Raw genomic sequence first — 115,343 nt, forward strand, 5'->3', positions numbered from 1 at the left:
TCACGGATCAGGGCTGCAATGCGGGCGGCTACTGCCAGTGAGGCTTCCTGTTGACTGCCATAAACGCTTACCGGTAGCTTCTCGTACCGGGTCTCTTCCAATAAATTTAATCGGGCCATAATTTTCTAAGAACCTGTGTTTTAGTTATATGATGAATAAAAAAAGTCACTATACAAAAAACCCCCGCCGAAACGAGGATTTTTATCAAACCAATTAACAAAACCTTTTAAACCTCACCGACATGAGGCTCAAGTAAATTCCGTTGAATAACATGCTGTACATTATTGTTACAAACTTAATAAAACTAATTTTTAATTTCAACTACTTTTTAAATTTTTTTAATAAGTAAAATTGATTTTATCAAATCGTTAAATAATCACATAAGAGGATACTTATTAAGGTTTAAAAATATTATGATGTAAGAGGCGCAAGTAGGCGCCTCTTCATTTAAAAAATAATTGAGCTTTTAAGAGTAATGTCATTATTTAAGGTTTTTTTAAACCCCAAAGGGGTTAAAGCTTTGTAGAAAAGGGTAAATTCCTATTCAGTGCCGGAGGTACTGCACATCCGTTGCATACCTCCGGCATGCTAAATACTTATTGTTTGTCTACTACAAAGCTTTTACTCCTCCGGAGTAGTCTTAAATAATGGCATTACTCGCAGAGGATAAAACAAAAAAAGAGCTCCTGATGGGCAGGAACTCTAATTAACCAATTATAAAACATAAATATGAGAGAAGAGAGATGCAGGGGAGGGAATCGAACCCATCCGTTTGCTGCCGAACCAGCACCTGCTTGCTTATATTAAATGAACCACCATTTATAAACTTTCTGTTGCAAATATAATATTAATTCTATTAAATCTATGTATTTAGTAGATTAAATTGTAATTATTTTTTCATTTATAATATTTCGCGTTAGCTTAATACACGTACAAAAGCAGCTCGCCTGCCTTTATAATAATATTTTAATTTGAGTAACGCGTTTTGTGCCGGGGCAAGCTTACCTGTGCGTGCCAAATAGCCGAATAATAAGAGTATAAGCATCTGGTTATTTAACTAAGCCTGCAAATTTTTGATAAAACACAGTAGGGCTGTTGGCATCTTTCGGAGCATATTTCCCCGCAATAATGGGTACATAGATTACCCTGCGGCGACTGGCCTCGCCAACTACCGACGACTGCGCTACCCGGTGCCATAACCTGCCGTCATGAATGGTGAGGTCGCCGGCTTCTGGTGTAATGGCCAGTTCATTTTCATCAGCATCATGATCCAGGAAATATTTCTTTTTAAACAACATTTGGTATAAGCCCTGTTTATGAGTTCCGGGTAGTATCCTTAGTCCTCCATTCTCTGGTTTCAGGGTACTCAGGTGGATACCCACATTAAGCATCGGGTTTAATTTTTGTCCGTGGAAGATATCGCGCAAGCCATCGGTGTGCCAGCCCATTTTGGTAAAGCTGCTTTGTTCGCTGTTTACGTAATGATTCAATACCATTCCATCTTTTTCATGTGTACCAAACCTGGCATCAGGGCCAATAAGATCAAGCAAAGTATTAAAGCGGGGATCCTGTATAAACTCGGCAAATACCGGGTGGTGCTGGTTAATAAAAGCGAAACGTTGTACAATAGTGTCGCCATTTAGATCTTTGCCATATTTTATAGGTACGCCATTCACCTTGGCTACCTCGTTTTTTATCCATTGCTCCTGCACCTGCTCAGATGCCCGGGTAATTGATTGTACGGTTTCGGGATTAATAAAATTTTTGAAATGGATAAATCCGTGCTCATTAAAAAAGTTGTGTTGTTCGGTAGTAAGCTTATCGCCTAAGGTGAATTTTTTATATACAGTACTCATGTTGAAAATGTAAACGGTGGAAAAATAATGTGAAAAATCCCAGGCTATGTGATAGCCGGTCATGGTATTACGGTGTGCAGCGGGATGAAAAAGATCAACAACAACAACAAACCATTACCCTCCTGGCGAAAGGCATTCGCATGTAACATGCGTTGGTGATATGTAAAATTTGTGTTGTCAATTATTTAATATATAATGTCTATAGATTTAATAGACATTGCACATGTAGGAAGTGAATCGGAAAAAACAAATAATTATGAAAATATTTTTTAAACCCTTATTTAACATGTCATTGCGAGGAGGAGCCCCACCCAACCCTCCCCAAAAGGGAGGGCTTTAAAATATTTTCTAAAAGTCTCCCCTTTCGGGGGGGGATTATTACATGAGGGCTTCGCCGTTTAGAGGGGGTGCTACTTACTCTTGTACAAATCGCCGCCTATTTTTTCAATAAGGGCTTTGGGCAAGAGCCGGGCCCCGGTCACCGAAAGCTTGTTTAATAAACCGGGTATAATTTCGGCCTTTTTGTTGAACAGGCCTTTCAGTCCTATTGCTGCTACTTCCTCGGGCTGCATATTGAATTTAGCGGCCAGGTCGGCAAAGGCATCCAAACCTGCGCGATGGGCAAAGCCCGTATCGGTAGGGCCGGGACTAAGGCAACTTACCGATATCGGAGAACTTTTAAGCTCATACCGCAAAGCCCTGGTAAATGACAGTACAAAAGCTTTAGTTGCCGAGTAAACCCCCAGCGTAGGTACGGCCTGGTAGGCTGCTGTACTGCCCACGTTTAAAATATAAGCCGGTGATTGTTGCTTTAATAAAGGGATAAACGCATGCGTTAGTTTTACCAGCGTATTGATATTTAAACCGATCACGTTGAGTTGCCCAGCTATGTCTACAGTTTCAAAACTGCCCCAAAGGCCGTATCCCGCGTTGTTGATCAATACAGATACGGCGTAGGCATGATCGGTACACCATTTGATAACCCGTTCAGCAGCATCGTTATCAGATAGGTCGATAGCGAGCCATTGGGCCTTTACCTGGTATTGTACTATTATTTCCGTTGCCAATGCCTGCAACTCATCCGCAGAACGGGCCACCAGCAAAACAGGATAACCTTTTTTAGCCAGCTGTATGGCTAAAGCCCGACCTATGCCTTTACTGGCCCCGGTAATTAACGCGTAAGTATTCATGTAATAACTATAATATTAAAACAAACAAGTATAAAAAACTAACTATCTACCTCACCTAAACCCTCACTAAAGGAAGTGACTTTGCCTTGCATTTTGTTTTTAGCGCCCTCTCCAAAGGAGAGGGCTGGGGTGAAGTTAAACAAGTGTACAAAAATCTTTTACAAAATGACTACTAAAATTGTAGACTATTCGTATGTTTGTATCCATATGATTACAAATGCCGCTTATATCATTAATTCTGTATGCAACGTTATGTGTTGTAGCACACGGTTATGGTAAAGGCGACAGTATAAAATACAGATCGATATTTGTTGTTTGCCTTTCAGTTTTTATGAAAGGCTTTCGTTTTTAATAACCGTTTGTTCGACCAAACCGCAATTCAATGAAAGCATTATTACGATGGATAGGATATAGCGCTATTATATCACTATCGTTTCAAATTCCGCTTTATGCACAAGATGTTCCGATAGTTAGGTATGCGCAGTTAAGGGTCGACTCGGGTGGTGTGCATAGCAGGGTAATGGCCGCAAATACCATAAAAAAGCCTGATGTTGTTGCAGATAATACCCTGAACGCGGCCGACTTTGACGAAGATAGCTATCTGCAAAGAATTGCCGACCTTGATGTTTATGGGAAAAAGCATGATGCCCGTCCCGTTGTTGATCTTTTAAAATCCAACCAGTTAAAAGCCGTTACTGCCGATAAAAAACGTAGTCATAAGTTTTATTATCATATGGCCAATATATTCGCCCGGCTCCGGATGTATTCGCTGGCGATGAAGTGTTATTTTAAAACGCTGCCCGTGGGGGAAGATGTAAATACACATTTGATTGATTCCGCCGCCTGGGACACTACCTATATAACAGAGCGTAAACCTGCATTTACCCTGGCTGCTTTACAGCGTGATACTTCGGTAACCGGTTTGTTAACCATTAACCATGTGGATGAGCAAATACTGGCCGATTCAAATAATTACCAGTATACATCACGTGAAGTAAAATCGCCGACTACGCAGCTGGCCAATATCATTGATCCTTTTGATGATGGTAAAAAAGCTTCAGCCTATGCCCTGCTGATCCATATTTCACAACCGGTATCGGGCAAACGAAAAATATTTGTGAAACTCAGTAAAGTAGGGCATACCTTTATTACCCTTATAAAATATAATACCGATTCCACATCGGTGTCCCGGTCGTTCGGTTTTTATCCCAAAAAAGATCACTTTTTATCGGCCACACCATTGTTCCCTACAACAGGCTCCGTTTTTAAAAATGATGAACAGCATGACTGGGACGAAACTGTGGGCAAATTCATATCCGAGCGCCGGTTTAAAAGGATACTTAGAGTGATAAAACAGTACGACATGAAAAACTACAACCTCAATAAAAATAACTGTACCGATTTTGGATTGAGCCTGGCAAGTACCGCGGGTATCAGTATTTTATATACTAACGGCAGCTGGCCACTGGGCCGGGGAAATAACCCCGCCAGCGCTGGGCAAAGCGTGCTGGAAGGCAAAGTATTGAATATGGATAACAAGTATGGTTTGTTTATTTGTAATGATATAGTGAAGTGAGAGAGCCAGGAGATTAAGAGTTAAGAAATAGGAGCCTCACCCAACCCTCTCCAAAGGAGAGAGCTTTAGCCGTTTTTTTGAAGTCTCCCCCTTTGAGGGAGATTATTACATGAGGGCTTCGCCGTTTAGAGGGGGCTCCTGCTTCGTACCTCGCAATGAAGCACAGAGAACATGTTTTAGATTTTGTCCCCAATTGTTAACAAAATCTAAAATGTGTAAATCCGCCGTCGGCACATCCGCGCATAATTTTTTATCTTTACCCATCCAAAAGTTTTTTAGCATATAATGAGTGAAGATCTGAATCAAAACGATATCCCCGACAGCAATGAACAAAAATTACATAATGTTACCTCTCTCGACGGGTTATACGAAAACTGGTTTCTGGATTATGCCTCTTACGTAATTCTCGACCGTGCCGTTCCGCATATCAACGATGGTTTAAAACCTGTACAGCGCCGTATCCTCCACTCCCTTAAGGAAATGGACGACGGGCGTTTTAACAAGGCTGCCAACGTAATAGGTAATACCATGAAGTATCACCCGCATGGTGATGCCTCTATTGGCGATGCTATGGTGCAGATTGGCCAAAAAAACCTGCTCATCGATTGTCAGGGTAACTGGGGCGACCCGGTAACCGGCGACTCGGCCGCGGCACCGCGTTATATTGAAGCGCGCCTGTCGAAATTCGCCCTTGATGTTGTTTTTAATGCCGATACTACCGTTTGGCAGGCCAGTTATGATGGTCGTAACAAGGAGCCTATTACCCTGCCGGTAAAGTTCCCTTTGCTGCTGGCACAGGGCGCCGAAGGTATCGCCGTAGGTTTGGCTACCAAAATATTACCCCACAACTTTATTGAGCTGCTGGATGCATCTATCGGCGTATTGAAGGGCGAGCGGCCAAACCTGGTACCCGATTTTCCTACAGGTGGTATGGCCGATGCCTCGTTATATAACGAAGGGCAGCGCGGCGGTAAGATCCGTGTACGCGCTAAAATTGTGGAGCGCGATAAAAAAACGCTGGCTATAACCGAGATCCCATTCTCCACCACTACCGGCAGTTTGATTGATAGTGTAATATCGGCCAATGATAAGGGTAAGATCAAGATCAAAAAGATCGAAGATAATACCGCCCAGAATGTCGAGATCATTATTCACCTGGCACCCGGTATTTCGCCCGATGTAACTATCGACGCGCTGTACGCCTTTACCGATTGCGAAGTATCCATATCGCCCAATACCTGCGTTATCCAGGATGATAAGCCACGCTTCATGAGCGTAAATGACATGCTTGCCGAGAGCACTCATTTTACCCGCGACCTGCTGAAACAGGAACTGGAAATCAGGCTGAAAGAGTTGATGGAGCGCATCTTCTTTAGCTCCTTACTCAAAATATTTATACAGGAGGGGATGTACAAACACCCCGAATATGAAAACTCAGGTAATTTTGAAGCTGTACTGGAGGTATTGAACCGTTTGTTCGAGCCTTTCTTCCCGCAGTTTTACCGCGAGATATTGCCCGAGGATTATAAAAAGCTGATCGATAAGCCGATGAGCAGCATTACCCGCTTTGATGTGAAGAAGGCGGATGAGCTGATGAAAACCCTGGAGAACGAGATCAAACAGGTAAAACATCACCTGAAACACCTTACTGATTATACCATTGCCTGGTTTGAAAAACTGAAGGAAAAATATGGTAAAGATCGCGAACGTAAAACCGAACTGCGCACCTTTGATAAGGTAGAAGCCGCCCAGGTGGCCCTGGCCAATATCAAACTGTATGTGAGTCGGGAGGATGGTTTTATCGGTTCGGGGCTTAAAAAAGATGGTTCTGTAGAACTGGTTGGCGATTGCTCGGATATTGACGAGATCATCGTTTTCCGTGCCGATGGGCGCTGCATTATTACTAAGGTGCAGGACAAGGTTTTTGTGGGTAAGGAGATCATACACGTAGCTGTATTTAAAAAGAACGATGAGCGCACGGTGTACAACATGATCTATAAGGATGGCACAAGTGGTATCAGCTATATCAAGCGCTTTTCGGTGGTGGGCGTAACCCGCGATAAGGAGTACGACCTTACCAAAGGTACCAAGGGTACCAAGGTGCTTTACTTCTCGGCCAATCCAAATGGCGAAGCCGAAGTAGTGAACGTGCAGCTTAAACCACATTCCAAACTCAAAAAGCTGCAGTTCGACGAAGATTTTGCCGCCCTGGCTATCAAAGGTCGTGGATCGATGGGTAATATCATCACCAAATATCCGGTTAAAAAGATCATCCTGAAAAGCAAAGGTGTATCCACACTGGCCGGTAGAAAGATCTGGTACGACGATATCCTGAAACGCCTGAATGCCGATAGTCGTGGCAAATACCTGGGCGAATTTGATGGCGACGACCGCATATTGAATGTGTTGAGCAACGGCGTGTACGAACTCACCAGCTTTGATCTGAACAATCATTTTGATGATAAGATGATCCTTATCGAAAAATACAATCCTAAAAAAGTTTACTCGGTTATTCACCTGGATGGCAAATCGAAAAACTATATGGTAAAGCGTTTCTCGTTTGAGCCTATAGCATTGGGTAAACAGGTAAGCATCATCAGCGAAGAAGCCGGATCGAAATTAATATTGATAGCAAAAGAATCGCCGCTGGTGAGTGTGGTACAACTGAAAGGTAAAGATCAAACTCCCGAAACGATTGAAATAAACCTGGCCGAACTGATTGATGTAAAAGGGATGAAGGCCATGGGCAACCGCCTGTCGCAATTCCCGGTAAAATCGGTGGACCTAATAGCCGACAGTGAAAGCGCTGATGATGTTGTTGACGCTGAGGCTGAAGAACCGGAAACAATAACGGACGAACAGGCAGAATCAGACGCATCCGGGCAGAAAGAAACGGAAGAAGTGGAGCAGCCCAAAACTGACCCGAAGCCCAAAGCGCCCGTAGCCGAAAAGCCGGCAGTGGCAGAGCCTCCGGCTAAAGAACCGGAGCCTGATGATCAGCCCAAGGAAGTTCATAAAAAGGTCGACTTTGAGATCACCAATCCGGATGATATCCAGTTAGATGATAAGGGCCAGTTAGGCCTGTTTTAAAACAAAAAAGCCTCTCGTTTATACCGGGAGGCTTTTTTGTTTCAATTTGTATATAAATTACAGTATCAGGATCAATACCAGGATGATGATGATAATAGCACCAACAGAAAGATAAATACCGCCGCCGCCTAAAGCGTTTGCTTCGTGTTTTAAACCTTTCAATTCGGTACGTAGTTCTTTTTTATCCTGTTTGGTAAGCTCCGACTTATCCATTGCTTTAATTTCATTCACCCGGGCTTTGATCTCTTCAATGCGCGCCTGTTTTTGCTCAGTGGTCATACTGGCTATTTGTTCTTTGCTCAGTATGGTTAAAGCACCGTCTGTAGCAGTAGAAGCGTAACTGTTAAATGCCGCGACAGAAAGCAGCATGGTGAGCGCGATAAGATAAATTTTCTTTTTCATGTTAATTAGTTTTAATAACGTGTTGTGTTTAATTATTGTAAAATAAAAAAGCGGCAAAAATGTTTTACCGCTTTCCTTATTTTTTATTGCAAAATCATACCTAAAGACTAATAAAATAGGGTGCTTCAAAAACATGGCCTGCATGCAGGGTTTGTATCGCCTCTTTTTTATTGATATTTACATGTTGTCCCTCGGTATCGGCGCAGCCCAGCCAGGGTTCAATACATACAAAATCGGCACCGGGTTTTGCCCACACGCCTAAATAATTATAGTGTGGAAATTCAACCGAAACAGATTGATCATGCTTTTTGCTTTTGATACTTACCATCCGGGAGTTGAGTTGCTTAAAAACAAGGGCGTCGGCGTCAAACAGGTGGCGGGTCAAATAAAGCTTATTCCCTGGCGTAGCTACCGGGTGGGTTTCGCCGGTAAAAAAGCCATCAGCCGATAGCATATTGGCTTCCAGATGCTCATCGGTTTCAAATTCAAGGTAATAATCCTCGTAATTTTCGCCTTTAAAAAATGGAATGTTAAAGGCTGGATGTGCTCCGACCGAAAAATAAATGGTCTTTTTATCCAGATTGATCACCTTATGTGTTATCCTTAGCGAATTATCGATAAGTGTGTATAAAACCTGGTAATCAAATTTAAATGGATATACCAGCAAGGTTTTTTCGCAGTACGGGAGCGAGAAGCTGGCAGACACCTCGTCAGCTTCCAGTAGAATAAATTCCGATTGCCTTGCAATACCATGTCGCGCCATATCGTACGCTTGCCCGTCAACCAGTAATTGGTTATTGATGAGGCCGCCTACAACCGGGAAAAGATTGGGCGAATGCCAGGGCCAAACATCAGGATCAGCCTGCCAAAGGTGCTCAATACCCGTTTGCTTGTTATAAAATGAACTGAGCTGCGCGCCTTTCAAATCAATGGCTACTTTAAGAAACTCGTTTTCTAATACGGTCATACGTCAACGGCAATTATTTTTAGAAAAGTTAACTAATATGCAAGCAAGTTACAGCAATTTTTGTGAAATCGGATGTGCCGGATAATACAAAAAGGTGTAATTTTTGAGCTATGGTTTATTTAACAAAACAAACCGTATCCTGTTTCTTTTTCATTAAAACCGTGTGTAAACTTAAATATGAGTTATATTTGCAATGCTTAAACATAAGATATGAATTTTGAGCATCTCCTTCAGCAAGTGGCCTTCATCCACGAAATAGACAAAGTAAAATACATCCAGCGTAAAACCCGCCTTTTTAACAGCGACAGACCCGAGAACGATGCCGAGCATAGCTGGCATTTAGCGGTTATGACCATGGTTTTGGCCGAACACTCCAATGAGCCGGTAGACACGCTTAAGGTGATCAAAATGCTGCTGATCCATGACGTAGTTGAGATTGATGCCGGCGATGTGTTTTTGTACGATACCGTCCTCAATCACACCAATACCGAAGCCGAGCGCAAAGCCGCCGAAAGGATATTTGGACTATTACCCGTAGAACAGGCCGAAGAATTTATAACCATTTGGGAAGAGTTTGAAGCCGGTGAAACCGCTGAAGCTAAATTTGCCCGGGCTATGGACAGAATGGAACCCTTATTGCAAAATGTATCCAACAATGGTGGCACCTGGCAGGAGTATAATGTAAGCTATGAACAGGTTGTTCAAAAGAAAAGTATTATACAAAAAGGCTCGCAATCCCTGTGGAATTTTGCCAAAGCGCTAATAGACGAAAGTGTTCAGAAAGGCATTTTGAAAAAAGGGGAGTAGGGAGAAGGAGCAAAGAGCAAGGGATTTAAGCTACCAGACAGGGAAGGTGAAAAAATTACGTCATTGCGAGCGCAGCGTGGCAATCCCCTACTTACAGAGACGCTTTGCATATAGGGGATTGCCACGTCGTTCCTCCTCGCAATTGACGCGTTTAGAAGGACACACCCTCCTTAAAACTCAAACGCCGCGTCGCTATCCGGGTTACTGAGTTTGGTGCTTTTACGCTGGCCGCCTACGGTTACATGCAGCATGTTGATTTGCTCGGGATGCTCGGTGAACAGCAAATCGTCATGTACCTCAAATTTCTTTACTTTATTAATACCCTTTACCTCAAAATAGGTCCATGCGGCATCTTCCTGAATTTCGTAACCTACATAACTTAACGCGAGCTGTTTGCCATCGGCTTTAACAATCAGGTGTTTTTTAATATAATCATTCAGCAGCTGGTTCATTTTGGTTTTATCCGCGGGCTTTACAATATCTACGTGGGTATGATATTGTTTTTCCAGCGTACGCTCCAAATCGTCGTAAAATATACGGCAGCTTATTTCAACTTCCTGGCTGCGGGCGTTATGGTTAATTTCGGTAACGCTCACATAAAATGGATGGAACAAGCTGAGCCAGCTGATGATTATTAATTGCAACATAATTGCGTTAACTTGTTTTGTTTTACACAAAAAACGTTATTTTTATTGGCAATTGCGAATTTGACTACATGACTGATTTTTCTTTATACTTTGAACTGGGGTGGCAGCATATCTGTAATTGGGCGGGGTACGACCATATTTTGTTTGTAACCGTACTGTGCGGAACTTACCTGCTGGCCGACTGGCGCAAGGTTCTGGTGCTGGTTACCGCGTTCACCATAGGGCATTCTATCACCCTTGCGTTAAGTGTTTTAAATATCATTCATATCAATACATCCCTTATTGAATTCCTGATACCCGTAACCATTGTTTTTACCAGCCTGGTGAATGTATTCAATAAAAAACGAACCGCCACTACCATGCGCCTTAACTATACGCTGGCCCTTTTTTTCGGGCTGATACATGGTATGGGTTTTTCTAATTACCTCAAAAGTTTGCTGGGCAGCAGCAGTAATATTACCGCTCAGCTGTTTGCTTTTAACCTTGGATTGGAGTTTGGGCAGGTGTTAATTGTAATATCTGCGTTACTTATCTCTTATTTACTCATCAAATTTGCTAAAACACCACAACGGGAGTGGACAATGTTCCTCTCGTCGGCTATATTTGGAATTGCTTTTATCATGTGCATCGAGCGCTTTTTACTCATAAAATTCAGATGAATAAATTTTACTTCGCATTATTTTCCTGTTCACTATTAACATCAGCTGCCTGGGCGCAGTATGATAACAATCCAGGCTCAAACCACGGTAACCGTTTTGAACAGCTGGGTACCATGATCTCTACGCCTAATGAGTACCGTTCGGCTTCGGGAGCTCCCGGGCCAAAATACTGGCAGCAAAAGGCCGATTACGAAATCAGCGCCACCCTTAACGATGATAAACAACGTTTAGATGGTAACGAAACCATAACGTATACTAATAACTCGCCCGATCCGCTTACTTACTTGTGGCTGCAGTTGGATGAGAATGAGCATAAGAAGGATGCCGAAAGTGCCAGGTTTGATGAAAGTAAAATGCAAAGCAAAATGACCATCCGTCAGTTGCAAGGCATTATGGGTCATGATCTTGATCTGGGTAACCATATTGTGAGTGTAAAAGATGCCAATGGCAACGCGCTCAGCTATACCATTAACCAAACCATGATGCGTATTGAGCTCCCTGTTACTTTACCGCCCGGACAGAAATTCCGCTTTAAAATTAACTGGTGGTATAATATATCTGATCGTTTAACTATTGGCGGTCGCGGAGGCTATGAATACTTCGCAGAGGATGGCAATTACCTGTATACCATGACACAATGGTACCCGCGTATGGCTGTTTACAGCGATTTTCAGGGCTGGCAAAACAAGCAATTTACGGGTCGCGGTGAATTTGCGTTAACCTTTGGCGATTTTAAAGTAAGTATGAACGTGCCTGCCGATCATATTGTAGGTGGTACCGGTCAATGCTCTAACTACGCGCAAACCCTTACCGCGGCACAGCTGAAACGCTGGAATGCCGCGCAATCTGCAACTGCACCGCAGGAGATAGTTACGCTGGATGAAGTAAAACAGGCCATGAAAAACCATGCGTCAGCACGTAAAACCTGGACCTTCCATGCCGAAAACGTACGTGATTTTGCCTGGGTATCTTCACGCCGCATTGTGTGGGATGCCATGAGTACCCAGATTGATGGTGGCAAAAAGGTGATGGCCATGTCGTACTATGGCCCCGAGGCTTATCCGCTTTACCGCAGGTACTCTACTAAAGTGGTAGCCCACACCTTGAAAACTTATTCCAAACATACTTTCCCTTACCCGTACCCGGTAGCTATTTCTGTAGAAGCATCCAACGGTATGGAATACCCGATGATCTGCTTTAACTATGGTCGTGCCGAAAAGGATGGTACTTACAGCGAGGCCACAAAAAACGGTATGATCGGTGTAATTATTCACGAAGTTGGGCACAACTTTTTCCCGATGATCGTGAACTCTGATGAGCGCCAGTGGACCTGGATGGATGAGGGCCTGAATACCTTTTGCCAGTACATGGCCGAGCAGGAGTGGGATAGCCGCTATCCCTCGCAACGCGGTCCGGCCTATAAGATTGTTGATTACATGAAACTGCCGAAAGATCAGTTAGAGCCCATCATGACCAACTCGGAGAACATTGTGATGTTTGGCCCCAACGCTTACGCCAAACCGGCAACGGCACTAAATGTACTGCGCGAAACCGTAATGGGCCGCGAACTGTTTGACTACGCCTTTAAAACCTACGCGCACCGCTGGGCCTTTAAGCACCCAACGCCTGCCGACTTTTTCCGCACCATGGAAGATGCTTCGGCGGTTGATCTGGACTGGTTCTGGCGCGGATGGTTCTACGGAACCGAACCTGTCGACGTATCTATCGACAGCGTAAAATACTATCGCCTCAATACCAAAAACCCGGCTGTGGAAGCTACTGCCGATCGTGCCCAGTATGATCGTAATCTCGAAAATATCAGCACCACCCGTAATAAAGAAGCGGGTACCCGTTTCGCGGTTGAGGCCGATACTGCCTTGCAGGATTTTTACAGCAAATGGGATCGTTTCGCGGCAACACCGGCTACCACACAAAGTTACCAGGCCATGTATAATGCCGCCAGCCCTGCCGAAAAGAAACTGTATGATAGTAAGAACTACTTTTACGAGGTTAGCTTCAGCAACAAAGGTGGCCTGGTTACTCCTTTAATTATTGAGTGGACCTATGCCGATGGTACCAGGGAGGTTGAAAAAATATCGGCCTACATCTGGCGTAAAAATGAAAATAAGATCACCAAGGTTTTTGCCAAAACCAAAGAAGTAAAAGGCATTAAGCTCGATCCATACCGCGAAACCGCCGATATTGACGAAAGCAATAACAGTTGGCCCCGCGAATACCAGCCATCAAGGTTTGAACTGTTTAAACAGCAAAGCCTACCACGTGGCGCAACCGCCGGGCCAAACCCGATGCAGGAAGCCAAAAAGAATTAACAAACAAAAAGCCTCCCGATATATATCGGGAGGCTTTTTTATCTGTAGAGACGCATATTTGCGTCTCTACGATCCAGATCTTATAACCTTTATGATATGGTTGGCACAGCTGTAAATAGGCTGGCGTAATATTTACGATAGGCAAAAGCCAAAAACAGGTGCAGTATAATAATAACAGCTGCAACGGGCACGCCTGAAGGCACTAAAATGGAATGAAACAGAAATATGTTCACGCTTACCGGGAACAGGATGAGTAAAAACAGAGCGGTATAACGGTTAAACAATATAGCCAGGCCGCTTACAATTTCAATAACTTTCATGTACTGGAAAAAATACCCGGAGCCATAAAGTCCGCCGGCAAAGGCTTGTGCTTTATCGGACATGGGTGCCGGTGCTGGCATAAACGAAAAATGAAAAAAGAAATTCAGACCAAATACCACAAAGATGAGGCCCAGTAAAATGCGGGCGATTAATACTGCAATTTTCATGAATTTAGGGTTTTAGTGGACGTGTAATTACTAATTTAGTAATTTAATTGACATATTCAAACCATACATTATCCGGACAAACCAAACAAGTATTAACTTCGTTTATAAATAGCATGAACATACAAAAAATAACATTTGGCAACGGTTGCTTTTGGTGCACCGAAGCTGTATTTCAATCACTTAAAGGTGTAATATCAGTAACGTCAGGTTATATGGGCGGTAAGGTTTTAAACCCTACTTATGAGCAGGTTTGTACCGGCGCCACCGGCCATGCCGAAGTGATACACCTGGAATATGATGCCGACGTAATTTCGTTTGACGAATTGCTGCTGGTGTTTTTTAAAACGCATAACCCAACTACGCTCAACCGTCAGGGCAACGATGTAGGTACCCAATACCGTTCGGCCATATTTTATTATACCGACGAACAAAAACAGGCCTCAGAAGCCATGATCAAAACGCTCACCAACGAGCATGTGTTTGACGATCCGATAGTTACCGAAATTACTCCGGCCAGCGAGTTTTATTCTGCTGAAGATTATCACCAGAACTATTTTAATGATAATCCCAATAAATCATACTGCGCATTTGTGATCCAGCCAAAACTGAATAAATTTGCCAAAGAGTTCAAGGATAAAATTAAGCCCGAACTATTATAAAAGTCTAATATGTTGGTCATCCCGAATTTATTTCGGGATCCCACAGCACAGGTAGCCAGCATGCTGTAAACCTCGCATGTGAGATGCTGAAACGAGTTCAGCATGACATTCTATTGGTTTATGCTCAAAAAATGAAAAAAAGTTATAGCTATCTAATACCCGCCCTTTTGGTGCTCGGTGCCTGCGCCTCAAAAAAAGCAACTACAACAACAACATCCTCAGCAAATACAGCATCCGTTGCTAATGGCAACACCTCCATTACTAATGATGGTAAAATATGGGCCTCGTTATGGCAGCAACGAGCTGCCGAATACCGGGCTTTGTGTTTTCAGGCATATAATATAGCCAAACAACGTGTGGACGAAGGTGTAAAAAAGGTAAGTACAAAACCGCTGGCTATTGTGACCGATATCGACGAAACTTTGTTAGATAATAGTCCCTATGATGCAGCCCAGGGTTTAAAAAATCAGGATTACAGCGATAAAACCTGGAAACAGTGGACAGATAAAGCCCAGGCAGATACCGTACCCGGTGCTCCCGCCTTTTTTAAATACGCGGCATCCAAAGGTATCACCATTTACTATATCACCAACCGTAACGAGAATGAGCGCGGCGCTACGCTGTATAACCTGCAGAAATATGCCATGCCCAACGCCAATGACGAGCATTTGTTTTTAAAAAACGGCAACTCCAGCAAAGAAGAGCGCCGCCAGGAAGTATTAAAAACGCACGAAATATTGCTGCTCTGCGGCGATAACCTACCCGATTTTGATATGCTGTATGACAATCATCCTACCGAAGAAAACCGTACCGCGATAACCCAAAAATTGCAAAAGGAATTTGGCAGCCGCTATATCGTAATTCCAAACCCATCATACGGTGATTTTGAAGGCGCGCTGTTTCAATATAATTACAAGCTGAGCCCGGCGCAAAAAGATTCCATCATCCGCGCTAAGGTAAAGGCCGACAGGTAGATACGGCTTACGGCGAACGATGATGACACCGCAGATAAGGATATTCCTTCAAACTTTTTGGGTTTACACTGTAAACCCAAAAAACGAACTAAATAATTTATAATTATTTGATTATCAGTTATATAAATTAGTGTTAACCGTAAAAAGTGTAAACCATGTAAACCCACTTTTGTAATTGGTGTGGTAATGTGGAAATAACATTGATCGTAAGCTGAAAGACTAATTTATTAGGCCATTGGGTAAATACAGGTACCTGATCTGCTCACAGTTTAAACATTGAGCTTTACCTCAGCCAAAGCGTGTCTCCCTCTTCAATGATGTACCAGCCGGAATATTTCATCCACTGCTTTTGGATAGCCACCCGCCGCTCTAAAAGAGTCGGCAATCTTTCCGATCGCATGCCGGTAACCGGGTTCGGTTAGTACAGTATTGACAGCGGTTTTAAGTTCATCTGCCTGTAGCTGATTAATGTCCAGCGTTATAGTGGCGCCAAGTTCGGTTGCACGGGCTGCCAGTAGTGGCTGATCTGCCCCCATGGGCAAGCTAACGAAGGGTACTTCATTGCTGATCAGGTCGCTCATGCTGTTCATCCCCGCATGGGTTATAGCTACGTCAGTATGTTTCAATAGCGCGTTCTGCGGTACATAATCCCGCACGATGAAATGATCAGGGAACTGGATGCCGGTTAAATCAACACCATGTGCGGTCATCACTACCACGCCATCCCAATCGATAAATGCTTCTCTGAAAATAGAGTACACTCGTGTATCGAAGCCACCAAAAACAGTTCCCAATGATATATAAAGTACGCGCTTATTGGCCAATCTCTCAAAGGGGAAATCCATATCCTCCTTGCGCTCATAAATTGGAGGCCCTACAAAACGGCAGGTTTCGTCAAGATAATCAGACGGCGGGGCAAAGTAACGCGAGGTATAAACCAATTTCAGCGGACTGGGGTACAGCATAAGTTCCATGGGATGGCTGGGTAGGATGATGCCGTAGGTGGCCTTCAGTTCATTCGCCACCCGGTCATAATCAGTACGGATACTATCGGGTAAGGGGAAATTAGCCACTTGCTTAAACCTATCGAGCCCGGCAAAAACCGCAAGTGAAGAAACTGAGGGGATATTCAGCAATTGCACTATTGCGCCCGTAAAAGGGAAAGCCGCCGAATGAATGAGGTAGTCGAATTTAATTCCCGCGGTTTGTTTTAGGATACCGGCTATTACAGAGGGCGCTTTATTGGCCACACTCATCAGACCGCCGCCTTGCCCCGGTTTACCGCCTTTGAAAATATCCAGGTCTTCGTTGTATGCATAAAAAACGGCGCCAGCAGCTTCGATCTTCGCCCTAAAAGTTTCCGACGCGAAATAATGCACTGTTTCACCCCGGAAGGTCAATTCAGCTACTAACCCTAAAGTTGGGTTCACGTGCCCATGCGAGGGCATCCCTAAAAATAATAAGTTCGCCATAACGATGAAGACGAACAGGCATGGGAAATATTTTAAGTTATTTGTGAATTAATTTAATGAGGACCTATTTAACCTAAAAAGGTACATCATAAATAATGCAGTGGTGATAACACAAGCTTGAAGAAATGCGTTTTTTAATACTTTAAGGCATCTTTATTATACCTGTTACGATATTCTAAAGGTGACATTCCCGTAATTTTTCTGAACACCTCGCGGAAGGCTTTTACATCCGAATAACCCACTTCGTACATCACTTCGTTAATGGTTTTGCGGCTGGTTTCCAATGCCTTTTTGGCCGATTCGATCTTCACCCTTTGCGCGTATTCGATAGGTGTATTACCAGTTGCTTTGATAAACCTACGATCAAAGTTGCGGCGGCCGATCGAAAAGCTGGATGAAAGTTCTTCTATCGATAGCTTCTCCTGTAACTTACTTTCAATAAAGGATTGAGCTTGTTCTACCATCTCGTCCCCATGAAGTTTTTGCCCGGTAAATATGGCAAATGACGATTGGCGGTTCCTGTCCATCTCTATCTGGAAGATCTTGGAACAATAAATAGCTGTTTGCCGATCGTAATATTTCTCAACCAGGTATATCATCAGGTTTAAAAAAGAATAAGCGCCACCATTAGTATATATTCTGTTTTCGTCCGTTATGAGTTGATCGGCCATTAAACTTACATTGGGGAACTGTTGCCTGAAGGCATCTGCATGGGCCCAATGCGTAGAGCAACTCCGGCCATCAAGCAAACCCGCTGAAGCCAGCGTAAATGTGCCCGAACACATACTGGCTATGTCGGCACCCGCTTTGTATTGCTGCCTTAGCCACTCCAGGAGCATTTCATTTTCTTTACCTTCCTTTTGGTAAAACGGAATAGATGAAGGAATAATGATCAGGTCGGTTTTTGTTATGGATGAAATATGGGCTTGTGGCTGTACCGTAAATATTCCCCCGGATATCTCCTCCCGGGTAGTTGTACCCGCTAATTGAACGATAAACAATTCTTCTTTGCCGGTTCTCTTATAATAGCTGTTGGCAACGTCAAATATTTCAAAAGCGCCCGTTATGCAGGCTATTGTACTATGATTACTTCGTTCTCCGGGAAAGATGATAGTTACATTTTTCATGCCGCTGTTTTTTGATAAAGATAATGGTTAGTGATGTCTATATCAACCCCCTATGATGTCTATATGGCACCCGGAAAAAGCCGGTCATGCACAATACTTTTGATGGTAAGAAAAAACATACATCACATTTTCACTTATTTATCTCACTGCAATATGAAACCTTTAATTATTTATCTCACAACAATTATAACCCTGTTAAATGTAAAACCCATGCCAAAGCAAGATTATACAACCTCTTTCCTGGTCAATCAAAGTCCTGAGCAGGTATTTAATGCCGTCAATAACGTTCGCGGCTGGTGGTCAGAGCAAATTGATGGCCCAACCGATAAACTAAACGCAGAATTCAACTACCACTACAAGGAAGTACATCGCTGCAAAATGAAGATCACCGAATTTGTTCCCGGCAAAAAAGTGGTTTGGCTGGTGGTGGATAATCATTTTGATTTTACCAAAGACAAAACCGAATGGAAAGGAACGCAAATAGTTTTTGAAATTGCCAAAAAGGGCGACAAAACGCAGCTCACCTTTACGCATATTGGTTTGGTACCGGCTTATGAATGTTACAATATCTGTTCAGATGCATGGGGCAACTATATCAACGGGAGTTTAAAAGCCCTGATAGAAACAGGTAAAGGCAAACCTAACCCATATATTCCGGCTATTAATAGCGCAGAAACATTGAAAGGAGGCCAGCATGACTAAGCAAGATTTCACAATCAGTTTCCTGGTTGATCAAACACCAAAGGAAGTTTTTGATGCCACCAATAATGTGCGCGGCTGGTGGACAGAAGGTGTGGATGGTAACACTGAAAAACTTAACGATGAATTTTCGGTTCGGTTTTGGGATATACACTATTCCAGGCAAAAGCTCATCGAGGTTATTCCTAACACCAAGATCGTTTGGTTGGTAACCGATAGTAAGCTGACTTTTATTGAAGATGAAGCGGAGTGGACTGGTAACCAAATCGTTTTTGATATAACCAAACAAGGTAACCAAACAGAGTTGCGCTTTACACAAGTTGGTTTATTGCCGGACATTGAGTGTTTTAAAGACTGTTCCAATGCCTGGACCGGATATATCACTGGTAGCTTAAAAAGCCTGATCACCACGGGTAAAGGAAAACCAACCACCATAGAAGAATTGAGTAAATAATTAATGCAGAAAAAGTCAATATTAATCATTTGCGTTAATCAGGATGCAGGTTAGCTTCTGTTTAATACGCTTATTTAGGTCGATGATCCCAGAGTGGCCAAAGTGAATAAATGCGCGATAAATAAGTGTCGCATATCGCCCCAAAAAGGTCGTAATAACACGTTATTGCTGTAATAATGCTGCTATACCTTTACATAACTTAAAACACAAAAACCAATCACGTAATTAAAGCATTATGAAAACTTTAAAAATTATATCTATACCTGCTGTGCTGTTCATGATCATCGCTTTTAACAGCGGTACCCGGGCGGCAACTTTACCAAAAACAAATAAGGATGTTAAAACGGCCGGCGTTGTCGGAAATTATGCGATGATAAATGGCATAAAAATGTATTATGAAACGGCAGGCAAAGGAGCTCCTGTGGTGTTACTTCATGGCGCTTTATCAACCATCGATAAGGACTTTGGTAAAATAATCCCGGAATTGGCAAAGGATCACCAGGTAATCGGTATCGAGATGCAGGCCCACGGACATACCGCAGACATTGACCGCCCCTTAAGCTATGAAGCGATGGCCGGTGATGTGGTAACGTTACTACAGCAATTAAAAGTAACCAATGCCGATTTTTTTGGTTACAGCCTGGGTGGAGGTGTTGCACTACAGGTAGCTATTACTCATCCCGAATTGGTTAGGCATTTGGTTTTGGCCTCAACATCTTATAGTCCGGAAGGTGGTAATATGGCAAATCCGGATGGGTTGAGAGCTAAAAAAACGGAGGATGTGAATCAATCTGTCTGGAGAAAAAACTACAATAAGGTTGCTCCTGATTCTACAAAATGGCCTAAACTGCTCCAAAAGGTGTATGGCTTAATGGGTACATGGAAAGGCTTCCAGGCAAGCGATATTAAAAATTTAAAACCGCCTGTGCTGCTCATATTTGGCGATGAGGATCTGAGTACTCCTGAGCACCAGATAGCTATGTTCAGGCTTTTAGGCGGAGGTAATTGGGGCGATCTTTATGAGTTACCGAATGAACAACTGGCAATTCTTCCCGGCACGTCACATGTAACTGTGGTTGACCAAACTGATCTTTTGATCCCAATTATTACCCGGTTTTTGAAAACACCACCTGTTAAGTAGAATAAAATAGCTATACCTGACGGTAACACCGCTCACAAGCAGAATGACAACGTTTAGCAAGCAAACCCTGACGGTATTCTGCCAGGAAATGCGTATATTTGTATACAAACACAGCCCGGTTTTCCTGATCAAAAAGGAGAACCGGGCTGTTTGGTTAAGGGAAAATATCACCCAAAAATCAATCGTTTGGTATGTAGTTATTTGATAATTCATAAATTAATACTTTTTAAACTTTTCAAAAGCCATCAAGAATTTGTTAAAATTTGTTAAAATCGATGGTTTTGAGTGAGTTTCGAGCATTTTTCAATTGTTTTTGCCCGGTTTTTAAGCAAAAAAGTGTTAAAATAAAGGGTTTAAAAAGTTTTTGCAACGGCGCACGGCTATTGTAATATTCAAGATATAACTTATATTTATCCCTAATAAGTTATTCAATAGCTTATAAAAAAATAGCATTTAAAACTGTCGGCAAAACAGAAAAAATGTTGAAACGGTGTCAAATATTGCAACAAAGTGTGTTTATGACACAAATAAATTGCAAATTTGCGGTCTGCATATATTCAGTTAAATCCCTGTTTAACGATGAGTGAAAAGACGATATTGGTTTGGTTCAGAAATGACTTACGGATACACGATAACGAAATTTTGTTGGAGGCTATACGTAAGGCCGATAAGGTGCTGCCCGTATATTGTTTTGATCCTTACTACTTTCATCATACCTCATCCGGAGCTTCAAAAACGGGTAATTTCAGGGCTCGCTTCCTGTTAGAAGCGGTTGCCGATCTGCGTAAAAATTTACAGGGCTATGGAGCCGAATTGATCATCAGGACAGGCAATCCAGCCGAAATATTGCCACAATTAGCCGAACAATACCAGGTAAGCGAAGTATATCATCACCGGGAGGTGGCTTATGAGGAAACCGAGATATCTGAACAGGTAGAAACCGCTTTGTGGAAGCTGAAGCTTAATCTGAAGCATTTTATCGGCCATACACTGTATCATAAGGAAGATCTGCCATTCCCGATCAAGGATATTCCGGATAGCTTTGCTGTGTTTAAAAAGAAGGTGGAGCGCGATAGTAATGTACGCCCATGTGTAGCTACGCCTGAGCAGATCATCGTTCCCGAAATAACCGATGCCGGCGAATTGCCAACTTTGCAGCAATTAGGCCTGGATGAGCCCATTGATGACCCTCGCGCTACCAACTATTTTCAAGGCGGAGAAACTGCGGCTTTGGTGCAGCTGCATCAATATTTTTCGCAAAGTGAACAGGCGGTTAAGCCAAAAGGCTCCAAGGGCGGCACTAATAATTCGTCAAAATTATCCCCATGGCTTTCAGTAGGTTGTATATCGCCAAGGCAGGTTTACTGGGAAATATTTAAACATAGCGGCGATAGCTTCGCGCAAAATGCCAGCATGCTGAAACTGGAATTGCTTTGGCGCGACTATTTCCGGTTTATGTTTAAAAAACACGGGCAAAAATTCATCAAAGCCAAAAATGAGGAAAGTGATGAAGCTGATATAGCTGTTAACGAGCTTGAATTTAACAAATGGGCCCACGGCGATACCGGCGTTCCGTTTGTTGATGCCTGTATGCATGAACTCAATGCTACCGGTTATATCTGCAACCATTGCCGCCAGATAGTGGCCTCCTATCTTGTACATGATCTTAAAGTCAACTGGACACTCGGCGCGGTTTATTTTGAAGAAAAACTGATCGATTATTCACCTGCCAGTAACTGGGGAAACTGGGCATTTATTGCCGGGGTGAACGACGCTAAAGAAAGCAAATACGCCATAGCAGCCATGCAGCCAAAAGATGCCGACAGCGATTTTGTAACCACCTGGCAATACTCCACCATTGATGAAGCCGGCGATCTGGTAGGGGCATAATTCAATATTCACTGCTTCTATTAAACTATTTCCTCAATTCGGTATCTCATAATATCATTTTAGTCGTTATAACACAGATATTAGGCATATGTAAATTTCTTTACAATTAATTATGAAGTATATAAGCCTATATGCTTACTTTTGTACCGTTTTAAAGATCAGTTTCTCATGGATCGTCTCAATTATATCAATAGCGGCAACGCAGACTACATTAATACCCTATACGACAGCTACAAACAGGATCCCGAATCGGTGGATTATGGATGGCAGAAATTTTTTGAAGGTTTTGATTTTGGCAAGGATACACAAGCCCCTGTCGGAACAACCGCGCCAAGTGTAGGTGACAAAACTCCTGATCACTTTTTAAAAGAGATCAATGTACTCAATATGATTCACGGGTACCGTTCACGCGGTCACCTGTTTGCCAAAACAAACCCGGTACGTGAGCGCCGTCATTATTTCCCCGGTAAAGAACTGGAGACTTTTGGTCTGAGCGAAGCCGACATGGATACCGTGTTTAATGCCGGTGTTGAAGTTGGTTTGGGTGCTGCCACCCTGCGCGATATTCGCCAGTTATTGGAAGATACCTATTGCCGTGCCATTGGTGCCGAGTACAGATATATCCGTAATCCTATCAAACTAAAATGGTTTGAAGACAGGATGGAGAGCAACCGCAATACGCCTTCATTTACGGTTGATGAAAAGAAATTGATGCTGAACAAGCTCAATGAGGCGGTAACCTTCGAGAACTTTTTGGGAACCAAGTTTTTGGGCCAGAAACGTTTTTCACTGGAAGGAGCCGAAGCGCTGATCCCTTCATTGGATTCGGTAATAAACAAAGGTGCCGATCTGGGTATCGAGGAGTTTATCATCGGTATGGCTCACCGCGGCAGGTTGAACGTGCTGACCAACATCATGGAGAAAACCTATAAAGAGGTATTCTCTGAGTTTGAAGGTAAAAATTTTGATTCTGAAACACCTTTTGGTGGCGACGTTAAATATCATCTGGGTTTCTCGACCGACGTGACTACCTCCAACGGTAAAAAAGTTCACCTGAGTCTTTGTCCAAACCCATCGCACCTGGAAGCGGTTGACCCGGTTGTAGAAGGTATCACCCGTTCAAAGATCGATTTTAAATATAATGGCGACCATAATAAGATCGCCCCGATATTGATCCATGGCGATGCTTCGGTAGCAGGTCAGGGAATTGTTTACGAAGTATTACAAATGGAAAAACTGGATGGCTACCGCACAGGTGGTACCATTCACCTGGTGATCAATAACCAGATTGGTTTTACCACCAATTATAAAGACGCCCGTTCAAGTACTTATTGTACTGATGTGGCCAAGACTGTACTTTCACCAGTTTTCCACGTAAATGGAGACGACGTTGAAGCATTGGCATACGTAGTTAATCTGGCTATGGAATACCGCCAGGTATTTAACGAGGATGTGTTCATTGATATCCTGTGCTACCGTCGTTACGGTCATAATGAGTCTGACGAACCAAAGTTCACCCAGCCATTATTATACAAAGCTATTGAGGCTCACCCCAATCCACTGATCATTTATAACCAAAAATTAGTGGCCGAGGGCAGTGTTGATGCTAATCTGCTTAAATCAATGGAAAAAACTTTCCGGGATGAACTGCAGCAAAAACTGGATGAATCAAAAGCCGAAGAAAGATTTACCGAGACCATCGCCATGTTTGAAGGCGCTTGGAGCGGATTGCACTTAGCCAGTCATAAAGAACTGGTATCGGCTGTAGATACATCGGTGCCTAAAGAAGAAATCATCGAGATCGGTAATAAGATTACGGCTTTGCCTGCCGATATGAGCTTCTTCAAAAAGATCGAAAAACTATTTGAAGATCGCCGCTCAATGGTAAATAATACCCAGGTATTTGACTGGGCCATGGCCGAGTTGCTGGCTTATGGTACACTGTTAAAAGACGGTTATCCGGTAAGGTTAAGCGGCGAGGATGTTAAACGTGGTACGTTCTCTCATCGTCATGCAGTATTAACTTTGGTTGATTCTGAAGATGAGTACACTCCGCTGGCTACTATTGATACCGAAGCTAAACTAAGCATCTTTAACTCTTTGTTGTCTGAATACGGTGTTTTAGGTTTTGAATACGGCTATGCCCTGGCAAACCCTAATGCCTTAACCATATGGGAAGCCCAGTTTGGCGACTTCTTCAACGGCGCGCAGATCATTGTTGACCAGTACATCGCCAGTGCCGAAACTAAATGGCAGCGTGGTAATGGTTTGGTTATGCTGTTGCCGCATGGTTATGAGGGACAAGGTCCTGAGCACTCCTCAGCGCGTGTAGAACGCTTTATGGAGCTTTGTGCCGATGACAATATCCAGGTAGCTAATTGCACTACACCGGCCAACTTCTTCCATATCCTGCGCAGGCAGATGCACCGCGATTTCCGCAAGCCGCTGATCATCTTTACACCAAAAAGCTTGCTGCGCAGTCCTAAGTGCGTGTCGCCGATTGATGAATTTACCAATGGTAAATTCCATGAACTGATTGATGATACTTATGCTGATGTTAAAAAAGTAAAACGCGTATTACTTTGCACCGGTAAAGTGTACTATGATCTGCAGGAAAAACAATTGACAGACAAACGCAAGGATGTAGCCATCGTACGTGTAGAACAATTATACCCTACGCCGGTTGTTCAGATATTAAAAATTAAAGCCAAATACGATAAAGCCACCGAGTTTATCTGGGTACAGGAAGAACCCGAAAATATGGGTGCATGGCCGTATATATGCCGCAAGTTCCATAACGATAAGGTGATCAACCTTAATGTAATTTCGCGTATCGAGGGCAGTAGTACAGCTACCGGTTTTGCTAAACAACATGCCGCGCAGCAAGCGTATATTGTTTCCAAAGCATTTGAAGCACCTGCCGGTAAAGCAGTAAAAGAAGCGATAAAAAAGACAACAAAAAAAATGGCTGATGCCGGAGCGGATTAAGTTCCGTTTCCTGTGGCGAGTTTCGGGGTGCGGGTGTTAAGTTACCAACTATTTAAACGAACCTCGCAACAGGCAACCCGCAACTAAAAATATTAAATCTACAAAACTAAAATATGAGTTTAGCGATCAAAGTTCCGCCGGTAGGCGAATCAATAACAGAAGTAACCCTATCAAGCTGGAAGAAAAAAGATGGCGATCACGTGGAAATGGATGAGGTTATTGCCGAATTAGAATCAGACAAAGCCACTTTTGAATTGACTGCCGAAAAAGCAGGAACCCTAAAAACATTGGCCAATGAAGGTGATACCTTGGCTATTGGCGCTATTGTAGCCAATATTGAAGAAGGTGCCGGCGGCGCCGCTCCTGCAAAGGAAAGCGCTCCTGCAGCTCAACCACAGCCCGAAGTTGTGGCTAATGCACCCGCTCCGGCTCCGGTGGCCGCTGCTCCTGCGCCTGCCACAGGTGGATCTTTAGAAATTAAAGTGCCTACTGTAGGCGAATCGATAACAGAAGTTACTTTGTCACGCTGGATCAAAAAGGATGGCGATACTGTGGAAATGGATGAAGCACTGGCCGAACTTGAATCAGATAAAGCGACATTTGAATTAACCGCCGAAAAAGCCGGTGTGTTAAAAACTATAGCTAAAGAAGGCGATGTACTGCCTATCGGCGCGGTTGTTTGTACCATTGAAGGTTCGGGTGCTGCTGCTCAAACTACTCCGGTAACACCTGCTGTTGTAAGCGCTACTGATGAGTCGCCACGTGGTGGCGCACCAACTACGGCTGATGGCGCGGTAACCTATGCATCTGGTACCCCTTCACCTGCCGCTGCAAAAATACTGGCCGAAAAAGGTGTTGATCCTAAAGGTGTAAATGGCACCGGTGTTGATGGCCGTATCACAAAAGGTGATGCCCTAAACGCGCAAGCTGCACCGGCAAAACCTGCTGCCCAACCTGCTGCTTCGGCTCCTGCTGCTGCACCAGTAGTTGCCGGCGAAAGAAGCGAGAAACGCGAAAAAATGACCTCACTGCGTAAAACAGTGGCCAAACGTTTGGTGGCTGTTAAAAATGAGACGGCCATGCTTACTACCTTTAACGAGGTGGATATGCAGCCTATCATGGAACTGCGTGGTAAATACAAAGATAAATTTAAAGAGAAACATGGCGTTGGTTTAGGTTTCATGTCGTTCTTTACCAAAGCGGTTACCGAAGCTTTGAAAGATTGGCCTGCTGTTGGCGCCCGTATTGAAGGCGAAGAAGTAGTATATAGCAATTTTGCTGACATCTCTATCGCTGTATCGGCTCCAAAAGGCCTGGTAGTTCCGGTGATCCGTAATGCAGATAGCATGAGCCTGGCCGAAATTGAAAAGGAAATTGTGGTATTGGCCGGCAAAGCCCGTGAAAATAAACTAACTATTCCGGAAATGACAGGCGGTACATTCACCATCACCAACGGTGGTGTGTTTGGATCAATGATGTCAACCCCGATATTAAACTCGCCGCAATCGGCTATATTGGGTATGCACAACATCATTGAGCGCCCGGTTGCCATCAACGGACAAGTAGTTATCCGCCCAATGATGTACCTGGCATTATCTTATGACCACCGTATTATTGACGGTCGTGAGTCGGTAAGCTTCCTGGTACGTGTAAAACAATTACTAGAAGATCCAGCAAGATTATTATTAGGAGTTTAATTATTCCCTGTAATCATATTTAAAAAGCCTGGCTTATACCGGGCTTTTTTTGTTTGTCTGAATCAGAATTTACAGAATTTAAGAATTGACAAGATAACAGTGCAGTCCTATCATTCGGCTAATTCTTAAATTCTATAAATTCTTATTCAGACCACTAAGGGTTACCTAAATCCCTTTTTTGGTATCAATAGTAACCAAAAAAATTAACAACAACATGAAAACAAAAATTTTATTGCTGCCATTGGCGGCCGTCTTGCTGCTGGGCGCTTGTAAGGGTTCAGGTTCACATTATGAGGCCATTAATAACAGTAGTGCTGCTGATTCAGTAGCCTCTGCTACAGCGGATTCAGGTACTTCGCCCAAGTTGGTTAAAACTGCCGATATGCGTTTTAAAGTAAAAAATGTACAGCAAACAGCGGAGAAAATAACAACGCTAACGGCAAATAACAAGGGCATGGTGATGCATCACCAGATGGAATCAACAGTAAGGGACAGCAGAGATTTTCGGATCAGCGATGATTCCGTTAACCGCGTATCATCCTTTAATACTTCGGCCGATATGACCGTAAAAATACCTTCAGAACATTTGGAAGAGTTTATGACCGAAGTAGCGCATATGGGTATGTATGTTACCATGCGTAAAATGGATATTGAAGATAAGTCTCTCGATTTTTTATCCGCAAAGCTGAAACTGAACAGTCGGAAGGAGTTGGTAGATCAACAGAAAAAAGGCAAAGTCACGATCAAAAATCCGGTGAATGTTTTATTGCTAAAAGATGATATGGTTGATGGACAGATAGGTAACCTTAAAATTGATGACGCGGTAAAATATAGTATTGTTATGTTGAGCTTTTACCAAAGCAATACCATTCTTCAGGAACATATTGCGAATGATGACCCTTCGGCTTATAATTTACCTTTCTTCAGTAGGTTAGCCGGGTCATTTACCAATGGCTGGCAGCTTTTTATGGAAGCAATTTTGGCCATCGCTAATCTTTGGGTATTTATCCTGGCTGGTATAAGTGTCTTGCTATTGATCCGCTTTTATAGAAGAAAATATTCCATATTGCCTGATACAATAAAATCCTAAAAATTTGGTGGTAAATTCCGTAAACATTTCTATTTTTGCCCAACATTAAACAAAGTACCATGGATTCTACACAAAACGCTAATTCAGAACAACATTATAAAGTATTGGTTTTAGCTATCGTTATCGGCATGACAGGTGTTTTCATTCGTTTTGCTGGTGATGAAAATTCAACCTATTTTTCATGGATAGCCAACTTGTTACTTATTGTAGGTGTGGCAATCGGCTTAAGAACCGTTTTCAGGATCATCAAGTAATTAGCGGATCATAAGATATGTAAAAAGCGTCGCGGATTCCGTGACGCTTTTTTTTATGCCGCTCTGCCCCCTGAAGAAGGGAGAGTTTTTAGTTAACGCGTTTCACGGGGCCACCTACCGTTGTAGAATAAAATAAATCAGGTCATCCCGAATTTATTTCGGGATCCCACAAGCAAAGCCGTCGATATTAAGGATTACACCGTGCTGCAGGCCGTCTTGAGAGATCCTGAAACAGGTTCAGGATGACATACTTATACGCCAGGGGGCTTACTTAGGCCTGTACTTGGATTGATTCAGTATTTTCTGCGCGTCCTTTTCGGCCATTAATTGTGGCAGGGTAACTTCCGGGTGTTTGTCCATGTATTCCCTAACGATCTGCCAGCCGGTCCACACGGCCAGTTTTGGGGCCGACTCATTTTTTTCACCAAGGCCGGGAGTGAAGGGGGCCTCTGTAAAGTATTTCTGAATTTTAGGATAATCCGTTTCGTAAAGCAGGTTTTCTTCTAAAAAATATGCCCATATTTTCCCCTTAAAATCCTCGCACCATTTGAGTTGCTGGGTGGAATAGCCAATTTTGGTGGTATCACCAACCTCCGGCAGCATCTGATCCATAAAGTACATGATCTTGCCGTTGTACACCATCTTCTCCAGCATCGATTTATTGTTGTCGTCCTCCGGAAACATATCCTCGCGGGCGATACCTTCAACTACGCGCGGGGTAATATTTTCGGGCGTAAAATGCCTGGATAAATAATGCGGAAAGGCATTGGTAAGCGCAGGGTAAAACCGCGAATCGGCACCCAGGAACAGATCAAGTCCAACAGCAAAATAGCCATCGCCAATAGAAGTTTGCGCCTGGAAACCCGAAAAATAAGCATACACCTTGGGCAGCCTTTTTTGCGGATAGTAGTATTTGATGTATTTAAAAGCCTGTGTAAGACTGGCATTCTGCGCATCCATATTGGGGTAGGCGGCATCCACGTCATGTTTTAGGTCAATGTATGCCTTGCCTTTAAAAACTTCACGGAGCGTTTTAAAATAGGCCGTATCTGTGGTAGCGCCTGCCTGTAGTATACGACTGATAAAGTCCTGGTAAAAGGTGCCATATTTTTGTTGCAGGAATATAGCCTGAGTATTCATGGGTTTGGTACGCATGGCATCAAAATCCTGATCAAAACGCTCTACTTTAACTTCAACCGGAATATTACTTACATCGATCTTTTTGTTGCGCCCGCATGACGCGAATATCAGGGCGATGGAAAAAATTAAGTAAATTTGCTTTGCTTTGAGCCGGGGGTTTATCATCTTTATCCTTTGAGCAAAAATAATTTTTATTTGCATTAATACGTTACTATACAGTCTATGAATCCATCGGGAGTTGCTAATAAAAAAATAAATACAACTCACGATAGCTTCATCACCAAAAAAAATAAATATAATTGATGAAAATCGCATTAGCCCAGCTTAACTATCATATAGGTAATTTCGAATCAAACACAACCAAAATTATCGACCATATACACAAAGCCAAACAAAACGGTGCCGACCTGGTGGTGTTTGCCGAGTTGTGCGTTTCGGGCTATCCTTCACGTGATTTTTTGGAGTTTGATGAATTTATTGACCTGTGCGAAGATTCTGCCAAAAAGATAGCCGCGGTTTGTACCGATATAGCCTGCATCATAGGTTTACCAACCTATAATCATAAAGACGAAGGGAAAGATCTGAATAACTCTGCCTACTTCATCGAGAATGGCCAGGTAAAGGCTGTAGTGAATAAAGCACTGCTGCCTAACTATGATGTATTTGACGAGTATCGTTATTTTGAACCTTCCACGGAGTTTAACTGCATTGAATTTAAAGGCAAAAAAATAGCGCTGACCATTTGCGAGGATCTTTGGAATACCATCGAAAATCCGCTATATATCACCCGGCCAATGGATAGCCTCATCCATCAGCAGCCCGATGTAATGATCAACATTGCCGCGTCGCCATTTGCATACAATCATGATGAGGAACGCATTGCCATTTTGAGTGATAATGCCAGTCGCTATCATTTACCCCTGCTGTATGTAAACCAGATTGGCGCGCAAACGGAGCTTATATTTGACGGCGGATCATTGGTTTTTGATAATACCGGTGAGCTGATAGACGAACTGCCGTATTTTGAAGAAAATCTGGCATACTATACCTTAAATGATGATGCTTCGATAAGTTTCGATCACCCATCAACCGTAAAGGCCGAACGCCCCGCAGATATTGAGCAGATACACCAGGCTATCATACTGGGTATTCGTGATTATTTTCATAAATCGGGCTTTAAGCAGGCTATTCTCGGTTTGTCTGGTGGTATCGATTCTGCCGTGGTATGTGCCCTTGCTGCTGAAGCTTTGGGTGCGGAAAATGTGATGGCGGTATTGCTGCCTTCGCGTTTTTCTACCGATCACTCCTTAAAAGATGCTGAAGACCTGGTGAACAACCTGGGTTGTAAAAGCGAATTGGTGCCGATCAAAAACATCACCGAAGCCATTGAAACTGCGTTACATCCGCAGTTCAATAACCTGCCATTCAATATAGCCGAAGAGAATATACAATCGCGCAGCCGTGCCATATTGCTGATGGCTATGTGCAATAAGTTTGGCTATATCTTATTAAACACCAGTAATAAAAGCGAAGCCGCTGTAGGTTACGGCACTTTATATGGCGATATGTGCGGTGGGATATCGGTAATTGGTGATGTTTACAAAACACAGGTTTTTGAGCTTGCCCGTTACATCAATCGTAACCAGGAAATTATCCCCATCAATTCTATCATCAAACCACCATCGGCAGAACTCAGACCCGATCAAAAAGATACCGACTCGTTACCTGAATATGATATTCTGGACAAGATACTGGCCGAGTACATCGAGAATCGCCGTTCATCAAGCGATATCATCAAAATGGGTTATGACGAAGCTACTGTTCGCCGGGTGATCAGGCTAACTAACCTGGCCGAGCACAAACGTTATCAAACACCACCTATACTCCGGGTATCGCCAAAAGCATTTGGTATGGGCCGCAGGATGCCTATTGTAGGTAAGTATCTGTCATAATCATCCTTAGAAAAGCATGCCATTTTGTTACAAAAGTGGGTTTGCACTTTTTTGAGTAAATAGAATTTAAATAATTGATTATCAATTGTTTACATGAATGTTAACCCTGAAAAGTGTAAACCATGTAAACCCACTTTTTTGTCAATTTGGCCATCCATAAGCCAAAACCATAAATCAATTTGCGGTTAACATATCATCAGTGGTCCTAACAAGTGGGTTCGGCGAAAGCAGATGTAGCAGGCAGTACTCGCCCTGCCGATCATCAAAGTATATTATTAAGTTTCCATAGGTTTTGTTATATACAGATATTTAATACTCTTTAGTAGTTGAGCTTTAATAACTAAGGGAATATTTATAGATTTAGGGCTGTAAAAACGCCTATATCTCAGATCTATGAATAAATCTTACACAGCAATTTGTATATGCCTTTTATTGCTGTGTGCAACAGCCCGAACTTTTGCCCAACAAGTATTAGTAACTGATGCTAAGCGTGCCGAATTGTCCCGCTTTTCAAGCCAATTACGCAGCAGTTATGACGCCAGTCATCAACGGGCCTTATCATTAGCGGCAAGTAAGGGTTGGCAGGTACAGCGCCGTACCAGAAATGGTAACCTGGTGTCATTACAAGGTGTTAATGCTTTAGGTTTTCCTGTTTATCTCATCACGCATAATAATACTACATCGGCGGCTACAACGGGTACCAATGCCGTACAGCCTGGTGGTTCGCTCGGGCTTAGTTTGTCGGGTTCAAGTACCTTTTTGAATAATAAGCTGGCCATTTGGGATGGCGGCTCTGTATACACCGCCCATCAAGAATTTGCCGGTAAAAGTATCACTATTAAGGATGGTTCATCGGTACTTGATCATACCACTCACGTGGCGGGTACTATGATTGCCAGGGGAGTTTATGCCCCGGCCAAAGGTATGGCCTTTAATACGCCCACCCTGCAATCATATGATTACAATAATGACGTAGCCGAAATGAGCGCGGCAGCATCGGGTTTATTATTATCCAACCATTCCTATGGGGATGAAGCGGGCTGGAATTTTAATGATGCCAGTAACCGCTGGGAATGGTATGGTTTGCCCGGTGATTCGGTTGATTATACTTTTGGCTTTTATGACACCCGCGCCCAATCATGGGACAGAATAGCCTATAATGCGCCCTACTATCTCATTGTGGAATCGGCCGGTAACGCCCGCTCAAGCAATGGCCCTGCTGTGGGCGCTGATTACTATGGCTACAAAAGCAAAACCGACCAAACCCTGGTTGATAAAGGGCCACGGCCAGCCGGTATCAGCAATAATAATGGTTATGATATTATCAGCACCACCGGCAACGCTAAAAATATATTAACAGTGGGCGCTATAAACCCGTTACCATATGGGCCAAGTAGCCGGCAAGATATCAGCAGCGCTTTTTTTAGCAGCTGGGGCCCAACGGATGATGGCCGTATCAAACCTGATATTGTGGGTAATGGGGTAAATGTATTATCCGTAGGTGTAGCTAATCCTACTGCATACCTTACACTTTCCGGCACATCTATGGCGGCTCCCAATATTACCGGTTCCTTGTATCTGTTGCAGGAATATTACGCGCAAAAAAATAATGGCTCCTTCATGAAGGCGGCCACGTTAAAAGGATTGGTATGCCAAACCGCTTTTGATGCCGGTAACGTAGGTCCCGATTATATTTACGGTTGGGGTGTGCTGGATATGAAAAAAGCGGCCCAGGCTATAACTGATAACGGGACTAAGAGCCTCATTAGCGAAAATTCCCTGCAACAAGGGCAAACTCAAACATTTCATGTGGTAGCCTCGGGTAATGATGTTTTGGCGGCTACCATATCATGGACAGATCCTGAAGGGACACCCAGTGCCGATGGAACTATCAATAGCCGTACGCCAAAACTCATCAACGACCTTGATATCAAAATCAGCGATGGTACAAATACCTACAATGCCTGGGTACTCAACCCGGATGCGCCTGCCTCACCCGCTACTACCGGCGACAATATCAGGGATAATATAGAGCAGGTTTATATCACCAATACCACACCCGGAAAGAGTTATACCATCACCGTATCGCACAAAGGTACGCTGAAGCAAGGCCCGCAGGCATATTCGCTTATTGTTACCGGGGCTGGCGGCACGGCCTATTGCGCATCGGCTCCACTGTCTGATGCTGATTCGCGTATTGATAATTTGAAGCTGTCAAATATCAATAATACTCCTGCCGCCGGTTGCAAAAGTTATTCAGACTATACCAATTTAACCATTCAGTTGGAGCAGGCAAAAACCTATCCCTTGAACATTACTTTGGGCACCTGCGGCGGTAATTTTAATAAAGCCGCTAAAGTATTTGTGGATTGGAACGGCAATGGTGTTTTTGATGCGAATGAATTGGCTGCCACTACCGCTGTGATTAGTAGCACTGGAACGTTTAGCGGTAATATTAAGGTGCCTGGATCTGTAATACCAGGTAATTATAGCCTGATGCGTGTAGTACTAACCGAAACAAGTGATACCGCCACCATCAAAGCTTGTGGCAGCTATGCCAAAGGCGAAACACAAGATTACCGGGTACAATTTTTACAAACCAGTATTGACGCGGGTGTAGTGGCTATCGTTAACCCGGGCTCAAGCGGTTCATGTTCGGCAAGTTCGCCTGTTACCATCAGGCTTAAAAATTTTGGAAGCGCGTCTATCTCCAATATTCCGGTTACGGTTACTATTACCGCGCCGGATAATACCAAAACCACCTATACCGAAACCTATACAGCAACATTACAGCCCTTGGTTGAAGACAATTTTACTTTTAGCCAGCAGTTTAACGCTGTAGCAGGTGCTACTTATAATATAACTGCTACAAGTAACCTGGCCAATGATCCGGTTGTGGCCAACAATACGATAACCGCTACTGTAGCCATCAATACCCCCGCGGTAATTGGTAATCTTAGTGCTTATTACTGTACCGATAGTAAGCAGTATTTGTTATCCGGCTCTGGTGATGGTACTTTACTTTGGTATCAAAATATAAATGATGTTATACCGATAGCGTATGGTTCCGCCGCTATTACTGCGCAACCACCGGTAAACAATACATACTATGCAGGTATAAATGATTTTAAAGGCTCTGTAGGGCCTGCTACCAAAAGCGTTTTTACTGCAGGTGGCTATAACCAGTTTACCCCGGGAATGACAGTGAATACCAAGGTACCCATGGTTATTCAAAGCGCTCGTTTATACATTGGCAACTCCGGAAAAATAACATTCAATGTAAATAACAGTAACGGACAAACAGTATCAACCACAACTATTGATGCGCAGGCTACCCGAACTAACCCCCAACCAGGTGAACAAGCGGATGACCCCAATGACCAGGGAAAAGTATATGACCTTAACCTGGAACTGCCCGCAGCCGGCGATTATACCATATCGGCTGCGTTTGATGCCACGGCTACTATTTACAGGAGCAATGGAGGGGTGCAAGGCTATCCTTTCAGTATAGGGAATATATTTAGTATTACCGGTAATAATGCCACACCAGATGGGCCGCCAGATGCCAATTATTATAAAAACTTCTATTATTATTTTTATGATGTTAAGGTGCAAAGCCTCGGCTGTAAATCGGCAGCCCGGCAGCCTGTTAGTTTCTCCAAACCGGTTATAACACAAACCAATAATACGTTAAATTCAAATTTTGCCACAGGGAATCAGTGGTTTTTAAACGGTAAAGCGATAATTGGAGCTAAAGGAAAAACCTACGACCCATTGCAAAGTGGCGACTATCAGGTGGCGGATACTTTATCAGGTGGATGTGTGGCGATGTCTGATATTTATACCTATGCACGTACCGTTGAAAAGCCCGATGATGCTACAGAAATTGGTTTATCTGTATTTCCTGTGCCGGCAAGCACGCAGCTTAACGTGATTTTCTCGTCAAAAAACGCTGCCGATCTTAAATTATCATTGATCAACCCGGTTGGGCAAATGGTATATCTTGATGCACGATCAATACCACAAGGGAATTTCAGTAAAGTGATTGATGTTTCAAAACAGATACCGGGCATTTACATAGTAAAAGTACTGCTGGGGCAAAAGATATATGCCCGTAAAATTATAATTGGCAGATAATCATTACAGGTTTAACAACAAAATAAAAAGCCTCCTGTACAGGAGGCTTTTTATTTAAATGCCCTTTTGGCTATTTTAAAAAGTATATTTTAATCCCAGCCCTGGCGCTATATCAAAAAATGGACCCCGGGCCAGTTCAAGGCGTGGGTTAAGATCGAGACTGATGGCAATAGGGGCGGTTGGTATTTTGTATTCAAGGCCGAGTGTTGCATCGGCACCAATCAAAATATGTTTGCCATTATAGTATTCATCATCGCCGCCTATGCGTTTGTAATAGCCGCTGCCTACCGATCCCAGGTGGCCACCAAAGCCATAGTAAAAATTAAGCTTATCAACACCAAAGGCCTGCGAATGTAATTCATATAATCCCGTTACTACCACACCATGGTCACGTATACCGATAATACCCTCCAGTGCTGCGCTATTATCCATAAAATATTTTATAGATGGACCTACTTCGTAAGCGCCAAATTTTAACCCAACCGCTGTTTTGTAATCCTGTGCCTGTGAACGTTTTCCTATTAATAAGAACGAAACTGAGAAAAATAAAATGTAAGCTAATTTTTTCATGAAGTGATTTTAAGTTAATGAATTTGCTTATTGTGCTTGAAAAACGTCCTGTTTGTTGAGGCGGTTCAACTCGCACATATCCTGCAAATAAACGGCAGATTTAAAATTTTATGGCATTTTTATTAAAAAACTGTATCCGTTAAATTTTATCAGGCTGAAAATCAGTGTTAAATATTGATTACTCAAGAATGGTATTATACCCGCAAATGGATTATTTTAGTGAAATATCTCACCATGATAAAATGAATAATATAAACCTAAATAAGAGAATAAGCTTCAGCATGATTTTGGCGGCGTTGTTTTTTGTGCCATTAGGATGCGTACAAAAACGGCTGGTAACCAATACCCGGGGGGGATATTATAATGGCATGGTGGTGTGCGCGTACCCGGATGCGGCAAAAGTTGGGATTGATATACTCAAAAAAGGTGGTAACGCCGTTGACGCTGCAGTAGCTGTGCAGTTTGCCCTGGCCGTTAGCTATCCCGATGCAGGTAATATAGGTGGGGGAGGTTTTATGGTATATCGCTCCAAAACCGGTGAAACCAACACCCTTGATTTTAGAGAAAAAGGCCCGGCCGCGGCTAGTGCCAATATGTATCTTGACGCGGCAGGTAATGTGATACCCAATATGAGCCTGTACACGCACAAGGCATCTGGTATACCCGGCTCAGTTGATGGTATGGTACAGGCTCATCAAAAGTATGGTAAAATCAAATGGGCCGATCTGGTACAACCAGCCATCGACCTGGCTCGCAACGGCTTTAAGATAACCAAACCCTTTGCATATGAATTGAACCATCTAAAAGCGCAGATCGAAAAATTAAACCCCGGCAAAACTTATTTAATAAAGGATACCGAATGGCATGAAGGCGATATCCTGGTACAGGAGGATCTGGCTAAAACCCTGGAGCAAATACGCGATAAGGGCCGCGAAGGATTTTATGACGGCATAGTTGCCGACCAGATAGTTGCCGAAATGAAGACTGGCGACGGCCTGATATCCAAAGCCGACCTGCAAAATTATCATTCTGTTTGGCGCAAGGCCGTTATTGGAAACTATAAGGGATATAAAATTATTACCATGCCACCACCATCAAGCGGAGGCATTGCGTTGCTGCAATTGCTGCAATCGGTCGAAAAATATCCCTTAAAGAGATGGGGCTATAATCAGGATTCAACCGTAAGATTGATTGTTGAAGCCGAACGCCGGGTATATGCCGACCGTTCGAAATACTTTGGAGATCCTGATTTTTACAAAGTACCTGTTGACAGTTTGCTGAAACCCGCTTATATATCATCGCGCATGAGCAATTTTAGCTGGGATGCGGCCACGCCGAGCAGCAGTATACAGCCAGGCACTTTTGCTGGTTATGAAAGCGATCAAACCACCCATTATTCCATTGTTGACCATGAAGGTAATGCGGTATCCATCACTACAACCTTAAATGATAGCTATGGTTCCAAAATATTTGTGAAAGGAGCCGGCTTTTTACTAAACAATGAAATGGACGATTTTAGTTCGAAACCAGGCGTGCCCAATATGTACGGATTGGTAGGCGGGAAGGCTAACAGTATACAACCGGGCAAACGTATGCTATCATCAATGACACCCACTATTGTTGAAAAGGACGGTAAATTATTTATGGTAGTGGGCACTCCCGGAGGTTCAACTATTATAACTTCGGTTTTTCAAACCATCATTAATGTAATCGAATTTGGTCAGGATATGCAGCAGGCGGTAGCATCCAAACGTTTTCATCACCAATGGTTGCCTGATGAAATAGCTGCCGAAAAGGGAGCATTGGATAGCTTGACCACAATAAAATTGCAAAGCAAAGGATATAAAATAAACAACAGACGCGGTATTGGCCGGGTTGACGCCATTTTGAAAACCACGCAAGGTTACCAGGGAGGGGCAGACCCACGCGGAGATGATACAAAGCTGGGTTACTGAGTTTGCAGTTATTAGTGGGCAGTTTGCATGAATTAGTTTTATAGTTACAAATACTGTTTACTGCTAACTTAAAACTGCCAACTTAAATTTGCTTAATCAACAAGCATTTCTTACGTTTGGTATGCATGCAAAACAGCATTAAACATCAGGAAACGATTGACTATTTTTTAAAGATAGTATGGCAAACAGTTGCCAACCGGTATAACCAGTTGGTTACGGAATTTGGTATTACCCAGTCTATTGGCTACTTATTGATCAATATTGACGAAAAGGAAGGTACTACCGTTTCGCAGGCTGCGGCTTTGCTTGGTCTTAAATCAACCAGTTTATCCAGGATGCTTAGTCAGCTGGAAAAAACAGGGTTGATATACCGCGAATCAAACCAGGGTGATAAACGTTCTGTTAAAATATATTTAACTGAACTTGGAAAAGAAAAACGTCACCAGGCTCGTGCTATAGTAAAGCAATTTAATAATTATCTCGATTCTCACATCAGCGAGGCCGATAAGCAATACCTCACCGAAATGCTGAAGAAGATCAACAAGCTTACGCTGAACTATAAACCATAATTACATCCACACTTTTACCTTAAATTGAACGTTTTATTCAAAAATTAAGCCTTAAGTATAGGGCGATGGTGTGCTTATGGACCTATTAATTGTTAAAAAGTGTTAAGCTGCCGTTTTTCTATTATAAAAGAATAAATTTGCCTTTTGAAAAATGAACAGGACGCTGTTAGCTTTATTTGTTATTGTTATTGGTTTTGGCGCGTGCAAAAAGACCACCGATCCTTTGATTCATTATGATGAGCAGAAAGCTATCGATGATAAATTGATACAGGATTATTTGAAAGCGAATAACCTTACCGCCAAGCGTACGGATAATGATACTTCGGGGGTTTATTATATTATTAAGCCGGGTGAGGAAGGCGTAGGAAATGATCTATTCACCAGTTCAACTCAGGTTACCGTTGGGTATACCGGGCGGATACTGACATCACAGACAGTAATAGCGCAGACCAATGAATTTCATCCCTCATACCGGTTGAGCGATGTGATCAGGGGCTGGCAATTAGGTATACCGCTGATGAAAAAGAATGGTAAAATAAGGTTGTTTATACCATCGAGATATGCTTATGGACCTTATCCGCAGGATTCACTACATTTGCCGGCAAATTCGGTGCTTGATTTTGATATACAGTTGTATAACGTGATCAATTAAGATTAAAAAGAACTAAAGGGGTGGAAATGCAATTGAGCCCGAAAAATAAATAACTTAAATAGAGCCGGTTTTATACTGATTCTTTTTAACGGTTAAAAAACAAATAAATTTAAATGAAACAAACACTTTTTACGCTTTTACTGATCACATCTATAGGTTTAATATCCTGCCGAAAAACGAGGAACGATCCGAATATAGTTCAGTACGATCAAACCCAGATACAAAATTATATCTCGGCAAACGGGCTTACCAATATGAAAAGAGATGTATCTAATGGTGATACCAGCGGTATTTATTATCAGATACTTTCGCAAGGCTCAACAACAACTCCCTTGGATTATCCGGATAGTGTGGCGTTTGTTTTAACCGTAAGATCATTTGATGGTAAGTATGTTAATGCAGACACCCTTAATTTGGCGCACTTTGATGGCCTGTTAGGGCATATATCGGGTGGTGGGCCTGTACTCGGGTTTACAAAGGGTTTACAATATGCCATACATGATATTATCAAGTATAAAGGTACCAGAGCCCGGATCCTGGTTCCGTCGAGGGTAGCTTACGGCGTTAACGGTATCGGTACCGGCAGCTCAAGCAATACTGGTACCCGTATTTTGGGTAATCAATGCCTTGATTATTACGTTAATGTAATTTCAGATGTAAATGTATATGATCGTTATTTAATTAATGAATATATAACTAAAAACAACCTGTCGGGATTTAATGAAGTTAAGTCGGGACGGGCTCAGGGATTATATTATAAAGTGGTTACACCTGGCACGGGTACCGATCCTCTTTCCGAGGCATCTTCTTTTACAAGTAATTACACAGGCAAAGTTTTAAATGGCGGCATATTTGGCAGTACCGCGACAGACTCGGGGACGTCGGGCACAACAACTTTATCTTCGTTTACTCTGGGGCAACTCATTGTTGGGGTGCAGGAAGCATTAAAAGGACAGACAGCAGGAGCAGTAGTATCTATGCTTATACCATCCAGGTTGGGTTATGGAAAGAGTGGAAGTGGTACTACCATTGGACCTGATGTTCCTTTATATTATGACTTTACAATTGGTACAGTAACTAATCCGTAGTTATTTTGCTAATGCTTCTTTAAAAGCTTTTAAACAACGCTCACGTGCGAAAGCGTGATCAATAATGGGTTTCGGATATTTGCTAAAATCAGCATATTCCGGAACCCATTTTTTAATATATTGTAGTTGCGGGTCGAATTTCTTGGTTTGCGCATCGGGGCTAAATATGCGAAAATAGGGAGCCGCGTCTGTACCTGAACCTGCGGCCCATTGCCAGCCGCCTACATTACTGGCCATTTCGTAATCAAGCAGTTTCCTGGCAAAATAATGTTCGCCCCAGCGCCAGTCTATCAGTAAGTGTTTACTTAAAAAGCTGGCCACAATCATACGCACACGGTTGTGCATAAACCCTGTTGCATTTAGTTCGCGCATGCCCGCGTCTACAATGGGATAACCCGTTTGCCCATTACACCAGGCTGTAAATTGTGCTTCATCGTTCACCCATTTAATACGGTCATACTCCGGCCGGAAAGCATGATCCATTGTATGCGGGAAATGGTATAGGATCATCATATAAAACTCCCGCCATATTAGCTCATTCAACCATGTTTTATCGGGGCTGGCATAAGCTGTTTGGGCCAGCTCCCGAATGCTTACTGTACCAAAACGCAAATGCAAGCTAATGCGCGATGTGCCTTTAACAGCCGGGAAATCCCTTTTCTCCTTATACTCGGCAATCACATCTTTATATTCCTGATCGGGAAAGGGTATGGAGCTTTTCTTAAATCCCATTTGTTTTAAATAAGGAATGGGTGGTACCTCTATTTTAGCCAGATTTTTCAGATATTTTTTGGTAGGATAAGCCTTCAGGTAAAATGGTTTCAGGAGACTGTACCATTTGCGTTGATAGGGTGTATAAACCGTGTAGGGCTTGCCATCATCCTTAACAACTTCGTCTTTTTCAAATATAACCTGGTCTTTAAAGGTTTTTAGCTCGATGCCACGCTTGTTTAATTTTTCTTTTACGGCCTTATCGCGTTTGATGGCATAAGGTTCATAGTCATGATTGGTATAAACGGCCGCGATGTTATGCGTATGAATAATGTCGTCCCAGGCATGTTCGGCTTTATCATAGATGACCGTTAAACCGGTACCTAATTTATGCAGCTCTTTGCTCAGTTGCTCAATGGTTTGATGGATAAAGGTTACACGGGCATCGTCTTTGCCTTCAAGATCATCCAGTATCTCTTTATCAAAAATAAATAAGGGAAGAACTGGATTACCGCTTTTTAAAGCATGATATAAGCCTGCGTTGTCGTTTAAACGCAGGTCGCGGCGAAACCAGAAAATGACTATCGGAGTTTTTTTATCCATATATTTCCTTTAAGGCCGCAGATATTTCTGTGAATTTAAACCTGAACCCTGCATCCTGGATCTTCTGTGCCGAAACTTTTGTGCTGCCTAAAACAATGGTGCTCATTTCGCCGAGCATCAGCTTCAACACAAAAGCAGGTACGTTTGGAGCCCAAAGCGGTTTATGCAATTGTTTAGCTACGGCCTGGGTTAGTTGTGCGTTGGTAACCGGGTTAGGCGCTACCATATTGAAAATGCCATTAAAAGCCGTGTTTTCAATGCTATGCATATACATGTCCACTACATCCTGCCAGTGTATCCAGGGAATCCATTGCCTGCCGTTACCTAAAGGCGAGCCCACATACAATTTAATGGGTTGAGCCAATTTGGACAATGCACCGCCATCTTTATCCAACACCACTCCGGTACGAAACTTTACAATCCGTAGCCCAAGTTTCTTTCCTTCATCCACCGCGTTTTCCCATTCAATACAGCAATGAGCCATAAAATCGGTATTGGGTGAACTATTTTCTGTCATCAGTTCATCACCACGGTCGCTGTAGTAGCCTATAGCCGATGCAGAGATCACGGAGGTTACCTGGTGTTCCCTCTTTTTTAACAGATCGTATATCAATCCTATTGATTTGGTACGGCTGTCAATCAATTCCTTTTTGCGCTTCTCCGTCCATCGGTTTTCGGCTATGCCTGCCCCGGCCAGGTGCACTATGGTATCTATACTATCAATGCAACGGTCATCAATAATGCCCTGGTTAACATCCCATATAAAGGTTTTAACAGCAGGGTTTTTACCCGGTGTCCGGCTTAAGGCACTTACACTATAACCCTTACCAAGCAGTAAAGCTATAAGGCGCCTGCCCACCGAGCCCGATGCACCTGTTATCAGGATGTTTTTACTCATTGTTTTTTACCGGTATATGGTTCATGGCTAAAATTAGCGATTCTTTATAAGTTAAGCATTGACCGGGTACAATATCCTGAATGGAGTGCTCATGCATAATGCTTTCATTCATCAGGCTGTTGGCCAGATCACGGGTAGTAGCGTAGTCAAAAGAGTTGGTACGACTTAGCCAATAGGATAAAACTCCTGCCGGCAGGAAAGGGATGCTGATGATACGCCTTTTAAGCTGACGTATTTGCGCATAACCCTGTATCATTTCTTTAAAAGTTAAAATATCCGGTCCACCGATGTCGAAACTGCGATGGAAGGTTTTTTCGTTTAGCATTATATTTTCCAGGTAAGTGAGCACATCGCGTACTGCTATAGGCTGGCAGGGGTAATTAACCCAACCGGGCACGGTTACCACCGGTAATTTTTCGGTGATATCACGGATGATCTGGAACGATGCGCTACCTGAACCAATGATAATAGCTGCCCGTAAAATGGTTAAGGCCGACTTACCTTCCCTTAGCACATCCTCTACATGTTTGCGTGATTCAGCATGCTTAGATTGAATTTTGCCGTTGCTGATATCGCTCAAAAATATAGTTTGTCGGCAACCTGTCTGATCAAGGGCATGTATAAAATTATAAGCCGATAAAGCTTCCAGCGCGGCCAGATCCTGTGATTGCGCCATGGAATGCACCAGGTAGTAAGCAACCTCAATATCTGCCGGGAATGCCTCAATACTTTGCTCCCGCAACAGATCGCCGACGATGAGGGTAACACGACCGGCAAAATCATTGCGCTCCTGAAAACGCCTCTTATCACTTACCAGGCAAACAATTTCATGGCCTTTCTCCAACAAAACGGGGATCAGCAGCTTACCTATATAACTATTAGCACCGGCAAGTAAAACCTTCATTTATGGGCAACAATAAAAAGGGTAGGGTGTTTTAAAATTACTCCGCAATACTATGTTTGAACAAAACGGCTATATGTTTACATCCTGAATTGTTGGTTACAATGGTGCAAACTTAAAACAAGCTAAAAACTTTTTAAACCTTTAATTTTAACATTTTTCTGCTCAAAAAGGGGTTAAAAACAGATCAAAAACACTCAAAAAGACCTCGTTTTAACACTTTTTAACAAATTTTAAAGCGGTTTTTTAAACTTTAAAAAGTATTGAATAATTGATTGCCAAATAGCTATATGAAAAATGATCAATTTTTAACCTTGTTTTGTCCTTAACAAAACAGCCCGATTGTCTGATAAAAAGACAAGCGGGCTGTTGAATATAAAGATACGTAAATTTGTGGAGAAGGACAAACCATATTGCCAATAGGCTGCCATGTTTGTCCAATGAAAAAATTTGGATTGATTATTAAACGGCAAATAGTATGTACGCAACGCTATTACATCAATATCAATTGGTTTTGTCATCCCGTGGGGCATTGCTTAACTATTGTGAAACCATCCGTCCGGAACATTTGGCCCAAGCAATCCCGTTGTACAATAACGATTGTATGGGTAGTTTAATGAGGCATGTGGCTAATACTTATTTAGGCTGGCTGTTCAATTTTTTGCAGCAGGAACAACGGCCCTACTTTACTGAAGACAATCACAAGAACATACAGGCTATTCGCGGTATGTTTGATGAGGTGAACCTGATGGTTACCAGCTTTTTGCAACAATACAAGGATGATATTAATGCCCCGCTTACCTTGCCAAGGGAGGGCGAAACGGTACTAACCTTAACACCGCTGGAGCTATTTACACACGTAATCACTCACGAATACCATCATAAAGGGCAATTAGCTAATATGAGCAGGCAACTGGGCTATATCCCGGTTGATACGGATGTGATAAGGGATTGAAAATTGCTCACTGGCTTAATGCATACAGCCAACATAAACCTTAGCCTTAAAGGAAAATGCTGTTTTTGATTGCCCCATAGCCAGCAGAGCGCTGTCGGCGCTTGTTTTGGTTTCGTAGATACCCCTTACCAGGGCAATGGTTTTTTCTTTGGCATCAGATTTATACTGGTTTAGATATTCCAGGCTTAAAAAATCAGAAACTGATCTTCGTGGATAATAATCGCCTGCGTACATCTCATCGTCATAATTATCCGGAAGCGCTATCAGGTCTTTGGTTTTATTGTAACCGCGATCCATAGTGTCAATAAGGATGTTTAGAGATTTATTCAGATCGAACATTTTTCCCCGGAGTGTATTATAACTACGTCCGGTATCTGCCACTACAACGTAATAATCGGCGTAATTAATGGTATCTGTTTCACTTTGAACGGAATCCTTGGCGCTGGCCTGGAGTGTCTGGGTGCTTTTATAAGATGCCGGCAAAACTTTAACCGGCTTAACCTTAGCATCGCTATTGGTTTTTGCAGGTTTGGGTTTGCAGGAGGTAATAATACAAATGAGCAGGAGTAGGTAAGCAGTTTTCATGGTGATGGTAGTTGCTCAAAGATATCAAAAACATTGTTGCGCAATAAGGTTACTTTTTAAGTTCCCTCCCTCTGGAGGGGTGCGGTTAATTTGTGTACAGGCAGAGAGGTATACGCGCTGTCCCCGGCTTTTACCCCAGGACCATATATTTTTACTGCTATCCGCCAACTGAAAAACCTTAATACTCCAGCACTACATGCGGTTTGTAAGTATCGGTTTTAACCTGGGCTTTAAGTTCGTGAAGGATATTGTACAGACCAAAGTTGGTGCGGTTTACGTAGATAAAATGCTTTACGCCCCGGGCCTGTTTAAACTCAGGTAATTTAGATAAGCGTTCGCCGAAGCGGTATAGCTGATCGAAAAAGGCTGTCTGGCTAAAATCAAAGTGGTCATGCAGGTAGGGCATGGCAAACAGCTCTATCATTTCGCGGAACTGGGTATAATAGAATTCGATCTGCGCGGGGCTGTCATCCTTGTGGATCATATCCAGCTGACGGAAAGCCTTGATGGTTTCCACTTTGTTATCGAGCAGATTGGTAGAGGTGAGGGAGAAGAACGGATAATAAAAATCCTCGGGCATCTCTTTAATACAGCCAAAATCAATAACGCCCAGTTTACCATCGGGTGTGATCAGGAAGTTGCCGGGATGCGGATCGGCATGTACGGCGCGGAGCTCATGCTGCTGAAAATTATAAAAATCCCACAGGGCCTGGCCGATTTGGTTACGCAGCTCCTGTGATGGATTGGTGGCCAGAAACTCGCGCAGGTGTTTGCCCTCGAGCCAATCCATGGTAATGATGCGTTTGCTGCTCAGTTCGGGATAATAATTAGGGAATACGACATTATCTAAGTTGGCGCAGGCGGTTGAAAACTCGACGGAACGGCGTACTTCCAGTTCATAGTCGGTTTCTTCCAATAGGCGTTCCTCTACCTCGCGCATATAAATTTCCAGGTCGCGCTCGCTCATACCTAACATCCGGAAGGCGAAGGGTTTCACCAGTTTCAGATCGGACGAGATAGAATCGCCCACGCCGGGATACTGGATCTTCACGGCCAGCCTTTTACCATTAAGCTCTGCCTCGTGAACCTGGCCAATAGAGGCGGCATTGGTAGATCGGATGTTGAATTTATCAAAAATCTGATCTGGGTTTTTACCGAAATATTTTCTGAAGGTTTGCACGATCAGCGGTCCCGAAAGCGGTGGTGCGTTGTATTGCGATTGGGTGAATTTATCGACATAGGCCTGCGGCAGCAGGTTTTTATCCATGCTGAGCATTTGCGCCACTTTAAGGGCGCTGCCTTTAAGTTCGCTTAATGATTTGTAAATGTCTGTAGCGTTATCCTCATTCAACTCAGATTTGTCCATGTCCGGATTGAACAGCTTTTTTGAATAATGCTTGATATAATTGCCGCCAATTTTAATACCAGTGGTCACAAATTTGGCCGAACGCTGCACCTTGGTGGTGGGCATACTGTTTTGTTCGGAGGCCCCCTCTAATCCGATAGCTATCGGATCTCCCCCAGTAGGGGAGACTTTATTATTTTCATCTGTCATAGGTAATATTAAAATCCCATCTTATCCTTTATACCGCCGTTTTTAACCAGGAATTTGCCGTATTCAAACAGATTGTCGATTGGTGAACGCTGAAACAGGTCGAACGTAACGTTAACGCCTTTTTCAATAGCTTCATCGGTTTTCTCGAACCCGGCAGAGTTGTCATTTACCCAAAAGTTCAATACAAATACAAATTGCACCCAAAGGGCATCTTTATAACGCTTGCTGAAAAACTTACGATCGCTTAGCTCTGATGATTCCAGTCCTTCTTTTAGTATCTCGTCTGCAAAGTTTTCGTAAATATCCTTCAACTGCTCAAACACGCGCGGGGTAGTAAAACCTTTGGGTTGCTTGTTGATGGTATAAATGGCAAAGCTGCGGCTGTTTTTGATCAGCTCGAAGAAACCGTAAAAAAACGAAAGGGCTTTTTCGCGGGCACTGTATCCGCCCCAAATCTCTTGTCCGCGAATTTCCATTAGAGTTTTTCGGGCAAATTCGGCCCAGATGTTTTGTTCAACCGCTTCAAATGAACCAAAGAACTGGTAAAATTCGGCCTCGGTCATTTCGTTTTGTTTGGCAAAAATGTAAACCGATTTAGGCTGCTCGCCCTCGGTGAGTACATAATCAATATACGCGTTCTGAATGCTTTCGATAGTTGCCATAATTTTGAATTTTTAAGAGCCTCACCTAAATCCTCTCCAAGGGAGAGGACTTTGCTTTGCTTGATTTTTACTTTTTTATTACTCCATTTCTCCCGATAACTATCGGGATGGAGAGGGCCGGGGTGAGGCATTATATAAACTGCTCCACCGCCTGTTGTAATTGCCGGGCCTGTATCACACCGCTTTGCCGCCATTTGGTTTGCCCTTTTTGAAATATCATGAGGGTAGGTACACTTTGTATCCTGTAGGCGTTGGCTGCAGATGGGTTTTTGTCGATATCTATTTTGATGATCTTCACCTTGTCGCCAAGGGCGTGTTTTACGTCCTGCAATATGGGTGGCATCATTTTACAAGGGCCACACCATTCGGCCGAAAAATCAACCAGCACAGGAGTTTCTGATGCTATAATTTCCTGGAAATTTGCCATAGCGTATTTATTTAGTTCACGGGTGAAAGTTCATAGTCCACTTGTTATGAACACTCTAATTTCGTAAAAGTTTAGGGTATTTAGAGGGATGGAGTATATTATGACTTTGGGGTTATGATAAAAAATACGTCATTGCTGTAAGGGTACGAAGCAATCTCTAAGCTATACAGGGCGAATAAGGCGTGTTGTAGAGCGCTCAATTGCCGCTGAGGCTGTTACTTTGTCTTGATAGGTAACTATATACGTGTTAGACCATGTTGGATAGGCTATCCAATATTTATATAATTGTAAAGGACAATAAATCCAATTAAAATAAATAATGACACGATTAATGCCAATTTTGGATGGCCTCTTTTGTTTATCAATTTATAGGATAATCGACAAAAGAATATAGGTGCGCCGATAACCAAGAACCAAAAGACTGTTGTGTAAATTATATAGTGCCGCATTTATTTTTTAGGCTTAGGTTTCGGTTCTTTCTTAACTTTGGGTTCAGTAGCCTTTTTGCTTACACTCGCTCTTATTATCGAATGAAAGATGTTAGATGCTTCCTGTGGGGTTTTTTCGTCTTGCTTTGCCATGATTGCAAAGTTATATAAATTGATAACTATATACTAATTATTGATATTATCTCTCCAATTGTGTTGTAAATAAAAATAATTCACTATTCTATTTTGTTTTTAAAATCCTTTTGTGTTACTTTGTATATCAAATGAAAATAGAGATGGATTTTATAGAACAATTACAAAAAGAGAAAATAAGGTTATTGGGTCTTGTTTCTTCTATTGATAATTTACTTAGTCAATACAATAGCTTTTCTGCTGATTTTAAATCTAACATCCAAAACTCTTTTAAATCAGACACTCCCTCTGTGGTTTATAACGAACCTGTTTATAATTCGCTATCTGTAGTAAAGAAAAAACTTTCCCTAAAAGACCAAGTAAAAGAAGTTGTTTTGAATCTTAAACAATTCTCAAAGTCCTCTGATATAGTAGAAGCATTATTTAATTTGTATCCTGAAAAGAAAAAAGATGAAGCTGCATTCAAGGTTCAAATTTCAGGTATACTAAGTAAATTGGGTAGTGATGGTGAAATTGTAAAATATCAATTTTCTACAAGTAGAAAAGATGCGGTTTGGGGAAAGAAGGAATTTTTAGATGAAAATGGCATGCCGAAAAGCGAATTTTTAGAATGGATATTATAAAAAAAGGCGGTAATTAAACCGCCAATTAAGATACTTAGTAAGATGTGGTCTTTTGTGCAGCCAATATATACTGCATACCACATTAGAGTAGAAAATGGTACAATTAGCCTCATTAACTATGAGTAAACGTTTCTAAAGGACACTCTGAACAGTACAGGTTTGCTTCGCGGGCTATAAAAAAGGCTATCCACAAAGGATGGCCTTTCCTGTTTTACAAAGGTATAATATATTTAATGAGAAATCAAATACTTATAGACTAAGCGCTTGTTATTATGTTTTTAAAAGCATTTTCAAATGCTCATCATATCTAACATACAAAATATGTCATTATTTATAAAGTATTCATTATAAATAATTTACAATTTTATATTGTAGAATAATTTTGTGTTAAACCAAAATTATTCTATCTTTGATTTATCAACTTAAAAGGGGTATGAAAACATTCAAAAACATATTCGACTTTCAATTACACTTTAACACGGAGGAAAAGTGTAGAGAATATTTGGAGCAACAACGTTGGGGCAACACCCCTGCTTGCCCTTGCTGCGGCTCTACGAATGTTAAAAGGTTTGCAACTAACAATAGGATTTTCAAGTGCCGGGAAAAAGAATGTAGAAGTAAATTCAGTGTAACAGTTGGCACTATTTACGAGAATACTAAAATACCTTTGACTAAATGGTTTTTAGCTACTTATATATTATCTGTTCATAGTAAAGGAATAAGCAGTTTGCAACTGGCTACATGGTTAGGTGTTACTCAAAAAACTGCATGGCACTTAAATCATCGTATTAGAGAAATGCTGTCACTTAATGCCCCTGAATTATTAGACGGCATAGTAGAATGTGATGAAACGTATGTGGGTGGCTCTGAATCGAATAAACATGCTTATAAAAGAATAGTGAGAGGCGGTGCGGGTAACAAAGCTATGGTCTTAGGAGCGGTTGAAAGAGGCGGAAATGTAAAAGTTAGAGTAATTGATAAAACCAATGCTCAAAACGTTGTACCTGTGATTAAAGAGTTTGTTGCGCCTGATACCATTATGGTAACCGATGAACATACCGCATACAATAAACTTCATTTGGACTATACTCATAAACGAGTTAACCATAGGGATAAAGAGTATGTACGCAAAGAAGATATATTGGTGCATACCAACTCAATAGAGGGCTACTGGAACATCTTAAAGAAACAAATCAATGGTATACACCACTTTGTAAGTCCAAAACATCTACAACGTTATTGTGATGAATCAGCCTTTAGATATAACCATCGTAAAGCGTTACAAGATGAACGTTTTGCAAATGCTTTGGCTAACTGTGAGGGTACATTAAAATGGAAAAGATTAACCGCTAAATAAATGACACACGACACTTTCCTTATTGAAATGGGACAAAAAATAAGAATTGCCCGGAGAGCTAAAAAAATACCAATTGGTAAGATGGCGGAGCTAAGCAAAATTGATATGTCTAACTTGTCGTTTTTAGAACGCGGTATGCGCAATTGTCATGTACTTAGCTTAAAGAGTATTGCGGACGTTTTAGAAATGGATGTAAAAGAATTTCTTTAATTACTAAACACAATTAAACCAATGTTAAACTGGCTGATTAATTTCAGCCTTTTTTATTGGTATTCAATTAAATAACACTTAAATTGGAAGTCTAAACCAAATTATCATGAATGTAATCTCCCTTGAGCCATTAATACCAACCAGTAAAAATATTGCTATAATTAATGGAATACCCTCGCAACAACAAATTAACCTTGTGTGCAATGGGGATATTAAACAAATAGATGAACAGTTAAATTTCCTAATAACCGTTAATATAACTATAGAGATACCTGAACCTCATAGGCTGCTAAGATTAGAAACCCAGCATACATTTAAGATTAAATTAAGTACAAAAGACGTTTCAATTAAAACCGAGAATGATGTTTGGGTTATGACTGATCTGACCGTTGTCTCTATGGCACAAGCAAGATTGTTGTTAATGCAAGCATATCAAAAGAACTCTATACAAAGTAAAGTATTACCAATAGAGCCTATAGGTAAAGTATTTCATCAAATAAAGGAGGGACATTTTGCATTATGGAATTAAAATATGTGTAATCTTCAAATTCCATAGTAAAATAAAATAGCCTTATTGCCTCATTTTCCATTGCTTTAACAGGCTCTATTATGCCTCTGTTAAAGCTTGAAACAAAAATCAATTTTCGCAAATAAATGTAAAAATGCGGAGCATTTTTAGGGCTAAAAATCAGACCTCAAAAGAGCGCGAAACCCCCGAAATTCTGCGTGAAACTGTCTAACTCAACAAACTTTTTAATTATGTACGAACCAACCGAACATGAAATGTTATTACAGGATGAACGTTGCCTAATCATTGAAATTCAAGAAATGCAAACCATGATTAACAATGCAAAGTATTACCTTAAAAAAACTCGGAAAGCAATTGCCAAATACAATTACTTAACCGTTGTACATGTTAAATAAGTTTTATTAACTATTTACTTTGGTCTAACTGGTATATAGTCTCCTCTTGATACAAAGTAACCAAAAATCAAGTCATCAGAAATGCTTCTTTGCCGCACGTGGCCTTTGCCCTGCAAACCGGGCAGAACCACGGGCTGCTAAACCTTACCTCCACTTCGTTCGCTCATTATCCACGCTTCAGGTAAGGTTCGCTATGCCCCTCCTTTCCCACAGGCCCGCATCGTTCTGCCCACTTTCGCCCGAAGCTTATCTGCTAACGGGAAGAAAGAAAAACCACCTCGCAGTTGCTTGGCTTCAGCCGAGTGACGGTAGTAAACATAGAATCACTAAATAAAATCCCTAAATTTAAGCATGCAAACTAAACTAATCATCTGCCTGTATCTGCTGCTGGCTTTGCCTATAGCCATATTGGCACAGGACAAACCAATCGTGATACCGCTTTGGCCCAAAGGCGCGCCGGGTTTTGAGAACCGTCGTAATGAGCCTGAGCAGGCTAAAGACTATTGGGTGAAAAACATCCATAATCCATCGCTCACGGTTTTTGCACCACCAGCGGGTAAGGCCAACGGCGCGGCCATTGTGGTATGCCCGGGTGGTGGTCATCGTTTGCTGGTTTATACGGCCGAAGGGATTGAGCCTGGTAAATACCTGAGCAACCTGGGCGTAACCGTTTTTGTATTAAAATATCGTTTGGGCAGGGACACGCTATCGCCCTATAAAATTGATGTACATGCCAAACAGGATGGTTATAGGGCCATGCGACTGGTGCGCAGTAAGGCAACCGAATATGGCTTGGATACTAACCGGATAGGGATGATGGGCTTTTCGGCAGGTGGCGAGGTGGTAGATATGGTGGCTTATGGAGAGGGTAAAGGCAATGCGAATGCGCCTGATCCGGTAGATCGACTGAATGCCCGACCAAATTTTGTGATCCAGATATATCCTGGTCCGCTGTACGTACCTGATGAATTACCTGCCGATGCACCGCCTGCATTTTTGCTGGCTGCCAATGATGATCCTTGCTGTTCAACACCGTTGGTGAAATTGTTGAACGCGTACCGTGCCGCCAAAATACCTGTAGAGATGCATCTGTACACACAGGGCAGCCATGGTTTTAACATGGGCAACCGGTCTAAACTGCAATCCATCAATACCTGGCCACAGCGCCTGGCCGATTGGCTAACGGATAATAACTATTTAACACCCGTAAGGAGGGAACGGCCAAAGGTGCTTCATTGAGGCCCCTAACAGCCTGAAGGGGGAACTTTTGATTAGGCTGATGGCTTGTCTTTAGACTCCCGACTCAGAACTTAGGAAAGAGACTTACAAATAACTCAACCACCATTGCTTATGCGTTTGCTTGTATTTGCCAAACCACCGGCATGGAAAATAAAGAGACGCGATAACCAGCAGCCATATCAGGTAAACCACCAGCAAACTATAGCCAAAGGATGGGGGACGGAACCAGAGAGGGGATTGTGGTGTGCCGATATCTTTACTGGTGTACCCCCAGGCAAAAAAGAAAATGATGCTCAATACCCTGATGATATAAAAATGGGGCACGTAATAAAAGAAAGGCACTTTGCCGTAAATATTAAATATATCGGTGACCTTGTTTTGTATTTTCTCGAAATAGGAGAGCAGCAGCAGCGATACGCCGAGCGTCATACAGAGATATAACAGCGAGCAGGGGTATTTGGTGGTATTGAGGAATGACATCACTGTAAACAATGCATTACGTTGTACCGCCCATGGCGCGGGATCACCATAAATATTAATGGCCCTTACGATAACAAAGATCCCCAGCGTGATCAGACCAGCGTAACGTAGCTGCCTGCGCCGGAGCACGGCATCATAGCCCGAACGATATAGCGCGCCAAAAGTATAGCCCAGCAGCATAACGCTGGTCCAGGGGAGTATGGCGTAAAGGCAAAATATAAAATGCGATTTTCCGAGCGGTATTATGGCGGCACTGGCGGTAAACAATATTTTAGTGGCAGAACCTGCCGTCGCAGGATTAAACAGGCCGGGCAAATCAAACAGGTTATGGCCAAAAAACAACAGTAAGCCAATAAAGCCAATCACTTTTATTGGGAGACGGTTAAGTAGCCCCAGGATGATCATACTGATTCCTATTGCCCATATCACCTGTAATATGATAAAATTATAAAACGGGTTGGCCGATATGGCCAGCGTCATCAGCACAACTTCCACAGCAATGAGCCAAAGACCACGTTTGATCAGGAAACCGGAGAACTCGCCCGGACTGCGCCTGGAGCCTGCCAGGTTTGCCGATACACCACTCAGAAAAACAAATGTAGGCGCGCAAAAATGGGTTATCCACCGGGTAAAAAACAAAAATGGCGTAGTAGTGGCCATATCGGTAGGATTGACATTGCTGAGATGAAAAAAATCACGTACATGATCAAGGGCCATAACAAGCATGATGAGGCCGCGCAGCACATCAATTGATTGAACGCGCTGTTTATTTACAGGTGGTGTGGGCATCGATAAAACTTAAGTTATTTGAATATACATTAAAGGATTGATATTTAATGCAATAGCTTGGGTTTTATAACGATGTTATGAGTGTTGTCTATGGATTTAAGAGCACTACCTGTACCTCCGATAGTTCTGTTTGGCGTGTATGGCGGTTGAGGAATGTGGGCTTAAGACGGGTTACGGAATAATGTTTAAAGGTTTTTACTATGTTAAACTTCCAGCCTTTTCCCTCCAGATCATGCAGTACGCCAGTGTTGGCATATAGCAGGGCCTGGCCCTTTATTTTGTTTTTGTCGGCCTCGCTAACTTCGGTAGCCGGTGTATCAAGGTAAAAATTAAAATCGTCATGAAACTGGCCGTCATTAATATAAACCGGTAGCTTTTGTGGATTGTTCTGGTTGATCCACAAGGCAGCTTCACTACCTGATTGATAATGCAGTAGCGATGGATAAAAGCACAGGTTGAGAAACAAGTTGACGATAAACGAGGCTTGCATGGTGCTGAAAATGATCCGCTGCATACCCGTGGAAATTCTGCCCGGTAAAAATATCAATAATAGCAGGAATATAACGATGATGGATCCGGTGATCCAACCGAATGTTTCGGGGCGATAGAAATACCCCAGTATGCTTATAATCAACAGCATCAATATAATAACAATAGCCTGGGTGATGCGTACTGCTTTAATGCTTTTTTCGGAGCTGAGCTTATAAAGATATTGCGCCGTAATGATGGCGAAAAACGGGAATACGATATTCAAATAATGTGGCAGCTGGAATTTGGATGCCGAGAATAGCAGGAAAGTAATAAGCGATCCGCAGATGCAGTACCACTCTTGCGCCTGTACATTTTTGATCCCCTTTTTGATGAACTGAAATATAGCCGCGAACAGTAGTAACGACCATGGCAGAAATGCCCAGAGCGTAGTATGGATAAAAAAAGCAGGATCGCCATTACCTTTAATAGGTCCGGTATTAAAAAAACGCCCGAACTGGCTATCCCAAAAAAAGAATTTGATACCTGATACACCGGTGTGTCCGAATACTATTTTTTCGGGGTGGAGATCAAACTGCTTGTACAGGCACCATATTTCGGGTGTGATGAATAAAAGCACCAAAACAATGGCCAGCAGCCAGCGCCAATGAAAAAGCTGTTTCCATTGGCGGGTAATGAGCAAATGGCCAACTACAGCCCCGCCGATAGTGATGAGTGCGAACATGCCCTTCGTCATCACGGCGCAGGCAGTGAACAAGCAGGCCAGCACCAGTTGTCCAAAATTATTACGGGTATATGCCTTATAAAAATGATAAACCGCGGCGATGATAAGCCCGGTTAAATAAGGCTCGGCCCGTACATCGGTATTGGAAAGGATGATATGCTGGGCGGTAAGTAATATCAGCACCGCCCATAAGGCGATTTGTTTATTATAAAGATCTTTAGCAAAATGATAGGTATACACCACGCCCATCATCATAAACAATATACCCGGAAGCTTATATGCCCAGGTAGTAAAACCAAAGCATTTAAAAAATACGGCGGCAACCCAAAACGGGAAATGAGGTTTATCGAGCCAGTCGGTTCCCCAGGCAAACAGGTCGGCGTAGTTGTTACGCAGCACCATGGTTTTGGCTATGTTGGCGTAGAGGTTAGCATCCGGGCCCATAATGGTGGTAAACAAACCAGTAAAGTTGATGATCACGGCCATGCCGATGAACAGGTATAGCCATTTGGTTTGGTGGACGGTATTGGGTTGATGCATATGAACAAGCGGGGTATAATGGCCGTAAATATAAGCAGATTATTTATGGAGGAGATCTAAACTATTAACCAGAATACCCGAGAAACAGGAAAACATGTCATTGCGGGAAACTACGCAATGACATGTTTTCTTTATCAGCTTAAACCACTTTCCCCATCAGCGGATCGCTGAAGCTATGTCTGCCGGTTTCTACGCGTCCGGCATATCTTTTTTCGAAGGATTGGCTGCCGCTTACTTTTACACTGAAATCATACCAGCCATGGCTTTTGGCAAGGTTAAGCACCAGGGTGCTTTGTCCTTTGCCTGCCAATACTTTCCTTAAGTTATTGGTTTTATAGGCATGGTCGGTTATTTCGATAGTGTGAGTTTTGCCATCGGTATTGGATAGTTTTAAAGCGACATTGCCTGTGAGCTTATTACTGATGTGTTCGTAATCGCAGATAACATCCAGATGCGGATCATTGGCATTGCCTTTATATTCCCGGAAGAAACCGTTGGGACCGTAAACACGCAGGTGGTATTCATCGTTCTCAAATTCATGTACGGGCCAATTGTCGGTAAGACTATCGCCCGCGGTGAGGGCATATGCCCAGGTACGCAGCGATTCCATTTTTTGCGGATCGTTAAAACTGGCGTATTTGCCCGGGGCGTAAACATTAAATGGCGCGCCGGTAGCTTTATCGCCGAAGGCTTTATTATCGGCAGTAAATTTTATGTCGAACGATTTTTTATCGGCACTCAACTTGCCATCGGCATATAGCTGGTAGGGCAGGGCGCATGATGGTTTGATGCCTTGCTCCTGCTGCGGCATATATGGAGACGAGTGCGGATCTTTATTGATTTGCGCTATTTCATCTGCGGTAAGCAGTTTATAGGTGGGCAGTTTTTTAAATTTTGCCTGGTGGATGCTTTCTAAAAACGCGTCTTTAGCTACAAACTCAGGATTGGCTATTTTTTCGCCATTGTATGGTCTGAAAACGCTGGTCAAATCGCCGCAAATGGTACGGCGCCAGCTGCTGATGTTAGGTTCAGATACTTTTTTGCCTGTTTTTTTGCTTAAAAAGTTCTCCAGGAATTGCAGGGTTGAAGTATGGTCAAATACTTCGGAATTTACCCAGCCTCCTCTTGACCATGGCGAAGCAATAACCAATGGCACGCGATAACCCAGGCCTATAGAACATTCACGGTCATACATCTGTGGGAAATTATTGCGCGCTTTTTCCTGGGCAAGGGTCACAAAATCAACACTGGTGTCAATGCCTTTTGAAACCAGGCCGGTACCCGGTTTTTTAGAATGAGGCACTACAAACGGTGGTACGTGGTCAAAATAACCATCGTTTTCGTCGTAGGCCAATATGAAAATTGTTTTCTTCCAAACCTCGGGGTTCTGGGTTAATATATCCATTACTTCGGATACATACCAGGCGCCAAACCAGGCGGCGCTGGGATGGTCCGAGAAATTTTCAGGGGCCGATATCCAGGAAACGGTTGGTAGCTGTCCTGTTTTTACATCCTCTCTAAACTGGTGCAGCACATCGCCTTTGGGTACCAGCAGTTCACGCTCGGTACCGTTATCGTTGTATTTGAGGTTAACCAGTTGGCGGTAATGCGGATCGTTGGTATTGGTGACAAAGCCTTTCTGGTGCAGGTTTTTTTCGCGTTGTGATAATGTGGCGAATTTGCCCGGGTCAAGACTGGCCATATCTTTTTTGATACTGTCCAGGTCGCGTTTTTTCTGTTTCAACTGTTTTTGCAGGTGATCGATGTGCGCGTCGCCGGCAGGTAAAGCGGTTATTTGTTTCTCCAACGCGCTTATCTCATCGGGCAAAAGAGTTGATCTTTTTTGCAGATAAGTGATATGATTATCATGCAGCTTGATATTATACTGGCCAAAAAACTCCAATGGGTTGTCCTGGAAATTGGATAACCAGGAATCCTCTTCGCCTTCAAAACCGCTGTCGATAGCTACCTCGTTTTGGTAATGTTTCCAGGATATGCCATGATCTTCTAAACGCTCGGGGAAAGTAGCCCAGTTGAGCGTACCATAATCCATATCCTCATTCCATACATGGGCCAGTGAGTCTTCATGCTGTTCGGCGCGTATGGTACCACTCCAGAAATATAAGCGGTTAGGATTGGTTCCGGTTAATGCCGAGCAGAAATTCTGATCGCACACGGTAAAGGCATCGGCCAGGGCATAATAAAAAGGCAAGTCCTCCCGGTTGTAATAACCCAGGGTAAGCGGCATGTGCCTGTACTCTTTAATACCATTTTGTTTTACATTGAGCCACTCATCATATTTTCCATCATTACGGGCATTTACCTGGTTGGCCCAGGAGTGCGGTAGTGATGACATCCAGGTGGCTTTGGTTCCCTTGATATCCAGGCGGAAAGGGGCATAAGTTTCACCGGCTTTGTTTGATTGCAGCCATACTTTATTTTTATTAGGCAGATCAATAGCCCGCGGATCGTTATAACCGCGTACACCTTTTAGCGTACCATAGGTATGGTCAAAAGAGCGGTTTTCCTGCATCAATATCACGATATGCTCGGCATCCAGGTAGGTACTGCCGGAAGCCGGGTTAATGGCCATCGCTTTTTGAATAGATTCGGGCAAGATACTGGCCATACCGGCCGCGCCCGTCAATAATGCTGCTTTCTTTAGAAAGTCTCTGCGGGTATCAAACATGGGTATTTATTTATTATTGGTCCATGGTCGATGGTTCATAGACCATGGTTGTTATTTTTGTCCATAGTCAATGGTCCATAGACCATAGTTTTTATTTTTTCAATATTAAGAAATTTTAAAATCTATTACCTGTTTACTAGATTCTAAACTTTAAATTAATCTACGGACTATTGACTATGGTCCATGGACTATGATCTATTGACCATGGACTACAATCTAACCTCTCGCCGCAATCACCTCTTCACACAGGCCAAATGAAAGCGTCATGCCATTACCGCCCATGCCGTTGATAATAGTTACACCGGGTTCAATTTCCACAACCAGTTCGGTTGCCCCGTTTGTCATTTTGGGATAGATACCATGCCATGATTGCAGGAGCTTCCAGTCCTTAAAAGTGGCAAAAGTATGTAAGTACTCTATTATTAAATTATTAATAAATGCCTTGTCGAATGGATCATGAACCAGGCCATATTCGTGCGAATCGCCGATGGTTAATTCTCCGCTGCCATTTTGTGAAACCATTACATGGATGCCCCATTTTAAATGCGTAGCATATTGCTCTTCGTAACGTTTACGCAAAGCCGGTAACGAAGCCGCTGCCTGGAAACCGGGATAATGGATCATAGACAAACCGCCGCATAATGACGGCCCTATGCGCCACCCATCTGGCTGGGTAACCAGGCGCATCATCTGTAGTTTACACTTGGTAATAGGGGTTTGAGCAAATAGTTCGGGGTATAATGTTTCAAATTCGGCACCGCTGCACACAAATATCTCATCGGCTTGCCAGCTTTGGTTGCCCGATATTACTTTGGGATGTTCAATGCGGCTGATGGCGGTGTTCCAGTGAAACTCCACCCCATATTTTTCGGCCAGGTATTTAGCCACCTGCCCAACAGCCTCGCGCGATTCCACTATCATATCCTCACCGCTCCATAAGGCGCCTTTTAACCCTTCGGGATTAACGGCAAGCGATTTGGCAAAAGTTTGGGCTGGCGTTAATAATACACAATCGCGGAATCGGTGATTTACCTCTACATATTCTTTAATGGCCTGCAACTCATCGTCATGGTAAGCCAAATGCAATGATCCTACCTCATTATGCCATATACCCGCTTCGGTACAAATGGTTTTCCAGATACTGCGCGATAGCATGGCGCGGTCATACATAGGCCCGGTTGCCTGCCCAATTGGCCACACCATCCCAAAATTACGAATGGATGCACCAACGGCGCGTTCGTTACGCTCAAATACGGTTACCTTATAACCACGCATGGCTAAAGCGCGGGCTGTGGCTAAGCCAACAATACCCGCGCCTATGATGATTGCTTGTTTGTTCATTGGTTCATTAGTTCAATTGTTCATGGGGGCACTTCAACAAACTTAATCCGAAATATTTTTGGATGATCAGCTTATGGAGTTACCTGTTACCAGATGGTCATTGCCCGATAGGCCAGGGCTCTCATTTTGACTTTTAACTTTTGAATTTTGACTTGGTCTGGCGCTTTGCAAAAAGTAAATGAGCGACAGCACACCGCAGATACCGCCGACAAGGCCTACGATCATTACGCCTTCCTGGAAAAAGTGACCCCAACTAATGTTTGGATGGCCCAGTTCTCTTATCAGTAAGATGCTCACACTGCCCAGGTAACCCATGGAATCGGCTACGTACATGATAAAACCTACGTTGCTTTTATAGTTAAAGGTGGCTATCATCCGCTCAAAAAATATGGCATTGTATGGTACATAGCCCAGGTAAAGGCCAAGCCCGGCCATGGTCATCCAGCTTATTGGACTGATCAGCTTCATGGTGAATAGCAGGGTTGATGCGCCAACCAATAGGCAACCACCAATAATGAACAGGTGAATGATACTGAAAGCCTTTAAATTCTTTTTAACCAAAATGAGCAAACTCATGGCCACCAGTACAATGACTGATATAATAGAATCGATATTGGTATAAATGCTATTGCTTTTTACACCCAGATCAGCCCATATTTCTACTTCAAAATTATCACGCACATCGCGCATAATAGTAAGTAGTACATAAATGATAATGGTAAGGATAATGCCCGGTAAAAATCGCACCAGGAATTGTTTACGTTCAATAGCATTCATGGGACTACGTTTAGTACGCAGTTTTTGATCCTCGGCCGTAGGGGCGGGCATTAATTCCATGCAAAATACAAACAGTAGCAGTGGTAAAACAAATATAGCGCCTGTTAAAAAGGGCATAACATATTCGTTCACGTGAAAAACGCTGAGCAGGGTGCGACCAACCGTTTTCACAAAACCCGAGGCAAATATTAAACTGATGGATAACACCGCTGCCATAAACTCGGTAGAGCGGCGACCTTCCAGGTAACCAAACACCAGGCCCCAGATGAGCCCCAATGGAAATCCGTTAATGAACAGGAAAATGATATTGAAAGGGGCTGGTACTATAGCAAAAGCCAGCAACGCCAGCCAGGCAATACCTATGAGGGTTAAAATATAGCGCGCCCTGTTTTGGCTGTTTACTTCGGCAATAAAGCGAATGCCGTAAAACTTGCTGAAGGTATAACCTACCACCTGGGCAATAACCAGCCATACCTTATAATCAATGTGCAGGTATTGCTGACCGGTAAAAGTACCCGCCGCAAAGGCTTTGCGAAATGCATACATGGATGTATACAAACCAAATGAAGCCACAGCGGCCATTACAGATAGCAGAGAGTAAGGCCATTTGGCTACTTTTGCCTTGAGGCGGTCGACCAATTTCATTTGTACTTAATTTGAAGATTTTAAAATGGACGCTTCATTTTTATATAATTATTGGCTTCATGAGTTTAAGTCTTTTGTCCATGATCCTAAAGTCCCATAATCCAACTATTGATTTATGATGTCAATTACCTGTGCTATATCATCAATAATGTGGGTGGGATTGTAAGGTTCCAACTGCGCGCGGGTAAATGCGCCGGTAGTTACAGCTATTACATATTTGCAACCCACGTTCTGACCTTCGCGCACATCAACTTCGGTATCACCAACTTTGGCTACCTCTGATGGATCGGTGATGTTACCTTCCTTCATCATTTTTTGGATCATATAGGGATGCGGGCGGCCGAGTTCTACCTCGTCAGAGCCAACCACATGGTCAATCAAACCCTTTTCGCGCCATTGTAAACGGGTTACTATAGTATCGGCAATATCACGTGAAAAACCGGTGTTGATACCTACTTGTATACCGGCCGCGCGAAGGGCTGCCAATGTTTCTTCTGCATGGGGCAGGGGCTCAATGCCCGGTTCGTTTTTGTAAAAGCTGATCATCTGGTGTACAAATTCTTTATGAATGTCGCCAATCAGCTCCGGGGTGATTTTATTGATATCACTTTCAATCAATAATAATATTTGTTTAATGGCCAGCGTTTTTTCATAACCCATTAAAGGATCGATCCGGTCAAGTTCTATATGATAGCTGTATTTTTTTAAAGCGGCTTGAAAAGCTTTGCTCACTTCCTGATCGTCTTTAACCGTGGTACCGGCTATGTCAAAAACTACTAATTTAATGGCCATAATATTAATGAAATAATGTTTAGCAATAGTAAACTTTGTTTATTAATATCAAACTAAATTTGTGTTAAGATATGGTTAAGATGAGAGGATTTTGTGCGAAAAAGTATAACCTGCACCCTTAATAACCTCTTGCTGTCAAAGTAAATATGTATCCTCCATATGGGGCATGATGTCAGCAGGAATAATGCTAACTTTAAGTATGGAAGTAATACTTGTTTCAGAAATCACCTGCCCGGTTTGTGGTTTTAAAAAACAGGAGGAGATGCCGGTGAGTGCCTGTCAGTATTTTTACCAATGCGGCAACTGTAATACTTTATTAAAGCCTAAGGAGGGCGATCGCTGTGTTTTTTGCAGCTACGGCACTTACAAATGTCCGCCTTTGCAGGTCAATAGTTCGTGCTGTAATTAACTTAATTATAAAATAGCCGGTTACTTTTTCTCTTCAAAAAAATAAACCGCAAGCATGATGGCTGTGGTGTTGCCCAAATTTTTAGGTGTATGTGGAATGCGGCCGTCAAATAGCATAGAATCGCCTTGATGTATGGCTATCCGGTCGTCATTAAACTGGTATTCTATTTCGCCCTGCAAAATGTATTTGTACTCAAAGGCATCTGTTTCCACAAGCGGGCGTGTAGCGCCTGGCTCCAATTCCAGGATCACAATGTCGACAGTAGATTGCGTTATGGATTGGGTAAAGATGCGTTGGTAATGAAAACCGATAGCATGTTCTTTTTCAAAATGATCATACTCATGTTTGCGTTTTATCAGTATCGGTAAATGATCACTTTTTGAGCGGATGTCTTTAAAAAACTCGTTCAGGTCAATTTCCAGGGCTTTGATAATATCTATCAATACCATTAATGATGGTATGGTGCGGCTATTCTCAATCTGTGATATCAATCCTTTACTTACATTGGCCCGTATGGCCAGTTCCTGTACGGTGATGTTTTTTTCGCGGCGACGTTCTTTTATCCGGTTACTGATCTGTATCAGTATATCTTCTTCCATTATTTAGTTTCCAATTAGCGGGTGCAAAGTAGTGGTCAAAATCCAAAAGTCAAAATTCAAAAAATCTCCATCCATTAAAGTGATACCATAAATTGACACGGGAAAGCCTTCAAAACGGGCACTTAATCACCTAGTAATGATATTAATGAGTTAATAACGTATAACCCAGGGTTAATATTAAGCGAAAACGATATTTTACAAACATTTAATATTTTCATAATGTGGATACCCTTTATTTGCAAAAAATAAACTAACCATGGCTTTTTCTCAATATGATCCCCAGGCTGTTGTAAATGAAGTGTTTTCACTTTATGAAAAATTTGGCGACGAAGATTATATAGGCGAACCTGTTTCACAACTGGAGCACATGTCGCAGGCTGCTGCTTTGGCACAGGCCGAAGGTTTTGACGATGAAGTAATACTGGCCGCTTTTTTTCATGATATTGGTCATCTGTGTGCGGATGCCGAGGAGGCGGGAAGCATGGATGGTATGGGTAATGTTGATCATGAAAAATTAGGTGCCGATTACTTGCTGGAGCGTGGTTTTTCTGAAAGAGTGGCCAACCTGGTGCAGGGCCACGTAATAGCGAAGCGTTATCTTACTTATAAATACCCAGAATACTATAACCGGCTGTCTGATGCCAGCAAAGGAACGCTGGAGTTTCAGGGTGGTGTAATGACCGAAGAAGAGGCCACTGATTTTGAATTAAACCCTGATGCCGAGCTAATTATACGTTTGCGGTATTGGGATGATATGGCCAAAGAAATGCACCAGCCTGTAAATAATATCGATTATTTAAAATCTATCGCACTAACCCACCTGCAACTGGTAAATAGTTGATATTTCTATATTAAGTTTTTGTAAGCGATATGTAATTCCGTTGTTACAAAAACCGCCTGCTTAACACAGGGTGAACATAAGATTAAGTATAGCTTAATACTAAATTGGTTTACTAATAATAAACAAAGTTTAGTATTGCTGTATGAAAAAATCAATCCTTTCACCATTAAATTTTAGCAGATGAACAAGTTTTACCAGAGACTAAAAAACCTTATCACGGTTTTATTATTTTGTATTACGCCATCTATTTTATTTGGACAAACCAAAATAAGCGGTACAGTTACCGACGAAAACCATTTGCCGCTTCCGGGAGTAAGTGTGAAAATTAAAGATCAAAACAAGGGTACTGTTACCGATGTGGATGGTCATTACTTTATTACAGCTTCTAACGGTCAAACGCTCGTTTTTACATTTATTGGCTACACCCCGCAATCAGTAGTAGTGGGCGATAAAGCCATTGTTAATGTAAGCATGAATGGTAACAGCAAAACGCTTAACGAGGTTGTTGTAACCGCTCTTGGTGTTAAAAAGGAAACCCGCCGTATTGGCTACGCCCTGCAGGCGGTTAACGGTGCCGATGTTACCACCGCGCGTGACCCTAATCCTATTACCGGTTTAACAGGTAAGGTTGCAGGTTTATCAGTAGGTCCCTCAGCGGAGCTATTAGGTAACCCATCGGTATTAATAAGGGGTAACTCAGTAACTTTATATGTTGTTGACGGTTTCCCGATCAATACGGATACTTATAATATCAGCCCTGATGATATTGAAACCTACACTGTACTGAAAGGCCCGGCCGCGGCCGCCTTATATGGTAGTCGTGCACAAAACGGTGCTATCCTGATCACTACCAAAAAAGGTGAAAAGAACAAAAAAGGCCTTACTGTTGATATCAACAGCAGTACAGTAATGAACACCGGCTTCCTGGCATTTCCGCGTACGCAAAACTCATATGGCCCGGGTGAAAACACCTTTTATACCTTCGTTGACGGTAAAGGCGGTGCACCAGGTGGTGTGGATAGCGATTATGACGTTTGGGGGCCGTATTTTGCCGGTCAGTTAATACCTCAGTATGACAGCCCTGTTGTTAATGGTGTACGCCAGGGAACCCCATGGGTGGCCCGTGGTAAAGATAACCTGAAAAACTTTTTGAAAACAGGTTACCAAACCAACAATAACATTTCATTAGGTTCTGTGGGTGATACTTACGTAACCCGTTTCTCGGTTTCACAACAGCACCAAACCAGCTACATCCCGGCACAATACCTGGATATAGCCAATGCTAACTTCTACGCTTCATTTACCCCTACCAGCCGTTGGAAATTTGAAGCCAACGTTGATTTCAACAGACAATCAACTGATAACTTCCCAGACGTTCAATACGGCCCGAACAGTATCATTTATAACATTGCCGTTTGGACTGGCGCCGACTGGAATGTGAATGCACCTGATATCAAAGCTATCTGGCAGCCAGGTAAAGAAGGTGTTCAATCGGTATTTGCCGAATACACCCGTTACCACAACCCCTGGTTGTTAACCGAAAAATGGACAAGAGGTCACTATAAAAATGACATCTACGGATATTTGTCTGGGAATTTTAAGGTTAATGATAATTTGAATGTTACTTTACGTTCACAGATCGATACCTATAACATCTTACGCACAGAGGATCTGCCATTCTCGGCCCACCCTTACGGTCGCGAAGGTAACCAGGGCGATTATCGCGAGGACCGCCGCAACCTGTTTGACAACAATACAGAGTTGATGTTGAACTATAACTACACCGTTAAAAAATTCCTGAACTTATCGGGTGTGGTAGGTTCAAACTTACGCAGCTTCAACTATAATTCCAGCTGGACATCAACCGATTATTTGAACGTGCCAGAGGTTTATACCTTCGCCAACTCCAGAAACGCCGTACAATCAACCGCCTTTAGTTCAGAAGAACGTGTATTAAGTGGTTATTACTCTTTGGATGCTACATTTGGTAAATATGCTACCTTATCAAGCACCGGTCGTGTTGATAAATCGTCGGCATTTCAAAATGTAACTACCTATTATTATCCAAGTATATCGGCAGCTACGGTAATCTCTGATTATATTAAACTGCCAGAGGTTATTTCTTTCTTAAAAGCAAGGGCATCATACTCAACAGTTAAATCCGATGCTTCGAGCCCAACTATTGGTCCTGCTCCTTTCAATGCAATTTCGGTATATGGTGGCCAAACAACAACCAGTAACCCAAATTCAAACCCGTTATTCTTAAATCCGCTGGGCTATGGCAGTACTTACAACTCACCATACAACGGCCCAAGCTACCAGCTTAATCCGTTTTACTTAACCGGTAAGCCATACAACAGCCAGCCTGCTGCTTCGGCTTCAGATTTCCTTTATCAGCCAGGCATCAAAACATCAACCCGTGTTAATTACGAGGAAGGTTTCGATATTAAATTCTTGCAAAATCGTTTAGGCCTTTCTGCTACCGCGTTCCAATACATTGATGGTCCGCAGATATTAGCTAACAGCATCTCAACGGCTACGGGTTATACCACTTTATATCTGAACGCTTTAAAAACTAAAAAAACAGGGTATGAAGCTTCGATAGAAGGTACACCTATTAAAAATTGGGGTGGCTTTACCTGGAATGTTTTAGTTAACGTATCAACGTTTAAAGATGTTTATGAAGAGTTGCCTCCGGGACAAAACACCTATCAACAGTTCTTTAAACAAGGCGATCGTACCGATAAATTATATGGTACGGCTTTCGCCAGGACCCCTCAAGGTCAAATCATCAATGATGCTGCCGGTAAACCATTGGCATTACCGGTTCCTCAATACTTGGGTAATGAAAATGCCAAATACCAGTGGAGTATTGCCAATAAAGTCCGCTACAAAAACTTTAACCTGGGTTTCCAGTTTGACGGCTCTGTTGGTGGTGTAATTATTGATTACATGCACAATAAAACCATGCGTGGTGGTTCAAACATTGAAACGGCTACAGGCGCATTGGGTGATGCTCGTTATAAAGACTGGCAAAACTTTGGTAAAAAAGACTATAATGGCAGTTATGTAGGTGAAGGTGTAACTGTATCAAACGGAGCTTCCATCAATTATGATCCAACAACCGGCAAAATAACAAATTACGGCGCGCTGCAATACTCGCCAAACAAACAAACCGCGTTGGTGCAGGATTACGTGAGTAAATACTACAATGTTGATGAGTCAAACCTCATGAGCAAAACATTCTCCAAACTGCGCGAAGTAACCCTGGGTTATGATTTCCCGAAAGCATGGCTGGATAAATCATTCATCAAAAAAGCATCTGTATCGGTTTATGGCCGTAACTTATTGTATTTCTATGGTGACAAACGCTTTAAGGATGTGGATTTAGATCAATATAACTACGCTACTTCAAGCACTGTTTTACAGTCGCCGACGGTACGTAGCTATGGTGTTAACTTAAATGTATCATTCTAATTTAAAAATTAAATAATGATGAAAAAGATATTTATCAATTACTTACTGCCTGTATTTATGGTATTGGCGGTAACGGGCTGTAAAAAGAGCTTTGAGGATTTGACCAAAAATAACAACGTTCCGAGTACGGTACCTGCCTCGCTGTTGTTTAATGGTATATTAAACAGAATGGCCGATCTGCCGCAAACCAGTAATGAGATCTATTGCCAGTATTACATATACAACTATGATTATTACGGTAATAACCGTTATGATGGCTTTGCCAGCGGGGGCGACAATTATTACAGCACCATTAAAAACGTGCTGGATATGGAAAAACAGGCAACCGCTACAGGTGGTGGTGCAGTAAATCCATACGAGGCATTGGGCAAATTTTTCAGGGCTTATTTCTTTACTAAAATGAGTTTGGAAGAAGGCGATATCCCAATGACGGATGCTATAAAAGGCTTAAGTAATCTTACACCTGCTTATGATTCGCAGAAAACTGTAATGACACAAGCGTTAGCATGGCTGGAGAGCGCGAATGCCGATCTTACCCAATTAATTAATGATCCAACTATTGCTGGCTCTGGCGCTGGTTCAAGCTTAACCAACGACATATATTTTAATAATGATCTTTCCAAATGGCAAAAAACAGTTAATGCCTTCCATGTAAGATTATTATTGGCTTTAAGTAAAAAAACTGCCGATATTGATGTGAAATCGCAGTTTGCAGCTATCATTGGTAATGCCACCAAGTATCCGTTGATGGATAATGCATCAGATAACCTGCAGTACATATTTGTTTCACCAAGCAATTACTATCCACAAAATCCAAACAATTTTGGACAGAATGGTTCAAGACAAAATATGTCTGCAACTTACGTAAGCTTGCTTACTCAGTTTAAAGATCCACGTGTATTTGTTACTGCCGAGCCTTCACGCTACCTGGTTGATACATTGAAACAAAGCCCAACTGATTTTGCTTCATTTGTTGGTGCCGATGCTGGTCTTGACCTTGGCGTAATGTATAACAATGCTACCCTGCAACGTTACTCGTTTTTAAATCGTAAGCATTTTTATTCAACCTATACCGGCGAACCAAGCATCCAAATTGGTTATCCAGAACTGATGTTTAATATTGCCGAAGGTATTAACCTGGGCTGGGCATCAGGCGATGCCGAAGCTTATTACAAAAAAGGTATACAGGCTTCATTTGATTCTTATACCATACCTACAGGTACCGGCGCATTCACAGCCTATTTTTACCATCCTACAACTAACTCTAAAGGTGTAACGGACCCAACCAGTTATAACACTTATCAGGTTAGTGTAAACTGGGATACCTATTATGCACAACCATTAGTTAAATATGCGGGTGGAGCAACAGGTTACAAGCAAATATTACAGCAAAAATACCTGGCCTTGTTCCGTCATTCGGGCTTGGAATCATACTTTACTTATCGTCGTACAGGTGTGCCTACATTTACAGTAGGTCCAGGTACAGGTAATAGTACCCGTATACCGCTACGTTTTGAGTATCCAACATCAGAAAGAACAGTTAATGCAGCTAATTATAATAAAGCATTAAGCAGCCAATATGGTGGCAGCGATGATATCAACGGAACCATGTGGATATTGAAATAAACCATGAATATTAATAATTAATAACAAAGGCCCCCCGGTATACCAGGGGGCCTTTGTTGAATTAAATAAAAACCCATGAAAAGAATAATTTTAACAATATTACTTGCCGGCTCTATCTCGGCGCTATTTGCCCAGCAGCATAAAACAGAAAATGTGATCATTGTGACTATTGATGGTTTACGCTGGCAGGAGGTTTTTCGCGGTGCGGATTCGGCTTTGATCAATTCGAAGGAAACTAATGAGAAGGATGCAGTTCGTAAAAACTTCTGGACAGCAAACACCGATGACCGCCGTAAACTGTTGATGCCGTTTTTCTGGTCGGCCATTGTACAGCAGGGCCAGTTATATGGCAACCGCGATATAGGCAGTAAAGATGAGGTGGCCAACCCATACCATTTTTCGTACCCGGGCTATAACGAAATATTTACCGGTTTTCCCGATCCCCGGATGAATACCAACGAAGGTATCACCAATCCAAACATGAATGTGCTGGAGTTTTTAAATAAACAAAAGGGATTTCAAGGTAAGGTTGCCGCTTTTTCATCGTGGGAGCGGTTTACGCAAATACTGAACACTCAACGTTCAGGCATCCTGAACAATTCGGGCTATATGCCTGTAAATGTTCCGGGTATCAATGATCGTTTGAAACACCTTAACGAGATGCTGAATGAAGTACCGCATTTCCTTGGCGATTCCACCCGGATAGATTTTTTAACCTTCGAGTTTGCCAAAACCTATATGCAGCAGTTTAAACCACGTGCTTTATATGTGGCCTTTGACGAACCGGATGATATGGCCCATGCCGGTAACTATAAATATTACCTTGACCGCACCCACCAGGAAGATGAATATATCAGGCAGTTATGGGATTTTGTACAAACCGATCCGGCTTATAAAAATAAAACTACGCTCATTATTACCTGTGATCATGGCAGGGGAGATGTGCCATTAACCAAATGGCGCGATCATGGTAAAGAAACCCCGAATTCTGAACAAACCTGGTTTGCTGTTTTAGGGCCAGATACTCCGGCTGGTGGCGAAATGAAATTACCTACGACAACTTATCATAAACAACTGGCTCAAACCATTGCGAAACTGCTGGGCTTTGATTTTAAAGCTTCGGCAGGGCATGAGGTCGGTGATGCTGTAGATAGTGTTTTTGGTAAATAATTCTTCACTATTACTATCATAGAAAATGCGTTTACCCATATTAATAACAGTGTTGCTTTCAATAACTGCAAGTGACAACTGGCAACCTAATCCCGCACCGGTATCAAAACACAAATTCATAGTTGCCGCACACCGTGGCGATCATGTGATCTATCCGGAAAACACTCTGGAAGCCTACCGCGAAGCCATCAAAAACGAGGCGGATTATGTAGAGATAGATCTGCGGACAACCAAAGATGGCGAACTGGTAAGCATGCATGATGGTAGTGTAAACCGGATGACCAACGGACAAGGGCAAATTAAAGACCTGACACTGGCAGAGCTTGAACTGCTCCAGGTAAAAAGTAAAGACATCACATCAACAGAAATTTACCGCATCCCTACATTTAAACAGATATTGCAGGTCTGCAAAAACAAGATCAATATTTATCTTGATTTTAAAGCTGCTGATCCTGCTATTGCCTATCAGATGATCAGGCAGTACGGAATGGAGAAACAAGTACTGGTGTACATCAACAGCGCTCCCCAATTTACCGGCTGGCGCAAAGCTGCTCCAAAAATGCCTCTGATGCTGAGCTTGCCCGATAGTGTTAAAACGGTTACCGGGATGGCGGATTTTATCTCCAAATACCAGCCCGATATATTAGATGGTAGTTACAAACAGTACAACGCAGATATGGTAAAACTGGCCGAAAGTAAACATATACCCGTTTGGCCTGATATTCAAAGTGCTGGCGAAGGCCCCGCCGATTGGGACAAGGCCCTGGCGACGGGATTATCTGGTTTGCAAACCGATCACCCGGCGGCATTGGTGAAATATTTAAAAGGGAGGGGGTTGAGGTAAATAGTTAAAAAACAATTTGTCATGCTGAACGAAGTGAAGAATCCATTTTTAGTTATGCCTGTTGAACAATAGATCCTTCACTTCGTTCAGGATGACAATATTTTGTGAGGTTTTTTCTATTCACTCTCCATCCTTAATTCTAACTTAACACCTGTACCGTATTTTTACTAAAAAAACAACCATGAGTACCCGCAGAGATTTTATTGGTACCGGATTGGCCGGTATAGCAGCCTTAACATTACTGCCTGCTGTTAATACTTTTGCAAACGTTAATAATGAATATAACCGCCAAAATAAAGGCAGACTTAAACTACGTTTTGCCCTTGCATCTGATATCCATTACGGACAGCCGGATACCGATTACGCGCTGAATACCGGCAACATGGTTAAATGGATCAATGCCGATCATGCTAAAAATCATCTCGATATGGTAATTGTCAATGGCGACCTGGTGCATAACCGCCCAGATCTGTTGCCCGAGATAAAGACTCAATACCTGGATAAGTTCAATATGCCTTATCATACAATTCCCGGTAATCATGATTTTGCAGATGCGGCCCTGTGGCAAAAGAATTTTGGGTATGAGGATAAGTATACTGTAGAGTTTGGCGATATAGCTTTTGTACTGGCCAATACTGCGGATACAAAAGGAACCTATGTTTGCCCCGATAATACATTTATCAAGGCTTCACTGGAGAAATTCAAGGATAAGAAAATCGTGTTTGTGATATTGCACATCGCTCCGTTCAAATGGCAAAAAGATGATTTTTTTGTGGATTGCCCCGAAACTATGGAATTGCTGCATGGCTACCCTAATGTAAAGGCCACTTTTCACGGGCACGATCATTTGCTTGATGGCATTCGTTACACCGGCAATAAATTCCCGCACTTTTTTGATTCGCACATTGGGGGTAACTGGGGTACCGATTATAAAGGATACCGCATAGTGGAGGTTGATAATGACAACGTTATTTACACTTACCAGGTAAATGCCAGCCAAAATCCGGTTTTGAATTCTAATAAACTGTAACGGTTCAGGAGACACATGTAATGTGTTTCTACGAAAATGAAATGAATAAAATTATTGCTCAGATGGAAACTTTAAACCGATCTGCGCACGGGCCCTGTCAATCACGTCGATCATTTGTTTTGACATTTGGTGGCTGATGACAGGGCTTTCTGTTTTACCTGTTTTGATCAGGTCACAAAAATGGGCTATTTCATAATTAAGACCACCCGAGATAAACGGCTCATGCAGTTCAACAGCCCGGCCATCCAGGTAATCAATAGTGGCGCGGGTAGGGTTCCACCAGTTTTTGTGGATGGTGATATGGCCCAACGGTCCGGCAATCAGCGCGTCGCCTTTTCCATGCAGATCAAATCCGGCATATAGTTGCGAATACCCACCCGCGTGCTGCGTTTGAAATATGGTGAACATATCTACCCCGGTGCTGCCAAAGCGCCCCATGGCTTGTACATCCTGTAATTCGCCGAGCCAGTCTATCGCTAAAAAAGCTTCGTATACACCTATCTGCATCAGTCCACCACCAGCAAGCTCCAAACTAAAATTAGGATGGTCGGCAGAAAGATCAGCGACTGATGATCCCGCGCGTACATAACCCGCGGGGCCAATAGGATCGTGGGTAAGGTATTCTTTTAAACGCAGGTATAAAGGATAGAAGGCCGGTTTCATGCCTTCCATAAAAAGTAACTTACATTCATGGGCTACAGCAAGCAGTTGCTCCAATTCGGCCAGGTTAACGGTAACCGGTTTTTCACAAAGCACATGTTTTCCGGCTTTTAGTGCGGTAATGCTATAAGCAGCATGACTATCAGGTAGGGTGGCAATATATACCGCATCGATATCGCTGGCTAATAATTCATCAACATTGGCGCAGGCAATACCACCGTATTGTTCTGCAAAGGCATTAACAGTGGATGGTGTTCTTGACCAGGAAGCCACCAGCTGGGTATCCGCTACTTCCTGAAGGCCCTGCATAAACCGGTGGGCAATACGCCCGCAACCTATTATTCCCCATTTAATCATAGTCGTAAGTTCTGAGTCCCAAGCCAAAAGTCTAAAATAAAAAAGTCTTAAGTCAAAAAATATAAATATTAATTGACTTAAGACTTTTATCTAAAGACTTCCGACTTACACTATTGGTACTGGATGTAAATAGGATATGGTTTGTATCTTGATAAAACCTCCTCAGGCGTTAACATGTGGTGAGGTGCTTTTTTGATATCGTTTTTATAAAACAGTTTAAAGCCTGTAAACTGTACCGGTTCCTGGTTAATAAAGTAACGGTAAGTGCCTGTTTTAAGATCTGGCTCGCCCCAGCCGTCCATATCCATTACCACCTGAACTTCCTTGCGTAGTTTAATGTTTTTATAGTTGGTCAACATCTTTTTAGTAAAGCGGTGTACCACTAAAATTTTGGGAGGCAGGTTATACTTTTTAACCAGACCGGCTAAATAACCTGATACATAGTTCACGTCCTCTGCATCATAAGTGCCAATTTTTCTGCCAGGATGAGTGCCATCTTTCATGGAGAATTCAGGATCCATGCCGAAATGCACTTGTGGCATGGCTAAATATTTTTCGAGCAGGGGCAGTTCCGCATGTATATTGCTCAAAGCCACCTGCACATCTAAAAATACAATAGCATGTGCTTTTTTAGCCAATGATAAAACACTGTCAATTTGCTTAAATGGCATGCGGTAACGGAATTTACCGTCTTTACCGCCATCGCCCTGAGCCACTACGGCAATATAATGCAGTGCTGGCTGTACCGGTGTTTTTGGATCGGCTTTTTCCCAGTGTTTTACCTCGCCTTTTAATTTAGCCAGCATCTCATTTGGAGGTAATTCACCCAGGATGCCCATTTTTTTGGAGTACAGATTACCATAAAAAGCAACCACACGTTTAAATGGTAAAATAGCGCCGTTTAGTGGATACGGCGTGTTTTTAACCGGCCATCTGCCGGTGGTATCGCCATGGGCGTTAAATTTTAACAGCGAATCATAAAGCTTTTTATCCAAAGGAGGATAGCTTGACTTTAGCACACTCAGTGTGTCCGCTGTTTCGCCTTTGGCAGAGTCTGCCTTGGTTGCTGTTTGTTTAGCGCCCGGCTTGCTGGTGTTGCCGCTTTGTTTGCAATTGGTTAGCAGGGTAATTGTTAATAAAAGCGCCGAGGCGTAAAGGAAAAAATGTTTCATTATTATAAAGGTGAGATTTTTGCGTATTTGATGTGCCGGTTTTTAAACTCTTTTAACTGGTTAATTACTAATTATTTCTGCTGATATCCGGGGCCGTGCAAAATAACACCTTTTCTGGTGCCTGTATGCTTAAAATTATCAACAGTGATGTTTCCATTCACTAAAACATACTTAAAACCAGTTGAATAGGCGTGGGGATGTTCAAACGTTGATTGGTCTTTGACCGTACCGGCGTCAAAGATAACAATATCTGCAAACATACCGGGCTGCAACAAGCCACGATTGGTTAAATGGAATTTTTGTGCAGGTAAGGAGGTCATTTTTCGGATAGCATCCTCCAGCCTGATCACATTTTTTTCGCGTACATAATAAGCCAACACCCGGGCATTGCTGCCATAACCACGCGGATGCGGTACACCCGAACCAAATAAACGGATGCCCGAATCTGATGCCACCATGGTTAGGGGGTAGCGGAGTATATTCTCCACATCGGCCTCATTCAAACCATGAAAGACCATGGATGCACTGCCGATTTTGGTAATATCTAAAATAGTTTCAATTTCATCGGGTATGGTTGATGGGCGGCCTTTGGCGATATTGATCTGCATGATGTTTTTGCCGTTGATAGATGAATCTCCATCACAATGGGCAACCACGGCGTAATCAAAATGCTCGCGGGTGCGCCTTTTCATATCCGTTATCATTTCGGCAACTACCTTTTGGTGTATCAGTGGGTTATTCAGCCGTTTCAGCACCGAATCGTGCCCACCATCCTGCAGCCAATCGGGTAGTAATACGTTCAGTGTGGTGCTGCTGGCGGTGTAAGGATATTGATCAACCGTTACATCCAAGCCTTCTTTACGTGCTTCTTCGACCATGGCGATCATCTCTGTCGAACGGTTCCAGTTGGGCAGCCCCACTTTAAAATGGGAGATCTCTACCGACATATTAGCCTGTCGGCCAATATCAATGGCTTCGGCAATGGCATCAAATATCTTATCCGATTCATTGCGCATGTGCGAAGTGTAAACGCCATGATATTTGGCCGCTGCTTTTGCCAGGGCAACAACTTCGGGTGTTTTTGAATATAAGCCCGGTGTATAAATTAGTCCGGTAGAAAAGCCGACCGCGCCATCACGCATGGCCTGCTCCACAATGGCCTGCATTTTTTGCAGTTGCGCACCGTTGGGTGTGATGGCCGCTTTGCCTAAAACGGCTTCGCGTACATCATTGTGGCCTATCAGCGAGGCTACATTTACAGATAGCTTCAGGTTATCTAAAAACTGAAAATATTTTTTAATATCGATGTTGGAAGTGCCGCAATTCCCAGTGATCACAGTGGTTACACCATCGTAAATAAAATTATCGGCAGTCGGGGTTTTCTTTTCGTCGCCTTCAATATGGGTATGTACATCGATAAAGCCAGGAGCAATGATGAGGCCGGTGGCATCAATGGTTTTACCCGCATTGCTTTTGGACAGATCGCCAATGCTTACTATCTTATCCTTATTAATACCCACATCACCATAAAACCAGGGATTGCCGGCACCGTCAATGATCTTTCCGTTTTTAAGAATGATGTCAAAATGCTGCTGTGCAAAACAACCTGTGGATATTAAGATCAGGCATGCGGTATACAGCAGTTTTTTGATCATCGTAATTATGAACGTGTTTTAAAGAATTTTCCAAAAACACCAAGCGGCAGTTTTGATCCAGCGGTAGCCTGTAGATAAAGCTCGCCGATCTCCAGGTTTTGCACTTTCGGGAAGGCGCTTTTGATGAGGTTTTCGATAATGACAGATGAAAAACCGAGTGAGTAAGTATTCAGAATAAGAAAATGCTCTTCGGGATCAAGTAATTGGATCACATCGGCCATCATTTCGTTGATATTATCTTCCAGTTTCCATTTTTCGCCGTTGGGGCCATTGCCGTATGCCGGGGGATCCAGGATGATACCGTTATATTTTTTACCGCGTTTGAGCTCGCGCTTTACAAACTTCAGTGCATCCTCAACTACCCAACGAATATTGTTCAGACCCGAGATCTCCTGGTTTTCATTGGCCCAGGTTACCACTTGTTTTATCGAATCTACGTGCGTGGTATCGGCACCGGCTGCCTGCGCAATTAACGATGCGCCGCCGGTATAGGCAAACAGGTTAAGTACTTTAGGCTGTGATGTTTTAAATTTTTTAATGTTTTGGGTGATATAATCCCAGTTAACAGCCTGCTCCGGAAAAATACCCAGGTGTTTAAAGGAGGTTAAACCCAAACGGAATTTGATGGCCGCATCTTTGTTTTTGTATTCAATATGCCAGCGATCGGGCGTTTTCGGGTCTTTTTTGATCCAGTCGCCCGCGGTTGCTGAGCGTCCCTTGAATTTGATATGGTGCAGGCGCTGCCATTCAGAGGCCGGCAGTTGTTTGCTCCAAACTGCTTGTGGTTCGGGGCGTATCAGTACAATATTCCCAAAGCGCTCCAGCTTTTCAAAATCGCCGCAATCAATCAGTTCGTAATCTTTCCAGTGCGTGGGGGTTAATAGTTGGATCATCTATTTAGTATCAAGTAATGAGTATCAGGTATCAAGACTAACGGTGTCTTTAATACAAAGCGCAAATTTACTATTCTTTTTTGGTATTGAATAGCTGGTATCAAGGCCTAATAAGGCCGATCGATTGATATATAATAATTAGTAAATAATAATTATATTTAGAATCTAATCATATGAAGAGAACGATTAAAAACTATTAACGAAACCAAAAAAACATGAAAACAGAATTTGGAAAATCTCTTTCGAGAGCAGAAATGAAAAATGTAACGGGCGGTATTGGCCCTGATCAGGTATGGGTATTATGTAATGTAAATGGAGCAACGGTACGAGAAATATCAACCTGTACAGGTAATTGCGACGCTCATTGCACCACGGGTAGCTGGATTAGCTTTGCACCGGGATACACCTGTGCTTGTCCCTGATCTATAAACGCCTTACCTGGAAACAGGTTTATTGGTAATCAATTACAAAAACTAAAGCCTGATCAAATATTTGATCAGGCTTTAGTTTTTGTATATCACTCGCGAAAATAATAATTCAGCCGGATCAGAGCTTAGCTTTAGCAGCCTGCATGAATTTACTGGCGAATACAAAATCGTTCAGTTCCTGGTTATCGGTGTGGGCTATTTCTTTGTTGCTACCTTCCCACCATTTTTTACCCTGGTGTAAAAATATGATGTGATCGCCAATTCCCATTACAGAGTTCATATCGTGGGTAACAATCACTGTTGTTATTTCATATTCCTCGGTCAGCTCGTTGATCAGCTCATCTATCAGGATGGATGTTTTAGGATCGAGGCCCGAGTTGGGTTCGTCCACAAACAAATATTTTGGCTGCATGGATATGGCACGGGCAATACCTACACGTTTCTTCATACCACCCGAAAGTTCAGACGGGTATAATTTATTCTTGCCGGTTAAATTAACTCTTTCGAGGCAAAAATTGGCGCGATCGAGTTTTTCGGCTTTTGATTGATTGGTAAAAAGATTCAGCGGGAACATGATATTCTCTTCCACGGTCATGGAGTCAAATAATGCCGAATTTTGAAAAAGCATCCCGATTTTGGTACGGATAGGTACACGTTGCTCAAAATCCATATCGGTAAAATTCTCGCCGTCAAATATCACGTCGCCCTTGGTAGGGTCATGCAGGCCAACAATACATTTCAGCAAAGTGGTTTTTCCTGATCCTGAGCCGCCAATGATGAGGTTGTTTTTACCTGGTTGAAAAGTCGCGGTTATACCTTTTAGTACTTCGTTCTCGCCAAATGTTTTGTAGATATCTTTAATTTCGATCATAGTAGCAGGCGTGAAATAATAAGATCCACAAATAAGATCATAATACAGCTCCAAACAACACCACGGGTAGCCGACTGGCCAACTTCAAGCGAACCGCCATCGGTATAAAACCCCTGGTAAGAGCAAATAGAGGTAATGATGAATCCAAAAAATATAGCTTTAACCGCGCAAACGGTAACAATAAGCGGATTAAAACCATCCGTTAAGCCGGTTACATAATCGGCTGTTGATACATCGTTTGAGGCCGCGCAGGCGATATAGCCACCGGTTAAGCCTAAAATTACCGATACAATGACCAATAGGGGAATCATAGACACCCCGGCAATGATCTTTGGCGATATCAAATAGCCCGGTGCATTTACGCCCATGATCTCCAGCGCGTCTATCTGTTCGGTTACGCGCATGGTGCCAATTTGCGAGGCCATACTGGAGCCCACCCGGCCTGCTAATACCAGCGCCGAGATAGTCGGACTAAACTCCAGGATGGTTGAATCGCGGGTGATACCGCCTACGATGGTTTTAGGAATAAAGTCGCTCACCAGCTGGAATGCGGTTTGAATAGTGGCCACCGCGCCGATAAACACCGAAATAATAGCGATGATGCCCAGTGAGCCTATACCCACCGAAACCATTTCACGCATTACCTCGCTCCAATAAACACTAAACTTTTCGGGCTTTCTGAAAGCTAAACGCAGCAGAAGAATGTATTTTCCTAAACTATGGAACATTTGTTTTTATAAAAATCGGTTAAAAATACGTTTTTTACATTAAGCTTTACCGCTTGTGCCTATTGAATTAATTTAAATATGCAATTTTATAAGCTATCAACTATCGCTTACGTAAATTCGGCCCATAAAGCTTCAGGCCTAATCAAAAAAATATGTCCCATATTTCCGGGGCGTTTTAAAAGAACACTTATTTAAATATATTATTATCATCATCATGAAGAATGCGCTTATCACCGGTTCAACAAAAGGCATGGGCCGTGCCATTTCTATTTCATTTGCTAATGAAGGATTGAACGTGGCAATTTGTTCTCGCAATGAGCAAGAATTATTAAAATTTAAGGATGAACTGCTGGCCATCAACCCATCTATCAAAGTTTTTGCCCAGGTTACCGATGGCAGTAAGAAAGCTGAATTACTCCAATTTGCTGCCGGCGCGCAACAGGAATTAGGATTTATTGATGTGGTGGTAAACAGCCTGGGCATGTTTGCACCCGGCAGCATATTGGATGAAGCCGAGGGTGACTTTGAAAAACAACTGCATACAAACCTGATGCCCACCTATGAGCTGTACCGTTATTTCGGTAAAACCATGATAGCTGCGCAAAAAGGACATTTTTTTAATATTTGTTCGGTAGCCTCGTTAAATCCTTTTCCGCAGGCTGGTACGTACAGTTTAACCAAATACGCGCTGTTGGGCCTCACCAAAGTAATGCGGTTGGAGATGCAGGAGCATGGTGTAAAGGTAACCGCGATAATTCCGGGATCGACATTAACGGATTCATGGAAAAACGAGGTGGTTGATAAAGATACCATGGTATTACCCCAGGATATCGCTTCAGCCATTATCAATATATACCGTATGAGCCACGGCGCTAATGTTGATGAAATGATCATTAAGCCTGCACCAGGTCAGTTGTAAGTTTTAGTTGGTAGTTCATGGTTCATGGATCATAGTGGATGGAAATAGGTTATGGAAAACGGCCTAAGTTTATCTACACGCCAAAAACTATGATCCATGAACCATCAACTATGAACTACCGATCAACGAATTTCATCGGTGTTTTTAGGTGCTTTACCGAGAGTTTGACTGTGTTTACCTAATAGTATTACTGTAAAACATTTGTTGTTTGCACATTTGAATTATAAAATCACTATTATTAATAAATTATGGAAAAGAAACTTTATCGCGATGAACGCCGGAAGGTAATTGGCGGTGTTTGCGCGGGCTTAGCCGATTATTTTGATCTCGATATAGCTATAGTACGGGCCCTGTTCCTGCTTACCTTTATATTCATGGGTACAGGTTTAATGGTTTACATTGTTTTATGGATAGTACTGCCAAAAAAATATCAGCAATACTTTAACCCTGGGGTTGATTACCGTGTACCTCCGCAGGACCCTTACAATCCGTTTGCCGCGGGCGTACCTCCTCAACAGGATATGCCCTTTGGTGTACCACCCAAAAAAACGGGTTCAAAAACACCGGCGCTTATTATCGGTGTAATATTGATATTTATAGGTGCATCATTTCTGTTGCATGAGTTACACCTGTTCAGATTTTGGCATTTTGGTAAATTATGGCCGGTAGTTTTAGTAGGAGGAGGCTTAGCCCTGATGGCATCTGGCAACAAAAAGAAACCCTGGGAAGATGATTATAACCCAACCGGCACCGGAACCCAGGAGGAGGTAAAGGATGATACTTTGAATAAAGAAGATCATGCCGCTCCGGAAAACGATGGCTTAAAAGATAATCCACCAACTGTATAACAGGAGTTTGTTATTAAACCGTTATGATCTGCAAAGATCAACGTAGGGGTTATATCAGCTTCACAAAATAAAAATTACTAAAATGAGAAACGATAGATTAGTTCCGGGCGCTATCCTGGTATGCATAGGGGCCATATTTTTGCTCAATAACTTTGGGTATATAGACTTCCATTGGATGAATGTACTACACCTTTGGCCTATATTTTTGATCATGGGTGGTGTTAACCTTGTTTTTGCGGGTAACCGCACCATATGGGCCACTGTATTGAAATTAGGCGTGGTTATCCTGGGCTTCGGCTTGCTTATGTTTGGGCATTTCGATAATTACAGATTTTGGCCTAATCATTATAATTTTCGTTATAATGATGATAAGAATGACGACGATGATGACGACGACAGCGATAGCACCAGCAGCGTAGGCCATGGTGTGGTTAAAGTATCAGGCAGTAGTGTTTTTAATAAAGAATACGCACCAGATGCTAAACTGGCCCGTTTAAACATCAGCGGCGGTGGTACTACCTATACTTTGAATGATACCACCAATCAGCTTTTTAAAGCCGAAACCAAAGAGTTTTATGGCAGCAAATATGAGTTTACTTCCAGCAAAACCGATTCAATGTACGTGGTAAACCTACACCTGCGCAATGACAAGGGTTGGCATATTGATAGCGACGAAGATAAAGACAAAGCCAACCGGGCCGATATTAAATTGAACCCTAACCCGGTATGGGATGTTAATGTTGAGACCGGTGCCACAAAACTTAATTTCGACCTGAGCAAATTCAAAATAAAAAACTTAACTTTAAAGGGAGGCGCCGCATCATTTGATGTGAAACTGGGCAGCCCGCTGGCAACAACCAATGTTGAGGTAGCAACCGGTGTATCAGAAGTAAAGATTAATGTGCCAAAAGACGCGGCCTGCAGCATCCGCACCAACTCAGGCTTGTCATCAAGCGATTTTGATGGCTTTGATAAAAAAGATGACAACCGGTACGAAACCCCAGGGTTTGATGCCGCTAAAAACAAAATATACATCCACATGACTGGTGGTGTATCTGATTTTAAAGTAACAAGGTATTAATTACCCAACCGATACCGGGACAGTATATCTATAATAAATTTTACAAGCCGCTTCATGATCATTATGGAGCGGCTTTTTTATGATCCAAAAAGTGGGTTTACATGGTTTACATATTTTATGGTTTGCATTTTTATATATAATTGATATTCAATGTTTTGTGTTTATTTTTCATCAAAAAGTGGGTTTACACTGTAAACCCACTTTTTGTACTATCAAAGCATGGTAAACTAATCCCAGCACTTTACATTTCGACGCTATCTTTCAATTATGCCTTTTGGTCAGTCTCAACTCACCTTTTTGTCATTAATTGTAAAAACATGCTTAAAAGTGTTAAATGCAAAACCATTATTGAAAAAAATAGGTTTAATTTACAGCTTAATTGATCTGCATATGAGACCTAAATACTTGATAATATTTTCCGCCCTTTTTATCACGGGTACCGTTAACGCTCAAAGCGTGTTAAAGGGCACTGTGTACGAAGCCGGTAAAAACAACCGGATGCCCAATGTTTTTATAAGAGACGATAACAGCAAAAAACAAATAACCATTACCGACGACAAAGGTAATTTTCAAATAAACACCGAAACCGGCCATACGCTGATATTTGATTCTCCCGGCTATATATCTGATACCTTATATGTAACTAATCTTTCGCCAAAAAGGGTAGAAATGGTAACTAAAACCATCTCCCTGCGTCAGGTTAATATCACCTCAACCAGGGCCTCGTTTGATGCGCATAAAGAATACCCCGAGGTTTATACCCGCAGCAAGGTCTATCCGCTATCGCCATCATCATGGTTTAGTAAGGATGCCCGTGATGCCCGCCGCCTGAAAAAGTATTTTAAGCGTGAAGAGGAAGAACGCCACGTGGATGAGGTATTTAATGTTACCTATGTAGAGAGCCTGGTGCCCTTACGCGGTCAGGATCTTGAAAACTTCATGACCCTTTACCGCCCAACTTATGCTTTCCTGAAAAATAACAATGGCGAATCACTCACCGTATATATCAACGATTCTTATAAGAAGTTTATGGCCTTGCCTGCAGATAAACGTACGTTGCCAAGTTTGCCAAATACCGGTAAAACATTGCAGTAGGCGCTTTGCAGTGGGTAGTTGGCAGTTTACCGATTTTTTGCGGACTTACGAAGCTTTTAAAACTTCGTAAGTTTATCTCATAGTTAATAAAAATCATCAGAAAATATCAGTCTGCATAAACTTCTGTATCGCCTGATATTATTTTTTGATAGAGCAGTTCTATCTGGCTTTTAAGTATACGGTCTTCCGATAGCTCGGGTAACTGATTAATATCAAAATATTGTACATCGAGCACATCGAAACCTTTATTTAAGGTTGATGACAAGGCTTTGCAATAAAATACCATTTTATATACATAAAAAGGTTGTGGGGGGTGAGGGTGCATTTTTTTATCAAATACAGCCATTAACCTTTCTGGCACCACATCGAGCCCGGTTTCTTCCTGGAATTCTTTAACGATCACTTCTTTCGGGCTGTAGCCTATATCACCCCATCCACCGGGTAACGACCATTTACCATCGGTGCTTTCACGAGCCAGTAATATTTTGTTATCGGTCGACAACAGGATGCCCCTGATATCAACCTTAGCTGTCGGGTAATCAATAGCTTGCGGAAAATATATGCTGATACTTTCTTCCCCATAGCCCGAAACCTCATCAAGCATCTGGGTGCTGATGTGTCTTAGTTCGGTGTAACGTTCTATATCATATTCATTTTTGGCGTATAAAAGGCCTGTATCGGCAACTGATCTTAGTTGGGTAATGAGGGATAAAAGAGAGCTGTTATTCATAATGGGGCAAAAAGTACAAAGAATAAATTGTCATCCCGAATTTATTTCGGGATCCCACGTGTATAGTAGAGAATATACAAAGTATAACCTTGCCCGTGGGATGTTGAAACAAGTTCAACATGACAGAGTGGTCTTAGGTTAAAATAAACTACCCTACTGCCGTTGTTGGTGTTGTCACCAACAACAATCTGCACGAGTAATTAACCAGTACGTATAATGTTGGTGACAACACCAACATTGGCGGCGGAAGATATGCAAAGCCTTAAAGCAGATCCTTCGTTCCTCAGGATGACAAATTAGGGCGATTGTCAAATCAAATAAAACTATCCCCTGCCTAACAGTTCATCCAGTTTATTGCGTTCTGTTTGCAGCTCGCGGGCCAGTTTCTTTTCTTTTTCGTTGGCTTTTGATTTGTAGGCTTTGTACTCTTCATCAAGCTCCTCGTACAGTTTTATGCGGTATTTAGCTTCACGGCTATGCGCGCCCGAGCGGGCAATAACAACGGTGGCTATAACACCAAATGCAATAACCAGCCCCCACATCAATAAATTATATGATGATTTGGTAAGCGAAATACCCAGAAGGTTTATTTCATCGCGCTTGGCATTTGATTCAGAAAGCGTCTGATCCTTGGTACTTACGTCTGTTTTAAGGCTATTGATATCTTTAGTTTGTGCCGCTAGTTTTGATTGTGCTTCGGCCAGTTTGCGCCTTTCCGAATTCAATGTATCGCGCATGTTTTTCCAAAGGGCCGATGCCAGTGGTTCCTGGTAATGGTATAATTTGCTGATCAGGTATTTATACTGACCATTAAGCGATTTATCTTTTTCCAATGCAGAGTCGGCTGCGGCTGCTTTAGGCTGTGTATATTTATAAGCTGTAGCGGTAGGTACAGGAGGTTTTACAACAGCAGGTTTTAAAGTACTGGCCGGTTTCTGGGTAGCAGGTTTTACTACACCTGTTTTTTTTACGGTATCCTGGGCAAATCCCACGTTGATACTGCTGAAAAAAACGACTATCAAAATACCGGTACTGAATAAAAAATGCTTGCTCATTAGATGTAAAATTAGGTATCCTATGTTAACAAAATAGGGTACTTATTGGTTTTATTTATAATATCCCAAAGGTTTGCAGGGGCTAATGTAAGGTTTCATACGTAATTTTGCTACTCATGGTTATATTAGCGGCATGAATATAGGTATTATTGGTTTGGGCGATATGGGGCGCCTGTATGCCAAAGCTTTTGCAAAAGCAGGCTACACCGTTAGCGGATGCGATTTACCCGAAAATCGCGACAAGCTTGAAGCAGAGCTGGCACCATACAAAATAAACATAATGGATAGCGGCAAAGATGTTGCCCGTACCAATGATCTGGTCATTTACTCGGTTGAGGCCGATAAAATGGAGCAGGTAGTTGCCGAATGTGGCCCCCTCACCAAGTATGGCGCTATTGTGGCCGGTCAAACTTCGGTGAAGCATCCCGAAATAGCGCTGTTTGAAAAATACCTGCCTGCCGATGTGCAAATAGTTACCTTTCATGGCATGCATGGCCCCGGTTTTGAACCCGAAGGGCAAACCCTTATCCTGATACCTCACCGCACTACGCCAGACGCCTATCAGCGTATGTACGATCTGTTTAATGCAATCGGCAGCAATATTGTTGAAATTGCCGATTACCACGAACATGATAAAATTGTAGCCGATACCCAGGCCGTAACCCATGTGGGTTTTGAAAGTATGGGCACCGGGTGGAAATCGGCAGGGTTTTTCCCCTGGGAAAACGACTCCTACGTGGGTGGTATCGATAATGTGAAGATACTAACCATGCTGCGCATATTCAGCTATAAGGCCCACGTATACGCGGGTCTGGCTATCCTGAACCCTTATGCCAGGCAACAGGTTAAGCGCTATGCCGAGTCGGAATCGGAGCTGTTTAAACTCATGATCAAGGAAGAGGCCAAAACCTTCAGAGAGCGCCTGTATCGCGGTCGCGATTTCGTTTTTCACGAGAGCCGAAAACCCATTATGCTGAACGATGCCGTAATGCGGGAGTTTTCGCTGTCGCAAAAAACCGGGCAGCAAAAGCCCAATTCGCACCTGAGTATATTGAGTATGGTTGATGCCTGGTATCACCTGGGCGTAAACCCTTATGATAACCTTATTTGCCAAACCCCGCCTTTCCGCCTGCGTTTGGGCATTGCCGAATACCTGTTCAAGAACGAGGATCTGCTGGAAGAATCTATCGAGACAGCGCTGTATGACAAGGCCATCCGGGGCGATGATCTGGAATTCCATTCGGCGGTGCGGGAATGGTCGTCTATCATTGGTTACGGCGATATGGAGGGCTACAAAAAACATTTCAACGAGGTGCAGGCATTTTTTGGCGACCGACTGGAAGAAGGCAAAAAACAGAGTGCCGAACTCATCAGAAGATTGATGATGGAGTAATCCGTAAAACTTTTTAAACCTTTTATTTTAACAAATTTCGACTCAGAAAAGGGTGAAAAATGCTTAAAAATTGATGCAAAATCATCGGCTTTAGCGATTTTAACAAATTTCAATAGGATTTTGATCGGTTTTGAAAACTTTAAAAAGTATCAAATAACCGATTATGGAATCACTCCATACCGAACGGTTGGTTTATAGCCTGATTTTTTTTCTTAAAAAATAGGCCGCTTTTTCTTTTTGATCAGAAAAACCGGGCTGTTGTTATACACTATAATTAGCGGCATAAGGATAATAGCCACTGATTAGATATTTGTCTAAAAGGGTGTCATGCTGAGCCCCGTCGAAGCATGGTGGGCAGGCCTCTCCGCTCTACCCTTCGACGGAGCTGAGGGTGACAGCCTGCTTTTGACCATTTTCATCTTTTTTGTCATGTGATGGACGATTACTCGCAAAACGGCTGTCACAAAAATCCATTATTCGGTAAGTGTCTTCATAAAATAAACTATCCTGTGTAGCGTATTGATGTATCATTAACGTAATGTAAATAATTCCCTAATTTTTAATACCCCTTTTATAACCAATTAGTTTATGAAAAACCTATGCCGATATATTGCCGGTTTGTTGTTTTTGTTAACCGTGGTGTCCTGCTCTAAAAATAAAGAAAAGAATAGGGGATGTCCGCCCATACCTTTAGCTGCTTCGTTGTTAGCCATACAGGCCATTAAATTTCAGATGGTTGATAAAACCAGTGGGCAAGATCTTTTCTTCGCGCCAAATGCTCGTTACGCCTTAACCGATATTAAAGTGGTATTCAGAAACAGCTCCAATAAATTAGATTCTGTTTCGCCTCCGCTGAAAGAAGAATGGCCAACCGGATGGCATTTTGTATATCCGGTTACCTATGCCCGAAACCTGGATACATGTTATATTAAAATTAAAGGTTTAAAAACAGATACCCTGATCAGCACGCTCTCGGTAGACAAAGGCGAATGTGGTACCTCCTATGCTTTAAGCAAAGTGCAGGTAAACAAGAACGCCCCTTTTGCTTATTCATTCAATAACATCACCGTTATAAAAAAATAGAGAGTATGGGCGGCGAAAATTTTTCAGAACTGATCAACTATCTGCAGGAAATTCCGGCGGTTGATGTTTTTGGCAGTGGTATATTTGAAAACGGCCTGTGGTGGGTTAAGTTTAATATCGATATCAGGCACCCCAATGCCTGGCAGGTAGTGCAGGAAATTGGCCATGTGGTTAACTACATATCGGTTAATGAGCGGCTGCCCACTGTGTTTTACCCTGTTTCGCCAGCGCCGTACATGAACGGCGGACCGGATGAATTCCTGTCCTGGATCATTGAAACCGAAGACCCCGATTTTACGCCCGACGATATGAAAGAGTGGCTCTCTGGCAGGTTACCCCAACCCGTAAGTGATTTAACTGCCTGGGATGTCGATGATGATTAGCTGAAAACTTAAAGCAGAAGGCTCAAAGCTTTCAGCTGATTTTGCAATGAACTACTATCATAAAGGCCCCGCTGCAAAAACAGCGCGGCCTTTATGATAGTATCTCCAAAGCCTTATATAAACCCCAAAGCGGTCTAAAAAGCGAAGATTATTCATTACCGTTGACTTTAGTCAACGGTAAAAAGAAGTATTAAGGAGGGCTTCAGCCCAATTATACAGGCGGTATTTTGGCTAAAGCCCTTTGTCCTTCATTCATTATTCCGTTGACTAAAGTCAACGGCAATGATTTTTACATGATAAATAAATAATCTGAATCAAATTCAGACAGCTTCAATGTCCCCTCAGTGCCTCTTGCAGAGAACCCGGAGGTTATAAAACTATGGCAGCGTTGTAAAATTAATACTTGGCGGTGTGCCGCCTGCCGCGCGGGTAAACGTTTGGTTCAGCGTTACGTAATTGGCAAAGAAACCGCCGTTTTGCAGATAGAACTGGCCGCCCGAAAGACCGCCACCGTAATCCATCCGCTGCTGGTTATTGGCTGTGGCGTCGCCGTCAAAATAGGCGCTGGTGAGTTCGGTCCAGGTGCCGCTTGAGCTTTTTACCCATTGATTGCCAAAGTTGCCCTTGCGGCCCAGGTAGCCGTTGGTATCTGTGAAATTTTCAACAAAGGAGTACAAACCGGTTAAATAAGTATTGGTTGATGGCCTTAACCATGAGGTGATAAATTTCCAGGAACCAACCTCGGGCGCGTAAAACCAGGAGGAGAAGGTGGTGTTGCCAGCTGCATCGGGCACAGCTTCGGTTAAAAATTTATAGGTAGTACCGGCAACCCAGTTATAATCCAGGTAAGCCTGGCCGCCTTCGCCTTCGCCGCTAAAGGTTTGTACCACTACGCCTGCACCCGCCCGGGTACTGGTGGTAGTGCCCCCGGTTGGGTTCCATACCGAAAACAGGATGCGGCGCTCTGATGATGAATTTACCTGCATGCCAAAATAGCCCTGACTAAAGCCGTTGGCCATAAAGTAGGAGCCAACCGGATCCTGCCCCACGGGTACGGTAACCTCATTATAAAACCATTGGGAATTGGCCGGGGCGGTATAACCCAAATGAACCGATGGTCCCCTGCGCGACCAGTAAAAATTAGTAGAGTCATTGGCATACTGTACATTGGAGGCAACCACCGGGCCGCTGATGATAAGGTCGGATACATCGGCATAGTACCCGCCGGTTTTGCTTACTCCCTGAAAATCTACCCGTACATAGCCCGCGCTGGTAACATTCACGGTACCTACATCATAAGTAGTAAATGCCGAACCGGTCATGGATACGTTAAAGGGCACACCGTTAATAGTCAATTTTATGACGCTGCTGCCCGATGCCACCTTGGCTTTTACTTTTACGGTCAGCGAACCGGTATTGCCTAAACGGAAATAGGCCGAGAAAATACTGTTGGGGCTGGTCCAATTGGCCAGAGTGGTAGAAGTTACCACCTCATTGCCCCCCGAAGCCAGGGTGGTTACAAAAGCATTGCCACCCATGGAAACCCGGAGTGATGAGCCGCCGAGTGATTGTGTACCGGCATCGGGAGTGCCGTTGGCAGCTAAACTTTTTTGCACATCCTTTTTACAGGAAAATAACACAAGCAGCATACAGCACACCAGGTAGTGTAATTGGTTCTTTTTCATAATGTAAAGGTTTGTTAAAAATTTGTCGGTTAATTTTAACTTAAATTATGAAATGGGTAGTTAATCAACTATTTAAAGGCTACGCAAACGTTTGATAAAAATTTAACCAGTAGATAATTTTATGTGCTTTTGCGAGATATTAGCCAAATCATGTTTTGAAAACAGTGGTGGCTGCCAATGGCTTGCTAAAACGTGTTTTTAATAAGCTACAAGGGTATCGGGAATAGCGATGTACTGTAATTTGATAATTTTCAAATACTTATGGGGGAGGTGAATGATACCTAATCTTGCTGATTTTACTGGTAACGTTCAATAGAGCCGCGTTTACAGCAATGAACCACAACACAAACGTTTGAAATTGTATTTCAGGTGGTTATGCCTTAGTCTGCATAGGATAAGGTTTGTAAATAAATATATTTTAATCATCTTATTTAGCTTTATTAATGTCTATGATAGCCTCATCAATCGCTTTTACAGAGGCTGAATCATTTAGTTCCATGCGATGTGTTTTTACCGATGTTAATATATCTATGATTTTTAACCCGACATACTTTTTATATTCAATGCCCAGGGCTTTTATCTCTTTTATACCCAGTTGCGCATTAACCGTATTTTTTATTCTGCCAATATAGTCGCCAAATTTGGCGGTAAGCTTATAGCGTTGTTCGGCAAAACGGCTCATATAAAACTTATAAATGTATTCCCACTTTTCATCACGTGCATTGGCTGTATAAACTGTATAAATAGTTTCTGTCAGATCTCCTTTATTATCCTTTTCATATAAAGGGGCCAATATCATAGCTTCCTGAGGGTTTACCTGGTTTAGTGACCATAGTGCTGCCCCCTGCACCGTGTATGACTCGCTTTTTAAAGCCTGTTTGAATAATGCTGTATCAGCAGCTTTCTTATACTTACCTAAAAGTACAATAGCCTGGGCACGTAACAAGCTGTTATCATCTTTTTGGGCAATGGTAACTATCAGCGGATAGGCCATATTACGGATAGTATAATTATCCATATTTAGTCCTTTTAGCGCTTTCATCCGCAATCCGTGATACTTGTCATTTAATGCCGTTATAAGAAGCTTTTGCGCAACCGGGTTTTTCTGCCCCGTTATTGCCGCATCAATAGCCTCATAGCGGTCAAGGTATAAAGGTGCATTGCTGTATTGAAAAGTGTACTCAGTGATGGTTTTGTCGTCGTTTTTTTTACCGAGTAACAGCTTTTCGGCATCCACATTTACCAGATCGGGTTTTGAAGCAGCGGGGAAAATCAAAGTGTCGGCTTTTTTGCGCATCCAAATCTGGTGGCGTTGCTTTTTACCGCCCTCATAAATATCAATAGCCATAGGTAGTGTAAATGTTTGTCCATCCTGGATTTGTTGCAGGTAAACAGTTTGGGTTTTATTGGCTTCGTCCCATTTGTAACCGATACTCATTACCGGGTGGCCGGCGCCATAATACCACTGGTTAAAAAACCAATTCAGATCGAGCCCGCTGGCTTCTTCCATGGCCAGGCGTAACTGCTGAGCTTCGGCACTTTTTAGCGCATTTGTTTTAAGATAAATATTCAACCCCTTGTAAAATGCATCGTTACCTAAATAATGGCGTAAAAGATTCAGTATACGACCACCCTTTTGATAAGTAACTCCATCAAATACATCCTGCTTATCAATATAATGGAAACGAACCAGGCTTTTTGTTGCATTTTGAGGATTATCCAAATATCCCTGTAAACCTTCCTGAATGTGCTCATCGGCGGCATCCTGCCCATACTTGTGTTCGGCCCATAGTATTTCTCCAAGGTCGGCAAATGATTCATTTAGCGTGAGGTTACTCCAGCTTTCGGTAGTTACATAATCACCAAACCATTGATGAAATAACTCATGTACGCCACCAAAATCATGATGAACCCGATCAATCAATTCACGTTTGGTCGCTTGTGCTCCCTCGCCTGTCACCATTGCCGTGGTATTTTCCATTGCACCGCTTACATAATCTCGCACAGCTATCTGAGCGTATTTGTTCCATGGATAATCAATGCCGGTAATTTTTGAAAAGAAACCAATAGCCTCTGGCGTAAAACCAAATATGTCTTTTGCATAAGGAGCGTACTTTGGTTCAACATAATAACTTACTTCTTTGCCATGCCAGCTGTCTTTATAGATCTTAAAATTGCCTACGGCCATCATGAACAAGTATGGGGCATTGGGTAATTCCATCTTCCACGTATCGGTACGCGTATTATCAGTGTTGTTTTTTTGAGATGCAAGCCTGCCATTTGATAAAGTTATATATTCAGCGGGCACGGTCATGCTGATTTCGCTTGTGGTTTTTTGATTAGGTTTATCAATAGTTGGGAACCAGGCCGATGAGCTTTCGGGCTCGCCCTCTGTCCATATCTGTATTGGTTTGTCTTTTATTTTGCCATCAGGGTTAATAAAGTATAAACCTTTTCCATGCTTTCTGGAGGCTTTTAATTCATCTGGTTTGGCCGTATAATCGATGTAAATAGTATAATTTTCATTATTATGATAAACCTTGTCTAATTGAACTGCCACGGAGAGGCTGTCATAAGTAAATTTAAGCGGAATGTTTTTACCAGATTTAACTATTGAAATGTTTTTCAGATCCATTCCTTTGGCATCAAGGCGTAAAGTATCGGTTGGGTAGAAATGCGGCTTTAAGGTAACCCATTCCTTGCCATACAAATAGTGCTTTTGATAATCAAAGCGTACCTCAAGTTTAGTGTTTAACAAATCATTGATTTTGGCAGGCGTTTCCCTGTATATTTTTAATGCGATATCCGCAGGTTTTTGCTGTGCCTTTATCGGCGCCCAGCCAGTTAAAAATAAGATGGTACAAATTGCCGAGGTAAGACAAAGGTTTTTCATATCTGTTCATTTGAAGTTGAACAAATGTAAAACTTTTATAGTACTATTTATAACATAGTACTATTTATTATAAAATAATGAATGGTATACTACTTTGCCAAAAATAATGTCCGTGGATAGGCTTTCATATCACGGAGGCATCTGACCAGTTAATTATATTCCGGATGTTGTCAGAAAAACTGGGTTACATCAGCATCAAACCGGTGATTTATTTTAAGCTCAATATCATCATTGCCCCGTTGGTTTTTTATATGGTGATTTGTTTATGGCTCAGGTATACGATTAAATTAAAGATGGCAGAAAAATCATTTGCTGCCGGACAGGAAACTTATCAGTTAATCATCCGCAAGCATTCTAAAACGTTTGCTAAGGTAAAGGATAAAGATTTTACTTATTTTAAACGGATAATTGAAGGGGAGGTGTTTATGAAAAATGACACTGCCTTTTTGCGGAATATTAAAAAACATGCCCATGACGATAAAAACGAGCTCAGCATTTATATATAAAGATACGCTGTTTAACTATCCACAGCTAAAAAGCAAAGTTATTTTACAGGATCGCTTGTAAGCTTTAAACAATAAAAGGGAATAGCTGGAAGAAAATATTACCGGCGAAATTCCCATTTCAGGAATCTTTACAGGCATGGTTTTTATCATTTCTGTGTAAGCATTAAAAATCATATTTTCGCGGCAGGTATTAAATACCTTAGGCGCCAGCCAAATACCCCCGGAGCTCTTGTGAAAAACGTTTGTGGAAAAATATTAAAAAATAATTCACTAACTATTTGAGAGTTAATACAAAATTCCTATCTTTGCCGTCCCTTAAGGGGAAAATAATATGCCTTGAACGAAGCCCTACTGCTTCGATGGGCACAAACAAATTAAAGAAATGTCAGGAATTATTGGTAAAAAAGTAGGAATGACCAGCATTTTCGACGAAACAGGGAAGAATATTCCCTGCACAGTAATCGAAGCTGGCCCTTGCGTGGTAACACAAGTTAGGTCTGTTGATACAGACGGGTATGCTGCTGTACAGCTGGCATATGGCGACAAAAAGGAAAAAAACACTTCTGCACCTTTAAAAGGTCACTTCCAAAAAGCAGGTACTGCTCCAAAGCGTAAACTTGTTGAATTCAAAACTTTCGAAGACGAAAAAAACTTAGGTGACACTGTTACTGTAGAGATTTTCGCTGCGGGAGATTTTGTGGATGTGGTTGGTACCTCAAAAGGTAAAGGTTTTCAGGGTGTGGTAAAACGTCACGGTTTTGGTGGTGTGGGTATGCAAACTCACGGTCAGCACAATCGTTTACGTGCGCCGGGTTCTTTGGGTGCGTCATCATGGCCATCTCGCGTATTTAAAGGTATGCGTATGGCGGGTCAAACCGGAAACGGCCGTGTTAAAGTTCAGAACTTACAAGTTGTGAAAGTTTATGCGGAGCAGAATCTGTTAGTTGTTAAAGGTTCCATCCCAGGAGCTAAGGGTTCATTCGTAATAGTTGATAAATAAGATGGAAGTTAACGTATTAAACGTATCAGGTAAAGAAACAGGTGCCAAGGTGCAGCTTCCTGAGTCGGTATTCGGCATTGAACCCAACGATCACGCGATCTATCTTGATGTTAAGCAGTTTTTAGCTAACCAGCGTCAGGGTACACACAAAGCAAAACAGCGTAACGAAATTGCAGGTTCAACCCGCAAATTATATAAACAAAAAGGTACAGGTGGTGCCCGTGCAGGTAGCGTAAAATCTCCGTTGTTTAACGGTGGTGGCCGTGTATTTGGTCCGCAACCACGCGATTACAGCTTCAAATTAAACAAGAAACTGAAATCACTGGCACGTAAATCGGCTTTATCATACAAAGCAAAAGATAACAATATCCTGGTTTTAGAAGATTTTAGCTTTGATAGCATCAAAACTAAAAACTACCTTAAACTGGAGGCTGATCTGAATGTTACCAACGATAAAACATTATTGGTAATTGCAGCCGCTGATAATAACAATGTGTATTTATCAAGCAGAAACCTGAAAAAATCAAAAGTTATTTCGGTTGAGCAGTTGAACACTTATGATGTGTTAAATGCTGGCAAACTGTTATTAACTACAGGTGCTGTTAAAACTTTGGAGGAAGCATTAGCTAAGTAATTATGGAAATTTTAAAGAAACCCCTACTTACTGAAAAAGTAACTCAATTAACCGAGAAACTTAACCGTTATGCTTTCAAAGTTGATCACAGAGCAAACAAAATTCAGATTAAAGGTGCCATTGAGGCAATGTATGGTGTAAACGTTACGGCGGTAAACACCATGAAATACGTCGGCAAACTTAAAACTCGCAACACTAAGGCAGGCGCCGTTCAAGGCCGCTCTGCTACTTACAAAAAGGCGATCATTACGTTGAAGGACGGTGAAACAATTGATTTTTACAGCAATATATAATTAAGACATGGCAGTAAAGAGATTTAAACCGGTTACTCCGGGTACCCGCTTCCGAGTTGACGTATCTAACTCAGATATCACAACAAACGTTCCTGAAAAATCGTTGGTTGTAGCGTCTAACAAAAGATCGGGCGGTCGTAACAACAGCGGTAAAATGACTATGCGCTACCTGGGTGGTGGCCATAAACAAGCATACAGGTTAATCGATTTCAAACGTAATAAGTTTGATATCCCGGCAAAAGTTGCCACTATTGAATATGATCCAAACCGTTCTGCACGTATAGCTCTGCTACACTTTGTAGATGGCGAGAAAAGATATATGATTGCTCCGGAAGGCTTAACAGTTGGTACGGTAGTTGTATCTGGCGAGACCGCAACTCCAGAGGTTGGTAATACCATGCCTTTGAAAAACATCCCGTTAGGTTCTATCATCCACAACATTGAGTTAAACCCAGGCCAGGGTGGTGTTATCGCCCGCAGCGCCGGTACTTATGCTCAGCTTTCAGCTCGCGATGGTAAATATGCTATCATCAAATTGCCTTCAGGCGAAACCCGTATGATACTGTCAACTTGCTTGGCAACTATCGGTACCGTTTCAAATGGCGAGAAAGCAAACGCAGTGTTGGGTAAAGCTGGCCGTAACCGTTGGTTGGGCCGCAGACCAAGAGTTCGTGGTGTAGCCATGAACCCGGTAGATCACCCTATGGGTGGTGGTGAGGGTAGAGCCTCAGGTGGTCATCCACGTTCACGTAAAGGTTTATTGGCTAAAGGCTACAAAACCCGTGATAAGAAAAAAGGGTCGGATCGTTATATCATTGAAAGAAGGAAAAAATAATGGCACGTTCAATTAAAAAAGGACCTTATATTGATCATAACCTGGAAAGAAAAGTTCTTACCTTGAATGATTCAAATAAAAAATCAGTTGTAAAAACATGGTCACGTCGTTCCATGATCTCTCCTGATTTCGTTGGTCATACATTCGCAGTACACAACGGTAATAAATTTATCCCTGTGTACGTAACAGAAAACATGGTTGGTCACAAGTTGGGAGAATTTGCTCCAACCCGTACATTCCGCGGTCACGCAGAAAAGAAAAAATAACAGGCAATGGAAGCAACAACAAAAATCAAAAAGTCTGTATTGATCAGGCAACAAAAAGAAGCAGCAAAAGCCCAGGTTGGCGGTGCTTCAGTTGCTAAACTACAGGACTGTCCAACTTCACCACGCAAAATGCGTTTGGTAGTTGATCTTATCCGTGGCGAGAACGTTGAAAAAGCGTTGTACATATTAAAATATACTAACAAAGAAGCTGCTATTCGTGTAGAGAAACTTTTGTTATCAGCCATCAAAAACTGGGAAGCAAAAAACGAAGGCAAACGTGTTGAAGACAGCGCTTTATTTGTAAAAGAAGTTTCAGTAGGCGGTGGCCGTCAACTGAAAAGATTACGCCCTGCTCCGCAAGGAAGAGGATACCGTATCCGCAAACGCTCAAACCATGTAACCCTTATAGTGGATAGTAAAAACGATAATAATTAATTTGAAATGGGACAGAAAGCACATCCAATAGGTAACAGATTAGGAATCATCAGAGGATGGGATTCTAATTGGTTCGGTGGCAACAACTACTCCGACAAATTAGTTGAAGACGAAAAAATCCGCAAATACCTTTCAGCTCGTATTGCTAAAGGTGGGGTATCCAAAGTGGTTATCGAACGTACATTAAAACGCATCACTGTAACTATTCACACTGCCCGTCCGGGTATCGTGATCGGTAAAGGTGGTCAGGAAGTTGACAAGATCAAAGAAGAGTTGAAAAAACTTACCAAAAAGGAAGTTCAGATCAACATTTTCGAGATCAAACGTCCTGAGCTTGATGCGCAATTAGTGGCAGAAGGTATCGCAAAACAACTGGAAGCACGTATCTCTTTCCGCCGTGCCATGAAAACTACCATCGCTTCAACCATGAGAATGGGTGCCGAAGGTATCAAAATCATGACATCAGGCCGGTTAGGCGGTGCCGAGATGGCACGTAGCGAACAATACAAAGAAGGAAGAATTCCTTTGCACACTTTCCGTGCTGATATTGACTACGCACTGGCAGAAGCTTTAACCACTTATGGTAAAATAGGTGTTAAAGTATGGATTTGCAAAGGCGAAGTTTACGGAAAACGTGACTTGTCTCCAAACATCGGCGGCACAAGCAGCAGTAGCGGTAAAGGTGGTCGTCCAGACGGTGCTCCGGCATTCGGCGGACGTGACAACCAACGCGGTGGCGAACGTGGCGGCGAGCGCAGAGGCGACAGAAAACCAGGTGGTGACCGCCGTGGTGGTGGAAACAACAACCGTGGTGGTGGTCAAGGTGGCAACCGTCCAGGTGGCCAAGGCGGCAACCGTCCGGGAGGCCCAGGAAAGAGATAATAATTAAAGTAGAGAAAGATATCGTAACGATATAAAAGCTTAAGAAAATGCTACAGCCAAAAAGAACGAAGTTCAGAAAGATGCAAAAAGGCAGGATGAAAGGTTTAGCCACCCGTGGTGCAGAACTTTCATTCGGATCTTTCGGTATAAAATCACTCGAAGCGGCCTGGATCACCAGCCGCCAGATCGAGGCTGCGCGTATCGCTGTAACACGTTTTATGAAACGTGAAGGCCAGGTATGGATCAGGATATTCCCTGACAAACCGGTAACTAAGAAACCAGCAGAGGTACGTATGGGTAAAGGTAAAGGTGCTCCAGAATACTGGGTTGCGGTAGTACGCCCCGGAAGGATCATTTTTGAAGCCGAAGGTGTACCATTGGACGTTGCTAAAGAGGCTTTACGCCTTGCAGCACAAAAACTTCCGGTACAAACCAGATTTATAGTACGTAGAGATTACGTAGAAGCATAAACGGAAAGTTAGTTGAGAAGTTGTAAAGTTTTCATGTTGTGAAGTTAGATGCCGAACATTCACCCATCAAAAAAACAATACAGCGTTGAAACTGCGAACAACAACAACAAATAACAAAAGAAAATGAAGAACTCAGAAATTTTGGAGCTATCAACTGAGGAATTGGTTGCAAGAGTAGGCGAGGAGAGAACAAACCTTACCAAACTTAAATTTGCCCATGCAGTATCAGCTATTGAGAATCCAACACGTATAACAAAAGTACGCAAGGACATTGCTCGGTTAAATACTGAATTAACAAAGCGTAAAGCTGCGTCAACTTCTGAAAACAAATAATTAAGCGTTCAGAAAAATGGAAAGAAATTTAAGAAAAACACGTACCGGTTTGGTAGTTAGCAATAAAATGCAAAAATCAATCGTAGTAGCTGTGGAACGTAAAGTAAAACACCCTATCTACGGTAAATTCGTAAAGAAAACTACCAAATTCATGGCTCATGATGAGACAAATACCTGTGGTATTGGTGATACCGTATTGATTATGGAAACACGTCCGTTGAGCAAAAGCAAAAACTGGAGATTAGTTCAAATTATAGAAAGGGCTAAATAAGATGGTACAACAGGAATCAAGATTAAACGTAGCCGATAACAGCGGAGCTAAAGAAGTTTTAGTGATCCGTGTATTGGGCGGTACTGGTAAAAGGTACGCATCAATCGGCGATAAGATAGTAGTAACTGTAAAAAGCGCTTTACCATCAGGTAACGTAAAAAAAGGTACTGTATCAAAAGCCGTAGTAGTACGCACCAAAAAAGAGATCCGCAGAAAAGATGGTTCATACATCCGTTTCGACGATAACGCAGCTGTATTGTTAAATAACCAGGACGAGCCGAGAGGTACCCGTATCTTTGGCCCTGTTGCAAGGGAACTGCGTGAGAAACAATTTATGAAAATTGTATCATTAGCACCGGAGGTATTGTAACATGGAAAAGAAAAAACACGAGCAACCAGCTAAATTAAAGATCCGTAAAGGTGACCTGGTTAAAGTTATAGCCGGTGATTCAAAAGGAACACAAGGCAAAATTGTTGAGGTTTTGTTAGACAAAGGCCGCGCTATTGTTGAAGGTGCCAATATGGTATCAAAACATACCAAACCTAACGCTGCCAACCCTAACGGTGGTATTGTTAAACAGGAAGCTGCTATACATATTTCAAACCTAATGCTGGTTGATCCTAAATCAGGTAACCCAACCCGTGTTGGCCGTAAGAAAAACGATGCCGGCAAATTAGTAAGGGTAGCAAAAAAATCAGGGGAGGAAATTAAGTAATGACTTACATACCAAGACTCAAAACAAAATACAAAGAGGAGATCCGTACCGCTCTGAAAGATAAATTTCAGTATAAAAGCGTAATGCAGGTTCCTAAACTGGAAAAAATTGCCATTAACCAGGGTGTTGGCGCTGCCACAACCGACAAGAAATTGATCGAAAACACCATCACTGAGTTAACTACCATCACCGGTCAGCAGGCAGTTGCTTCAAAATCTAAAAAAGATATCTCAAACTTCAAATTGCGTAAAAATATGCCGGTTGGCGTACGTGTTACCCTGCGTGACAACACAATGTATGAGTTTTTGGATCGTTTAATCGCTGTTGCCCTGCCACGTATCCGTGACTTTAAAGGTATCAACGACAAAGGTTTTGACGGAAGAGGTAACTATACATTAGGTATTACGGAACAAATTATCTTCCCTGAGATAAATATTGATAAAATCAATAAAATTCAAGGTATGGATATTACCTTTGTAACCTCCGCAACAAACGATGTTGAAGCATTGGAGTTGTTGAAACAATTTGGATTACCATTTAAAAATCAAAATAACAATGGCTAAAGAAGGTGTAAAAGCACGTGAATTAAAACGCGCTAAATTGGTTGCTAAATACGCAGAGAAAAGAGCAGCCCTTAAAGAGGCCGGCGATTATGCAGCCTTAGATAAATTGCCTAAAGCTTCATCTCCGGTAAAATTACACAACCGTTGTAAATTAACCGGCCGCCCTCGTGGTTATATGCGTCAGTTTGGCATTTCACGTGTAACATTCCGTGATATGGCATTAGCTGGCAAAATACCGGGAGTAAAGAAAGCAAGCTGGTAAAAAGTTAAAATTCAAAAGTCAAAATTCAAAAGTGCCTTACCGGCGTTTTTGAATTTTGAATTTTTACTTTTGAATTAAAAAATGAATTAACCGATGGAAGGTCGCCCGGGATGTTACCGGAAGGAAACCACCGTCATAACACAATAAAATGAATACAGATCCAATCGCAGATTATCTTACAAGAGTAAGGAATGCTATTAAAGCCAACCATAGGGTTGTTGAAATTCCTGCATCAAATCTGAAAAAGGAAATCACGAAAGTGCTTTTCGACAAAGGTTACATTGCCAATTACAAGTTTGAGGAAGTTGGTCCGCAAGGCAGCATTAAAGTTGCTTTAAAATACCACCCGATAACTAAAATTTCTGCTATCCGCAGCATTCAGCGCATCAGTAAACCAGGTTTGAGGAAATACGCAGGTACCGATAACCTGCCAAGAGTATTAAATGGTTTAGGAATCGCTATCCTGTCAACTTCAAAAGGTGTAATGACCGATAAAGAAGCCCGTCAGCAAAATGTAGGTGGCGAAGTATTATGCTACGTTTATTAATAGGAGAAATTAAGCAATGTCAAGAGTAGGAAAAGCACCGATAGCACTACCTCAGGGAGTTGCCGTTACCGTATCAGCAGAGAATGTTGTTACTGTAAAAGGCCCTAAAGGTGAGTTGCAGCAAGCGGTTGATAGCGATATCACCATTGCACAGGAAGATGGCCAGTTGTTAGTACAACGCCCTTCTGAACAAAAACGTCATAAAGCATTACATGGTTTATACCGTGCGCTTTTAAATAACATGGTAGTAGGTGTAACCACTGGTTACAAAGTGGAGCAGGAATTAGTGGGTGTAGGTTACCGTGCTACCAATACAGGTAATACTTTAGATCTGGTGTTAGGTTACTCTCACCACTATGTATTTGAATTACCAAAAGAAATTAAAGTTACAACCACTGCTGAGAAGGGTAAAAACCCAACCATCATCCTGGAATCTATCGACAAACAACTGATCGGTCAGGTAGCGGCAAAAATACGCTCGTTACGTGCACCAGAACCATACAAAGGTAAAGGTATCAAGTTTGTTGGCGAAGTATTGAGAAGAAAAGCAGGTAAATCAGCATCTAAAAAATAATCGTCATGGGAGCTAAATTATCAAGAAGAGACAGGATTAAAAAAGGCATCAGAAAACGCCTTTCAGGATCAACAGAGCGTCCTCGCCTGTCAGTTTACAGAAGTAACAAAGGAATTTACGCGCAGATCATTGACGATTTAACCGGTAAAACTATCGTATCGGCTTCATCTTTATCAAAAGACTTTTCTGCAACTGGCAATAAATCAGATCAATCAGTAGCCGTAGGCAAACTGGTAGCTCAGAAAGCTATTGCAGCAGGTATTAAAGATGTGGTTTTCGACAGGAACGGTTATTTGTACCATGGTCGTGTTAAATCACTGGCCGAAGGTGCACGTGAAGGTGGTTTAAACTTTTAATCGAAAAGAGAAATGTCAACAATCAACATAAAAAGAGTAAAAACAAGCGAGATCGAATTAAAAGACCGCTTGGTAAGCATACAACGCGTTGCCAAAGTAACCAAAGGTGGCCGTACATTCAGTTTCTCTGCCATTGTGGTAGTAGGTGACGAGAACGGTGTTGTAGGTTACGGCTTAGGTAAAGCCAAAGAGGTTACCGAAGCTATTGCAAAAGGCATTGATGATGCTAAAAAGAACCTGGTAAAAGTTCCTATCTTAAACGGAACTATACCTCATGAGCAAATTGGTAAATTTTCTGGCGGTTTTGTTTTCATTAAACCAGCAGCAAATGGTACTGGTGTTATTGCGGGTGGTGCAATGCGTGCCGTATTAGAGTCGGCAGGTATCCACAACGTACTGGCAAAATCAAAAGGTTCATCAAATCCGCACAACGTGGTAAAAGCAACTGTATCTGCATTAGCGCAATTACGCGATGCGCATACTGTAGCTCAGCAACGTGGCGTTAGTTTAGGTAAAGTATTTAACGGATAATCAGTCATGGCCAAAATCAAAATAACTCAGATTAAGAGCGTGATCGACAGAAGTGAACGCCAGAAAAAGACAATCGAAGCTTTAGGCTTACGTAAAATTAACCACAGTGTGGAAGTTGAGGCTACACCTGCTATAATTGGGATGGTTAGAAAAGTTAATCACCTGGTAGCGGTAGAAAACATTTAATATCATGAATTTAAGTAATCTAAAACCTGCAGAAGGTTCTACTAAAAATAGAAAAAGAATTGGCCGTGGTACAGGTTCTGGCCGTGGCGGCACGTCAACCCGTGGCCACAAAGGCGCCGGTTCACGTTCAGGTACCAGCACTAAGGTAGGTTTTGAAGGCGGTCAGATGCCTTTACAACGTCGTGTACCTAAAGTTGGTTTCAAAAACCCTAACCGTGTTGAATACACAGGTGTTAATTTGGATGTATTGCAAGGCTTAGTTGAGAAATTCTCTCTGGCAGCAGTTGATTTCGATACCCTGAAAGAACATGGTTTGGTTTCACGTAACGACCTGGTTAAGATCCTGGGCCGTGGCGAACTGAAAGCCAAATTGGAAGTTAAAGCACATGCATTTACTGCTACAGCTCAAAAAGCTATCGAAGCAGCTGGTGGTACCATAGTTAAGTTGTAAGTTTCAATGAAGAAATTTTTCACCACATTATCCAATATCTGGAAAATCGAAGATCTGAGAGTGCGTATTATAAACACACTCTTATTTCTTTTAATATATCGCGTAGGCTCATTCGTAGTGTTGCCTGGCGTAAACGGTGCGTCATTCGCAAACCAAAAAGCAGAAGGATTAGTAGGATTGTTGAATATGTTTGCAGGAGGTTCGTTTTCACGTGCCTCTATTTTCGCCTTAGGTGTAATGCCTTACATTTCGGCTTCAATTGTGGTGCAACTGCTGGGTATTGCTGTGCCTTATTTTACCAAACTTCAAAAGGAGGGTGAAAGCGGGCGTAACAAGCTAAACCAGTGGACACGCTACCTAACCATCGGTATTACTGCATTGCAGGCTATCGGTTATGTACGTTCACAAATTGGTCCTGATGCACGTTTAATCGGCGATCCCTTGTTTACCTTATTAACTACGGTAGTTTTAACAGCGGGTACATTATTTGTAATGTGGCTGGGTGAAAAAATTACCGATAAAGGTATCGGTAACGGTATATCGTTAATTATCATGGTGGGTATTATTGCCCAATTGCCAGGTGCGTTTATAACAGAGTTCGGCTCCCGTACCAGTGGTACAGGTGGTCTGGTAACTTTCATTGTTGAAATTGTAGCACTGATAGGTGTGGTAATGTTTACTATACTCATAGTACAGGGTACACGCAAAATTGCGGTACAATATGCTAAACGTATAGTAGGTAACAAACAATATGGTGGCGTGCGTCAGTATATACCTTTAAAGGTAAATGCTGCCGGTGTAATGCCTATTATATTTGCCCAGGCACTGATGTTCATTCCGCAAACTGTACAACAGTTTTTCCCGAATGCCGCATCTAACGGTATCCTGATTGCATTGTCAAACTATAACTCATGGCAGCATAACTTGTTGTTTGGTATCCTGATCATCCTGTTCACCTATTTCTATACAGCTATTACGGTTAATCCTAACCAGATGGCTGATGATATGAAAAAGAACGGTGGCTTTATACCGGGCATTAAACCAGGCAAATCAACTGCTGATTTTATTGACGGCGTAATATCAAAAATAACTTTACCGGGATCAATATTCCTGGCTATTATAGCCATTATCCCGGCCATTGCCAGTTTGGTTGGCGTATCTCCGATCTTCGCAAGATTCTTTGGTGGTACTTCACTGATCATCCTGGTAGGTGTAGTTTTGGATACCTTGCAACAAATAGAAAGTCACCTGTTGATGCGTCATTATGATGGTTTAATGAAAACCGGACGGATTAAAGGGCGTACAGCAATTCCTGCTGCTGCCGGAACAACTCCGACAGCTATCTAATTTTAAGCATGTCAAAAATTCTTTACAAGTCTGCCGAAGAAATAGAGCTCATCAGAGAAAGTGCCTTACTGGTATCCCGTACACATGCGGAGGTGGCCAAAGTGATTGGACCTGGTGTTACAACTATTGAACTCGACAGACTTGCTGAAACCTTTATACGCGACAACGGGGGGATCCCTACTTTTTTAAACTACGGAGGGTTTCCTTATTCACTTTGCATATCGCTCAATGATCAGGTGGTACACGGTTTCCCCGGGAACTATGTCTTGCAGGAAGGTGATCTGGTATCGGTTGACTGCGGAGCTACCTTAAACGGCTTTGTTGGCGACTCGGCTTATACCTTCGCTATCGGCGAGGTAAGTGATACGGTTAAGAAACTGATGCGGGTAACCAAAGAGTGTCTTGACCTTGGAGTTGCGAAAGCTGTTGTAGGTATGCGCATAGGCGACATTGGTTATGCGATACAGGAGCATGCCGAGAAGAATGGCTTTGGCGTAGTAAAAGAATTGGTAGGGCATGGCGTGGGCGTAAAGCTCCACGAAAAACCCGAAGTTCCAAACTATGGCAAGCGCGGAGCGGGCATCAAACTGGAAGAAGGAATGGTGATCGCTATCGAGCCCATGATCAACGCTGGCCGTGCCGGTGTTAAGTTTTGGGATGATGGATGGACGGTTTCAACTGTCGATAAAAAGCCATCGGCCCATTATGAGCATACGGTAGCTATTGGTAAAGGTAAACCAGACATTTTATCAACGTTTGAGTATGTTGAAAATGTTTTGAAAGAAAAGCATAATAATTAAATAATTTTTTATTAATTTTGCATCCCGGTTTTAGGGCGGATAATTAAGTAATAATCAACAAAATATGGCTAAACAATCTTCGATTGAGCAAGACGGTACAATTAGGGAAGCATTGTCAAATGCAATGTTCAGGGTTGAACTGGAAAATGGTCATGAGATTATTGCACACATTTCCGGCAAAATGCGTATGCACTACATCAAGATTTTACCTGGCGACAGAGTTAAATTGGAAATGAGCCCGTACGATTTAACTAAGGGTAGAATAACTTATAGATATAAATAAACAAAGAGATGAAAGTTAGAGCATCCATCAAAAAACGCAGCGCTGATTGCAAGATCATTCGCCGTAACGGGAAACTTTATGTTATTAACAAAAAGAATCCTAAATACAAACAGCGTCAGGGATAATTAAAAAAACTGTGATAATTCGTACAACGGTGGCCCGCCGTTCGGTTATCATTTAAAAAACAAACAATAAATATGGCAAGGATTTCAGGTATAGATTTACCGAAAAACAAAAGAGGAGAAATTGGACTTACTTACATTTTCGGTATAGGCCGCTCAACAGCTCAAAGAATTTTGACTGAGGCTGGTATTGATTTTAATACAAAAGTACAAGACTGGACCGATGAGCAATTAGCCTCAATTCGTGGAATTATCAACGATCAGATTAAAGTGGAAGGCGCGCTACGTTCGGAAGTGCAGCTTAACATTAAACGTTTGATGGACATAGGTTGCTACCGTGGTACACGTCACCGTAAAGGTTTACCATTACGTGGTCAGCGTACTAAGAACAATTCACGTACCCGTAAAGGAAAACGTAAAACAGTTGCTAACAAGAAAAAAGCTACTAAATAATATTGAATAGTGATTGTGAGGCGCTAAGCAATTACCGCTTTACAATTCATTAGGATTACCTCATTTGACAATATATATTAATGGGTCCGGGTTATTCACTAACTCAGTAATTCATTAATTCAAAAATTAAAAAAATGGCTAAGAGCAAAAAAGTAACCAAAAAGCGTATTGTAATTGTTGAGCCAGTAGGCGAAGCACACATCAACGCTACTTTTAACAATATCATCATCACCCTTACCAACAAAACCGGTCAGGCTGTATCATGGTCATCAGCTGGTAAAATGGGTTTTAAAGGTTCAAAAAAGAACACCCCTTATGCCGCTTCACAAGCTGCTGCCGATTGCGGTAAAGTAGCTTATGACCTGGGCTTACGTAAAGTTGAAGTATTTGTAAAAGGTCCGGGTGCAGGTCGCGAGTCGGCTATCCGTACTTTGCAAACTGCAGGTATTGAGGTTACTACTATCAAAGATATCACACCGCTTCCGCACAACGGTTGTCGTCCTTCAAAAAGAAGAAGAGTTTAATTAACAAATTTTTTAAAGCTAAGATTCAGCAGTTACAGGCTGCCTGATACTTTAAGAACACACAAAAATGGCTAGATATACAGGACCAAAATCCAAAATTGCACGTCGTTTCCGTGAGCCGATCTTCGGTCCGGATAAAGCGTTAGAACGTAAAAACTATCCACCGGGAATGCACGGTGCCTCAAAAAGAAGAGGAAAACAATCTGAGTATTCAACTCAGTTACAGGAGAAACAAAAAGTAAAATACACTTATGGTGTGTTAGAGCGTCAGTTCGAAAACTTGTTTCACCGCGCATCAGCTAAAGAGGGTATTACAGGTGAAAACTTGTTGAAATTCTTAGAAGCTCGTTTAGATAATGCTGTTTACCGTTTAGGTATTGCTCCTACACGTTCTGCAGCCCGTCAGTTGGTTAATCACAAACACATTAACGTTAATGGTGCTGTGGTAAACATCGCTTCATACGCTTTAAAAGCTGGTGACGTGATCTCTGTACGTGAAAAATCTAAATCATTAGAAGCTATCACTACATCAGTAGCCGGAAGAAGAATCAATAAATACAGCTGGTTAGAATGGGATGCTAACGCCTTAACAGGTAAATTCCTAAACTATCCTAACCGCGACGAGATACCTGAGAATATCAAAGAAAACCTAATCGTCGAGTTGTACTCAAAATAATAACGATAATTATCTATGGGGTGGTTGGCATTTTATGTCAACCATTTTCGTGGTTTAAATCAATTCAATTAGTAAACAATAAATAAAGGATATAAATGGCAATTTTAGCATTTCAAAAACCAGACAAGGTTATCATGCAGAAAGCAAATGATTTCGATGGTACGTTTGAGTTTCGTCCGTTAGAACCAGGCTTCGGTGTGACCATTGGTAATGCTCTGCGTCGTATCTTACTTTCATCACTCGAAGGTTATGCCATCACTTCTGTTCGTTTTTCGGGAGTTACGCATGAGTTTTCAACCATCAAAGGTGTTGTTGAAGACGTAACCGAGATCATTCTGAACCTGAAACAAGTACGTTTCAAAAAAACAGGTGAGTCTGGTGATTCTGAAAAGATATTCGTTATCATAAATGGCCAGGACGCTTTTAAAGCCGGAGATGTTACTAAATTCTCTAATAACTTTACTGTTTTAAACCCTGATCTGGTTATCTGTAATATGGACTCGTCAGTAACGCTTGAAATTGAGCTTACTGTAGGTAAAGGCCGTGGTTACGTAGCAAGCGAAGAAAATAAAAACCCGGATGCTAACGTTGGTGTAATAGCTATCGATTCCATCTTTACGCCTATTAAAAACGTAAAATATACTATTGAAAACTATCGTGTTGAGCAAAAAACCGACTATGAAAAATTAGTTCTGGATATTGCTACCGATGGATCAATTCATCCGGAAGACGCGTTAAAAGAAGCAGCCAAAATCCTGATCCAGCACTTTATGCTGTTCAGCGATGAGAACATGATGCTGGAAGCACAGGCTAAAGAAGAAACTAAAGAAGTTGACGAAGAGATCCTGCACATGCGCAAGATCCTGAAGACTGAATTGGTTGATCTTGACCTTTCTGTACGCGCATTAAACTGCTTAAAAGCTGCCGACATCCGCAGCCTGGCCGACTTAGTATCATACGATGTTGCTGATATGTTAAAATTCAGAAACTTTGGTAAAAAGTCATTAACTGAAATTCAGGACCTGGTTAAATCAAAAGGCTTATCTTTTGGTATGAACCTGTCTAAATTCAAGTTAGACGAAGAATAAAAATTTAAAAAGTGAGGCTGAACAGCTGTTCAAGCCTCACTTTTTTATTTATATAATAACAAACAATTAGCGAAGGCATAATTCCGAAGGCTTGATCTGATCGCCGGACGGTATGCACGTGAAATAATTTAATAACAATGAGACACGGAAACAAAAACAATCACTTAGGCCGTACTACCAGTCACCGCAAAGCGATGCTGGCTAACATGGCAACTTCGCTTATTTTACACAAGCGTATCACTACAACATTAGCAAAAGCAAAAGTTTTACGCGGTTATGTTGAGCCACTTTTAACAAAATCAAAAAACGATACTACTCACTCTCGTCGTACAGTGTTTAGCTATTTACAAGACAAAGACGCGGTTACTATCCTGTTCCGCGAAATTGCCGAGAAAATTGCTACACGCCCAGGTGGTTACACCCGTATCGTGAAGTTAGAGAACCGTTTAGGCGATAACGCTGAAATGGCGATCATCGAATTAGTAGACTACAACACTGTTTACGGTGTTGACACTGCAGCTGCGGCTAAAAAATCAACACGTCGTCGTGGTGGTTCAGGTGCTAAAGCAAAAGCAGCGCCAGCTAAAGAAACTGCTGCTCCTGTTGAAGAAGCAAAAGTTGTTGAAGAAGAAGTTAAAGCAGAAGCCCCAGTTGCAGAAGCTACTGAAACTCCAGCTGCTGAAGCTCCTGCAACTCCAGAAGCAGAAGAAAACGCAAAAAAAGGAGAATAATTTTAAATCCCTTAATACGAAAGGCCCTGCTCATTTGAGCAGGGCCTTTTTTGTTGCTTATAAATTGATAGTCAAAACCTTTATCACTAACTTGATTTATAATTAGGTAGTGAGCTGTGTACCTTATAGTAAAACCGGAGCCAAAAACTAAATTAGAGAGAAAAATGAAAACCAATTTTGGAAAACCTATTAAGAGAGAAGAAATGAAGCAAATTAAGGGTGGTATCGGTATTGGATGCGGTATTGCAGGAAATAGTGGAAAGTATTGGACTGAGGGATGTTGCCATGGGCTGTATACCTGCCCGGTTTCTACCCTCTGTGTAACCTCCCCGGATAATTGCTTAAATTAATATCAGTAAAGTAATTAAATCACCATTACCTACCTTTGAGGCAATGGTGATTTATTGACCCGATCAAAGTCAAGATCCAGAAAGTGGTCTCCCCAATCTATAAGTCAATAACCCATCCACATCATCTACCTGCTTAAATCCGCATTTGTCCATCATTTTTCTTGATGGCAGGTTATCAGCAAAGGTGCGTATAATGATAGCCTTGACTGCCTCATGACCGAAGGCCCATTGTATCATCGTTCTCAGGGCTTCGGTAGCGTAGCCTTTGTTGTGCTGGTTGGCATCGATCATATAACCGGTTTCTATCTCACCTTTTTCGTTGGGTTCGCCGCCAAATCCCATTTCTCCGATGGAGGTATTTGTATCCTTAAGCACTATCTCCCAGTTGGTGTACCATTTATATTGTTGCGGATACTCCAGCGTTTTAGGGAGCCAGAAATTGATCATGGCGTCATCTATTTCGTGCTGATAAAGCGGATCTATCAACATGGCAGATGGATTGAGGTCCAGGGACAGTTCCATAGCCGGCCTGTCAGTATGCATTAGTTGCAATTGCTGGTGTGTTAACGGTATCAGTCGCAACCGTTCAGACTCGATAAAAAACATGTAATTGTGGAATTAAATAACAATAGAAAAACTGTTCTCTTTTAGAAAGTGAATGTCAAGCTTTGTATACAAAGCTTTTGTTATGCAATTCCAGGCAGGATAATATGCCCGTTAATGGTGTTAAGTAACAGAGGCGTTTATTTAATAATGCAAAGATATATAATCTAAAACCTTTTACAGTATTGACCATTCTCCTTTAACCTTTAACCTTTAACCTTTAACCTTTAACCTTTAACCTTTAACCTTTAACCTTTAACCTTTAACCTTTCTGCCTTCAGCCTCAATTTCTGCCAACCTGTCACCAATGTGTATAGCATTTCTGACGCAATATTTGTCATCCTGACTATATGCACTGCCAAATAGCTATTGGCACAAACGTTGATAAATAGCTGTAGTTAGTAAAATATTAAATCAAGTAAAACAATCATATGTCTAAAATAATTGGAATCGACTTAGGAACAACAAACTCCTGCGTAGCTGTAATGGAAGGTAATGAGCCTGTAGTTATTGCGAACAGCGAGGGAAAACGTACTACGCCGTCCGTAGTAGCTTTTATTGACAACGGCGAGCGTAAAGTTGGCGATCCTGCAAAACGTCAGGCCATCACCAACCCTACAAAAACCATATCGTCAATTAAACGCTTTATGGGTAACCAGTTTAACGAAGTTACAAGCGAAGCTGCCCGTGTACCTTACAAGGTAGTAAAAGGCGACAACAACACTCCGCGTGTTGAAATTGGCGACCGTAAATACACTCCGCAAGAGATCTCGGCCATGATCCTTCAAAAAATGAAGAAAACCGCTGAAGACTTTTTGGGTACCGAAGTAACTGAAGCGGTTATTACCGTACCAGCTTACTTTAACGATGCTCAACGTCAGGCTACTAAAGAAGCTGGCGAAATCGCGGGTTTAAAAGTACGTCGTATCATTAACGAACCTACTGCCGCCGCCTTAGCTTATGGCTTTGACAAAGCGCACAAGGATATGAAAATCGCGGTATTTGACTGCGGTGGTGGTACGCATGACGTATCTATCCTGGAGTTGGGCGACGGTGTATTTGAAGTAAAATCAACCGATGGTGATACTCACTTAGGTGGTGACGACTTTGACCAGGTAATTATCGACTGGTTAGCTGATGAATTTAAAAACGACGAAGGTATTGATCTGCGTAAAGATCCAATGGCTTTACAACGTTTAAAAGAATCAGCAGAAAAAGCTAAAATTGAGTTATCAAGCTCTGCACAAACAGAAATTAACTTACCATACATCACTGCTGTTGATGGTATGCCAAAGCACTTAGTTAAAACTTTAACCCGTGCTAAATTTGAGCAACTGGCAGATAGCCTGATCAAACGTACTATTGATCCATGTAAATCAGCTTTGAAAAACGCTGGCTTAAGCACATCAGATATCGACGAAGTTATCCTGGTGGGTGGTTCAACCCGTATCCCTGCTATACAGGAAGCTGTTGAAAAATTCTTTGGTAAAGCCCCTTCAAAAGGTGTTAACCCCGATGAGGTTGTTGCTATTGGTGCTGCTATTCAAGGTGGTGTATTAACCGGTGAAGTGAAAGATGTGTTGCTGTTAGATGTTACCCCACTTTCATTAGGTATTGAAACTATGGGTGGTGTAATGACCAAACTGATTGAGTCAAATACAACTATCCCAACCAAAAAATCAGAAACATTCTCAACCGCCTCTGATAGTCAGCCATCTGTTGAGATCCACATATTACAGGGTGAGCGTCCAATGGCTTCGGGTAACCGTACTATAGGTCGTTTCCACCTGGATGGTATACCACCAGCACCTCGCGGTGTGCCTCAGATCGAAGTAACCTTTGATATTGACGCGAACGGTATATTACATGTATCTGCAAAAGATAAAGCAACCGGTAAAGAGCAAAAGATCCGTATCGAGGCTTCTTCAGGTTTAACTGATGCCGAGATCAAAAAGATGAAGGACGAAGCTGAAGCTAACGCTGATGCCGACAAAAAAGCAAAAGAAGAAGTTGAAAAACTGAACGCTGCTGATGCCCTGATCTTCTCGACAGAAAAACAACTGAAAGAGTACGGTGACAAAATTTCAGCCGACAAAAAAGGCCCTATCGAAGCTGGTTTAACCAAGTTGAAAGAAGCTTATGCATCTAAAAACTTTGACGCTATTGAAACAGCTCAAACCGAACTGAACGCTGCATGGGCAACCGCATCTGAAGAGATGTACAAAGCCTCTGCCGAAGCAGGTCAGCCAGGTGCCGAAGGTGCTCCGGGCGCAGGTCCGCAGGATCAGGGCGACACCGTAACCGATGTTGACTTTGAAGAAGTAAAAGACGATACAAAATAATTTAAGTGTTGTTGAATAATAAAAAGCCCGGTCAGGATTTTCCTGAACCGGGCTTTTTTTATTTTCTAAAATACGTCATTGCGAGCACAGCGTGGCAATCCCCAATAAGCAGATCCGCTCTGTAAGTAGGGGATTGCCACGCTGCGCTCGCAATGACGCAGTTGAGGTGAGTGAGGAGGGTATAAAACAAAAAATCCCGCACAAGGCGGGATTTTTTTAATATTGGAAAGAGATAATTAATCCCAGAGTTTTGACGGATAGGTACCGTTATTTACCAGCTCTGATATGCTTTTTTGTACAATAGGTTTGTCCTCTTTATAAGTTACACCAAACCATTTAGAGCCGGTTGGGATAACTTTAAATGAAGCCTCACCACTTTTAATCAGCTGATCAGCCGCCAATGGTATAAAGAACTCCGATTTGGGGTTGTTTTCATTAGCTTCAACAAATTGTTGAAACATGGGTAGGCTTTGCTTAAATATAGCAGGTGTAAAGCCCCAGAAATTCATAGATACACGTGTATCATTTGGCAGGGCGTGCTCGCCGGTAGCATCTTTGTAAGCTACGCTGCCGTCTTCTTTAAAGTAAACCTCGGTACGTTCGTTGATCTCTACCATGTTACCTGCATCATCAACTTTGCAAACACCGCGCGATACAGAGCCATAGTCAGACAGGGTTCTGTCAATCTGGTAGCCTATCAGCGAGTAAGTGTCATCAGAAACTTCGGTGGTTAAAAATTTAGCCATTTTTTCGAAGGAGTCATAACCGTAAAAGTCATCGGCGTTGATCACACAAAATGGTTCATTGATCTGGTTGCGTGCGGCAAGTACCGCGTGGGCAGTACCCCAGGGTTTGGCACGTTCAATTGTTTTATCAATGCCGAAAGGGGCTAAATCAAAGCTTTGAAAAACATAATCCGTTTCGATACGGCCTTTAAGCTTGGGTTCAAAAATAGCCTTAAAATTATCGGCGAATTCTTCACGGATAATAAAACTAACTTTCCCAAAACCCGCTTTTATAGCATCGTAGATAGAATAGTCGATAATTGTTTCTCCATTGGGGCCAAAGCCGTCAACTTGTTTCATACTGCCATAACGGCTGGCCATTCCTGCGGCCAAAATAAGGAGTGTTGGTTTCATAGATATACGTTGGGGTATTTTGAAATAACTATATGCCCTTGCATGAATTTTTTATAGTGAAATCAATCTATTACTCAAATTGTTTTAAAAAAAGCGTTAATTATTTGATATATCTGAAATCCTGACCGGCTTTGATATTCAATAGTGATTCGTAAATAAGGCGTATCACGTTGTCCACATCTTCTTTGTGGATCATTTCAACCGTGGTGTGCATGTACCGTAATGGTAAAGAGATCAACGCTGATGGTACGCCATCATTGGAGTAGGCAAACGCGTCGGTATCGGTACCGGTTGAGCGTGAAGACGCCTGGCGTTGGAAAGGAATATTAGCTTTTTGAGCCGTTTCAATAAGTAGTTTATTTAAGTTGTTTTGAACCGCGGGAGCGTATGAGACCACCGGACCTTTACCACAAGCCAGATCGCCCTGGGTTATTTTATTGATCATTGGCGTTTGTGTATCATGCGTAACATCAGTTACTATAGCCACGTTAGGTTTTATTTTGTGGGCGATCATCTCTGCACCGCGCAAACCTATTTCTTCCTGTACTGCGTTTACGATATACAGGCCGAACGGCAGTTTTACTTTATTCTCTTTTAATAAGCGGGCAACCTCGGCTATCATAAAGCCACCTGCACGGTTATCCAGGGCACGACCAACATAATAGCGGTCATTCAGAATCGTGAATTCATCTTCATAGGTGATCACGCAACCTACATGGATGCCCAGTTTCTCTACTTCTTCTTTGCTTGTGCAACCGCAATCCAGGAAAATGTTTTTTAAGGTTGGGGCTTCTTCCTTATCACCAGCCTGGCGGGTATGTATTGCAGGCCAGCCGAAAACTGCTTTTACTACACCATTATCCGTATGGATGTTTACCCTTTTGGAAGGGGCTATTTGGTGATCGGAACCGCCATTACGGATCACGTATATCAGGCCATCATTGGTAATATAATTTACAAACCATGATATCTCGTCGGCATGGGCCTCAATCACTACTTTGTAATCAGCCTTAGGGTTGATCACACCTACTGCGGTACCGTAATTATCTACATAATGGGTATCGATATAAGGTTTTAAGTAATCGAGCCATAATTCCTGGCCTTTCCATTCAAAACCAGTAGGAGACGGGTTATTTATATATTTTTCGAAAAATGAAAGAGAGGTTTCGTTTACGATAGGGGTATGCGTTGATGCATCTGATTTTTTTTTAGCCATATTTTCTTTAGCAAACTATGATTATGCAATTAAGCAAATATAACAAAGTAGATGTTAAAGCCCTAAAATACCCTGTCATATTGGAAATAAAAACACGTTTTTATTATTAATTTAATACTAATGTTGCAGCATTAGCGTTTTTTTTTGAAATATGTAAAATTTGTGGCACTTGATTAATTAGTTGTGATTAACTGTATTGTTTACATATAATACAGTGTTAATATTCATGTCAAATTCATTGTAGTTTCGTAATTTTACATCCATCTATAATTTACCCCAGACCGTGAAACTGTTTAAGCTCATTTGCATATTATTTATAATCGGGTTAACCTCTTGTAACGTGGTTCAATACGCTACTGTACCTGTTGATTATGCCCCAAAACTGGTATTCAGAACGGATACCGCCCGTATATTGGTGGTTAATAAACTTACCTTTGATTCCACCCGCCTGAATAAACGTAAAATTGTGGCCCTTAAAGCAGCAGCCTATAGCGCTATAACCGGCGCCGAAAAGGAACTGAAGTTGTTACCAGGTGTTAAAGTTTCCAACCTGATCGATTCCGTATCATTTAGCGCCAATAAAGATTCTGTGAAACATCTGGCGGCCAAATACAAGGCCAACTATATTTTAACGCTCGATGACTTTAACGCGGGCCTGGTGCTGGATAATGTACAGTATGATGGTAATGCTCAAATAGCTTATTACAGCACCAAGGCCAGGGTTGCTTTTACTTTATATGAAAGTAATGGCATCTTCTTTAAAAAGCTCAAAGGGGTAGCTACCGAACCACAGGATGGCAGGTTTGGCTATTCTATTGATGGTGCTGCCCGTAATGCGGCGCTCGATGCGTTGAAAGATTATCTGCCTTATACCATTACCAATTACCGGCCGCTTTATAATCAGGGCGATCTTTTGGCAACATCAGTAAAGCAAATACTGGCGGGCAGGTTCGACCTTGCCTTTAAAATACTCAACCCCATTATTGATGGTCCCGACCTTAAACAGGCAAGCAGGGCAGCTTATAACCTGGCTGTAGTTTATGAGGCCCAGGGTGATATTGACGAGGCGCTTGATCTGGCCAAGTTATCCAATCAGAAACAGCAAAATGACTACGCTACTACGCTGATCGCGGCGCTGATTAAAGAGTAAGGTTTTTCTCCAGGATCTCGTAATCATACCCCTGCCGTGTAAACAGCTGGCCGGTATGCTCAAAGCCGGCATTGATGTAAAAGCTGATTGCCGTTACCCTGGCATTGCACCACAAACGTTTGGCGCCATTGGTACGGGCAAAATCTGTAACATAGGCCAGCATTTTGGTGCCAATGCCTTTGCCCTGAACCTCCCCGTCAACCGCAAACTTGCGAAACTGGTAGTCATCGCCTCTGGCAAACAAAGATATTACGCCTACCACATTATTATCCAGAAAAGCGGCAAAATGCAAACCGTGATTGTCTTCCTCCATTTCCATTTCGTACAGCTTTTGTTCAGGATAAAGCACCTGTCGGCGTAAGCGCCAGGTAAGTTCGGGACGTATTTGTTCTATGTGGATCATGATATATTAAAACTTCTTCAATCCGTTATTGGGGAGTGGTGTAAGTCGTGGGTGCAAAGATAA

Annotated in this window: 113 protein-coding genes and 1 pseudogene; 74 read left to right on the forward strand and 40 right to left on the reverse strand. The window is 42.3% G+C overall.

Features of this window, described 5'->3' with window-relative positions; all coding sequences use genetic code 11:
- From ACTJKG_RS15890 to ACTJKG_RS15900, 3 genes and pseudogenes are all read right to left on the reverse strand, one after another.
- A pseudogene (locus tag ACTJKG_RS15890) lies at positions 1–119 on the reverse strand (glucosamine-6-phosphate deaminase); the annotation flags it as partial.
- Between the two features lie 930 nt (positions 120–1,049).
- A complete protein-coding gene (locus ACTJKG_RS15895; protein ID WP_440739797.1) occupies positions 1,050–1,856 on the reverse strand; it encodes a phytanoyl-CoA dioxygenase family protein in 807 nt (268 codons plus the stop codon).
- Between the two features lie 410 nt (positions 1,857–2,266).
- Positions 2,267–3,046, reverse strand: coding sequence for an SDR family NAD(P)-dependent oxidoreductase (locus ACTJKG_RS15900; RefSeq protein ID WP_440739798.1), 780 nt, complete (start codon positions 3,044–3,046; stop codon positions 2,267–2,269).
- Between the two features lie 382 nt (positions 3,047–3,428).
- On the opposite strand from ACTJKG_RS15900, the gene ACTJKG_RS15905 reads away from it, so the two are divergent.
- Positions 3,429–4,622, forward strand: coding sequence for a hypothetical protein (locus ACTJKG_RS15905; RefSeq protein WP_440739799.1), 1,194 nt, complete (start codon positions 3,429–3,431; stop codon positions 4,620–4,622).
- A gap of 285 nt (positions 4,623–4,907) precedes the next feature.
- Complete coding sequence (locus ACTJKG_RS15910) at positions 4,908–7,712, forward strand: DNA gyrase/topoisomerase IV subunit A (RefSeq protein WP_440739800.1); 2,805 nt, start codon at positions 4,908–4,910, stop codon at positions 7,710–7,712.
- A 57-nt stretch (positions 7,713–7,769) separates the two neighbouring features.
- Here ACTJKG_RS15910 and ACTJKG_RS15915 read toward each other — a convergent pair whose 3' ends face one another.
- Both ACTJKG_RS15915 and ACTJKG_RS15920 read right to left on the reverse strand, forming a co-directional pair.
- On the reverse strand, positions 7,770–8,114 hold the full coding sequence (locus tag ACTJKG_RS15915) for a hypothetical protein (RefSeq protein ID WP_172337860.1): 345 nt from the start codon (positions 8,112–8,114) through the stop codon (positions 7,770–7,772).
- A gap of 100 nt (positions 8,115–8,214) precedes the next feature.
- A complete protein-coding gene (locus tag ACTJKG_RS15920; protein WP_172337861.1) occupies positions 8,215–9,081 on the reverse strand; it encodes an aldose 1-epimerase family protein in 867 nt (288 codons plus the stop codon).
- Positions 9,082–9,291: 210 nt separating this feature from the next.
- On the opposite strand from ACTJKG_RS15920, the gene ACTJKG_RS15925 reads away from it, so the two are divergent.
- The gene (locus ACTJKG_RS15925; RefSeq protein WP_172337862.1) at positions 9,292–9,888 is read left to right on the forward strand and encodes an HD domain-containing protein; all 597 of its coding nucleotides are present in this window, start codon (positions 9,292–9,294) and stop codon (positions 9,886–9,888) included.
- A 170-nt stretch (positions 9,889–10,058) separates the two neighbouring features.
- Here the strand turns inward: ACTJKG_RS15925 and ACTJKG_RS15930 are convergent, their stop codons facing one another.
- Positions 10,059–10,535, reverse strand: a complete 477-nt coding sequence (locus ACTJKG_RS15930; protein ID WP_440739801.1) for a DUF6702 family protein — start codon at positions 10,533–10,535, stop codon at positions 10,059–10,061.
- Between the two features lie 68 nt (positions 10,536–10,603).
- On the opposite strand from ACTJKG_RS15930, the gene ACTJKG_RS15935 reads away from it, so the two are divergent.
- Complete coding sequence (locus tag ACTJKG_RS15935; protein WP_172337863.1) at positions 10,604–11,194, forward strand: HupE/UreJ family protein; 591 nt, start codon at positions 10,604–10,606, stop codon at positions 11,192–11,194.
- The gene (locus tag ACTJKG_RS15940; RefSeq protein WP_440739802.1) at positions 11,191–13,524 is read left to right on the forward strand and encodes a M1 family metallopeptidase; all 2,334 of its coding nucleotides are present in this window, start codon (positions 11,191–11,193) and stop codon (positions 13,522–13,524) included. The genes ACTJKG_RS15935 and ACTJKG_RS15940 overlap by 4 nt, the downstream gene beginning before the upstream one ends.
- Positions 13,525–13,613: 89 nt before the next feature.
- Here ACTJKG_RS15940 and ACTJKG_RS15945 read toward each other — a convergent pair whose 3' ends face one another.
- Positions 13,614–14,012, reverse strand: a complete 399-nt coding sequence (locus tag ACTJKG_RS15945; RefSeq protein ID WP_172337865.1) for a DoxX family membrane protein — start codon at positions 14,010–14,012, stop codon at positions 13,614–13,616.
- Between the two features lie 113 nt (positions 14,013–14,125).
- Here ACTJKG_RS15945 and msrA point away from each other — a divergent pair, with 113 nt between their 5' ends.
- Positions 14,126–14,671: a peptide-methionine (S)-S-oxide reductase MsrA gene (gene msrA / locus ACTJKG_RS15950; RefSeq protein ID WP_440739803.1), complete on the forward strand. Its 546-nt coding sequence runs from the start codon at positions 14,126–14,128 to the stop codon at positions 14,669–14,671.
- A gap of 131 nt (positions 14,672–14,802) precedes the next feature.
- Positions 14,803–15,645: a 5'-nucleotidase, lipoprotein e(P4) family gene (locus ACTJKG_RS15955; RefSeq protein ID WP_440739804.1), complete on the forward strand. Its 843-nt coding sequence runs from the start codon at positions 14,803–14,805 to the stop codon at positions 15,643–15,645.
- A gap of 311 nt (positions 15,646–15,956) precedes the next feature.
- Here ACTJKG_RS15955 and ACTJKG_RS15960 read toward each other — a convergent pair whose 3' ends face one another.
- Together ACTJKG_RS15960 and ACTJKG_RS15965 are read right to left on the reverse strand one after the other, a co-directional pair.
- Entirely contained in the window at positions 15,957–17,117 is a 1,161-nt protein-coding gene (locus tag ACTJKG_RS15960; protein ID WP_440739805.1) for a macrolide family glycosyltransferase, read from the reverse strand.
- 134 nt (positions 17,118–17,251) lie between these two features.
- Positions 17,252–18,244, reverse strand: coding sequence for a GlxA family transcriptional regulator (locus tag ACTJKG_RS15965; protein WP_440739806.1), 993 nt, complete (start codon positions 18,242–18,244; stop codon positions 17,252–17,254).
- Positions 18,245–18,454: 210 nt separating this feature from the next.
- Between ACTJKG_RS15965 and ACTJKG_RS15970 the strand changes: the two genes are divergently transcribed.
- From ACTJKG_RS15970 to ACTJKG_RS16010, 9 genes are all read left to right on the forward strand, one after another.
- A complete protein-coding gene (locus tag ACTJKG_RS15970) occupies positions 18,455–18,946 on the forward strand; it encodes an SRPBCC family protein (protein ID WP_172337870.1) in 492 nt (163 codons plus the stop codon).
- Positions 18,939–19,397 carry an SRPBCC domain-containing protein gene (locus ACTJKG_RS15975; protein WP_172337871.1) on the forward strand — a complete coding sequence of 153 codons (459 nt, stop codon included), beginning with the start codon at positions 18,939–18,941 and terminating at the stop codon, positions 19,395–19,397. The genes ACTJKG_RS15970 and ACTJKG_RS15975 overlap by 8 nt, the downstream gene beginning before the upstream one ends.
- 235 nt (positions 19,398–19,632) lie before the next feature.
- Positions 19,633–20,538 carry an alpha/beta fold hydrolase gene (locus ACTJKG_RS15980; protein WP_440739807.1) on the forward strand — a complete coding sequence of 302 codons (906 nt, stop codon included), beginning with the start codon at positions 19,633–19,635 and terminating at the stop codon, positions 20,536–20,538.
- 43 nt (positions 20,539–20,581) lie between these two features.
- Positions 20,582–20,743 carry a hypothetical protein gene (locus ACTJKG_RS15985; protein WP_172337873.1) on the forward strand — a complete coding sequence of 54 codons (162 nt, stop codon included), beginning with the start codon at positions 20,582–20,584 and terminating at the stop codon, positions 20,741–20,743.
- 374 nt (positions 20,744–21,117) lie between these two features.
- The gene (locus ACTJKG_RS15990; protein ID WP_440739808.1) at positions 21,118–22,428 is read left to right on the forward strand and encodes a DASH family cryptochrome; all 1,311 of its coding nucleotides are present in this window, start codon (positions 21,118–21,120) and stop codon (positions 22,426–22,428) included.
- Between the two features lie 168 nt (positions 22,429–22,596).
- Positions 22,597–25,416 (forward strand): 2-oxoglutarate dehydrogenase E1 component, encoded by a 2,820-nt coding sequence (locus ACTJKG_RS15995; RefSeq protein ID WP_172337875.1) that lies wholly within the window; start codon positions 22,597–22,599, stop codon positions 25,414–25,416.
- A gap of 113 nt (positions 25,417–25,529) precedes the next feature.
- Positions 25,530–27,113, forward strand: a complete 1,584-nt coding sequence (gene odhB / locus ACTJKG_RS16000) for a 2-oxoglutarate dehydrogenase complex dihydrolipoyllysine-residue succinyltransferase (protein WP_440739809.1) — start codon at positions 25,530–25,532, stop codon at positions 27,111–27,113.
- 214 nt (positions 27,114–27,327) lie between these two features.
- Complete coding sequence (locus ACTJKG_RS16005; RefSeq protein ID WP_440739810.1) at positions 27,328–28,203, forward strand: DUF4349 domain-containing protein; 876 nt, start codon at positions 27,328–27,330, stop codon at positions 28,201–28,203.
- A gap of 59 nt (positions 28,204–28,262) precedes the next feature.
- The gene (locus ACTJKG_RS16010; protein WP_172337879.1) at positions 28,263–28,457 is read left to right on the forward strand and encodes a hypothetical protein; all 195 of its coding nucleotides are present in this window, start codon (positions 28,263–28,265) and stop codon (positions 28,455–28,457) included.
- 267 nt (positions 28,458–28,724) lie between these two features.
- On the opposite strand, the gene gldB is transcribed toward ACTJKG_RS16010, so the two are convergent.
- Positions 28,725–29,762 carry a gliding motility lipoprotein GldB gene (gene gldB / locus ACTJKG_RS16015; protein WP_440739811.1) on the reverse strand — a complete coding sequence of 346 codons (1,038 nt, stop codon included), beginning with the start codon at positions 29,760–29,762 and terminating at the stop codon, positions 28,725–28,727.
- A 137-nt stretch (positions 29,763–29,899) separates the two neighbouring features.
- Here gldB and ACTJKG_RS16020 point away from each other — a divergent pair, with 137 nt between their 5' ends.
- Together ACTJKG_RS16020 and ACTJKG_RS16025 are read left to right on the forward strand one after the other, a co-directional pair.
- Positions 29,900–31,549 (forward strand): NAD+ synthase, encoded by a 1,650-nt coding sequence (locus tag ACTJKG_RS16020; protein ID WP_440739812.1) that lies wholly within the window; start codon positions 29,900–29,902, stop codon positions 31,547–31,549.
- Positions 31,550–31,942: 393 nt separating this feature from the next.
- Positions 31,943–35,686, forward strand: coding sequence for a S8 family serine peptidase (locus ACTJKG_RS16025; RefSeq protein ID WP_440739813.1), 3,744 nt, complete (start codon positions 31,943–31,945; stop codon positions 35,684–35,686).
- Positions 35,687–35,761: 75 nt separating this feature from the next.
- Here ACTJKG_RS16025 and ACTJKG_RS16030 read toward each other — a convergent pair whose 3' ends face one another.
- Positions 35,762–36,256 (reverse strand): hypothetical protein, encoded by a 495-nt coding sequence (locus ACTJKG_RS16030; RefSeq protein WP_172337883.1) that lies wholly within the window; start codon positions 36,254–36,256, stop codon positions 35,762–35,764.
- A 242-nt stretch (positions 36,257–36,498) separates the two neighbouring features.
- Between ACTJKG_RS16030 and ggt the strand changes: the two genes are divergently transcribed.
- The 4 genes from ggt (at position 36,499) to ACTJKG_RS16050 (ending at position 40,520) form a co-directional block, all read left to right on the forward strand.
- A complete protein-coding gene (gene ggt, locus ACTJKG_RS16035; protein ID WP_440739814.1) occupies positions 36,499–38,211 on the forward strand; it encodes a gamma-glutamyltransferase in 1,713 nt (570 codons plus the stop codon).
- Between the two features lie 137 nt (positions 38,212–38,348).
- Positions 38,349–38,780, forward strand: a complete 432-nt coding sequence (locus tag ACTJKG_RS16040) for a MarR family winged helix-turn-helix transcriptional regulator (protein ID WP_172337954.1) — start codon at positions 38,349–38,351, stop codon at positions 38,778–38,780.
- 151 nt (positions 38,781–38,931) lie between these two features.
- Positions 38,932–39,432 carry an FKBP-type peptidyl-prolyl cis-trans isomerase gene (locus tag ACTJKG_RS16045; protein WP_440739815.1) on the forward strand — a complete coding sequence of 167 codons (501 nt, stop codon included), beginning with the start codon at positions 38,932–38,934 and terminating at the stop codon, positions 39,430–39,432.
- 113 nt (positions 39,433–39,545) lie between these two features.
- Positions 39,546–40,520 carry an FKBP-type peptidyl-prolyl cis-trans isomerase gene (locus ACTJKG_RS16050; RefSeq protein ID WP_172337886.1) on the forward strand — a complete coding sequence of 325 codons (975 nt, stop codon included), beginning with the start codon at positions 39,546–39,548 and terminating at the stop codon, positions 40,518–40,520.
- On the opposite strand, the gene ACTJKG_RS16055 is transcribed toward ACTJKG_RS16050, so the two are convergent.
- From ACTJKG_RS16055 to ACTJKG_RS16065, 3 genes are read right to left on the reverse strand one after another with little or no spacing between them, the layout of a single operon-like run.
- Positions 40,521–41,834, reverse strand: coding sequence for a cryptochrome/photolyase family protein (locus ACTJKG_RS16055; RefSeq protein ID WP_440739816.1), 1,314 nt, complete (start codon positions 41,832–41,834; stop codon positions 40,521–40,523).
- A complete protein-coding gene (locus tag ACTJKG_RS16060) occupies positions 41,827–42,732 on the reverse strand; it encodes a TIGR01777 family oxidoreductase (protein ID WP_172337888.1) in 906 nt (301 codons plus the stop codon). Before ACTJKG_RS16060 ends, ACTJKG_RS16055 begins: the two co-directional genes overlap by 8 nt.
- Positions 42,725–43,636, reverse strand: coding sequence for an NAD(P)H-binding protein (locus ACTJKG_RS16065; protein ID WP_440739817.1), 912 nt, complete (start codon positions 43,634–43,636; stop codon positions 42,725–42,727). The genes ACTJKG_RS16060 and ACTJKG_RS16065 overlap by 8 nt, the downstream gene beginning before the upstream one ends.
- 475 nt (positions 43,637–44,111) lie before the next feature.
- Between ACTJKG_RS16065 and ACTJKG_RS16070 the strand changes: the two genes are divergently transcribed.
- Positions 44,112–44,588 carry a DinB family protein gene (locus tag ACTJKG_RS16070; RefSeq protein ID WP_440739818.1) on the forward strand — a complete coding sequence of 159 codons (477 nt, stop codon included), beginning with the start codon at positions 44,112–44,114 and terminating at the stop codon, positions 44,586–44,588.
- Positions 44,589–44,603: 15 nt separating this feature from the next.
- Here ACTJKG_RS16070 and ACTJKG_RS16075 read toward each other — a convergent pair whose 3' ends face one another.
- The 5 genes from ACTJKG_RS16075 to ACTJKG_RS16095 all read right to left on the reverse strand — a co-directional run bounded on the left by ACTJKG_RS16075 (position 44,604) and on the right by ACTJKG_RS16095 (position 48,398).
- Complete coding sequence (locus ACTJKG_RS16075) at positions 44,604–45,173, reverse strand: hypothetical protein (protein WP_440739819.1); 570 nt, start codon at positions 45,171–45,173, stop codon at positions 44,604–44,606.
- Between the two features lie 178 nt (positions 45,174–45,351).
- Positions 45,352–46,728, reverse strand: a complete 1,377-nt coding sequence (locus tag ACTJKG_RS16080) for an ABC1 kinase family protein (protein ID WP_172337892.1) — start codon at positions 46,726–46,728, stop codon at positions 45,352–45,354.
- An 8-nt stretch (positions 46,729–46,736) separates the two neighbouring features.
- On the reverse strand, positions 46,737–47,390 hold the full coding sequence (locus ACTJKG_RS16085) for a TetR family transcriptional regulator C-terminal domain-containing protein (RefSeq protein ID WP_172337893.1): 654 nt from the start codon (positions 47,388–47,390) through the stop codon (positions 46,737–46,739).
- A 130-nt stretch (positions 47,391–47,520) separates the two neighbouring features.
- Entirely contained in the window at positions 47,521–47,817 is a 297-nt protein-coding gene (gene trxA, locus ACTJKG_RS16090; protein ID WP_172337894.1) for a thioredoxin, read from the reverse strand.
- Between the two features lie 449 nt (positions 47,818–48,266).
- On the reverse strand, positions 48,267–48,398 hold the full coding sequence (locus ACTJKG_RS16095) for a hypothetical protein (protein ID WP_440739820.1): 132 nt from the start codon (positions 48,396–48,398) through the stop codon (positions 48,267–48,269).
- 143 nt (positions 48,399–48,541) lie between these two features.
- Here ACTJKG_RS16095 and ACTJKG_RS16100 point away from each other — a divergent pair, with 143 nt between their 5' ends.
- The 5 genes from ACTJKG_RS16100 to ACTJKG_RS16120 all read left to right on the forward strand — a co-directional run bounded on the left by ACTJKG_RS16100 (position 48,542) and on the right by ACTJKG_RS16120 (position 52,751).
- Positions 48,542–49,021: a hypothetical protein gene (locus tag ACTJKG_RS16100; protein WP_440739821.1), complete on the forward strand. Its 480-nt coding sequence runs from the start codon at positions 48,542–48,544 to the stop codon at positions 49,019–49,021.
- Positions 49,022–49,454: 433 nt separating this feature from the next.
- Entirely contained in the window at positions 49,455–50,378 is a 924-nt protein-coding gene (locus ACTJKG_RS16105) for an IS1595 family transposase (protein ID WP_440739822.1), read from the forward strand.
- Complete coding sequence (locus ACTJKG_RS16110; protein ID WP_440739823.1) at positions 50,379–50,588, forward strand: helix-turn-helix domain-containing protein; 210 nt, start codon at positions 50,379–50,381, stop codon at positions 50,586–50,588.
- A 106-nt stretch (positions 50,589–50,694) separates the two neighbouring features.
- Entirely contained in the window at positions 50,695–51,117 is a 423-nt protein-coding gene (locus ACTJKG_RS16115) for a hypothetical protein (RefSeq protein ID WP_440739824.1), read from the forward strand.
- A 746-nt stretch (positions 51,118–51,863) separates the two neighbouring features.
- Positions 51,864–52,751 (forward strand): alpha/beta hydrolase, encoded by an 888-nt coding sequence (locus ACTJKG_RS16120; protein ID WP_172337895.1) that lies wholly within the window; start codon positions 51,864–51,866, stop codon positions 52,749–52,751.
- An 84-nt stretch (positions 52,752–52,835) separates the two neighbouring features.
- Here the strand turns inward: ACTJKG_RS16120 and ACTJKG_RS16125 are convergent, their stop codons facing one another.
- From ACTJKG_RS16125 to ACTJKG_RS16150, 6 genes are all read right to left on the reverse strand, one after another.
- The gene (locus ACTJKG_RS16125; protein ID WP_440739825.1) at positions 52,836–54,020 is read right to left on the reverse strand and encodes a DUF1624 domain-containing protein; all 1,185 of its coding nucleotides are present in this window, start codon (positions 54,018–54,020) and stop codon (positions 52,836–52,838) included.
- 88 nt (positions 54,021–54,108) lie between these two features.
- Positions 54,109–55,773, reverse strand: a complete 1,665-nt coding sequence (locus ACTJKG_RS16130) for an ArnT family glycosyltransferase (protein WP_440739826.1) — start codon at positions 55,771–55,773, stop codon at positions 54,109–54,111.
- A gap of 139 nt (positions 55,774–55,912) precedes the next feature.
- Positions 55,913–58,462, reverse strand: coding sequence for a phosphocholine-specific phospholipase C (locus ACTJKG_RS16135; protein ID WP_440739827.1), 2,550 nt, complete (start codon positions 58,460–58,462; stop codon positions 55,913–55,915).
- A gap of 216 nt (positions 58,463–58,678) precedes the next feature.
- Entirely contained in the window at positions 58,679–59,803 is a 1,125-nt protein-coding gene (locus ACTJKG_RS16140) for a TIGR03364 family FAD-dependent oxidoreductase (RefSeq protein WP_172337899.1), read from the reverse strand.
- A 66-nt stretch (positions 59,804–59,869) separates the two neighbouring features.
- The gene (locus tag ACTJKG_RS16145) at positions 59,870–61,225 is read right to left on the reverse strand and encodes a DUF5690 family protein (protein WP_440739828.1); all 1,356 of its coding nucleotides are present in this window, start codon (positions 61,223–61,225) and stop codon (positions 59,870–59,872) included.
- A 105-nt stretch (positions 61,226–61,330) separates the two neighbouring features.
- Complete coding sequence (locus ACTJKG_RS16150) at positions 61,331–62,017, reverse strand: HAD hydrolase-like protein (protein ID WP_172337901.1); 687 nt, start codon at positions 62,015–62,017, stop codon at positions 61,331–61,333.
- A gap of 199 nt (positions 62,018–62,216) precedes the next feature.
- On the opposite strand from ACTJKG_RS16150, the gene ACTJKG_RS16155 reads away from it, so the two are divergent.
- Positions 62,217–62,426, forward strand: a complete 210-nt coding sequence (locus ACTJKG_RS16155) for a GDCCVxC domain-containing (seleno)protein (RefSeq protein WP_305848683.1) — start codon at positions 62,217–62,219, stop codon at positions 62,424–62,426.
- A 20-nt stretch (positions 62,427–62,446) separates the two neighbouring features.
- Here ACTJKG_RS16155 and ACTJKG_RS16160 read toward each other — a convergent pair whose 3' ends face one another.
- Positions 62,447–63,025 carry a helix-turn-helix domain-containing protein gene (locus ACTJKG_RS16160; protein ID WP_172337902.1) on the reverse strand — a complete coding sequence of 193 codons (579 nt, stop codon included), beginning with the start codon at positions 63,023–63,025 and terminating at the stop codon, positions 62,447–62,449.
- 256 nt (positions 63,026–63,281) lie between these two features.
- Here ACTJKG_RS16160 and ACTJKG_RS16165 point away from each other — a divergent pair, with 256 nt between their 5' ends.
- The 6 genes from ACTJKG_RS16165 to ACTJKG_RS16190 all read left to right on the forward strand — a co-directional run bounded on the left by ACTJKG_RS16165 (position 63,282) and on the right by ACTJKG_RS16190 (position 72,013).
- The gene (locus tag ACTJKG_RS16165; protein ID WP_172337903.1) at positions 63,282–63,866 is read left to right on the forward strand and encodes an HDIG domain-containing metalloprotein; all 585 of its coding nucleotides are present in this window, start codon (positions 63,282–63,284) and stop codon (positions 63,864–63,866) included.
- A gap of 180 nt (positions 63,867–64,046) precedes the next feature.
- Positions 64,047–67,343, forward strand: a complete 3,297-nt coding sequence (locus ACTJKG_RS16170; protein ID WP_440739829.1) for a SusC/RagA family TonB-linked outer membrane protein — start codon at positions 64,047–64,049, stop codon at positions 67,341–67,343.
- 15 nt (positions 67,344–67,358) lie between these two features.
- Positions 67,359–68,969 carry a SusD/RagB family nutrient-binding outer membrane lipoprotein gene (locus tag ACTJKG_RS16175; protein ID WP_440739830.1) on the forward strand — a complete coding sequence of 537 codons (1,611 nt, stop codon included), beginning with the start codon at positions 67,359–67,361 and terminating at the stop codon, positions 68,967–68,969.
- A 75-nt stretch (positions 68,970–69,044) separates the two neighbouring features.
- Positions 69,045–70,139 carry an alkaline phosphatase family protein gene (locus ACTJKG_RS16180; protein ID WP_440739831.1) on the forward strand — a complete coding sequence of 365 codons (1,095 nt, stop codon included), beginning with the start codon at positions 69,045–69,047 and terminating at the stop codon, positions 70,137–70,139.
- Between the two features lie 25 nt (positions 70,140–70,164).
- Positions 70,165–70,983: a glycerophosphodiester phosphodiesterase family protein gene (locus ACTJKG_RS16185; RefSeq protein WP_440739832.1), complete on the forward strand. Its 819-nt coding sequence runs from the start codon at positions 70,165–70,167 to the stop codon at positions 70,981–70,983.
- 181 nt (positions 70,984–71,164) lie between these two features.
- On the forward strand, positions 71,165–72,013 hold the full coding sequence (locus tag ACTJKG_RS16190) for a metallophosphoesterase family protein (RefSeq protein WP_172337907.1): 849 nt from the start codon (positions 71,165–71,167) through the stop codon (positions 72,011–72,013).
- 51 nt (positions 72,014–72,064) lie between these two features.
- On the opposite strand, the gene ACTJKG_RS16195 is transcribed toward ACTJKG_RS16190, so the two are convergent.
- The 6 genes from ACTJKG_RS16195 to ACTJKG_RS16220 form a co-directional block, all read right to left on the reverse strand.
- Positions 72,065–73,030 carry a Gfo/Idh/MocA family protein gene (locus ACTJKG_RS16195; RefSeq protein WP_440739833.1) on the reverse strand — a complete coding sequence of 322 codons (966 nt, stop codon included), beginning with the start codon at positions 73,028–73,030 and terminating at the stop codon, positions 72,065–72,067.
- Positions 73,031–73,140: 110 nt separating this feature from the next.
- A complete protein-coding gene (locus ACTJKG_RS16200) occupies positions 73,141–74,202 on the reverse strand; it encodes a hypothetical protein (RefSeq protein WP_172337909.1) in 1,062 nt (353 codons plus the stop codon).
- Positions 74,203–74,273: 71 nt separating this feature from the next.
- Positions 74,274–75,857, reverse strand: coding sequence for an N-acyl-D-amino-acid deacylase family protein (locus tag ACTJKG_RS16205; protein WP_440739834.1), 1,584 nt, complete (start codon positions 75,855–75,857; stop codon positions 74,274–74,276).
- A 5-nt stretch (positions 75,858–75,862) separates the two neighbouring features.
- Positions 75,863–76,750, reverse strand: coding sequence for a class I SAM-dependent methyltransferase (locus tag ACTJKG_RS16210; protein WP_440739835.1), 888 nt, complete (start codon positions 76,748–76,750; stop codon positions 75,863–75,865).
- A gap of 546 nt (positions 76,751–77,296) precedes the next feature.
- Positions 77,297–78,049, reverse strand: coding sequence for an ABC transporter ATP-binding protein (locus ACTJKG_RS16215; RefSeq protein WP_172337913.1), 753 nt, complete (start codon positions 78,047–78,049; stop codon positions 77,297–77,299).
- On the reverse strand, positions 78,046–78,777 hold the full coding sequence (locus ACTJKG_RS16220; protein ID WP_172337914.1) for an MlaE family ABC transporter permease: 732 nt from the start codon (positions 78,775–78,777) through the stop codon (positions 78,046–78,048). Before ACTJKG_RS16220 ends, ACTJKG_RS16215 begins: the two co-directional genes overlap by 4 nt.
- Before the next feature lie 214 nt (positions 78,778–78,991).
- On the opposite strand from ACTJKG_RS16220, the gene ACTJKG_RS16225 reads away from it, so the two are divergent.
- The 4 genes from ACTJKG_RS16225 to ACTJKG_RS16240 all read left to right on the forward strand — a co-directional run bounded on the left by ACTJKG_RS16225 (position 78,992) and on the right by ACTJKG_RS16240 (position 82,720).
- Complete coding sequence (locus ACTJKG_RS16225) at positions 78,992–79,696, forward strand: SDR family oxidoreductase (RefSeq protein WP_172337915.1); 705 nt, start codon at positions 78,992–78,994, stop codon at positions 79,694–79,696.
- Positions 79,697–79,944: 248 nt separating this feature from the next.
- The gene (locus ACTJKG_RS16230) at positions 79,945–80,544 is read left to right on the forward strand and encodes a PspC domain-containing protein (protein ID WP_172337916.1); all 600 of its coding nucleotides are present in this window, start codon (positions 79,945–79,947) and stop codon (positions 80,542–80,544) included.
- A gap of 82 nt (positions 80,545–80,626) precedes the next feature.
- Complete coding sequence (locus ACTJKG_RS16235) at positions 80,627–81,625, forward strand: LiaI-LiaF-like domain-containing protein (protein WP_172337917.1); 999 nt, start codon at positions 80,627–80,629, stop codon at positions 81,623–81,625.
- A gap of 390 nt (positions 81,626–82,015) precedes the next feature.
- On the forward strand, positions 82,016–82,720 hold the full coding sequence (locus tag ACTJKG_RS16240) for a carboxypeptidase-like regulatory domain-containing protein (RefSeq protein ID WP_172337918.1): 705 nt from the start codon (positions 82,016–82,018) through the stop codon (positions 82,718–82,720).
- 106 nt (positions 82,721–82,826) lie between these two features.
- Here the strand turns inward: ACTJKG_RS16240 and ACTJKG_RS16245 are convergent, their stop codons facing one another.
- Both ACTJKG_RS16245 and ACTJKG_RS16250 read right to left on the reverse strand, forming a co-directional pair.
- Positions 82,827–83,450, reverse strand: a complete 624-nt coding sequence (locus ACTJKG_RS16245) for an NUDIX hydrolase (protein WP_172337919.1) — start codon at positions 83,448–83,450, stop codon at positions 82,827–82,829.
- Positions 83,451–83,773: 323 nt separating this feature from the next.
- On the reverse strand, positions 83,774–84,505 hold the full coding sequence (locus ACTJKG_RS16250) for a hypothetical protein (RefSeq protein ID WP_172337920.1): 732 nt from the start codon (positions 84,503–84,505) through the stop codon (positions 83,774–83,776).
- 133 nt (positions 84,506–84,638) lie between these two features.
- Between ACTJKG_RS16250 and ACTJKG_RS16255 the strand changes: the two genes are divergently transcribed.
- The 3 genes from ACTJKG_RS16255 (at position 84,639) to ACTJKG_RS16265 (ending at position 87,364) form a co-directional block, all read left to right on the forward strand.
- A complete protein-coding gene (locus ACTJKG_RS16255; protein WP_172337921.1) occupies positions 84,639–85,898 on the forward strand; it encodes a prephenate dehydrogenase in 1,260 nt (419 codons plus the stop codon).
- A 588-nt stretch (positions 85,899–86,486) separates the two neighbouring features.
- A complete protein-coding gene (locus ACTJKG_RS16260; RefSeq protein ID WP_440739836.1) occupies positions 86,487–86,981 on the forward strand; it encodes a hypothetical protein in 495 nt (164 codons plus the stop codon).
- 5 nt (positions 86,982–86,986) lie between these two features.
- Positions 86,987–87,364: a hypothetical protein gene (locus ACTJKG_RS16265; RefSeq protein ID WP_440739837.1), complete on the forward strand. Its 378-nt coding sequence runs from the start codon at positions 86,987–86,989 to the stop codon at positions 87,362–87,364.
- Between the two features lie 377 nt (positions 87,365–87,741).
- Here the strand turns inward: ACTJKG_RS16265 and ACTJKG_RS16270 are convergent, their stop codons facing one another.
- Entirely contained in the window at positions 87,742–89,049 is a 1,308-nt protein-coding gene (locus ACTJKG_RS16270) for a DUF3472 domain-containing protein (RefSeq protein WP_172337924.1), read from the reverse strand.
- A 427-nt stretch (positions 89,050–89,476) separates the two neighbouring features.
- Positions 89,477–91,942, reverse strand: coding sequence for a M1 family aminopeptidase (locus ACTJKG_RS16275; protein ID WP_440739838.1), 2,466 nt, complete (start codon positions 91,940–91,942; stop codon positions 89,477–89,479).
- 164 nt (positions 91,943–92,106) lie between these two features.
- Here ACTJKG_RS16275 and ACTJKG_RS16280 point away from each other — a divergent pair, with 164 nt between their 5' ends.
- The 30 genes from ACTJKG_RS16280 (at position 92,107) to rplQ (ending at position 108,077) form a co-directional block, all read left to right on the forward strand.
- Positions 92,107–92,448 (forward strand): hypothetical protein, encoded by a 342-nt coding sequence (locus ACTJKG_RS16280; RefSeq protein WP_440739839.1) that lies wholly within the window; start codon positions 92,107–92,109, stop codon positions 92,446–92,448.
- A 382-nt stretch (positions 92,449–92,830) separates the two neighbouring features.
- Complete coding sequence (gene rplC / locus ACTJKG_RS16285; protein ID WP_166095886.1) at positions 92,831–93,448, forward strand: 50S ribosomal protein L3; 618 nt, start codon at positions 92,831–92,833, stop codon at positions 93,446–93,448.
- Between the two features lies 1 nt (position 93,449).
- Positions 93,450–94,082 carry a 50S ribosomal protein L4 gene (gene rplD, locus ACTJKG_RS16290; protein ID WP_166095884.1) on the forward strand — a complete coding sequence of 211 codons (633 nt, stop codon included), beginning with the start codon at positions 93,450–93,452 and terminating at the stop codon, positions 94,080–94,082.
- A gap of 2 nt (positions 94,083–94,084) precedes the next feature.
- Positions 94,085–94,375, forward strand: a complete 291-nt coding sequence (rplW, locus tag ACTJKG_RS16295; protein WP_166095882.1) for a 50S ribosomal protein L23 — start codon at positions 94,085–94,087, stop codon at positions 94,373–94,375.
- A 7-nt stretch (positions 94,376–94,382) separates the two neighbouring features.
- On the forward strand, positions 94,383–95,210 hold the full coding sequence (rplB, locus tag ACTJKG_RS16300) for a 50S ribosomal protein L2 (protein ID WP_172337927.1): 828 nt from the start codon (positions 94,383–94,385) through the stop codon (positions 95,208–95,210).
- Complete coding sequence (gene rpsS, locus ACTJKG_RS16305) at positions 95,210–95,476, forward strand: 30S ribosomal protein S19 (protein ID WP_066006044.1); 267 nt, start codon at positions 95,210–95,212, stop codon at positions 95,474–95,476. The genes rplB and rpsS overlap by 1 nt, the downstream gene beginning before the upstream one ends.
- Positions 95,477–95,482: 6 nt before the next feature.
- On the forward strand, positions 95,483–95,911 hold the full coding sequence (gene rplV / locus ACTJKG_RS16310; protein WP_172337928.1) for a 50S ribosomal protein L22: 429 nt from the start codon (positions 95,483–95,485) through the stop codon (positions 95,909–95,911).
- Between the two features lie 6 nt (positions 95,912–95,917).
- Positions 95,918–96,793 (forward strand): 30S ribosomal protein S3, encoded by an 876-nt coding sequence (gene rpsC / locus ACTJKG_RS16315; protein WP_090462776.1) that lies wholly within the window; start codon positions 95,918–95,920, stop codon positions 96,791–96,793.
- Positions 96,794–96,840: 47 nt separating this feature from the next.
- The gene (gene rplP / locus ACTJKG_RS16320; RefSeq protein WP_076377413.1) at positions 96,841–97,263 is read left to right on the forward strand and encodes a 50S ribosomal protein L16; all 423 of its coding nucleotides are present in this window, start codon (positions 96,841–96,843) and stop codon (positions 97,261–97,263) included.
- Positions 97,264–97,386: 123 nt separating this feature from the next.
- The gene (rpmC, locus tag ACTJKG_RS16325; protein WP_172337929.1) at positions 97,387–97,596 is read left to right on the forward strand and encodes a 50S ribosomal protein L29; all 210 of its coding nucleotides are present in this window, start codon (positions 97,387–97,389) and stop codon (positions 97,594–97,596) included.
- 16 nt (positions 97,597–97,612) lie between these two features.
- Complete coding sequence (rpsQ, locus tag ACTJKG_RS16330; protein WP_090462782.1) at positions 97,613–97,867, forward strand: 30S ribosomal protein S17; 255 nt, start codon at positions 97,613–97,615, stop codon at positions 97,865–97,867.
- A 1-nt stretch (position 97,868) separates the two neighbouring features.
- Positions 97,869–98,237, forward strand: coding sequence for a 50S ribosomal protein L14 (rplN, locus tag ACTJKG_RS16335; RefSeq protein WP_073405786.1), 369 nt, complete (start codon positions 97,869–97,871; stop codon positions 98,235–98,237).
- Position 98,238: 1 nt separating this feature from the next.
- Positions 98,239–98,583 carry a 50S ribosomal protein L24 gene (gene rplX, locus ACTJKG_RS16340; RefSeq protein ID WP_172337930.1) on the forward strand — a complete coding sequence of 115 codons (345 nt, stop codon included), beginning with the start codon at positions 98,239–98,241 and terminating at the stop codon, positions 98,581–98,583.
- Complete coding sequence (gene rplE, locus ACTJKG_RS16345; RefSeq protein ID WP_090462789.1) at positions 98,583–99,146, forward strand: 50S ribosomal protein L5; 564 nt, start codon at positions 98,583–98,585, stop codon at positions 99,144–99,146. The genes rplX and rplE overlap by 1 nt, the downstream gene beginning before the upstream one ends.
- The gene (gene rpsN, locus ACTJKG_RS16350; RefSeq protein ID WP_166095871.1) at positions 99,139–99,408 is read left to right on the forward strand and encodes a 30S ribosomal protein S14; all 270 of its coding nucleotides are present in this window, start codon (positions 99,139–99,141) and stop codon (positions 99,406–99,408) included. Before rplE ends, rpsN begins: the two co-directional genes overlap by 8 nt.
- A gap of 148 nt (positions 99,409–99,556) precedes the next feature.
- Positions 99,557–99,955, forward strand: a complete 399-nt coding sequence (gene rpsH, locus ACTJKG_RS16355; protein ID WP_076377401.1) for a 30S ribosomal protein S8 — start codon at positions 99,557–99,559, stop codon at positions 99,953–99,955.
- 16 nt (positions 99,956–99,971) lie between these two features.
- Complete coding sequence (gene rplF / locus ACTJKG_RS16360) at positions 99,972–100,529, forward strand: 50S ribosomal protein L6 (RefSeq protein ID WP_090462794.1); 558 nt, start codon at positions 99,972–99,974, stop codon at positions 100,527–100,529.
- A 5-nt stretch (positions 100,530–100,534) separates the two neighbouring features.
- Positions 100,535–100,885, forward strand: coding sequence for a 50S ribosomal protein L18 (gene rplR, locus ACTJKG_RS16365; RefSeq protein WP_172337931.1), 351 nt, complete (start codon positions 100,535–100,537; stop codon positions 100,883–100,885).
- Between the two features lie 12 nt (positions 100,886–100,897).
- Entirely contained in the window at positions 100,898–101,416 is a 519-nt protein-coding gene (rpsE, locus tag ACTJKG_RS16370) for a 30S ribosomal protein S5 (protein WP_076377395.1), read from the forward strand.
- A gap of 6 nt (positions 101,417–101,422) precedes the next feature.
- Positions 101,423–101,602, forward strand: coding sequence for a 50S ribosomal protein L30 (gene rpmD / locus ACTJKG_RS16375; RefSeq protein ID WP_166095860.1), 180 nt, complete (start codon positions 101,423–101,425; stop codon positions 101,600–101,602).
- A gap of 4 nt (positions 101,603–101,606) precedes the next feature.
- Complete coding sequence (gene rplO / locus ACTJKG_RS16380) at positions 101,607–102,053, forward strand: 50S ribosomal protein L15 (protein ID WP_076377391.1); 447 nt, start codon at positions 101,607–101,609, stop codon at positions 102,051–102,053.
- A 6-nt stretch (positions 102,054–102,059) separates the two neighbouring features.
- Entirely contained in the window at positions 102,060–103,400 is a 1,341-nt protein-coding gene (secY, locus tag ACTJKG_RS16385) for a preprotein translocase subunit SecY (RefSeq protein WP_172337933.1), read from the forward strand.
- An 8-nt stretch (positions 103,401–103,408) separates the two neighbouring features.
- The gene (gene map / locus ACTJKG_RS16390) at positions 103,409–104,200 is read left to right on the forward strand and encodes a type I methionyl aminopeptidase (RefSeq protein WP_172337934.1); all 792 of its coding nucleotides are present in this window, start codon (positions 103,409–103,411) and stop codon (positions 104,198–104,200) included.
- A gap of 64 nt (positions 104,201–104,264) precedes the next feature.
- The gene (gene infA, locus ACTJKG_RS16395; RefSeq protein ID WP_022833270.1) at positions 104,265–104,483 is read left to right on the forward strand and encodes a translation initiation factor IF-1; all 219 of its coding nucleotides are present in this window, start codon (positions 104,265–104,267) and stop codon (positions 104,481–104,483) included.
- A gap of 8 nt (positions 104,484–104,491) precedes the next feature.
- Positions 104,492–104,608: a 50S ribosomal protein L36 gene (gene rpmJ / locus ACTJKG_RS16400; protein WP_074487407.1), complete on the forward strand. Its 117-nt coding sequence runs from the start codon at positions 104,492–104,494 to the stop codon at positions 104,606–104,608.
- A 72-nt stretch (positions 104,609–104,680) separates the two neighbouring features.
- Complete coding sequence (gene rpsM, locus ACTJKG_RS16405) at positions 104,681–105,058, forward strand: 30S ribosomal protein S13 (protein ID WP_166095852.1); 378 nt, start codon at positions 104,681–104,683, stop codon at positions 105,056–105,058.
- 134 nt (positions 105,059–105,192) lie between these two features.
- Positions 105,193–105,582: a 30S ribosomal protein S11 gene (rpsK, locus tag ACTJKG_RS16410; RefSeq protein ID WP_172337935.1), complete on the forward strand. Its 390-nt coding sequence runs from the start codon at positions 105,193–105,195 to the stop codon at positions 105,580–105,582.
- A gap of 67 nt (positions 105,583–105,649) precedes the next feature.
- On the forward strand, positions 105,650–106,258 hold the full coding sequence (rpsD, locus tag ACTJKG_RS16415) for a 30S ribosomal protein S4 (RefSeq protein WP_076377381.1): 609 nt from the start codon (positions 105,650–105,652) through the stop codon (positions 106,256–106,258).
- A 95-nt stretch (positions 106,259–106,353) separates the two neighbouring features.
- Complete coding sequence (locus tag ACTJKG_RS16420) at positions 106,354–107,346, forward strand: DNA-directed RNA polymerase subunit alpha (protein ID WP_166095847.1); 993 nt, start codon at positions 106,354–106,356, stop codon at positions 107,344–107,346.
- Positions 107,347–107,483: 137 nt separating this feature from the next.
- On the forward strand, positions 107,484–108,077 hold the full coding sequence (rplQ, locus tag ACTJKG_RS16425; protein WP_172337936.1) for a 50S ribosomal protein L17: 594 nt from the start codon (positions 107,484–107,486) through the stop codon (positions 108,075–108,077).
- Positions 108,078–108,496: 419 nt separating this feature from the next.
- On the opposite strand, the gene ACTJKG_RS16430 is transcribed toward rplQ, so the two are convergent.
- Positions 108,497–109,033 carry a GNAT family N-acetyltransferase gene (locus ACTJKG_RS16430; RefSeq protein ID WP_440739840.1) on the reverse strand — a complete coding sequence of 179 codons (537 nt, stop codon included), beginning with the start codon at positions 109,031–109,033 and terminating at the stop codon, positions 108,497–108,499.
- Positions 109,034–109,461: 428 nt separating this feature from the next.
- Here ACTJKG_RS16430 and dnaK point away from each other — a divergent pair, with 428 nt between their 5' ends.
- Positions 109,462–111,372 (forward strand): molecular chaperone DnaK, encoded by a 1,911-nt coding sequence (gene dnaK, locus ACTJKG_RS16435; RefSeq protein WP_172337939.1) that lies wholly within the window; start codon positions 109,462–109,464, stop codon positions 111,370–111,372.
- A 236-nt stretch (positions 111,373–111,608) separates the two neighbouring features.
- On the opposite strand, the gene ACTJKG_RS16440 is transcribed toward dnaK, so the two are convergent.
- Both ACTJKG_RS16440 and ACTJKG_RS16445 read right to left on the reverse strand, forming a co-directional pair.
- Positions 111,609–112,511, reverse strand: coding sequence for a nucleotidyltransferase family protein (locus ACTJKG_RS16440; RefSeq protein ID WP_440739841.1), 903 nt, complete (start codon positions 112,509–112,511; stop codon positions 111,609–111,611).
- Positions 112,512–112,611: 100 nt separating this feature from the next.
- Positions 112,612–113,727 carry a M42 family metallopeptidase gene (locus tag ACTJKG_RS16445; protein WP_172337942.1) on the reverse strand — a complete coding sequence of 372 codons (1,116 nt, stop codon included), beginning with the start codon at positions 113,725–113,727 and terminating at the stop codon, positions 112,612–112,614.
- Positions 113,728–114,067: 340 nt separating this feature from the next.
- Here ACTJKG_RS16445 and ACTJKG_RS16450 point away from each other — a divergent pair, with 340 nt between their 5' ends.
- Positions 114,068–114,877, forward strand: coding sequence for a DUF6340 family protein (locus ACTJKG_RS16450; RefSeq protein WP_440739842.1), 810 nt, complete (start codon positions 114,068–114,070; stop codon positions 114,875–114,877).
- On the opposite strand, the gene ACTJKG_RS16455 is transcribed toward ACTJKG_RS16450, so the two are convergent.
- On the reverse strand, positions 114,867–115,280 hold the full coding sequence (locus ACTJKG_RS16455; protein ID WP_172337944.1) for a GNAT family N-acetyltransferase: 414 nt from the start codon (positions 115,278–115,280) through the stop codon (positions 114,867–114,869). The two genes, ACTJKG_RS16450 and ACTJKG_RS16455, sit on opposite strands and share 11 nt — an antisense overlap.
- Between the last annotated feature and the right edge of the window lie 63 nt (positions 115,281–115,343).

Origin of the sequence: Mucilaginibacter sp. 22184, from assembly GCF_052045695.1 — a bacterium.
Classification (GTDB): Bacteria; Bacteroidota; Bacteroidia; order Sphingobacteriales; family Sphingobacteriaceae; genus Mucilaginibacter.

Excerpts from the sequence above, each read along its gene's own strand:
- ACTJKG_RS15895 (WP_440739797.1), bottom strand. The coding sequence starts at position 1,856 with ATGAGTACTGTATATAAAAAATTCACCTTAGGCGATAAGCTTACTACC.
- ACTJKG_RS15900 (WP_440739798.1), bottom strand. The coding sequence starts at position 3,046 with ATGAATACTTACGCGTTAATTACCGGGGCCAGTAAAGGCATAGGTCGG.
- ACTJKG_RS15905 (WP_440739799.1), top strand. The coding sequence starts at position 3,429 with ATGAAAGCATTATTACGATGGATAGGATATAGCGCTATTATATCACTA.
- ACTJKG_RS15910 (WP_440739800.1), top strand. The coding sequence starts at position 4,908 with ATGAGTGAAGATCTGAATCAAAACGATATCCCCGACAGCAATGAACAA.
- ACTJKG_RS15915 (WP_172337860.1), bottom strand. The coding sequence starts at position 8,114 with ATGAAAAAGAAAATTTATCTTATCGCGCTCACCATGCTGCTTTCTGTC.
- ACTJKG_RS15920 (WP_172337861.1), bottom strand. The coding sequence starts at position 9,081 with ATGACCGTATTAGAAAACGAGTTTCTTAAAGTAGCCATTGATTTGAAA.
- ACTJKG_RS15925 (WP_172337862.1), top strand. The coding sequence starts at position 9,292 with ATGAATTTTGAGCATCTCCTTCAGCAAGTGGCCTTCATCCACGAAATA.
- ACTJKG_RS15930 (WP_440739801.1), bottom strand. The coding sequence starts at position 10,535 with ATGTTGCAATTAATAATCATCAGCTGGCTCAGCTTGTTCCATCCATTT.
- ACTJKG_RS15935 (WP_172337863.1), top strand. The coding sequence starts at position 10,604 with ATGACTGATTTTTCTTTATACTTTGAACTGGGGTGGCAGCATATCTGT.
- ACTJKG_RS15940 (WP_440739802.1), top strand. The coding sequence starts at position 11,191 with ATGAATAAATTTTACTTCGCATTATTTTCCTGTTCACTATTAACATCA.
- ACTJKG_RS15945 (WP_172337865.1), bottom strand. The coding sequence starts at position 14,012 with ATGAAAATTGCAGTATTAATCGCCCGCATTTTACTGGGCCTCATCTTT.
- msrA (WP_440739803.1), top strand. The coding sequence starts at position 14,126 with ATGAACATACAAAAAATAACATTTGGCAACGGTTGCTTTTGGTGCACC.
- ACTJKG_RS15955 (WP_440739804.1), top strand. The coding sequence starts at position 14,803 with ATGAAAAAAAGTTATAGCTATCTAATACCCGCCCTTTTGGTGCTCGGT.
- ACTJKG_RS15960 (WP_440739805.1), bottom strand. The coding sequence starts at position 17,117 with ATGGCGAACTTATTATTTTTAGGGATGCCCTCGCATGGGCACGTGAAC.
- ACTJKG_RS15965 (WP_440739806.1), bottom strand. The coding sequence starts at position 18,244 with ATGAAAAATGTAACTATCATCTTTCCCGGAGAACGAAGTAATCATAGT.
- ACTJKG_RS15970 (WP_172337870.1), top strand. The coding sequence starts at position 18,455 with ATGCCAAAGCAAGATTATACAACCTCTTTCCTGGTCAATCAAAGTCCT.
- ACTJKG_RS15975 (WP_172337871.1), top strand. The coding sequence starts at position 18,939 with ATGACTAAGCAAGATTTCACAATCAGTTTCCTGGTTGATCAAACACCA.
- ACTJKG_RS15980 (WP_440739807.1), top strand. The coding sequence starts at position 19,633 with ATGAAAACTTTAAAAATTATATCTATACCTGCTGTGCTGTTCATGATC.
- ACTJKG_RS15985 (WP_172337873.1), top strand. The coding sequence starts at position 20,582 with ATGACAACGTTTAGCAAGCAAACCCTGACGGTATTCTGCCAGGAAATG.
- ACTJKG_RS15990 (WP_440739808.1), top strand. The coding sequence starts at position 21,118 with ATGAGTGAAAAGACGATATTGGTTTGGTTCAGAAATGACTTACGGATA.
- ACTJKG_RS15995 (WP_172337875.1), top strand. The coding sequence starts at position 22,597 with ATGGATCGTCTCAATTATATCAATAGCGGCAACGCAGACTACATTAAT.
- odhB (WP_440739809.1), top strand. The coding sequence starts at position 25,530 with ATGAGTTTAGCGATCAAAGTTCCGCCGGTAGGCGAATCAATAACAGAA.
- ACTJKG_RS16005 (WP_440739810.1), top strand. The coding sequence starts at position 27,328 with ATGAAAACAAAAATTTTATTGCTGCCATTGGCGGCCGTCTTGCTGCTG.
- ACTJKG_RS16010 (WP_172337879.1), top strand. The coding sequence starts at position 28,263 with ATGGATTCTACACAAAACGCTAATTCAGAACAACATTATAAAGTATTG.
- gldB (WP_440739811.1), bottom strand. The coding sequence starts at position 29,762 with ATGATAAACCCCCGGCTCAAAGCAAAGCAAATTTACTTAATTTTTTCC.
- ACTJKG_RS16020 (WP_440739812.1), top strand. The coding sequence starts at position 29,900 with ATGAAAATCGCATTAGCCCAGCTTAACTATCATATAGGTAATTTCGAA.
- ACTJKG_RS16025 (WP_440739813.1), top strand. The coding sequence starts at position 31,943 with ATGAATAAATCTTACACAGCAATTTGTATATGCCTTTTATTGCTGTGT.
- ACTJKG_RS16030 (WP_172337883.1), bottom strand. The coding sequence starts at position 36,256 with ATGAAAAAATTAGCTTACATTTTATTTTTCTCAGTTTCGTTCTTATTA.
- ggt (WP_440739814.1), top strand. The coding sequence starts at position 36,499 with ATGAATAATATAAACCTAAATAAGAGAATAAGCTTCAGCATGATTTTG.
- ACTJKG_RS16045 (WP_440739815.1), top strand. The coding sequence starts at position 38,932 with ATGAACAGGACGCTGTTAGCTTTATTTGTTATTGTTATTGGTTTTGGC.
- ACTJKG_RS16050 (WP_172337886.1), top strand. The coding sequence starts at position 39,546 with ATGAAACAAACACTTTTTACGCTTTTACTGATCACATCTATAGGTTTA.
- ACTJKG_RS16055 (WP_440739816.1), bottom strand. The coding sequence starts at position 41,834 with ATGGATAAAAAAACTCCGATAGTCATTTTCTGGTTTCGCCGCGACCTG.
- ACTJKG_RS16060 (WP_172337888.1), bottom strand. The coding sequence starts at position 42,732 with ATGAGTAAAAACATCCTGATAACAGGTGCATCGGGCTCGGTGGGCAGG.
- ACTJKG_RS16065 (WP_440739817.1), bottom strand. The coding sequence starts at position 43,636 with ATGAAGGTTTTACTTGCCGGTGCTAATAGTTATATAGGTAAGCTGCTG.
- ACTJKG_RS16070 (WP_440739818.1), top strand. The coding sequence starts at position 44,112 with ATGTACGCAACGCTATTACATCAATATCAATTGGTTTTGTCATCCCGT.
- ACTJKG_RS16075 (WP_440739819.1), bottom strand. The coding sequence starts at position 45,173 with ATGAAAACTGCTTACCTACTCCTGCTCATTTGTATTATTACCTCCTGC.
- ACTJKG_RS16080 (WP_172337892.1), bottom strand. The coding sequence starts at position 46,728 with ATGACAGATGAAAATAATAAAGTCTCCCCTACTGGGGGAGATCCGATA.
- ACTJKG_RS16085 (WP_172337893.1), bottom strand. The coding sequence starts at position 47,390 with ATGGCAACTATCGAAAGCATTCAGAACGCGTATATTGATTATGTACTC.
- trxA (WP_172337894.1), bottom strand. The coding sequence starts at position 47,817 with ATGGCAAATTTCCAGGAAATTATAGCATCAGAAACTCCTGTGCTGGTT.
- ACTJKG_RS16095 (WP_440739820.1), bottom strand. The coding sequence starts at position 48,398 with ATGGCAAAGCAAGACGAAAAAACCCCACAGGAAGCATCTAACATCTTT.
- ACTJKG_RS16100 (WP_440739821.1), top strand. The coding sequence starts at position 48,542 with ATGGATTTTATAGAACAATTACAAAAAGAGAAAATAAGGTTATTGGGT.
- ACTJKG_RS16105 (WP_440739822.1), top strand. The coding sequence starts at position 49,455 with ATGAAAACATTCAAAAACATATTCGACTTTCAATTACACTTTAACACG.
- ACTJKG_RS16110 (WP_440739823.1), top strand. The coding sequence starts at position 50,379 with ATGACACACGACACTTTCCTTATTGAAATGGGACAAAAAATAAGAATT.
- ACTJKG_RS16115 (WP_440739824.1), top strand. The coding sequence starts at position 50,695 with ATGAATGTAATCTCCCTTGAGCCATTAATACCAACCAGTAAAAATATT.
- ACTJKG_RS16120 (WP_172337895.1), top strand. The coding sequence starts at position 51,864 with ATGCAAACTAAACTAATCATCTGCCTGTATCTGCTGCTGGCTTTGCCT.
- ACTJKG_RS16125 (WP_440739825.1), bottom strand. The coding sequence starts at position 54,020 with ATGCCCACACCACCTGTAAATAAACAGCGCGTTCAATCAATTGATGTG.
- ACTJKG_RS16130 (WP_440739826.1), bottom strand. The coding sequence starts at position 55,773 with ATGCATCAACCCAATACCGTCCACCAAACCAAATGGCTATACCTGTTC.
- ACTJKG_RS16135 (WP_440739827.1), bottom strand. The coding sequence starts at position 58,462 with ATGTTTGATACCCGCAGAGACTTTCTAAAGAAAGCAGCATTATTGACG.
- ACTJKG_RS16140 (WP_172337899.1), bottom strand. The coding sequence starts at position 59,803 with ATGAACAAACAAGCAATCATCATAGGCGCGGGTATTGTTGGCTTAGCC.
- ACTJKG_RS16145 (WP_440739828.1), bottom strand. The coding sequence starts at position 61,225 with ATGAAATTGGTCGACCGCCTCAAGGCAAAAGTAGCCAAATGGCCTTAC.
- ACTJKG_RS16150 (WP_172337901.1), bottom strand. The coding sequence starts at position 62,017 with ATGGCCATTAAATTAGTAGTTTTTGACATAGCCGGTACCACGGTTAAA.
- ACTJKG_RS16155 (WP_305848683.1), top strand. The coding sequence starts at position 62,217 with ATGGAAGTAATACTTGTTTCAGAAATCACCTGCCCGGTTTGTGGTTTT.
- ACTJKG_RS16160 (WP_172337902.1), bottom strand. The coding sequence starts at position 63,025 with ATGGAAGAAGATATACTGATACAGATCAGTAACCGGATAAAAGAACGT.
- ACTJKG_RS16165 (WP_172337903.1), top strand. The coding sequence starts at position 63,282 with ATGGCTTTTTCTCAATATGATCCCCAGGCTGTTGTAAATGAAGTGTTT.
- ACTJKG_RS16170 (WP_440739829.1), top strand. The coding sequence starts at position 64,047 with ATGAACAAGTTTTACCAGAGACTAAAAAACCTTATCACGGTTTTATTA.
- ACTJKG_RS16175 (WP_440739830.1), top strand. The coding sequence starts at position 67,359 with ATGATGAAAAAGATATTTATCAATTACTTACTGCCTGTATTTATGGTA.
- ACTJKG_RS16180 (WP_440739831.1), top strand. The coding sequence starts at position 69,045 with ATGAAAAGAATAATTTTAACAATATTACTTGCCGGCTCTATCTCGGCG.
- ACTJKG_RS16185 (WP_440739832.1), top strand. The coding sequence starts at position 70,165 with ATGCGTTTACCCATATTAATAACAGTGTTGCTTTCAATAACTGCAAGT.
- ACTJKG_RS16190 (WP_172337907.1), top strand. The coding sequence starts at position 71,165 with ATGAGTACCCGCAGAGATTTTATTGGTACCGGATTGGCCGGTATAGCA.
- ACTJKG_RS16195 (WP_440739833.1), bottom strand. The coding sequence starts at position 73,030 with ATGATTAAATGGGGAATAATAGGTTGCGGGCGTATTGCCCACCGGTTT.
- ACTJKG_RS16200 (WP_172337909.1), bottom strand. The coding sequence starts at position 74,202 with ATGAAACATTTTTTCCTTTACGCCTCGGCGCTTTTATTAACAATTACC.
- ACTJKG_RS16205 (WP_440739834.1), bottom strand. The coding sequence starts at position 75,857 with ATGATCAAAAAACTGCTGTATACCGCATGCCTGATCTTAATATCCACA.
- ACTJKG_RS16210 (WP_440739835.1), bottom strand. The coding sequence starts at position 76,750 with ATGATCCAACTATTAACCCCCACGCACTGGAAAGATTACGAACTGATT.
- ACTJKG_RS16215 (WP_172337913.1), bottom strand. The coding sequence starts at position 78,049 with ATGATCGAAATTAAAGATATCTACAAAACATTTGGCGAGAACGAAGTA.
- ACTJKG_RS16220 (WP_172337914.1), bottom strand. The coding sequence starts at position 78,777 with ATGTTCCATAGTTTAGGAAAATACATTCTTCTGCTGCGTTTAGCTTTC.
- ACTJKG_RS16225 (WP_172337915.1), top strand. The coding sequence starts at position 78,992 with ATGAAGAATGCGCTTATCACCGGTTCAACAAAAGGCATGGGCCGTGCC.
- ACTJKG_RS16230 (WP_172337916.1), top strand. The coding sequence starts at position 79,945 with ATGGAAAAGAAACTTTATCGCGATGAACGCCGGAAGGTAATTGGCGGT.
- ACTJKG_RS16235 (WP_172337917.1), top strand. The coding sequence starts at position 80,627 with ATGAGAAACGATAGATTAGTTCCGGGCGCTATCCTGGTATGCATAGGG.
- ACTJKG_RS16240 (WP_172337918.1), top strand. The coding sequence starts at position 82,016 with ATGAGACCTAAATACTTGATAATATTTTCCGCCCTTTTTATCACGGGT.
- ACTJKG_RS16245 (WP_172337919.1), bottom strand. The coding sequence starts at position 83,450 with ATGAATAACAGCTCTCTTTTATCCCTCATTACCCAACTAAGATCAGTT.
- ACTJKG_RS16250 (WP_172337920.1), bottom strand. The coding sequence starts at position 84,505 with ATGAGCAAGCATTTTTTATTCAGTACCGGTATTTTGATAGTCGTTTTT.
- ACTJKG_RS16255 (WP_172337921.1), top strand. The coding sequence starts at position 84,639 with ATGAATATAGGTATTATTGGTTTGGGCGATATGGGGCGCCTGTATGCC.
- ACTJKG_RS16260 (WP_440739836.1), top strand. The coding sequence starts at position 86,487 with ATGAAAAACCTATGCCGATATATTGCCGGTTTGTTGTTTTTGTTAACC.
- ACTJKG_RS16265 (WP_440739837.1), top strand. The coding sequence starts at position 86,987 with ATGGGCGGCGAAAATTTTTCAGAACTGATCAACTATCTGCAGGAAATT.
- ACTJKG_RS16270 (WP_172337924.1), bottom strand. The coding sequence starts at position 89,049 with ATGAAAAAGAACCAATTACACTACCTGGTGTGCTGTATGCTGCTTGTG.
- ACTJKG_RS16275 (WP_440739838.1), bottom strand. The coding sequence starts at position 91,942 with ATGAAAAACCTTTGTCTTACCTCGGCAATTTGTACCATCTTATTTTTA.
- ACTJKG_RS16280 (WP_440739839.1), top strand. The coding sequence starts at position 92,107 with ATGTTGTCAGAAAAACTGGGTTACATCAGCATCAAACCGGTGATTTAT.
- rplC (WP_166095886.1), top strand. The coding sequence starts at position 92,831 with ATGTCAGGAATTATTGGTAAAAAAGTAGGAATGACCAGCATTTTCGAC.
- rplD (WP_166095884.1), top strand. The coding sequence starts at position 93,450 with ATGGAAGTTAACGTATTAAACGTATCAGGTAAAGAAACAGGTGCCAAG.
- rplW (WP_166095882.1), top strand. The coding sequence starts at position 94,085 with ATGGAAATTTTAAAGAAACCCCTACTTACTGAAAAAGTAACTCAATTA.
- rplB (WP_172337927.1), top strand. The coding sequence starts at position 94,383 with ATGGCAGTAAAGAGATTTAAACCGGTTACTCCGGGTACCCGCTTCCGA.
- rpsS (WP_066006044.1), top strand. The coding sequence starts at position 95,210 with ATGGCACGTTCAATTAAAAAAGGACCTTATATTGATCATAACCTGGAA.
- rplV (WP_172337928.1), top strand. The coding sequence starts at position 95,483 with ATGGAAGCAACAACAAAAATCAAAAAGTCTGTATTGATCAGGCAACAA.
- rpsC (WP_090462776.1), top strand. The coding sequence starts at position 95,918 with ATGGGACAGAAAGCACATCCAATAGGTAACAGATTAGGAATCATCAGA.
- rplP (WP_076377413.1), top strand. The coding sequence starts at position 96,841 with ATGCTACAGCCAAAAAGAACGAAGTTCAGAAAGATGCAAAAAGGCAGG.
- rpmC (WP_172337929.1), top strand. The coding sequence starts at position 97,387 with ATGAAGAACTCAGAAATTTTGGAGCTATCAACTGAGGAATTGGTTGCA.
- rpsQ (WP_090462782.1), top strand. The coding sequence starts at position 97,613 with ATGGAAAGAAATTTAAGAAAAACACGTACCGGTTTGGTAGTTAGCAAT.
- rplN (WP_073405786.1), top strand. The coding sequence starts at position 97,869 with ATGGTACAACAGGAATCAAGATTAAACGTAGCCGATAACAGCGGAGCT.
- rplX (WP_172337930.1), top strand. The coding sequence starts at position 98,239 with ATGGAAAAGAAAAAACACGAGCAACCAGCTAAATTAAAGATCCGTAAA.
- rplE (WP_090462789.1), top strand. The coding sequence starts at position 98,583 with ATGACTTACATACCAAGACTCAAAACAAAATACAAAGAGGAGATCCGT.
- rpsN (WP_166095871.1), top strand. The coding sequence starts at position 99,139 with ATGGCTAAAGAAGGTGTAAAAGCACGTGAATTAAAACGCGCTAAATTG.
- rpsH (WP_076377401.1), top strand. The coding sequence starts at position 99,557 with ATGAATACAGATCCAATCGCAGATTATCTTACAAGAGTAAGGAATGCT.
- rplF (WP_090462794.1), top strand. The coding sequence starts at position 99,972 with ATGTCAAGAGTAGGAAAAGCACCGATAGCACTACCTCAGGGAGTTGCC.
- rplR (WP_172337931.1), top strand. The coding sequence starts at position 100,535 with ATGGGAGCTAAATTATCAAGAAGAGACAGGATTAAAAAAGGCATCAGA.
- rpsE (WP_076377395.1), top strand. The coding sequence starts at position 100,898 with ATGTCAACAATCAACATAAAAAGAGTAAAAACAAGCGAGATCGAATTA.
- rpmD (WP_166095860.1), top strand. The coding sequence starts at position 101,423 with ATGGCCAAAATCAAAATAACTCAGATTAAGAGCGTGATCGACAGAAGT.
- rplO (WP_076377391.1), top strand. The coding sequence starts at position 101,607 with ATGAATTTAAGTAATCTAAAACCTGCAGAAGGTTCTACTAAAAATAGA.
- secY (WP_172337933.1), top strand. The coding sequence starts at position 102,060 with ATGAAGAAATTTTTCACCACATTATCCAATATCTGGAAAATCGAAGAT.
- map (WP_172337934.1), top strand. The coding sequence starts at position 103,409 with ATGTCAAAAATTCTTTACAAGTCTGCCGAAGAAATAGAGCTCATCAGA.
- infA (WP_022833270.1), top strand. The coding sequence starts at position 104,265 with ATGGCTAAACAATCTTCGATTGAGCAAGACGGTACAATTAGGGAAGCA.
- rpmJ (WP_074487407.1), top strand. The coding sequence starts at position 104,492 with ATGAAAGTTAGAGCATCCATCAAAAAACGCAGCGCTGATTGCAAGATC.
- rpsM (WP_166095852.1), top strand. The coding sequence starts at position 104,681 with ATGGCAAGGATTTCAGGTATAGATTTACCGAAAAACAAAAGAGGAGAA.
- rpsK (WP_172337935.1), top strand. The coding sequence starts at position 105,193 with ATGGCTAAGAGCAAAAAAGTAACCAAAAAGCGTATTGTAATTGTTGAG.
- rpsD (WP_076377381.1), top strand. The coding sequence starts at position 105,650 with ATGGCTAGATATACAGGACCAAAATCCAAAATTGCACGTCGTTTCCGT.
- ACTJKG_RS16420 (WP_166095847.1), top strand. The coding sequence starts at position 106,354 with ATGGCAATTTTAGCATTTCAAAAACCAGACAAGGTTATCATGCAGAAA.
- rplQ (WP_172337936.1), top strand. The coding sequence starts at position 107,484 with ATGAGACACGGAAACAAAAACAATCACTTAGGCCGTACTACCAGTCAC.
- ACTJKG_RS16430 (WP_440739840.1), bottom strand. The coding sequence starts at position 109,033 with ATGTTTTTTATCGAGTCTGAACGGTTGCGACTGATACCGTTAACACAC.
- dnaK (WP_172337939.1), top strand. The coding sequence starts at position 109,462 with ATGTCTAAAATAATTGGAATCGACTTAGGAACAACAAACTCCTGCGTA.
- ACTJKG_RS16440 (WP_440739841.1), bottom strand. The coding sequence starts at position 112,511 with ATGAAACCAACACTCCTTATTTTGGCCGCAGGAATGGCCAGCCGTTAT.
- ACTJKG_RS16445 (WP_172337942.1), bottom strand. The coding sequence starts at position 113,727 with ATGGCTAAAAAAAAATCAGATGCATCAACGCATACCCCTATCGTAAAC.
- ACTJKG_RS16455 (WP_172337944.1), bottom strand. The coding sequence starts at position 115,280 with ATGATCCACATAGAACAAATACGTCCCGAACTTACCTGGCGCTTACGC.